General features: G+C 39.3%; 95 protein-coding genes, 1 tRNA gene and 1 pseudogene (1 of these 97 cut by a window edge). 42 read left to right on the plus strand and 55 right to left on the minus strand.

Going from position 1 to position 115,343, the window contains the following annotated elements; all coding sequences use genetic code 11:
* The 3 genes and pseudogenes from DUT70_RS09050 to DUT70_RS21410 form a co-directional block, all read left to right on the plus strand.
* Positions 1-96, plus strand: partial view of a VOC family protein gene (locus DUT70_RS09050; RefSeq protein ID WP_113647219.1) — the final stretch only. It extends 318 nt beyond the left edge of the window; the window shows 96 of its 414 coding nt (coding positions 319-414); its start codon lies beyond the left edge, outside the window; the stop codon is at positions 94-96.
* Positions 97-108: 12 nt separating this feature from the next.
* On the plus strand, positions 109-549 hold the full coding sequence (locus tag DUT70_RS09055) for an SRPBCC domain-containing protein (protein ID WP_113646998.1): 441 nt from the start codon (positions 109-111) through the stop codon (positions 547-549).
* A gap of 400 nt (positions 550-949) precedes the next feature.
* A pseudogene (locus DUT70_RS21410) lies at positions 950-1,150 on the plus strand (GIY-YIG nuclease family protein); the annotation flags it as partial.
* 482 nt (positions 1,151-1,632) lie between these two features.
* Here DUT70_RS21410 and DUT70_RS09065 read toward each other — a convergent pair.
* Positions 1,633-3,852, minus strand: a complete 2,220-nt coding sequence (locus DUT70_RS09065) for an NADP-dependent isocitrate dehydrogenase (RefSeq protein WP_113646999.1) — start codon at positions 3,850-3,852, stop codon at positions 1,633-1,635.
* 202 nt (positions 3,853-4,054) lie between these two features.
* Between DUT70_RS09065 and DUT70_RS21470 the strand changes: the two genes are divergently transcribed.
* From DUT70_RS21470 to DUT70_RS09105, 9 genes are all read left to right on the plus strand, one after another.
* Positions 4,055-4,189, plus strand: coding sequence for a hypothetical protein (locus tag DUT70_RS21470; RefSeq protein WP_255541848.1), 135 nt, complete (start codon positions 4,055-4,057; stop codon positions 4,187-4,189).
* Between the two features lie 90 nt (positions 4,190-4,279).
* Complete coding sequence (locus tag DUT70_RS09070; protein WP_113647000.1) at positions 4,280-4,636, plus strand: YciI family protein; 357 nt, start codon at positions 4,280-4,282, stop codon at positions 4,634-4,636.
* Complete coding sequence (locus DUT70_RS09075) at positions 4,617-5,885, plus strand: RNA polymerase sigma factor (RefSeq protein ID WP_113647001.1); 1,269 nt, start codon at positions 4,617-4,619, stop codon at positions 5,883-5,885. Before DUT70_RS09070 ends, DUT70_RS09075 begins: the two co-directional genes overlap by 20 nt.
* 54 nt (positions 5,886-5,939) lie before the next feature.
* Positions 5,940-6,704 (plus strand): type I methionyl aminopeptidase, encoded by a 765-nt coding sequence (gene map, locus DUT70_RS09080; RefSeq protein ID WP_113647002.1) that lies wholly within the window; start codon positions 5,940-5,942, stop codon positions 6,702-6,704.
* Between the two features lie 452 nt (positions 6,705-7,156).
* Positions 7,157-7,777: a TetR/AcrR family transcriptional regulator gene (locus DUT70_RS09085; protein WP_113647003.1), complete on the plus strand. Its 621-nt coding sequence runs from the start codon at positions 7,157-7,159 to the stop codon at positions 7,775-7,777.
* The gene (locus DUT70_RS09090) at positions 7,774-9,096 is read left to right on the plus strand and encodes a TolC family protein (RefSeq protein ID WP_113647004.1); all 1,323 of its coding nucleotides are present in this window, start codon (positions 7,774-7,776) and stop codon (positions 9,094-9,096) included. The genes DUT70_RS09085 and DUT70_RS09090 overlap by 4 nt, the downstream gene beginning before the upstream one ends.
* Before the next feature lie 8 nt (positions 9,097-9,104).
* Positions 9,105-10,142 carry an HlyD family secretion protein gene (locus tag DUT70_RS09095; RefSeq protein ID WP_113647005.1) on the plus strand — a complete coding sequence of 346 codons (1,038 nt, stop codon included), beginning with the start codon at positions 9,105-9,107 and terminating at the stop codon, positions 10,140-10,142.
* A 112-nt stretch (positions 10,143-10,254) separates the two neighbouring features.
* Positions 10,255-11,802, plus strand: a complete 1,548-nt coding sequence (locus tag DUT70_RS09100; RefSeq protein WP_113647006.1) for a DHA2 family efflux MFS transporter permease subunit — start codon at positions 10,255-10,257, stop codon at positions 11,800-11,802.
* Positions 11,803-12,172: 370 nt separating this feature from the next.
* Positions 12,173-13,147 carry a metallophosphoesterase family protein gene (locus DUT70_RS09105; protein ID WP_113647007.1) on the plus strand — a complete coding sequence of 325 codons (975 nt, stop codon included), beginning with the start codon at positions 12,173-12,175 and terminating at the stop codon, positions 13,145-13,147.
* Positions 13,148-13,929: 782 nt separating this feature from the next.
* Here the strand turns inward: DUT70_RS09105 and DUT70_RS09110 are convergent.
* The 6 genes from DUT70_RS09110 to DUT70_RS09135 all read right to left on the minus strand — a co-directional run bounded on the left by DUT70_RS09110 (position 13,930) and on the right by DUT70_RS09135 (position 18,401).
* Positions 13,930-14,433: a shikimate kinase gene (locus DUT70_RS09110; RefSeq protein ID WP_113647008.1), complete on the minus strand. Its 504-nt coding sequence runs from the start codon at positions 14,431-14,433 to the stop codon at positions 13,930-13,932.
* A gap of 133 nt (positions 14,434-14,566) precedes the next feature.
* The gene (locus DUT70_RS09115; RefSeq protein WP_113647009.1) at positions 14,567-14,932 is read right to left on the minus strand and encodes a four helix bundle protein; all 366 of its coding nucleotides are present in this window, start codon (positions 14,930-14,932) and stop codon (positions 14,567-14,569) included.
* A 157-nt stretch (positions 14,933-15,089) separates the two neighbouring features.
* On the minus strand, positions 15,090-15,536 hold the full coding sequence (locus DUT70_RS09120) for a DinB family protein (RefSeq protein ID WP_113647010.1): 447 nt from the start codon (positions 15,534-15,536) through the stop codon (positions 15,090-15,092).
* Between the two features lie 3 nt (positions 15,537-15,539).
* Positions 15,540-16,595, minus strand: a complete 1,056-nt coding sequence (locus tag DUT70_RS09125) for an ABC transporter permease (RefSeq protein WP_113647011.1) — start codon at positions 16,593-16,595, stop codon at positions 15,540-15,542.
* Positions 16,595-17,746: a BT_3928 family protein gene (locus DUT70_RS09130; protein ID WP_113647012.1), complete on the minus strand. Its 1,152-nt coding sequence runs from the start codon at positions 17,744-17,746 to the stop codon at positions 16,595-16,597. Before DUT70_RS09130 ends, DUT70_RS09125 begins: the two co-directional genes overlap by 1 nt.
* Before the next feature lie 112 nt (positions 17,747-17,858).
* Positions 17,859-18,401, minus strand: coding sequence for a DUF1599 domain-containing protein (locus DUT70_RS09135; protein ID WP_113647220.1), 543 nt, complete (start codon positions 18,399-18,401; stop codon positions 17,859-17,861).
* A 142-nt stretch (positions 18,402-18,543) separates the two neighbouring features.
* Between DUT70_RS09135 and folP the strand changes: the two genes are divergently transcribed.
* Complete coding sequence (folP, locus tag DUT70_RS09140; protein WP_317047815.1) at positions 18,544-19,326, plus strand: dihydropteroate synthase; 783 nt, start codon at positions 18,544-18,546, stop codon at positions 19,324-19,326.
* A gap of 258 nt (positions 19,327-19,584) precedes the next feature.
* The gene (gene cdaA / locus DUT70_RS09145; RefSeq protein ID WP_113647014.1) at positions 19,585-20,376 is read left to right on the plus strand and encodes a diadenylate cyclase CdaA; all 792 of its coding nucleotides are present in this window, start codon (positions 19,585-19,587) and stop codon (positions 20,374-20,376) included.
* Positions 20,377-20,504: 128 nt separating this feature from the next.
* Here cdaA and DUT70_RS09150 read toward each other — a convergent pair whose 3' ends face one another.
* The 3 genes from DUT70_RS09150 to DUT70_RS09160 form a co-directional block, all read right to left on the minus strand.
* Positions 20,505-20,915 (minus strand): BrxA/BrxB family bacilliredoxin, encoded by a 411-nt coding sequence (locus DUT70_RS09150; protein WP_113647015.1) that lies wholly within the window; start codon positions 20,913-20,915, stop codon positions 20,505-20,507.
* 139 nt (positions 20,916-21,054) lie between these two features.
* Positions 21,055-21,561, minus strand: coding sequence for a CCC motif membrane protein (locus DUT70_RS09155; protein WP_205529768.1), 507 nt, complete (start codon positions 21,559-21,561; stop codon positions 21,055-21,057).
* Positions 21,562-21,565: 4 nt separating this feature from the next.
* Positions 21,566-21,919 carry a DUF2752 domain-containing protein gene (locus tag DUT70_RS09160; RefSeq protein WP_113647016.1) on the minus strand — a complete coding sequence of 118 codons (354 nt, stop codon included), beginning with the start codon at positions 21,917-21,919 and terminating at the stop codon, positions 21,566-21,568.
* An 89-nt stretch (positions 21,920-22,008) separates the two neighbouring features.
* Between DUT70_RS09160 and DUT70_RS09165 the strand changes: the two genes are divergently transcribed.
* Both DUT70_RS09165 and ahcY read left to right on the plus strand, forming a co-directional pair.
* Positions 22,009-22,767 (plus strand): 3-keto-disaccharide hydrolase, encoded by a 759-nt coding sequence (locus tag DUT70_RS09165; protein WP_113647017.1) that lies wholly within the window; start codon positions 22,009-22,011, stop codon positions 22,765-22,767.
* Between the two features lie 212 nt (positions 22,768-22,979).
* Entirely contained in the window at positions 22,980-24,296 is a 1,317-nt protein-coding gene (gene ahcY, locus DUT70_RS09170) for an adenosylhomocysteinase (RefSeq protein ID WP_113647018.1), read from the plus strand.
* 75 nt (positions 24,297-24,371) lie between these two features.
* Here ahcY and DUT70_RS09175 read toward each other — a convergent pair whose 3' ends face one another.
* The 13 genes from DUT70_RS09175 to DUT70_RS09235 form a co-directional block, all read right to left on the minus strand.
* Positions 24,372-24,830, minus strand: a complete 459-nt coding sequence (locus DUT70_RS09175; RefSeq protein WP_113647019.1) for a GyrI-like domain-containing protein — start codon at positions 24,828-24,830, stop codon at positions 24,372-24,374.
* A 198-nt stretch (positions 24,831-25,028) separates the two neighbouring features.
* On the minus strand, positions 25,029-27,248 hold the full coding sequence (locus DUT70_RS09180) for a glycoside hydrolase family 3 N-terminal domain-containing protein (protein ID WP_113647020.1): 2,220 nt from the start codon (positions 27,246-27,248) through the stop codon (positions 25,029-25,031).
* A gap of 15 nt (positions 27,249-27,263) precedes the next feature.
* Positions 27,264-28,505: an endo-1,4-beta-xylanase gene (locus tag DUT70_RS09185; protein ID WP_113647021.1), complete on the minus strand. Its 1,242-nt coding sequence runs from the start codon at positions 28,503-28,505 to the stop codon at positions 27,264-27,266.
* Positions 28,506-28,645: 140 nt separating this feature from the next.
* Complete coding sequence (locus DUT70_RS09190; protein WP_113647022.1) at positions 28,646-30,247, minus strand: hypothetical protein; 1,602 nt, start codon at positions 30,245-30,247, stop codon at positions 28,646-28,648.
* A gap of 170 nt (positions 30,248-30,417) precedes the next feature.
* Complete coding sequence (locus tag DUT70_RS09195; RefSeq protein WP_113647023.1) at positions 30,418-31,311, minus strand: PorP/SprF family type IX secretion system membrane protein; 894 nt, start codon at positions 31,309-31,311, stop codon at positions 30,418-30,420.
* Positions 31,312-31,400: 89 nt separating this feature from the next.
* Positions 31,401-33,881 (minus strand): T9SS type B sorting domain-containing protein, encoded by a 2,481-nt coding sequence (locus DUT70_RS09200; protein WP_113647024.1) that lies wholly within the window; start codon positions 33,879-33,881, stop codon positions 31,401-31,403.
* A 7-nt stretch (positions 33,882-33,888) separates the two neighbouring features.
* Positions 33,889-34,965, minus strand: coding sequence for an endo-1,4-beta-xylanase (locus tag DUT70_RS09205; protein ID WP_113647025.1), 1,077 nt, complete (start codon positions 34,963-34,965; stop codon positions 33,889-33,891).
* 66 nt (positions 34,966-35,031) lie between these two features.
* On the minus strand, positions 35,032-36,852 hold the full coding sequence (locus tag DUT70_RS09210) for a glycoside hydrolase family 2 protein (protein ID WP_113647026.1): 1,821 nt from the start codon (positions 36,850-36,852) through the stop codon (positions 35,032-35,034).
* A 9-nt stretch (positions 36,853-36,861) separates the two neighbouring features.
* Positions 36,862-38,616, minus strand: coding sequence for a RagB/SusD family nutrient uptake outer membrane protein (locus DUT70_RS09215; protein ID WP_113647027.1), 1,755 nt, complete (start codon positions 38,614-38,616; stop codon positions 36,862-36,864).
* Positions 38,617-38,626: 10 nt separating this feature from the next.
* Complete coding sequence (locus tag DUT70_RS09220) at positions 38,627-41,707, minus strand: SusC/RagA family TonB-linked outer membrane protein (protein WP_162926598.1); 3,081 nt, start codon at positions 41,705-41,707, stop codon at positions 38,627-38,629.
* Positions 41,707-43,437, minus strand: coding sequence for a RagB/SusD family nutrient uptake outer membrane protein (locus DUT70_RS09225; RefSeq protein WP_113647222.1), 1,731 nt, complete (start codon positions 43,435-43,437; stop codon positions 41,707-41,709). The genes DUT70_RS09220 and DUT70_RS09225 overlap by 1 nt, the downstream gene beginning before the upstream one ends.
* A gap of 7 nt (positions 43,438-43,444) precedes the next feature.
* Positions 43,445-46,627: a SusC/RagA family TonB-linked outer membrane protein gene (locus DUT70_RS09230; RefSeq protein ID WP_113647029.1), complete on the minus strand. Its 3,183-nt coding sequence runs from the start codon at positions 46,625-46,627 to the stop codon at positions 43,445-43,447.
* 511 nt (positions 46,628-47,138) lie between these two features.
* Positions 47,139-51,278: a hybrid sensor histidine kinase/response regulator transcription factor gene (locus tag DUT70_RS09235; protein WP_113647030.1), complete on the minus strand. Its 4,140-nt coding sequence runs from the start codon at positions 51,276-51,278 to the stop codon at positions 47,139-47,141.
* Positions 51,279-51,678: 400 nt separating this feature from the next.
* On the opposite strand from DUT70_RS09235, the gene DUT70_RS09240 reads away from it, so the two are divergent.
* Positions 51,679-52,740, plus strand: coding sequence for a fatty acid desaturase (locus tag DUT70_RS09240; protein ID WP_113647031.1), 1,062 nt, complete (start codon positions 51,679-51,681; stop codon positions 52,738-52,740).
* Positions 52,741-53,261: 521 nt separating this feature from the next.
* Here the strand turns inward: DUT70_RS09240 and DUT70_RS09245 are convergent.
* Positions 53,262-53,792 carry an NAD(P)H-dependent oxidoreductase gene (locus tag DUT70_RS09245; protein WP_113647032.1) on the minus strand — a complete coding sequence of 177 codons (531 nt, stop codon included), beginning with the start codon at positions 53,790-53,792 and terminating at the stop codon, positions 53,262-53,264.
* A gap of 98 nt (positions 53,793-53,890) precedes the next feature.
* On the opposite strand from DUT70_RS09245, the gene DUT70_RS09250 reads away from it, so the two are divergent.
* Positions 53,891-54,244, plus strand: coding sequence for a winged helix-turn-helix transcriptional regulator (locus DUT70_RS09250; RefSeq protein ID WP_113647033.1), 354 nt, complete (start codon positions 53,891-53,893; stop codon positions 54,242-54,244).
* 522 nt (positions 54,245-54,766) lie between these two features.
* A complete protein-coding gene (locus tag DUT70_RS09255; RefSeq protein ID WP_113647034.1) occupies positions 54,767-55,486 on the plus strand; it encodes a LytR/AlgR family response regulator transcription factor in 720 nt (239 codons plus the stop codon).
* 6 nt (positions 55,487-55,492) lie between these two features.
* Here DUT70_RS09255 and DUT70_RS21475 read toward each other — a convergent pair whose 3' ends face one another.
* Positions 55,493-55,618 carry a hypothetical protein gene (locus tag DUT70_RS21475; RefSeq protein WP_262512178.1) on the minus strand — a complete coding sequence of 42 codons (126 nt, stop codon included), beginning with the start codon at positions 55,616-55,618 and terminating at the stop codon, positions 55,493-55,495.
* Positions 55,619-55,719: 101 nt separating this feature from the next.
* On the opposite strand from DUT70_RS21475, the gene DUT70_RS09260 reads away from it, so the two are divergent.
* Positions 55,720-56,775, plus strand: coding sequence for a sensor histidine kinase (locus tag DUT70_RS09260; protein WP_113647035.1), 1,056 nt, complete (start codon positions 55,720-55,722; stop codon positions 56,773-56,775).
* 129 nt (positions 56,776-56,904) lie between these two features.
* Positions 56,905-59,640: a lantibiotic dehydratase gene (locus DUT70_RS09265; protein ID WP_113647036.1), complete on the plus strand. Its 2,736-nt coding sequence runs from the start codon at positions 56,905-56,907 to the stop codon at positions 59,638-59,640.
* Positions 59,641-60,146: 506 nt separating this feature from the next.
* On the opposite strand, the gene DUT70_RS09270 is transcribed toward DUT70_RS09265, so the two are convergent.
* Entirely contained in the window at positions 60,147-60,803 is a 657-nt protein-coding gene (locus DUT70_RS09270) for a CPBP family intramembrane glutamic endopeptidase (RefSeq protein ID WP_113647037.1), read from the minus strand.
* Positions 60,804-61,565: 762 nt separating this feature from the next.
* Here DUT70_RS09270 and DUT70_RS09275 point away from each other — a divergent pair.
* Positions 61,566-63,290 carry a serine hydrolase domain-containing protein gene (locus DUT70_RS09275; protein ID WP_113647038.1) on the plus strand — a complete coding sequence of 575 codons (1,725 nt, stop codon included), beginning with the start codon at positions 61,566-61,568 and terminating at the stop codon, positions 63,288-63,290.
* A 279-nt stretch (positions 63,291-63,569) separates the two neighbouring features.
* Here DUT70_RS09275 and DUT70_RS09280 read toward each other — a convergent pair.
* The 5 genes from DUT70_RS09280 to surE form a co-directional block, all read right to left on the minus strand.
* A tRNA-Ala gene (locus tag DUT70_RS09280) sits at positions 63,570-63,643 on the minus strand.
* A gap of 212 nt (positions 63,644-63,855) precedes the next feature.
* Complete coding sequence (locus DUT70_RS09285) at positions 63,856-66,153, minus strand: GH92 family glycosyl hydrolase (protein WP_113647039.1); 2,298 nt, start codon at positions 66,151-66,153, stop codon at positions 63,856-63,858.
* Between the two features lie 12 nt (positions 66,154-66,165).
* Positions 66,166-67,278 carry a lipid-A-disaccharide synthase gene (lpxB, locus tag DUT70_RS09290; RefSeq protein ID WP_113647040.1) on the minus strand — a complete coding sequence of 371 codons (1,113 nt, stop codon included), beginning with the start codon at positions 67,276-67,278 and terminating at the stop codon, positions 66,166-66,168.
* 70 nt (positions 67,279-67,348) lie between these two features.
* Positions 67,349-67,630: a stationary phase survival protein SurE gene (locus DUT70_RS09295; protein ID WP_113647041.1), complete on the minus strand. Its 282-nt coding sequence runs from the start codon at positions 67,628-67,630 to the stop codon at positions 67,349-67,351.
* Position 67,631: 1 nt separating this feature from the next.
* Positions 67,632-68,453 carry a 5'/3'-nucleotidase SurE gene (gene surE / locus DUT70_RS09300; RefSeq protein WP_113647042.1) on the minus strand — a complete coding sequence of 274 codons (822 nt, stop codon included), beginning with the start codon at positions 68,451-68,453 and terminating at the stop codon, positions 67,632-67,634.
* A 169-nt stretch (positions 68,454-68,622) separates the two neighbouring features.
* Between surE and DUT70_RS09305 the strand changes: the two genes are divergently transcribed.
* Positions 68,623-71,556 carry a M16 family metallopeptidase gene (locus DUT70_RS09305; protein ID WP_113647043.1) on the plus strand — a complete coding sequence of 978 codons (2,934 nt, stop codon included), beginning with the start codon at positions 68,623-68,625 and terminating at the stop codon, positions 71,554-71,556.
* A gap of 64 nt (positions 71,557-71,620) precedes the next feature.
* On the opposite strand, the gene DUT70_RS09310 is transcribed toward DUT70_RS09305, so the two are convergent.
* Positions 71,621-71,806, minus strand: a complete 186-nt coding sequence (locus DUT70_RS09310; RefSeq protein WP_113647044.1) for a CsbD family protein — start codon at positions 71,804-71,806, stop codon at positions 71,621-71,623.
* Between the two features lie 138 nt (positions 71,807-71,944).
* Between DUT70_RS09310 and DUT70_RS09315 the strand changes: the two genes are divergently transcribed.
* Complete coding sequence (locus tag DUT70_RS09315) at positions 71,945-74,350, plus strand: hypothetical protein (protein ID WP_113647045.1); 2,406 nt, start codon at positions 71,945-71,947, stop codon at positions 74,348-74,350.
* Between the two features lie 24 nt (positions 74,351-74,374).
* Here DUT70_RS09315 and acs read toward each other — a convergent pair whose 3' ends face one another.
* Positions 74,375-76,273 carry an acetate--CoA ligase gene (gene acs / locus DUT70_RS09320; RefSeq protein ID WP_113647046.1) on the minus strand — a complete coding sequence of 633 codons (1,899 nt, stop codon included), beginning with the start codon at positions 76,271-76,273 and terminating at the stop codon, positions 74,375-74,377.
* A 480-nt stretch (positions 76,274-76,753) separates the two neighbouring features.
* On the opposite strand from acs, the gene rpmB reads away from it, so the two are divergent.
* The 10 genes from rpmB to DUT70_RS09365 all read left to right on the plus strand — a co-directional run bounded on the left by rpmB (position 76,754) and on the right by DUT70_RS09365 (position 84,082).
* Positions 76,754-76,987, plus strand: coding sequence for a 50S ribosomal protein L28 (rpmB, locus tag DUT70_RS09325; protein ID WP_097132999.1), 234 nt, complete (start codon positions 76,754-76,756; stop codon positions 76,985-76,987).
* 38 nt (positions 76,988-77,025) lie between these two features.
* Entirely contained in the window at positions 77,026-77,208 is a 183-nt protein-coding gene (gene rpmG / locus DUT70_RS09330; protein WP_107216618.1) for a 50S ribosomal protein L33, read from the plus strand.
* Positions 77,209-77,293: 85 nt separating this feature from the next.
* A complete protein-coding gene (locus tag DUT70_RS09335) occupies positions 77,294-77,455 on the plus strand; it encodes a DUF4295 domain-containing protein (protein WP_113647047.1) in 162 nt (53 codons plus the stop codon).
* Between the two features lie 132 nt (positions 77,456-77,587).
* Positions 77,588-78,550: a signal recognition particle-docking protein FtsY gene (gene ftsY / locus DUT70_RS09340; protein ID WP_113647048.1), complete on the plus strand. Its 963-nt coding sequence runs from the start codon at positions 77,588-77,590 to the stop codon at positions 78,548-78,550.
* A gap of 57 nt (positions 78,551-78,607) precedes the next feature.
* Positions 78,608-78,991, plus strand: a complete 384-nt coding sequence (locus tag DUT70_RS09345; protein ID WP_113647049.1) for a GxxExxY protein — start codon at positions 78,608-78,610, stop codon at positions 78,989-78,991.
* Between the two features lie 80 nt (positions 78,992-79,071).
* Positions 79,072-80,403 carry a 30S ribosomal protein S12 methylthiotransferase RimO gene (rimO, locus tag DUT70_RS09350; protein WP_113647050.1) on the plus strand — a complete coding sequence of 444 codons (1,332 nt, stop codon included), beginning with the start codon at positions 79,072-79,074 and terminating at the stop codon, positions 80,401-80,403.
* Between the two features lie 15 nt (positions 80,404-80,418).
* A complete protein-coding gene (locus DUT70_RS09355; RefSeq protein ID WP_113647051.1) occupies positions 80,419-80,994 on the plus strand; it encodes a zeta toxin family protein in 576 nt (191 codons plus the stop codon).
* Positions 80,991-81,140 carry a hypothetical protein gene (locus tag DUT70_RS21160; RefSeq protein ID WP_162926599.1) on the plus strand — a complete coding sequence of 50 codons (150 nt, stop codon included), beginning with the start codon at positions 80,991-80,993 and terminating at the stop codon, positions 81,138-81,140. Before DUT70_RS09355 ends, DUT70_RS21160 begins: the two co-directional genes overlap by 4 nt.
* 190 nt (positions 81,141-81,330) lie before the next feature.
* The gene (bshC, locus tag DUT70_RS09360) at positions 81,331-82,917 is read left to right on the plus strand and encodes a bacillithiol biosynthesis cysteine-adding enzyme BshC (RefSeq protein WP_113647052.1); all 1,587 of its coding nucleotides are present in this window, start codon (positions 81,331-81,333) and stop codon (positions 82,915-82,917) included.
* 85 nt (positions 82,918-83,002) lie between these two features.
* A complete protein-coding gene (locus DUT70_RS09365) occupies positions 83,003-84,082 on the plus strand; it encodes an Ldh family oxidoreductase (RefSeq protein WP_113647053.1) in 1,080 nt (359 codons plus the stop codon).
* A 3-nt stretch (positions 84,083-84,085) separates the two neighbouring features.
* Here the strand turns inward: DUT70_RS09365 and DUT70_RS09370 are convergent, their stop codons facing one another.
* The 11 genes from DUT70_RS09370 to hemA form a co-directional block, all read right to left on the minus strand.
* A complete protein-coding gene (locus DUT70_RS09370; RefSeq protein ID WP_113647054.1) occupies positions 84,086-85,219 on the minus strand; it encodes a hypothetical protein in 1,134 nt (377 codons plus the stop codon).
* Between the two features lie 83 nt (positions 85,220-85,302).
* The gene (locus tag DUT70_RS09375; RefSeq protein ID WP_113647055.1) at positions 85,303-85,851 is read right to left on the minus strand and encodes a CopD family protein; all 549 of its coding nucleotides are present in this window, start codon (positions 85,849-85,851) and stop codon (positions 85,303-85,305) included.
* Between the two features lie 29 nt (positions 85,852-85,880).
* Entirely contained in the window at positions 85,881-86,906 is a 1,026-nt protein-coding gene (gene hemE / locus DUT70_RS09380; RefSeq protein WP_113647056.1) for a uroporphyrinogen decarboxylase, read from the minus strand.
* A gap of 5 nt (positions 86,907-86,911) precedes the next feature.
* Positions 86,912-87,433, minus strand: a complete 522-nt coding sequence (locus DUT70_RS09385) for a tetratricopeptide repeat protein (RefSeq protein WP_113647057.1) — start codon at positions 87,431-87,433, stop codon at positions 86,912-86,914.
* On the minus strand, positions 87,433-88,137 hold the full coding sequence (locus tag DUT70_RS09390; protein ID WP_113647058.1) for a response regulator transcription factor: 705 nt from the start codon (positions 88,135-88,137) through the stop codon (positions 87,433-87,435). The genes DUT70_RS09385 and DUT70_RS09390 overlap by 1 nt, the downstream gene beginning before the upstream one ends.
* Position 88,138: 1 nt before the next feature.
* Positions 88,139-89,005: a sensor histidine kinase gene (locus DUT70_RS09395; protein WP_113647059.1), complete on the minus strand. Its 867-nt coding sequence runs from the start codon at positions 89,003-89,005 to the stop codon at positions 88,139-88,141.
* A gap of 402 nt (positions 89,006-89,407) precedes the next feature.
* Positions 89,408-90,709 carry a glutamate-1-semialdehyde 2,1-aminomutase gene (gene hemL, locus DUT70_RS09400; RefSeq protein WP_113647060.1) on the minus strand — a complete coding sequence of 434 codons (1,302 nt, stop codon included), beginning with the start codon at positions 90,707-90,709 and terminating at the stop codon, positions 89,408-89,410.
* A 76-nt stretch (positions 90,710-90,785) separates the two neighbouring features.
* Complete coding sequence (gene hemB / locus DUT70_RS09405; protein ID WP_113647061.1) at positions 90,786-91,751, minus strand: porphobilinogen synthase; 966 nt, start codon at positions 91,749-91,751, stop codon at positions 90,786-90,788.
* 146 nt (positions 91,752-91,897) lie between these two features.
* On the minus strand, positions 91,898-92,395 hold the full coding sequence (locus tag DUT70_RS09410; protein ID WP_113647062.1) for a hypothetical protein: 498 nt from the start codon (positions 92,393-92,395) through the stop codon (positions 91,898-91,900).
* 9 nt (positions 92,396-92,404) lie between these two features.
* Positions 92,405-93,985, minus strand: coding sequence for a hydroxymethylbilane synthase (gene hemC, locus DUT70_RS09415; RefSeq protein WP_113647063.1), 1,581 nt, complete (start codon positions 93,983-93,985; stop codon positions 92,405-92,407).
* A 160-nt stretch (positions 93,986-94,145) separates the two neighbouring features.
* On the minus strand, positions 94,146-95,372 hold the full coding sequence (hemA, locus tag DUT70_RS09420; RefSeq protein ID WP_113647064.1) for a glutamyl-tRNA reductase: 1,227 nt from the start codon (positions 95,370-95,372) through the stop codon (positions 94,146-94,148).
* 227 nt (positions 95,373-95,599) lie between these two features.
* Here hemA and DUT70_RS09425 point away from each other — a divergent pair, with 227 nt between their 5' ends.
* The 3 genes from DUT70_RS09425 to DUT70_RS09435 are packed head-to-tail and all read left to right on the plus strand — an operon-like array spanning position 95,600 to position 97,430.
* Positions 95,600-96,424 carry an alpha/beta hydrolase family protein gene (locus DUT70_RS09425; RefSeq protein ID WP_113647065.1) on the plus strand — a complete coding sequence of 275 codons (825 nt, stop codon included), beginning with the start codon at positions 95,600-95,602 and terminating at the stop codon, positions 96,422-96,424.
* Positions 96,425-96,434: 10 nt separating this feature from the next.
* Positions 96,435-96,998 (plus strand): hypothetical protein, encoded by a 564-nt coding sequence (locus DUT70_RS09430; protein WP_113647066.1) that lies wholly within the window; start codon positions 96,435-96,437, stop codon positions 96,996-96,998.
* A gap of 9 nt (positions 96,999-97,007) precedes the next feature.
* Positions 97,008-97,430 carry a secondary thiamine-phosphate synthase enzyme YjbQ gene (locus DUT70_RS09435; RefSeq protein ID WP_113647067.1) on the plus strand — a complete coding sequence of 141 codons (423 nt, stop codon included), beginning with the start codon at positions 97,008-97,010 and terminating at the stop codon, positions 97,428-97,430.
* Here DUT70_RS09435 and DUT70_RS09440 read toward each other — a convergent pair.
* Together DUT70_RS09440 and DUT70_RS09445 are read right to left on the minus strand one after the other, a co-directional pair.
* A complete protein-coding gene (locus tag DUT70_RS09440) occupies positions 97,427-98,146 on the minus strand; it encodes a LytR/AlgR family response regulator transcription factor (protein ID WP_113647068.1) in 720 nt (239 codons plus the stop codon). The two genes, DUT70_RS09435 and DUT70_RS09440, sit on opposite strands and share 4 nt — an antisense overlap.
* Before the next feature lie 15 nt (positions 98,147-98,161).
* Positions 98,162-99,172, minus strand: a complete 1,011-nt coding sequence (locus DUT70_RS09445; protein ID WP_240432064.1) for a sensor histidine kinase — start codon at positions 99,170-99,172, stop codon at positions 98,162-98,164.
* A 345-nt stretch (positions 99,173-99,517) separates the two neighbouring features.
* Here DUT70_RS09445 and DUT70_RS09450 point away from each other — a divergent pair, with 345 nt between their 5' ends.
* On the plus strand, positions 99,518-99,826 hold the full coding sequence (locus DUT70_RS09450; protein WP_113647070.1) for a hypothetical protein: 309 nt from the start codon (positions 99,518-99,520) through the stop codon (positions 99,824-99,826).
* 121 nt (positions 99,827-99,947) lie between these two features.
* On the opposite strand, the gene ispG is transcribed toward DUT70_RS09450, so the two are convergent.
* The 5 genes from ispG to DUT70_RS09475 form a co-directional block, all read right to left on the minus strand.
* A complete protein-coding gene (ispG, locus tag DUT70_RS09455; RefSeq protein WP_113647071.1) occupies positions 99,948-101,954 on the minus strand; it encodes a (E)-4-hydroxy-3-methylbut-2-enyl-diphosphate synthase in 2,007 nt (668 codons plus the stop codon).
* 194 nt (positions 101,955-102,148) lie between these two features.
* Positions 102,149-102,769, minus strand: a complete 621-nt coding sequence (locus DUT70_RS09460; RefSeq protein ID WP_113647072.1) for an RDD family protein — start codon at positions 102,767-102,769, stop codon at positions 102,149-102,151.
* A gap of 146 nt (positions 102,770-102,915) precedes the next feature.
* Complete coding sequence (locus DUT70_RS09465; RefSeq protein WP_113647073.1) at positions 102,916-103,896, minus strand: LiaF transmembrane domain-containing protein; 981 nt, start codon at positions 103,894-103,896, stop codon at positions 102,916-102,918.
* Between the two features lie 31 nt (positions 103,897-103,927).
* Entirely contained in the window at positions 103,928-104,590 is a 663-nt protein-coding gene (locus DUT70_RS09470) for a PspC domain-containing protein (RefSeq protein WP_113647074.1), read from the minus strand.
* 16 nt (positions 104,591-104,606) lie between these two features.
* Complete coding sequence (locus DUT70_RS09475; RefSeq protein WP_113647075.1) at positions 104,607-105,296, minus strand: SDR family NAD(P)-dependent oxidoreductase; 690 nt, start codon at positions 105,294-105,296, stop codon at positions 104,607-104,609.
* A gap of 137 nt (positions 105,297-105,433) precedes the next feature.
* Between DUT70_RS09475 and DUT70_RS09480 the strand changes: the two genes are divergently transcribed.
* From DUT70_RS09480 to DUT70_RS09490, 3 genes are all read left to right on the plus strand, one after another.
* Complete coding sequence (locus DUT70_RS09480; RefSeq protein ID WP_113647076.1) at positions 105,434-106,168, plus strand: MlaE family ABC transporter permease; 735 nt, start codon at positions 105,434-105,436, stop codon at positions 106,166-106,168.
* A complete protein-coding gene (locus tag DUT70_RS09485) occupies positions 106,165-106,917 on the plus strand; it encodes an ABC transporter ATP-binding protein (protein WP_113647077.1) in 753 nt (250 codons plus the stop codon). The genes DUT70_RS09480 and DUT70_RS09485 overlap by 4 nt, the downstream gene beginning before the upstream one ends.
* 139 nt (positions 106,918-107,056) lie before the next feature.
* The gene (locus tag DUT70_RS09490) at positions 107,057-107,941 is read left to right on the plus strand and encodes a class I SAM-dependent methyltransferase (protein WP_113647078.1); all 885 of its coding nucleotides are present in this window, start codon (positions 107,057-107,059) and stop codon (positions 107,939-107,941) included.
* 142 nt (positions 107,942-108,083) lie between these two features.
* On the opposite strand, the gene DUT70_RS09495 is transcribed toward DUT70_RS09490, so the two are convergent.
* Both DUT70_RS09495 and DUT70_RS09500 read right to left on the minus strand, forming a co-directional pair.
* Positions 108,084-109,157, minus strand: coding sequence for an HmuY family protein (locus DUT70_RS09495; protein WP_113647079.1), 1,074 nt, complete (start codon positions 109,155-109,157; stop codon positions 108,084-108,086).
* A gap of 38 nt (positions 109,158-109,195) precedes the next feature.
* On the minus strand, positions 109,196-111,490 hold the full coding sequence (locus DUT70_RS09500; protein WP_113647080.1) for a TonB-dependent receptor: 2,295 nt from the start codon (positions 111,488-111,490) through the stop codon (positions 109,196-109,198).
* 316 nt (positions 111,491-111,806) lie between these two features.
* Here DUT70_RS09500 and DUT70_RS09505 point away from each other — a divergent pair, with 316 nt between their 5' ends.
* Positions 111,807-112,856 (plus strand): hypothetical protein, encoded by a 1,050-nt coding sequence (locus DUT70_RS09505; RefSeq protein WP_113647081.1) that lies wholly within the window; start codon positions 111,807-111,809, stop codon positions 112,854-112,856.
* A 355-nt stretch (positions 112,857-113,211) separates the two neighbouring features.
* On the opposite strand, the gene DUT70_RS09510 is transcribed toward DUT70_RS09505, so the two are convergent.
* Both DUT70_RS09510 and pnuC read right to left on the minus strand, forming a co-directional pair.
* On the minus strand, positions 113,212-114,291 hold the full coding sequence (locus DUT70_RS09510; protein WP_113647082.1) for an acyl-CoA dehydrogenase family protein: 1,080 nt from the start codon (positions 114,289-114,291) through the stop codon (positions 113,212-113,214).
* A 44-nt stretch (positions 114,292-114,335) separates the two neighbouring features.
* Positions 114,336-114,959, minus strand: coding sequence for a nicotinamide riboside transporter PnuC (pnuC, locus tag DUT70_RS09515; protein WP_113647083.1), 624 nt, complete (start codon positions 114,957-114,959; stop codon positions 114,336-114,338).
* Positions 114,960-115,343 lie beyond the last annotated feature (384 nt).

The following is a 115,343-nucleotide window of genomic DNA, read 5'->3' on the forward strand; positions in this document are numbered from 1 at the left end:
GAAAAAGACGGCTGGATGTATGGCGGTGGTTTTATCGACCTTGATGGTCACAAATGGAATGTATTGTTCATGGATTTTAGTAAATTCCCTCAATAAAAAATCAAAACTATGGAACGAATTTATTTTAAAATTGAAATTGATGCTCCTAAAGAGAAAGTTTGGGACATCCTTTTGGGAGAAACCACTTACCCACTTTGGACACAAGTCTTTGCGGAAGGATCTAGGGTAGTGACGACTTGGGAAAAGGGCACCAAAGCCTTGTTTCTGGGTGCAAAAGATGAAGGAATGGTCTCCAAAATTGCCGACCATATTCCCAATGAGTTCATCTCTATTCAGCACTTAGGCTTTTATAAAGATGGTGTGGAAGATTACGATAGTGAAGAGGTGAAAAAATGGGGCAATGCTTTTGAAAACTATAAAATAAGCACCAAGGAAGATGGTAAATCGCTACTAAGCGTTGAAATGGATACTACCGAGGAGTATAAATCTTATTTTGAAGAAAGCTGGCCAAAGGCACTGGAAAAGGTTAGAGAATTGGCGGAGGGTTAAGCACTTCCCGTCATTTCGACGTAGGTGAGAAATCTAGCATTATGTTATAAGCATCAAAACCGAAAACCAATTGGACTAAACCCATTCATATCGTTAGATTTCTCCTCCTTCGATCGTCGAAATGACGGGGTACGACAAAACATTGCCAATACCGTCATTTCGACGATAGGAGAAATCTAGCGTTGTGCTACAACTGAGTTAAACTTAACTAATAGTATTATTTATCAAATTGCTAGATCTCTCCTCCTGCGATCGTCGAGATGACGGGGCACGAAAGGACATTGCTAATCTATTAAAAACTATGGAAAGAGGTGGAGCTGTTTATATTCTTACAAATGTTAACCGTACAGTTCTCTATATTGGCGTTACTTCCGATTTAATTTTCTGATTAAAAGAACATGAGGAAAAAGTCTACCCAAAATCTTTTACCGCGAAATATAATGCGATCATTTGTGTGTATTATGAAGTATTCTCGCACATAGAAGAAGCCATTGCCAGAGAAAAGGAAATTAAAAAATGGCGCAGGGAGAAAAAGGACCTATTAATTAATTCAATTAACCCTTCTTGGAAAAGCTTTAATGATGAAATTGCTAAATGGTAGTTAGGATGATATAGGTACTTTCATATCTCGTCATTTCGAACGCAGGTGAGAAATCTAGCATTATGTTATCGCGAAGTTAAATCTATACAACATTATTTACTAGCCGCTAGATCTCTCCTCCATCGGTCGTCGAGATGACGACAAGCAGAGACACTGCCAATACCGTCATTTCGATGAGGAGGCACGACGAAGAGAAATCTAGTACCATAAATGGAAACCGACCAGTCAATCCCATATCGCAACTAGCTAGATCTCTCCTCCTGCGGTCGTCGAAATGACGGGTGAGGAAGAAACATTGCCAATACCGTCATTGCGATAGCCTGCTCCGATTTATCGGAAAAGAGGTACGAAGAAGAGAAATCTAACAACATATCTAAAGGCAGTTTCATTTTTTGAGTAGAAAATGTCGAAAAACTTCAAGACAATAAAAATCCCCGCTCAAACGAGCAGGGATTTCTAAATACTAATATCTAAATACTATTTTATAAACTAGCCAAAGCATTGTTTAAAGTAGCGCTTGGGCGCATTGCTTTATCTGCCAACTCATCGTTAGGGTTGTAGTAACCACCTATGTTTTGTGCTTTTCCTTGAGCAGCAATTAGCTCCTCAGTAATTTTAGCTTCGTTTTCTGACAACGCTTTTGCCAATGGCTCAAACTTAACTTTCAATTCAGCATCTTTAGTTTGTGCAGCCAAAGCCTCAGCCCAATATAACGCTAAATAGAAATGAGAACCACGATTATCAATAGTACCTAATTTTCTACCTGGAGATTTATCGGTTGCCAAGAATTTAGCGTTAGCCTCATCTAAAGCATCAGCTAATACTTGTGCCTTAGCATTGTTTTGCGTTTGAGCTAAATGCTCTAACGAAGCTTGTAAAGCCAAGAACTCACCTAATGAATCCCAACGCAAATAACCTTCTGTTACAAATTGCTCAACGTGTTTAGGAGCAGAACCACCAGCACCAGTTTCAAATAAACCACCACCGTTCATTAATGGTACAATCGACAACATTTTTGCAGAAGTACCTAGCTCTAAAATCGGGAATAAATCCGTTAAATAATCACGTAGTACGTTACCCGTTACCGAAATGGTGTCTTCGCCTTTACGGATACGCTCTAAAGTGAATTTAGTCGCTTCAATTGGAGAAAGGATACGAAGGTCTAATCCATTGGTATCGAAGTTTGGCAAGTACTTATTTACTTTTTTGATGATTTCTCTGTCGTGTGCTCTGTTTTCATCTAACCAGAAAACCGCTGGTGTATTTGATAAGCGAGCTCTGTTCACTGCTAATTTAACCCAATCTTGGATAGGTGCGTCTTTAGTCTGACACATGCGGAAAATATCTCCTTTTTCAACGGGTTGTTCAAAGAATACGCTTCCAGAAGCATCCGTTACGCGAATGGTACCGTTTGCTGCAGCTTGGAAAGTTTTATCGTGTGAACCATACTCCTCTGCTTTTTGTGCCATTAAACCTACGTTTGGTACCGAACCCATTGTTGTAGGGTCAAAAGCACCATGTTTCTTACAGTCATCAATGGTAGCCGTATAAACACCTGCGTAGTTTCTATCTGGAATTAAAGCCAAAGTATCTTGAGGTTTGCCATCTTTGTTCCACATTTGACCCGAAGTACGAATCATTGCAGGCATTGAAGCATCTACAATCACATCAGAAGGAACGTGTAGGTTGGTAATTCCCTTATCAGAATTCACCATCGCTAAAGCTGGTCCGTTAGCAATTGCCGCATCAATCGCAGCTTTCACTTCAGCTTCTTGCGCATGACCAGCAATTTTTGCATAAACATCACCTAAGCCATTACGAGTATCAACACCTAAAGTTTTAAATAACTCCGCGTATTTCTCAAAAACATCTGCAAAATAAACTTCTACAATGGCACCAAAAATGATAGGGTCTGAAACCTTCATCATGGTTGCTTTTAAGTGTGCCGAAAGTAAAACGCCACTTGCCTTCGCTTCTTTAATCGCTTCGGCAACAAATGCTTTTAATTTAGCAAGGCTCAATACCGAGCTATCAATTACCTCACCTGCTTTTAAATTAGCTAAACCTTTAAGTTCAGTAACGGCACCGTCGGCACCTACAAATTCAATTTTAAACTGTGAGTCATTTTCTACCGTTGTTGATTTCTCTGACCCGTAAAAATCGCCTTCGCTCATGCTGGCTACGCTGGTTTTAGAATCTGATGACCAAGCGCCCATTGAATGAGGATTTGCTTTTGCATAGTTCTTCACGGCTTTAGGTGCCCTACGGTCTGAGTTTCCTTCACGTAAAACTGGATTTACTGCAGAGCCAAGCACTTTCGCATATTTAGCTTTGATGGCTTTTTCTTCTTCAGTTTGTGCATCTTCTGGATAGTTAGGCAACGCAAAACCTTGAGATTGCAATTCAGCAATAGCTGCTTTTAATTGAGGAATAGAAGCAGAAATATTAGGTAGCTTGATGATATTGGCCTCTGGCGTGTTTGCTAATTGGCCTAGTTCTGTCAATGCATCTCCAATTTTTTGGTCATCCTTTAAAAACTCTGGAAAGTTTGCTAAAATCCTTCCCGCCAAAGAGATGTCCCTTGTTTCTACTTCGATACCCGCCGAAGCCGTAAAAGCTTGTACAATGGGCAATAAAGAGTAAGTAGCTAACAATGGAGCCTCGTCTGTTTTGGTATAGATAATTTTTGATGAGTTTGACATGTGTTTTTATTTTTTAAGAAAGTTTGAAATAAAAATGTCCAAAAAAGGACTGGTTTGATAAAATCGCCTAAAGATAAAATAAACCAGCGAATTATATAACAGCTTAGTGTTATTTATACATTAAAATCACTCCTAACTGGCAAGCGCAGTGTAACAATTCAAAGAAGAAATCGTTCTAACTAGAAACCAAAAAAACTAGGCCATGAACAAGGAAGAATTATTAAAATCTAAGTGGTTCAAAATTGCTTTTCCCATCATTATCTTGATTATTGTGATCGCTATTTATCAAAACGGATATGCTTTTGGTGAGTGGTTATATGCTCGACTACATCCTTAAACTGAAAATTTCTTTTCAAGATTTGTCCCCTTTTATCAACGTGGGTTGTCTTTGTAAAAAGTATTTTAATAACTTAACAAAAATAACATCATGAAAGAATTTCTATTATTAATCAGGGAAGATGTCAACTATGGACAATTCTCGGTGGAAGAAATGCAGGCCGATATTGAAAAACACATGGCATGGGTAGAAACGCTCATTGCTAAAGGTCATTTTAAGGACGGAAACCCACTTGAAGCCAATGGCGTACAGATTAGGGGCAAAGAAAAAATAGTTACCGACGGCCCATATATCGAAAGCAAAGAATGTATCAGCGGCTACTATTTTCTGTTGGCCAATTCATTGGAAGAGGCAACCTCTATTGCAAAAGCTTGTCCCTCACTTGAGCTTGGTGCCACGATAGAGTTACGTGAAGTAATGGCTACCGATGAACAAGCAGGAGCATAACGAAATTTTCAAAACTACGGCACATCTTTTCCGAGAATATTCGGGAAAGATGGTTGCTATTTTAACCAAATATTACGGCATCAAGCAGCTGGAAAATATTATGGATGCTGTTCAGGAAAGTTTTGAAGCAGCCTTAAAGCATTGGCGCTACAAAGGCATGCCCAATCAACCCGAGGCTTGGCTATTGACCACGGCAAAGAACAAATTGCTAAATGCTATTAAGAAGGAAAGCACTCTAGCTAGCCTTCAAGCCTCCCTTCCTAACGACTTTGAATTACTGCCCAGCCCCTTGCAAATGATGGATAGCCAATTACAGTTGCTATTAAAAATTTGCGAATTGAAACTGCCGTTAAAAAGCCAAATCATTTTCACGCTTTATACTTCCTCTGGATTTGGTGTACCCGAAATTGCCAACGCATTGCTGATGACTAATGAAGCAGTGAAGAAGCATATTTTTAGGACCAAGCAATTGCTACAAAACGCCAGCTTTAAGTTTGATGAGCTGGCAGAAAAACATATTGCTCCCAATTTAAACCAATTGCAACTTGTTTTGTACCTAATGTTTAATGAGGGCTACAAAACCACCAGAGCTAAGGAAGGTTTGAACATAGATTTGTGCTACGAAGCCATGCGACTGGCTAAACTGATTTTACAACTACAGCCAAATGATGCCACTACTAATGCCTTATTAGCTCTGATGTTTTTCAATATCGCCAGGTTCCCAGCCCGTATCTCCAACCAAAACTTTTGGATTCCGTTGGAACAACAAGACCGATCGTTATGGGACCCTGCTTTTATCAGGGAAGGGTTGTATTATCTTCATCAATCTAAAAACACCCAACAATTAAGCAAGCACCATCTGGAAGCCATCATTGCGTCCATACATTGCTGTGCCACGGATTTTAAAACCACCAACTGGTCTAAAATCATCTATTTATACGAACAAATGGAAGTGTTGGAAGGTCCTTCGACAGCATTAACGCTGAACAAGATGATTGCGATGAGTTATGTAGCTCCTTCTGTGGAATTATTGGCTCAACTTACAGCCTTAGCAAAAGAGTTAAAACCTGAACACCAGCTTTTCTTTCACCTTGCCAAAGCCCATTTAAATACCTTACTACATCAACATGCTAATGCCGAAAATTGCTATCGCGAGGCATTAAACCATGCACAATCAGAGATAGACAAGCAATTCATCTTAAACAAAATCAGTGACATTGCTTTGTCAAGTAATGGGGCCCGCTCTTAAAAACACTTTCATTTTGTGTACCTTTACGGCCAGAAATTTAATCCCTAAAAGCCGATGTCGATTACCAACGAAGCCGAATTACAAGGAATGCAAAAAGCTAGCGAAGCGGTAGCTCATACGTTAAAAGCGATGATAGATTATGCCAAAATAGGCATGAGCACAAAGGAACTGGATAACTTTGGCGCTCAACTTTTATCTGAACTTGGTGCCAAATCTGCTCCTTACCTTACTTACGGTTTCCCAGGTTTTACCTGCATTAGTGTTAACAATGAGTTTTGCCACGGCATCCCATCAGAGCAAAGAATATTACAAGAAGGGGATCTAATCAACATTGATGTGTCTGCTGAACTAGATGGCTTTTGGTCAGATAACGGTTGTTCTTTTGTATTGGGCAACGATATCCATGGGCACTACAAATTGGTAAATGCTTCAAAGGAAATTCTTCAAAAGGCCATTGCCAATATCAAAGGTGGCGTTAAAATTTCCGACATCGGGCATCTGATTGAAACAGAAGCTAAAAAGCGTGGTTACAAAGTAATTAAAAACCTAACGGGTCATGGTGTTGGTCGTAGCTTGCACGAAGAACCACATGAAGTGGCCAATTACAGAGATCGATTTAACCAAACCAGGTTTAAAAAGAATTCCGTGGTAGCTATCGAAACTTTTATTTCTACCGACTCCACTTATGCCGAAACTTTGGGCGATGGCTGGACCATGGTTGGCAACAGAGGTGGTTACATGGCGCAACACGAGCACACCATTATGGTTACTGATGGGCAACCTGTTATTCTTACTGAAAAAAACGGCGTTTGGGAATAAACCACCCTACCCTCTTTATTTGTGGCAAGCTTGCTAAATGAACCACATAAACACATAGTAAATCCATATAGTACTAAATAGATGTCGTGGCTCAAACTTTCCTCTTAATAGAACAAAAGCAATTCGCATTATCGAAATCGATAAAAACAATACCCCTATGTGCCTATGTGGTCCATTAAAAAAATTTAAACACATAGCCACATAGTAATCCCACATAGTACTAAATAAATGCCTTGCTTTATACTTTACTCTCAAAAGACCAAAAGCAATTCGCATTACCGAAATCTACAAAAACAATACCCCTATGTGTCTATATGGTCCTTTAAAAAATTTAAACACATCGGCACAATAGGAAAAGTATAATCCGTTTATCATCTTTTTGTCAAACAAATTAGTTGTGCTATTGATTTAATCAATCGTTTGATTAATTTTGTTCCGTCAAAAAAATCAAGATGGAAAAGACCGATAAAAAGACTGATATTCTTGTAGCTGCCGAGAAGCTTTTTTGCGAGTATGGTTTCGAAGGAACTTCAACCCGCCAAATTGCCGCTGAATCAGGTGCTAACATGGCCATGATTAACTATTATTTTGGAAGCAAAATGGGCGTTTTTCAAGAAATCATGGAAGAAAGAGTCATGAGTTTTAAATCTCAACTCAATCAAATTAAAGAAGAAAATATTCCCGCCAAAGAGAAATTGTTAAAGGTAATTGACAAGTACGCTAGTCGTATTTTGAACAATGCCAACTTCCATAAAATGATGCATCGTGAGCTTTCACTTTCATTACGTCCAGAAGTATTCGACCAAATCAAAGCGGCCATGGGACAAAACCTTTTGGTAATTGAAGACATTATCAAGGAAGGTATCGATGCTGGAGATTTCAGACCCGTAGATATCAGAATGACCATTGTAAGTGTCATGGGAACCATATCGATGGTTACCACTTCCCCAAACAAAATTGCGCCCGACACTACCTACGACCTAGAAAACGAAAAAGATAGGGAAATCATCAAAACCCGATTGATTGATCACCTACAAGAAATGATCCTTACGCACTTAACACCCAAAAAATGATATCAACAAAAGTCAAATTGCTTTTGATAGGTTTATCGATGCCCTTCATCCTTCAGGCCCAAACCACCAAGCAATTAAGTTTACAAGAAGCGGTGGATTTAGGTATTGCCAACAGTAAAAACCTAAAACTATCGCAACAAAAAATAGACGAAGCAGTAGCAAAATTAGCAACAGTAAAAGATAATGCTTTACCAACTGCAACTGCTAGTTTCATGTACAACCACGCCGAAATCCCTACCAATACCTTAAAAATTGGCGAGGGCAATCCCATCCATTTACCAAACAGAGCCGATGCCTTTGTAGGTACTGCAGCAGTACAAGAATTAGTGTATGGTGGTGGCAAATTGAAATATGCACAAGAATCGACCAAACTTTTAAAAGAAGTAGCGGTGCTTGATGCTGACAAAAACAAAGAAGAAGTAAGTTATGCCGTTGTGAACGGGTACTTTTCGCTTTACAAATTGCTCCAAAGCAAAAAAGTAGTGGCGCAAAACCTTACTGCCATTGCCAAACAACTGAAACAAGCGCAACGCTTTTACGACCAGGGCTTGGTCACCAAAAATGATGTATTGAGGTTCCAGTTACAACAAGCTAATGTTTCGCTAACCGAAATGGAAATTGAGAACAACAGAAAAATTGTGAACTACAATCTTGATATTTTGTTGGGCTTACCCGAAAACACCGACATCGAAATTAAAGGTGGTGATGAAACTTTGCCCCAATTAAGTTCACTATCTAATTACCTAAGCACCGCTATGTCTAACAGACAGGAGTTGCAACAATTGGGTTTACAGCACAAAGTGGCCGATTACAATATCAAATCTATTAAAGCAAATATGTTGCCTACCGTAGGTTTGGGCGCTAACCTTTACTATGTAAACCCAAGTGGCAAATTCATTCCTAGCAGCCAACAGTATATCATGCCAATTACTTTAGGCGCTAATATCAGCTGGAACATTGCTTCATTATGGACCAACAAAAACAAAGTAGCCGAGGCCAAAATACAGCAATTGGAAATAGATACCCAAAAAGATATTTTAACCGATAATGTTAAAACAGAGCTGAATAGAAATTATCAAAACTATCAATTAGCAGTTCAAAAAATTGCTGTTTTGGAAACTTCTATCGCCCAAGCAAACGAAAACGACAGGTTATTAGAATCTAAATACCAAAATAACATTGCTTCTGCCATTGATAGAATTGACGCAGAAACATTGCTTTACCAAGCTAAAATTAACTTGGAATTGGCAAAAGCCGATGCCAAATTAGCTTACTACACTTTATTAAAATCCACAGGAAAAATATCACAATATAACTAAGCATAACCATGACAAAGCCAGCAAAAAAGAAAAATAAAGTAATCCCTATTATACTTGGCGTATTGATCATCATTGGCGCCGTATTTGGCTTTACCGAATATAGCTACTACAGCAAACACGTTGATACTGATGACGCTCAAATTGACGGAGATATTAGCCCCGTAATTGCAAGAGTAAGCGGTTACGTAAAAGACATCAACTTTGAAGAAAACACGCAAGTAAAACAAGGCCAAGTATTGGTAACCCTTGATGACAGCGACTATAAAATCAAGCTAGAGCAAGCACAAGCTGGGCAATTAGGTGCTAACGCCAATGTAGGTGTTTCGCAAGCACAAATTGTAGCTACCGCTGCTAACACCAGTACTGCAAAAGCCAATATCGAAGCGGCCAGAGTAAAGCTAGACCTTGCCAAAAAAGATTACGACAGATACGAAAACCTAGTGAAAGACGGTTCGATCACTAAACAAGCATTTGATCAAGCCAAAGCACAAAAAGAAACTGCACAAGCTACTTACGATGCTGCTGTTGACCAATATAATGCTGCCGTTAAACAGGTAGGCACTACTCAATCGCAATTAAGCGTAAGCAACTCAGGAGTTAGCCAACGCCAAGCCGATGTTGATTTTGCAAAACTTCAACTTTCGTACACTCAAATTAAAGCACCTGCAACAGGTATCGTTTCTAAGAAAAATGTACAAAAAGGTCAATTGGTACAAGCAGGACAATCCCTATTCTCTATTGTTAACGAAAACAGTATTTATGTAACTGCTAACTTTAAAGAAACCCAATTGGAGAAAATCCGCTCTGGACAAAAAGTGAAAATTGACGTGGATGCTTATCCTGATCAAGAAATTGAAGGTGAAGTTTACAACTTCTCTCCTATCACTGGTGCCAAAGGTTCGTTGTTACCTCCAGATAATGCTACAGGTAACTTCGTAAAAGTAGTACAACGTGTCCCTGTAAAAATAAAAATCGCTAACAAAGACAAAGCAGTTTTGGACAAATTACGTCCAGGCATGAGCGTAAAAGTATCTGTTGCTATTTAGGTTGCGAGTTGCCCGTTACGAGTTGTAAGCAGAACTTACAAATAATTGATTAATCACATATCGCCGAACCTCGTAACCTACAACCTGTAACTCATAACCAAAATTTAAAATAATGGCCGAAGTAGGTTTAAAAAAATGGATCATCACGTTTACGGTAATCACAGCTGCCTTATTGGAGCTGATAGATACGACCATTGTAAACGTTGCATTGCCCCAAATACAAGGTAACCTTGGCGCCACGCTCGAAGACGTGGCCTGGTTATCCACTGGCTACGCTGTAGCCAACGTAATTGTTTTGCCCATGTCTGGCTGGTTAGGCAGTAGATTTGGACGAAAAAATTACTTTCTTTTTTCCATCATCCTTTTTACCATTGCCTCATTTTTATGTGGTAATGCCGATAATTTATGGGAGCTGGTAGGCTTCCGTATTTTACAGGGACTAGCAGGCGGGGGCTTAATTTCAACAGCCCAAGCCATCCTTATTGAAACTTGGCCACGTGAAGACGTGGGCATTGCTACCGCCCTATTTGGTTTAGGAGCAGTAGTAGGGCCAACCGTTGGTCCAACCATTGGGGGCTACATTTTAGAAATCACCACATGGCCTTGGATATTTTATGTAAACATTCCCGTCGGTATTCTCGCGGCCTATTGTGCCTACATGTTTGTCCGAGAAACGCCCAAGGACGGTAAGGGTGCACCTATCGACTGGTGGGGAATTGTTTTGTTGGCCGTGGCCATTGGCAGTTTACAAACCTTGTTAGAAAAAGGTGAAAGTGAAGACTGGTTTGCCACGCCATACATTACAGCACTTGCCGTTGCTTCAGTTTTTGGCATCCTGCTTTTCATTTGGCGTGAGCTAAGTACCGATCACCCTATCGTAAATTTCAAAATCATGAGACACCGAAGCTTCTCTATCGGGATGATCACTTCCTTTGTACTCGGTTTTGGATTATATGGTTCCGTATTCGTGTTCCCTATTTTCTGTCAAAACCTATTGGGCTTCTCGCCCTTACAAACAGGTGAGCTATTTATCGCGGGCGGTCTTTGTACCATTACCATGATGCCTTTTATTGGTATTATGCTTAAAAAAGGCGTACCAGCACAGTTTATGGCTACTGGCGGAATGATCTTATTTTTCATCTTCTGTCACATGCTCAGCAAATCAACCCTTTCCTCAGGAACAGAGCAGTTTTTCTGGCCATTGGTAATCAGGGGATTTGGAATGGCTTTACTGTTCGTACCGCTAACCACCTTGGCTATCCAAGACCTTAAAGGTGCCGAAATTGGCCAGGGTTCTGGTTTAAACAACATGATGCGCCAATTGGGAGGTTCATTTGGTATTGCAGCCTTAACCACCTTAATTCACGTAAGACAAGGTTTCCACCGAAACAATCTTTTAGTAAATATTAACGAAAACAATCCAGCATTTACCGAACGTTTAAACGGCCTGATGCACAATTTCATGGCAAAAGGCGCAGCATTTTTAGATGCTAAGCTAATGGCCATGAAAGCGATAGAAGGCGCCGTTACTAAACAAGCCCTACTGCTTACCTATAGCGATGCATATTGGGTAGCTGGAGGCGTAATGTTATGTTCAATACCACTTTTATTCTTGCAAAAATTCAAGAAAAATGTGAACATGCCTGTAGATGCGCATTAATACTCCACACACAATAACCTAAAAAGGCTGGCTTTTATGCTGGCCTTTTTTGTGCAACCCTCTCTGCCTTGTCGGCATCTCTCCCTTTGAGGGAGAGAAAAGCATTTGGGGTCGAAATCATCTTATCCCTAAATGATCTGAAAAGCTAATCTCTACCCAATCGCTTGCTTCAGTCCCACTTTCCACTACAATCTTTTTGTTTTTCATGTCATCCTGAACGCAGTGAAGGATCCGTAAGTACTGCCATTCAGAAGGAGATCCCTCGTAGCCTCGGGATGACAGTAGTAGGGATAAACAAAAAGTATTTCCGTTACAATTGGGTTTATTGTTTTAAGCCACCGCAATAAACTCCTTTTCCTATCTTAGCCTAATGAAGCAACTCCTCATCGCTACCCTACTGCTAGTCACTTTTGTCTGTTCATCCTGGCAAGAAACACCCAAAGCCAAAACCATTAAAATAGCGGTCATCAGCGATTTAAACTCTGGCTATGGCTCTACGGTATATCATCCAGATGTCGCGGCTACTTTAAAGGCGCTCGACAGCATTAAACCAGACCTCATTTTATGTGGCGGCGATATGGTGGCTGGACAAAAAGCTTCGCTCAGCAAAACACAGCTCCAAGCCATGTGGAGCAGTTTCGACAGCAATGTCCTAAAGCCAATCCAACAATTAAAAGTACCTTTTGGGTTTACCGTGGGCAACCATGATGCAGCTCCCAATTACCTACAAGACCGACAAACAGCACAAGAATTTTGGAACGCTAAACGTAAACACTTAGGGCTAAAATATGTGGACGACAGCAACTTTCCTTTCTATTTCAGTTATCAGCAAAATGGCATTTTCTTTATCAGTTGGGATGCTGCAGGTGCTAAAGTAAACCAAGAAGTATTCGATTGGATGGAAAAGCAGCTACAATCAAAAGTGGCCAAGAAAGCAAAATTGCGGGTGCTACTGGGTCATTTACCTTTATATGCTATTGTAGCCAGTAAAAACAAGACGGGCGAAGTGTTAGCAGATAACCAAAATACGAGCAGTTTCTTAAAGAAAAATGGCATTGACTTGTATATCAGTGGTCACCAACATGCCTACTATCCAGCTAGCCAACAACAATTGCGCTTACTTAATGCGGGTTGCATTGGCGAAGGACCTAGACCTTTATTGGGGCATGACAGTCCAGCAACTAGGGCTTATACCATTATTGAAGTTCCAACGAATGATCCAAAAATGTTTAATTACAAAACCTTTATTCCCAACACAGGAAAACAAATTGAGCTTTCAGTTCTTCCTGACTCGGTGATTGGTTTTAATGGAATTTCTAAAAAGGATATGAAAGCTGGTCAATAACAACTAGCTCCAAGTGATAAAAACAGCATTATAACCTTAATGACAATGACTATTATTATAAAATGAACTATGGGGCTTAAATTAATTTAGCAGACCCTGAAATAAATTCAGGGTGACGCTTATGGGCGCTCCGTCATGCTGACCTGTAGCGAAGCGGAAAGCTACGAAGTAAATTTAGTTCAGCATCAGTTTTATAGCGTAATTACTAATAAATTGTAATCGGACTCAGGCTAATGGTCAGAAATCTTTCATTGATTGCCGAGGGGTCGATGCGAAAAATCTTCCTGCAAGAAACATATCAAATCGCTAGATCTCTCCAAAGTCGAGATGACGGGCAACAGTCCTGCATACCGTCAATACGCCCAGCACTTGCTTTCATATATCGTCATCTCGATTTCGAAGAGATCTAAATCGCTGAATAACAATAAGCCCGATAAAACACTGTTTTAACAATAATGACTGCTATTTTAAGTCTCGGTTGGCATCGCACATCACTCGGTTGGCATCTTGTATCGCGTCGTTGCCATACAAAATGTCATCGTTGGCATTTCATATGCCAAATTTGGCATCCGCGATGACTCCGTTGGCATCCGCGATGGCTCGGTTGGCATTTCATATGGCAAACGACCGTTAAATGAGCGGTCCCGACCCTTATCATATGCCAAAGCATCATTAAATTGATCAAATGGAGGGATAAAACAGAGGTCGAGCGGCTTAAAGGTATTCCACGAACCTTTAAAACACTTAATCACATCGCAACTTAAGGGGTATCTCAGTTAAAATTAACCGATGGCCTCGATCTCTTCCAATAATTCCTTTGGATCTAAATCAAAAGCATTGATAATAAGCTTAGCTTGATGGTAAAACACGTTTCTCTCTTCCAATTTACCGATAATGAAAGTTAACAACTGCTCATCATCCATACCCTTTAACAAAGGACGTTTTTCTCTATTGTGCAAACGCGACACCAATTGCGGCGGCGTCATCTCCAAATAAACCGTAATACCATTTTGGTTCATCCATTCCATGTTATCAAAATAGCAAGGCAAACCTCCACCCGTAGCAACTACACAAGTATCAGGATAATCGAAAGATTTAAGCATTTCATTCTCCAACTGACGAAAAGCAGCTTCACCATTGGCCGCAAAATAATCAGCAATACTCATTTGCTGTTGCTCCACAATTACGGCATCAATATCAATGACAGGACAGGCCAACAAATTAGCTAACTGTTTTGCTTTGGTGCTTTTACCGCAGCCCATAAATCCCACTAAAAATATTTTCATTTTAAGCTTAAATAGGTTATTTGTTTAATTGGTGATTCGGTTAACTGTTAACATCGCCAACGACTAAAATAACCGTAACGTTACACCTGTGCAAGTTAAACATTCAACAGTTAACCAAATACTCTCAAATTACCTATTTATTTTTGAGTATTGAATTTCTTAAAGCATTTAACTTATTGGCTATTTCATCCAGTTTTAATCGGAAATATCCGTACTCTTCTTCAGTGATGAGTTCTAAATCGAATGCGCCTATGAGATGATTGACCGTTTCAATTGCACTTGCATAAGACATTGTCACAAAATGCGCTTTGTCTTTAGAAGTAATTCTTGCTGAACCTTCAGCCAAGCAATCACCTATGCTGCTCGCCGAACGTTTTATCTGACTAATTAAGCCAAATAGTTCTTCTTTAGGAAATTTCTTAGTTAAAAGATAGATTTCCTTCCTAAAAACTCTGGCTTTCTGCCAAGTTTCTAATTTTTCAAAAGAGTAGATATGCATATAATTTGGTTAACTGTTTAATCGGTTAGTAGTTTATAAGAAGTTCAAACTAAACCTATGCAATTTAAAAAATCAGCAGTTAAACAAATCTACAATTAACCAATTTCTTTTAAAACCCAACAGTTAACCGAATCACCAATTAAACAATTAACCATTTTTAAACCAATCCCTGTCTTTTCAACATAATATAATCCGTAAGTGGTACAGCATAACCCGCTTGCTTTAGCATTTTAGCCAGTTGCCCACGGTGATAAGTACCATGATTACAAACATGCATTAAAATTTCGCCAACCGTACTGCTAAACACCTCACCAGCCGAGTTAGCATAATTAATCACTTCATCAGGGGATTTTGTGGCTGCAATATCTTCTAACAAAGCTAAATTAGCTGCATAAATAGCCTCAAAATTTTCAGGAAGCAATACTTCCCAAACCGCATATTGCGGTTGTTCATTCAGCATTCTTTTTGCCCAAATGTGCTGAGCGCTCAATACATGACTCCATAAAGTATTGGCTTCAGGAATAGAGAAACCTGTATGGGCAAAGGCTGCCATCATGATTTCATCAGCCTTTTTGGTGTATTTAATAAACTCCTTAATATCCATTCACTAAGCTAATTTCACCCTCGGATCAATCCAAGCATACAACAAATCGACTAAAATATTTACCACTACAAAAACAAAAGCAATAAATAAGATAGATCCCATGACCACAGGAAAATCGGACATTTCCAAGGCGTAAACCGTGGTACGCCCCAAACCATTATAACCAAAAATATACTCTACAAAAAATGATCCCGCCAGCAATGAAGCAAACCAGCCCGAAATAGCAGTAATTACTGGATTTAAAGCATTCTTTAGCGCATGTTTATAGATAATCGTTTTACGAGAAAGCCCCTTTGCCCTAGCGGTACGGATATAATCTTGTGAAAGCACATCTAACATCGCACTACGGGTAAGCTGCACAATAATGGCCAAAGGCCTAAGCCCTAAGGTAATCATGGGCAGCCATAAATTTCTCAGAGTGATGACCTCGCCCTTAAAAGGATCATAGCTGTATAAACTACCGCTCATGTTGAGTCCTGTATAGTCTGACAACACAAAACCAAACAACCAAGCAATGATAATTCCTGCAAAGAAGGCTGGCGCAGAGATTCCCAAAATAGCGAACATATTCGCCGCTTTATCTATCCAAGTACCTTTATAAACTGCTGATAATACGCCTAAAAACACGCCGATAACGGTTGCAAATATCATAGCCGTTAAGGCCAGCACAAAGGTATTAGGTACTGTTTCAGATAAAATAGTAGTCACATCCCTTTTAGTTTGATACGACCGACGTAAATACGGCTTTTTAAGCACTAAAGCATTATCCCCTATTTTAAATAATTTGAGGTAATGATATTTCTCTTGACTCTCTGCATTGTAAGGATGAATACCAATGGGCGACAAATCATTAACGTAAAGAAAAAACTGCTCAGGTTTCGACTTATCCAGGCCAAATTCCTTGCGTACTGCTTCTAATGATTGCACATCCGAACGCTGCCCCATCGTCATACGAGCAGGATCGCCAGGCAGGATATTGAATAGCACAAATACTACGGCCACCACACCAGCCATTACTGCCAATCCGTACAATAGCTTTCTAAGTGCGTAAATGCCCATTATTTGCTGAAATATTTTTCGGTGAACTGATCAAACGAAGGTAATGAATGATAGTGCCATTTGTTTACAATGGTGCCATTTTTAAGCAACAACACTCCAGGATTAGCCCTTACCATGCTTTTCAACGGTACACCATCCGCATAAAAAACCTCCATAAATAATTTCATGCGCTTGCTGAATTTTTCAGCATCACGTGCCGAGCTTGAGGTAAGCAATACCGTTCTGATATTAAATTGCTCGGCAGCGTTTAAAGCCAAAGCGTTAATGTTCGCGATGGCATTTTCACTAGTTTCGTTCAAATTATAAGCCACTACCACCAAACTGTAGTAAGGGTTTTCTACAATTTCTTTGGTATAATCGGTTCCCGAAGCATCGGTAATCAACAAGTCTTTGATCTTTACGTCGTAGCCCTTTTTAATCAGCTTACGCGATGGCGAGCCCGTTACTTCCCAATTGTCATCTTTCCAAACTTCCTTGCCCATGTATTCCTTGTCACTCATGGTTTTGGTTTCGCCCGTTTTTTTGTTTTTCAGATCGTACATAATTAAGTACTCATCTACAGGAGCCCCTTCAGGGATTTTCATATTCTCAGGAATATTAGAACCTACTTTATAAGGAAGAAAATCGATGATGGGCAGGTAATTATAAGTGAAAGTTCCGAACATTAATGAAGCCGTAAAAACTGCAGCAAACAGCGCACTTTGCACACCTGGCTTTTCGGTAACGGGCTTAATCCAATCTTTTTTGAGGTACAAGTAAACAATCAACAGCAATAGGACCAAATCTTTGCTGAACGATTGCCAAGGCGTTAACGGAATCGCATCGCCAAAACAGCCACAGGAAGTAACCACTTTAAAGGCAGCTGAAACAAAAGTGAGGAAGGTGAAAAAGATAATGGTTGCCAACAAACCCTTCACCACAAAATTTCTGAAAATTCCTAACAACAACAGTGCACCAAACACAATTTCTAGCACACACAACAAAATGGCGATGCCTGTTGCCCAACCATCGAGAAAACTCATATGGAAAACAGCAAAATACTCTTGGAGCTTGTAACCAAAACCAATAGGATCATTCGCTTTTATTAATCCCGAAAAGATAAACAGGATTCCTACAAACCATTTCGAAAAATTGAAAAGTGCTTTCTTCATATATTTTGTTTTATCGTCATTTCGAACGCATGTGAGAAATCTAAGAACTTTGGTTTGACCGTTGGAGATTTCTCACATGCGTTCGAAATGACAGGTGATGATCGGTTGTGCTTTAAGCTACCCCCAATTTAATCAATGCAAACACCGCATAATTCAACATGTCCTGATAATTCGCTTTGATTCCTTCAGAAGCCAATGTTTGCCCATCGTTATCTTCAATTTGCTTCACCCTTAAAATCTTCATCAAAATCAAATCCGTTAACGAACTGATACGCATATCACGCCAAGCTTCGCCGTAATCGTGGTTTTTATCGAACATCAAATCCTTCGTTTCCTTTACACGTTCGTCGTAATAAGCTTCTGCAACCTCTACACTTAACTCATTTGGCTCGTTTTCCCCAAGTTCCAATTGCAAGATGGCCATCACACAATAATTAATGATCCCGATATACTCTGAAGAGATATCCTCGCCTACTTTAGAAACTTTTTTCTCTTCTAGCGTTCTAATCCGCTGTGCCTTGATAAAGATCTGGTCGGTAATAGAAGAAGGACGTAGAATACGCCAAGCGGTGCCATAATCTTTGGTTTTTTTAATAAACAGCGATCTGCAAACCGCAATCACCTGATCGAATTCTAAAGAAGTATTTGAAGCCAAAACAATTAAAATATTTAAGGTTATAGCCAATAAAACGGCTATTTTTGTTTTTTGTTAACTGATGGCTAAAGATACATTTTTAAACCGAAAACAAACGCTAAACTGTAAGGGCAAAGTTGTTGACATCAGCAAGCCTTCGGTCATGGCAATCTTAAATCTCACTCCCGATTCGTTTTACCAAAACAGCCGTGCAAAGAGTATTGACGATGCATTGAGCAAGGTGGAGCATTTTGTAAATGCTGGTGCAAAGTTTATAGATTTAGGCGCTTATTCGTCACGGCCAGGTGCAGCAGAAGTGAGCGAAGAAGAAGAATTAGAACGCATGGTACCAGCCATCAAAGCCATCAACCAATCGTTTCCAGAAGTGCTCTTATCGGTAGATACTTTCAGGGCAAAAGTAGCGGAAGAAAGTATTCATGCTGGCGCCCATTTGATCAATGATATTGCCGCTGGCAACCTCGATGAGCGGATGTTCGAAACGGTAACCAAACTACAAGTGCCTTACATCATGATGCACATGAAAGGCACGCCACAAAACATGCAAGATAGCCCGACTTACGAAAATGTAACCAAAGAGGTTTTTTCCTATTTCAGTGAGAAAATCAAAACCTTGCAAAACCTCGGAGTAAAGGACATCATTCTTGATCCAGGGTTTGGATTTGCCAAAACGTTAGACCACAACTATCAACTATTGAAAGAAATGGAACTGCTCAATTTCTTTGAGCTGCCATTATTAGTGGGCTTTTCCAGAAAATCGATGATTACGAAGGCCCTTGGCATAAAAACGGAAGATGCTTTAAATGGCACTACCGTACTTAACACTACCGCCCTACTTAAAGGCGCCAATATTTTAAGGGTTCATGATGTAAAGGAAGCGGTAGAGTGTGTGGAGTTGGTTAATAGAATTAGTTCATTAGTTCATTAGTTCATTGGGCATTAACCTTTTGCTTAACTAATATTGTTAATTAAATCGTAGTCACCGACACCTAAAAATAAAACATTAAGAAATGAAGATCATTAAGAACTATCGCATAAAAACTTAATGCCTCTTAATCCCTTAATGGTTAAGAGTAAATGGAATGCGTGGAATTGGTTAATTGATTGCAAATCACGAACCCCTACTGACACAATTAACCAAATCATCAATTTGAACAGTTAACCTAAATAGCTATCTTGTACAACAATGAAAAACCTTGATTTCGATTTTCTTAAAATTACGTGGATTGATGCCATAGATGTGATACTGGTTGCCATTATCATCTATTACATCTACAGCCTTATACGCAACACTTTAGCCGTAAACCTCATATTAGGCATGGTGATTATTGTGCTAGTGTACTATATTGTGAAGGGCCTGCACATGGAATTGCTGGAAGCCATCATCAATAAGTTCATGAGTGTGGGGATTTTGGCATTGGTCATTATTTTCCAACCAGAGATCAGGCGGTTTCTATTACACATTGGAAAAACTACCTTTCTGCAAAAGAACAAAGCTTGGTGGGGCTATTTATTTGGCAGTAAAAACATTGAGCAGGACAATTTATTAAGAATAAAACCCATTATTGATGCCTGCAAAAGCATGAAAAAATCCCGCACGGGAGCCTTAATTGTATTTGTGAAATACTATGATGATGAGTTTTTCACCAATAGTTGCGAAATCATCGATAGCAAAATATCTAAACGTTTGTTGGAAAGTATCTTTCAAAAACATAGCCCTTTGCACGATGGTGCCGTGGTCATTTCAGAAAACAAAATTAAAAGCGCCAGTTGCATTTTACCACTTACGGATAACAATAAACTTCCCGCTCAATTTGGATTGAGACACCGAGCTGGAATTGGCGTTTCCGAATCCACCGATGCCGTTGCAGTTATCATTTCAGAGGAAACTGGCGAAATTGCCTATGCGAAACAAGGTCGTGTAAGGATGAACGTTTCTTTTGGCGAATTGGAGAAACTACTTAATAAAGACTTTTAAACAGAACAAGGAGTAAGGAGCAAAGAATAAAGATTCAGCGCAGAAAAGAGAAAACTCTTTGAAATAAAAAGGAGCAAAAATTAGAGATCACTCTTTAATCTTTGCTCCTTTATTTTTTTATCTATGAACTAGCAGTATTGCTCAAATGCACCAATTAGGTTTTCGGCAATCATTTGCGCAGGTCTGCCTTCAATTTGATGACGCTCAATGATGTGTACCAATTTACCATCTTTAAACAATGCCATTGAAGGTGAAGATGGAGGGAAAGGTGCCATGTATGATCTTGCTTTATCTACCGCATCTTTTTCCATGCCCGCAAAAACAGTTACCAATTTATCTGGGTGTTTTGCATTGGCCGCAGCTAACTTAGCCGCAGGACGAGCATTGGCAGCAGCACAACCACAAACAGAGTTTACCACTACAAACACAGTTCCTTCGCTCTTAATTGCAGCATCAACCTCTTCAGGAGTTTTCAACTCATCAAAACCAACGTTCGTTAATTCGGCACGCATTGGCTCTACTAAATATTCTGGATACATAACTATTTTTTAAAATATGGCTACAAAAGTAGTGATTTTGTCAATCATTCTATCACTTTGGCTACTTGGCCATTAAGTTTAACATTCAAATGATGTTTCCTGAATACAAATTAACAACCTATTTAAAATGATCATGATCCTACTGCATTTCTCTCAAAATCTCTTTTAATGCCTCTTGATCATTAAGCGCACTAAAACCAAAGAAGATCGCAAATAGAATACAAAACAGCAAAGCGATAGCACTTAAAATTAAACCGATAATGGCACAAACACGCCCAGCATTCAAGTTTTTATAAGAACTTACCGTATAGTAGCTCATGTTGGCCAAATAGTTTTGTTTATCCTTTCTGCTCAAAATCAAGGCAACAATTCCCAATACTAATCCAATCAAGCCATAAAAACAGCAACAAGTCACAATAGATAAAATCCCTAGTACCAAAACGATGGTTGCATTGGGCAAAGCCATTTGCATGCCACCAAAACCACCACCATACGGAGGATAAGGATTGTTTGGGTTGGGTTGATTAAAATTCTGATACCCTTGCGGGTTTTGTTGCCACTGCTGGTTTTGTGGGTTTTGCGGTTGTTGCGAATTTTCTTGATTCGGCTGATGGTTTGGCACTTGACCTTCTTGTTCCTCTGACATCTTTTTAGAATAATTGGTGGTGATAAATCTTATAAATATAACTCGTTACAATAATAGCGGTAGCAAAAATATACATCAACTTGATGAGGAATGCACCGTTTTTAAAATCAAATTTTAAATGAAGAATGGTAAAAATGAATAGGGCCAAAATGGGCAAAGTAGCAGGATAAAACTTAAAAGACATCCACACATCACCTTTTAGTAAGGCCACAAATGACCGCTGTAAGCCGCAGCCAGGGCAATCAATACCCGTCAATTTTTTAAAAGGGCAAGACAGCAAATGATTTTCAAGCCAATGGATCACACCGCTACCTTCGCCAATGAGCAATAAAAAAAATACAACGGGTATACCTTTCATTTAGCTGCTAAAATATTAAATTGCCTGTGAATTACACCTATACTGTTTATTAATTATTGGATTGTTTTTCTACTAAATATTTTGAAATGATGAAACGTTTGATCTTACTTGCACTGCCCCTGTTAGCGCTAACTGCCAAAGCACAAAAACCTGAAGATACCGAAGTGTACAAACCTGTTCCTCCTAAAGTAAATGCAGGCGCTCATTTTGCTGATGCTCCTTCTGATGCCCTCATTCTTTTTGATGGCAAGAACCTAGACCAATGGGTTTCGGTAAAAGACAATAGCAAGCCTGCACAATGGACCATTGCTGATGGTGCGTTTACCGTAAAGAAAGGAACTGGTAATATCCAAACCAAGAAATCATTTTTAAACTATCAATTGCACTTAGAATGGAAAATCCCTGCCAACATTACAGGAAAGGGCCAAGGACGAGGCAACAGTGGACTATTTCTAGCTTCTACGGGTGGCGGTGATGATGGTTACGAGTTACAAATATTAGACAACTACAACAACGATACTTATGTGAACGGACAAGCAGGTAGCATTTACAAACAGTTTGTGCCCTTGGCCAATGCCAATAAAAAACCAGGCGAATGGCAAACTTATGATGTGATTTGGACCGCCCCTACTTTTAAAACCGATGGTTCTTTAAATACCCCAGCAAGGGTGACCGTATTTTTTAATGGCGTGTTAGTGCAAAATAACACTACGCTTACTGGTCCTACGCAATATATTGGTACTCCTTCCTATAAAAAAGCACATGGTGCCTGCCCTATCAAATTACAGGATCACGGAGACCCAAGCGAACCTATTAGTTTTAGAAATATTTGGATCAGGGAGCTGTAGTAGCTCACTTTAAAATATAAAAAAAGCGTAGCCGATTATTCAGCTACGCTTTTTTTGCTTCTACATCTTTCAAACAACTAAAAATCCACTGCAAAACAAGCACTTAAAGCAGATGCCTTTATGTTTTACCATTGACAAACAGAAATGTTTTACATTTTGCTTTCACAACCATATGCCGTAACTTTGCTGCTCAAATTTTAAACAAAAACAATATGTCATCAGTAGAGACAACTTACGTACCTTACAAAGTTAAGGACATTTCACTGGCGGAATGGGGCCGCAAAGAGATCGAATTAGCAGAGGCAGAAATGCCAGGCTTAATGTCATTAAGAAAAGAATTCGGTCCAACAAAACCCCTAAAAGGTGCTAGAATTGCAGGCTGTTTGCACATGACGATCCAAACTGCAGTTTTAATTGAAACTTTAGTAGAACTTGGTGCTGAGGTAACTTGGTCTTCATGTAATATCTTCTCAACACAAGATCACGCTGCTGCTGCTATTGCTGCTGCAGGTATTCAGGTATATGCTTGGAAAGGCTTAAACGAAGAAGAATTTGACTGGTGTATTGAGCAAACTCTACACTTTGGTCCAGAGCGTCAGCCGTTGAACATGATTTTAGATGACGGTGGTGATTTAACCAACATGGTGTTCGATAAATATCCTGAGTTAATTGCTGGCATTAAAGGTTTATCAGAAGAAACTACTACTGGCGTTCATCGCTTATACGAGCGTATGAAAAACGGCACTTTGCACTTACCTGCAATTAACGTGAACGATTCAGTAACTAAATCTAAATTCGATAACAAATACGGATGTCGTGAATCATTAGTAGACGCAATTCGTCGTGCTACCGATGTAATGATGGCTGGTAAAGTAGCCGTTGTTTGCGGTTATGGCGACGTAGGTAAAGGTTCTGCGGCTTCATTGAGCTCACAAGGTGTACGTGTAATTGTTACTGAAATTGACCCAATTTGTGCTTTACAAGCAGCAATGGAAGGTTACGAAGTAAAGAAATTCGCTACCGCTGTTAAAGAGGCTGATATCGTGGTAACTACCACTGGTAACCGCGACATCGTTCGTGGTGAGCATTTCAAAACCATGAAAGATAAAGCGATTGTTTGTAACATCGGTCACTTTGATAACGAAATTGACATGGCTTGGTTAAACCAAAACTATGGTCACACTAAAATTGAAATCAAACCTCAGGTAGATAAATATACCATTGATGGTAAAGATGTCATCATTTTAGCTGAAGGTCGTTTGGTAAACTTGGGTTGTGCTACTGGCCACCCTAGCTTTGTAATGAGTAACTCATTCACCAACCAAACTTTGGCTCAATTGGAACTTTGGACAAACAGAGATGCTTACGAAAACAAAGTTTATGTTTTACCTAAGCATTTAGATGAAAAAGTAGCTCGTTTACACTTAGAAAAAATCGGTGTAGAATTAGATGTACTTGATCCTCACCAAGCAGAATACATTGGCGTTTCAGTAGAAGGTCCTTACAAGCCTGAAGCTTACAGATACTAGTTCTGTAAAACGTTAACATAAAAGGGATGGAGTTTATTAAACTTCATCCCTTTTTATTTTGCCTGAAAATATTTATTAAGCTCCTATAAAAATGTCTACTTCGGCATTGCTCCAGTCAAAGCTTTTAGCACTGTAGATTTCAAAATCATATTGGTAATTTCTTGGATAATCGGTTTGCCAAATCTCACGCCAAACATTAGCCACACAATCAGGCATTTTACCTTTGGCTACATAATGTACATACGCTTGTTCGGGGATTTGTAAAGCTTCCAAACCTTCTGGAACTATGGCATCGGCACTCACTTTACAACCAATAAAATAAGCAAAAGGTTGGGTATGGTCGCCATCATAATCATAATAAACCGCATAACAATCGTCTGCTATTTTACCATTAATTTGGTTGAAGATTTTCTTTTGCTCGAAGGTTTGCCACAACTGACCACAATCTACACCTGATTGTCCATTGGCGTTATATGTTTTGCGACCTAAACTGATGCCAATCAGCCTAAATTCGGGAATGTTTGTTTTGTTCATGACTATGATTTATCGACTGCCAAATTACGAAAAACATTTAGGTGGAACGTTAATCATCGGTCGTCGATTTTATGCTATTAGTCGTTAGATCTCTCCTAGCTACGCTGTTGTCAAGATGACGCTAAAAAGAACGGACTGTACAAGGTTGATAAGACTTACGAGGTTTTCGAAACTTCGTAAGTCTAAAGCGAAAAAATCTTATTTCAATTCAAAAGACGATTTCAGCTTGATGTCATTTGATGCTGTGCCTACCATCACCTTAAATTCTCCAGCTTCGGTAATCCATCCTTTTTCTTCATGATAAAAAGCTAATTTCTCTGGGCTCAGTTCAAAACTGATTTCCTTGCTTTCTCCTGGCTTTAACTTCACTTTTGTAAAATCCTTTAGCTCTTTTACTGGTCTTACTACCGAAGCGAAAGTATCTTGAATATAAAGCTGCGCTACTTCCTCTCCTTCTACTTTACCTGTATTGGTTAATGTGAAGCTAACTTTTACATTTTCTTTTTGGTTAATGGCATTGCTAGATAATTTCAAATTGCTATAGCTAAAAGTAGTGTAGCTTAAGCCATGGCCAAAGGCATATTGTGGATCGTTTGACACATCAATATACGCAGATTTGTAGCGAATATCGCCTGCTTTGGTTACGGGACGGCCAGTGTTATAGTGACTATAGAAAATAGGGATTTGCCCTACATTTTTTGGGAAGCTAATCGGTAATTTCCCTGAAGGATTGTAATCTCCAAAAAGCACATCCGCAATGGCATTACCTCCTTGATCTCCTAAAAACCAAGCATAAATAACGGCATCAGCTTGTGCGGCAATAGCATTAAATACCAACGGGCGACCTGCCATTAACACTACGATTACGGGTTTTCCAGTAGCTTTAACGGCTTTGAATAGCTCTTCTTGTTTACCTGGTAAAGAGATATCACTACGAGATTTAGCTTCTCCGCTAAAATCCCAAGTTTCTCCCAATACCATGACTACCGCATCTGCATTTCTCGCCGCATTTACGGCTTCTGCAAATCCGTTGGTTAGGGTATCTTTAACGGTTGTTCCTTGGGCGTAGGTAAGCTTTGCACCCTTTATTTTTTGTTTAACGCCTTCATGAACACTTACCATATTTGCCGTATCGATATATACCGTCCAATTTCCTGCCTGATCTCTTTTCGCATTTACCAAAGGACCAATGAGTGCCAAGTTTTTGATAGATTTGTTAAGTGGCAAGGTATTGTTATTGTTCTTCAACAGCACGATTGATTTTTGTGCGGCGGCTAGCGCAACGGCTTTGTACTTAGGATCACTCATCACCTTTTGCTCTCTTTTCTCATCAGAAAAACGATAGGGATTATCGAATAAACCTAATTCAAACTTTTTGTATAAAATTCTTTTTACGGCTTCATCAATGTATTTCTCTTCTACTTTCCCGCTTTTCACCAACTTCTCTAATTCCTTTTTGTAGGCTTCACTTTCCATATCCATATCACTGCCCGCAACAATAGCTTTTTCTGAAGCTTCGCTTAGATTTTTCGCAAACCCCCAAGGAATCATCTCTCCTATAGAACCCCAATCGCTCACCACAAATCCTTTGTAATTCCATTTTCCTTTAAGGATATCGCGTTGCAAATAAGCATTTCCCGTAGCTGGAATACCATTTAGGGTATTGAAAGAATTCATAAAAGTGGCTACACCTGCATCGGCTGCTGCCTTAAAAGGCGGCAAATAAATTTCGTGCAATTGTTGCTTGCTCAAATCCACAGGATTGTAATCTCTTCCTGCCATAGAAGCTCCATAAGCGGCAAAGTGCTTGGCACAGGCCATGATCCTGTCTAAAGCTCCCAGTTTTTCGCCCTGAAAACCAAGTACCCTTGCTTTTGCAATTTGCGAACCTAAGTAGGTATCTTCTCCTGCACCTTCCATCACTCTGCCCCAACGTGGATCACGAGCGATATCTACCATTGGCGCAAAGGTCCAGTGAATACCAGAGGCCGCCGACTCTTCTGCCGCTACCTCTGCCGAACGCCTGATAATTGACAAATCCCAAGAAGCCGACTCTGCTAAAGGAATTGGGAATACGGTTTTGTATCCATGTATGACATCTAAACTAAACAACAACGGAATTTTTAAACGAGATTGTAAAGCGATGGCTTGTATCTCTCTCGTATCCTTTACGCCTTTTACGTTTAGCATGGAACCCACCATACCATTCTTGATATCGTTCAGCAAGTAGTTCTTTCGGTCGCTGGCTGGGCCAGTTACTTCCCTTCCCGAGTATTGGTTTAATTGACCAATCTTCTCGGTCAAGGTCATTAATTTCATTACCGAGTCGACCCTTTGCTCGATGGTTTTCCGCTGTGCAAATGTTTGAGTGGCTAGTGCTGCACTCCATAAAAGTGTAAGGCTTAAAAATTTGTTCATTTGTTGTTTTAAGTTTTAAGGTGTTAACTGCAAATTAAGTCCGTCTCTAAAGTTCCAAAAATTTTGCTTCTTTTGATAAGTGGTGTCAAATAAAGTTGCTTCAGCATTTAAGCCCCAAGCAGAATCGGCATCGCCAATATTCCATAAGGTAATGCCCCATCTTTGGTTGATAGGCACTATCTCCTGATAGGCTTTGGCCACATTGTAATACAATGATTTCTGTAGGTTTCTACGATTAGTAAGATCTGTCGCTGGCACTGAAGTTTCGTTAGGTCCCAACAAGGAAATATCAAGCTCAGCGATGTGTACCAACAAACCTGTTTCTTTCATTTTCTGTATGGCAGCTCTTATACTGGTTAAAGGGGTATTATATCTGATGTGCATCTGCAAACCTACGCCATTAATAATGGGATCACCACCTTCTGTCATCGGTTTTAACTGCATCACTTTATTGTAGATAGCATTTAGTTTGGTCGTAGAATATTCATGGCCATAATCGTTATAGAACAATTTCAGTTTCCAGTTTTGGTTGGCTCGTGCTGCTAATCTGGCATATCTAAATGCTTTTTCGATATAAATTTCACCCATGTATCTTTTCCAAATACTGCCAATGTCATTGCCTTGGCCATCTAAATTTAAATTCCCTCTCAGGGTTCCATCATCATAATAGGCTTCGTTCACTACATCCCATGATTTTAATAGGGGGAGCAAAGGATTTCCGCCTTTGTAATATTGGCTGTAAAAGCCTACGGTTTTATCTATATGTCTCTTCATAACAGCTTCGAGGGTATCGGCCCTTGCCGCTACGGGTGTATTGCTCTCTATATTGGTCACCCATTGTGGCAACGCCCTATGCCAAACCAAAGCATGACCATGCATCCTCTTTTCGCCATGGTCTTTTGCCAAGTTGGGTATCTTTTCGTTCTTTTCTTCTATACCATTTCCTTGTATGCCAAAATCCCATACAAATTTTGAAGGGTTTAGGCTATTCATCTTCATATCATTCTCCGCCGTAATGCTATTGTACTGCTCTTCCGCCAAATCTTTATAGGCTGTAACACTAAATTTATTAGAGTTTACTGCCGCCCCAATGATGATGTCGGGATTTACCTCTTGCAATATGGTACTTACTGCAACTGTACTCATTGCCATTGTTTTTTCGGGAGATAGATTGGCTGCTTCCGATGTTTTCTCTTGTTTTTTACAGGCACCAAGCATACTGCCAAGCACCAGTACGGTGATAGTTACTTTGTTCATGATATATATTTGGTTAAGGTTGACGAAGTAAAATAAAGGCTATCCAAAAAATAATATTCCAACTTATTGGATAGCCTTCCGAAAACGTATGAGAGCGTAAGAGAGCGTTACGGGCGTGTTAAATACGGTCGAAAAGAAGATTACAAAACAGTCTTCTTGGCCAACTTACCTTCGCTAGTACTTAAGCTAATGATGGCTAAACCTTTCGCTAATTTACCTGCGGGCACTACCACTTTGTTGTATCCTTTTTCTAGCTGCGCTGATTGGCTATAAGCAATTTTACCGTTCACATCGGCTAATGCTATTTTCCCGTTTTGTGCTTTAACTGAATAGATATGCAGTTCGATACTCTCTCCGTATTTTGCGATATCAAAGTCTGTTTTAGGAACGGGAATATTTGCAGTTACTGGTCCAAAATATGCTTTATCACCATTAAAATCCACTTGTTCTAATTGATAATAGTTCGCACCTGGCAAAGGCTTCTCGTCAACAAAACTGTAGTTTGATGCTCCTTTGGCACTCACTTGGTCTATTTTTTGAAAATTATTAGCGGTTGATGATCGTAAGATATTGTAATGGGAAGCATTAATTTCGCTAGCGGTAGTCCAATTTAAGCGAATAGCCCCATTTTTCTCATTAGCATTAAATGTGGTTAATGTTACGGGCAATACATTGGTTCCTGGAGCCATGGTTACACCGCGGAACGTAGTGTTTGCTGGTGCCGTAGCCAATTCTGTTAAACTCCCCGATAATGCTGCTACACTACCTTCAGTTGCTGCCGTGAAATTATCGTTATAAGTGTATAACTTCGAATTATTTCCACCAACAGTGCCATAACTAGTTAGGTATAATTTTACTCCCGTTGTGCTATTATAAACCGCAGTAATGCTCCTGGTGTTAGCAGGAACAGCGATACTTCCAAAAGATACCCAATCAGTGCCTGCGGCATTTGATCGATATTTCTTTAAGGTGGGTGCACCATCTGCATCATCAATCACATAAGCAAGGGTTCTGTTGTTAACTGTTTTAATGGCGGCTACTTGATGCGCTTTTGTCAATGCTGCTGCTCCAGGAACATTAGGTGTGGTAGCGAAAGTTACCGAAGTGGTTGGCAGCGGAGAATTGGGAATACTTGTTAATGCATTTGGGGCGAATAGTTTAAGACCATTATTGGAGGCAGAAAAATAGGTGTCGGCAATGGTTAATACGCGTGGGGCATCCAAACCTGTTGAAACCCTAGTAGAAGCCACAGCAGTTCCCATTGTTTTATACCTCACACCATTTTGAAAGCCATTGAAGTAAACGGAGGTTCCTTCTACAACGGCCGAGCGTGGCGTACCAATGGCATCAATCACTAAAGTGTTTGCAGTCCAAACACCCGCAGCGTTTAAGGTCCCGATCACAAACTCTCCTGTTTGCGCTGGGTTGTAACCGATGATAGACATCGTGGTGCCATCTTTAGAAAGTACGGGATAGCCTTCGTTTTCAAATGCATTGGATGCAGTTAATCCCAATCCTTCAAAGCCGTAGTTACCTCCAGCGGCAGTTCTGGGGATGTTATAGGTTCTTACGAAGACGCCTGAAGAGGTGTATTCATCTACAAAAACTGCCACACGATTGCCGCTAGTCATAGCATTTCCATCACCATAACGATATATGGCTAAATTGCCTGGTGCAAATTGGGCCCAAGCACTTAAAGTACTAAAGGCTGTAAAAATAATGGTAAGTAGTTTTCTTTTCATACGCTATATTGGTTGTTAATTAATTAGGGATTAGGTACTAGTGGTTAGGGATCAGTTGATTGAATTTGATAATTTTTTAATTCGATGATTTGATCATAGTTGCGTATTTGCATTGACAACTACTATTATCTTATTTGTTAATTATCTCATCATCTCATTGGTACATGATCTCATTTAGTTTTCGTTTTTAAAGTCCAGCCTAGACCTATTTCAAAGTCGCCACCTGTGAAAGAACGGATAGCTGATGGTCCGATGCTGTAAATACCGCTGATGTTAAACTGATCGTATTTGAAACCCAGTCCCACAGTAGCATTATTGGTGCTATGATACAAGCCAAAGAGATTGAATTTTTGTTGATAGGTTAAGCCAAGTCCACCTTCTACAATATTGTCCATGCCTTTAATCCCGCGGTAAACCACTTTAGGTTCTACGGTCAAATCTTTACCCGCGGGTATTTTGTAAGAGGCAGTAGTAAGAAAGGTAGCGTAATTAATACCTGCCACAAAGTTTGGATCGGTATTTAATTGGTTATGCAGATTAAGCCACGTGGCTTGTACATTTAGTTTTTCATCAGTAAAAGCAACTCCAAAATCACCATCCAATCTGTAGCCCCTGTCATTAAAACGGTTCACTACTGGATCATAGTTTTCTGCTGTAATGTCAGCGCTGTTGATCGATTCTTTGGCTACACCAACCGATACCCCAAAATGCAATTTCCCTGTATTGCTGACAGGTAGATGATAGGCATAAGATCCCATGATCCGGGTGTAGTTGATCAAGCCACTTTTGGAAAGATCGACATTTAAACCTACCGCAGCTCGGTCTGTGTAAGCAAATTCGCCAGTGAACATCTGATAAATTGGGGCATTGGGCACTTCGTTAAATTGCTTACGGAACAACAGGTTAAGGTTAACTTTTTCTGTAGCTCCAGCCATGGCTGGATTACCTAAATACTGATTATAGAAGTACATATTCCCCATGGGGCTTAATTGAGCTAAAGCAGTATTGATATTGATAAGCCCGAAGAGTACAAACAGGTATTTGATATTCATTTTTACTTTCATTCGAGTAATTTTAATTTTTGCTAAATCCTCCTTTTCTTATTATTGGAGCTAGCTTTTTCTTTTTTACTTTTACCTTTTACTTATTGGGATTAGTTGTTCATCATGGTTAGTGCCCCTTTCTTTTTAGGCAAGCCAGCACCAAAGTCAATGATGTAGTAATAGGTATCTTCTTTCAAAGACGAACCTGCTATCCTACCGTCCCAATCATTTTGGTAACCTTTTTTATTAAAGATTACTCGGCCTGTTTTATCAAATACTTTCACTACGCTTTCTGGATACATATCGATATTTTTGATGACCCAAAAATCATTTACGCCATCGCCATTTGGCGAAACCAGATTGGCAGCGGTAACGATATTGTAATTGTCGTTCACATTTAAAGTAAATTCAGCTACGCTAGCACAAGTACCTTCATTTTGCACGGTCACTTTGTAAGTAGTATTTACTTGAGGTCTCACTGTAATGGTTGCGGTGTTGGTGACACCAATGATGCTACCATTACTTTCCCACTGATAAGTGCTGCCGCCTGTTGCCGTAAGTCTTACGGTAGTACCTTTATCAACGTTGGCTCCTTTATCCGAGCTGATAGCCGCCGTTGGATATTCGTAAATTTTCAATTTGAAAGTTTCCATATAAGAATCAACCCCGCCATTAGCTGTACCGCCATTGTCTTTAAGCGTTACGGTAATTTGAGGTTCTCCCATAGCATTGGCATTTAGGCGATAGCGTATTTCTCCGTTTCCGCCAGCCAATAAGTTTATTTGCAGGCTTTGAAAAAGCGCCGCTTGGCTAGCACTAATTGTTGCAGTTAAAGTTTGTGCCGTTTCAGGGCCTGGGGTAATTCCAGTTAGCGCAATAACATGTTCATCAGTGCCAACACATACAAATTTATCGCCAATAGCACTTATGGTTGGTGCTTCGTTTACGTCGTTAATGGTGATGGTAAAAGCTTCTTCATAAATAAAATTTGAAGGCGAGGTTGCTCTTACTCTTACTTGATAGGTAGACTGGGCTTCGTAATCTAGCTTAACATTGTTTTGCAGCTTGTCACCTACAATTCTGAATTTTGCATTGTCGGTATCACCGTTTCCAGCTACGAGTGTGTAAACCACATTTACAGTATTTGCAGGTAATACCGAAAGTGTTCCAACCAATGTTCCAGGGTCTTGATTTTCATATACCGTAGCACTGCTAAAATTGAGGTCGGTAATCATTCCCGCACCTAATTCAGCTTTTGCAGGATTGGTATAAATGGTACGTGTACTTCCTTCTATACCGCGTACTCGATAGTAATATGTGGAGCCTGCCGTAATGGTGTTATCTATATATTGAATAGCATTTGCGGCTGTAGTGGTTAACACATTAAAATTAATCCCATCAGTTGATCGTTCAATTTCATAACCACTTTCGGTGGTCGAATTATCGGTCCATTTTAACCTCACTTCTGTTAAGGAAATCACATTTGCCTCCAATGCCGACGGTGCTTTACGATAACCTGGCACTAAGGTTACTCCTCTGAAAGAAGTATTGGCTGGAGCTGTAGCAATAAGCGTCGGGGTTCCCGTAAGTTGCTTGGTATCGTCATTATTATCGTTAAAATCATCATTAAGCAAATACAATTGTGAATTTTGAGTGCCAGGTGTTCCCAGGGTGGTGAAATAAAGCTTCACCCCGTTAGCATCAAATTTCGCTGCAAGGTTCTTGGTGCTTGCAGGTACAATTACGCTTCCTAATGATAACCAGTCGGTACCACCTGCGTTGGTACGGTATTTCCTGATGACTGGTGCTGTACTTGTGGCATTCCCATCATCAATAAGGTACACGATGGTACGCCCGTATGCTTTTATGGCAATGGCCTGATGTACGTTGAATGGTCTAGCCGTTGAAGGAAAATTTGGTGTGGTAGCAAAGTTGACAGAAGTAGTTGGCAGCGGTGAAGCATTAGCCAATACAGGTTGTGAACTTCCCCCAATGGGTGCAAATATGCGCAGACCATCGCTGGTGCCAAAAATGGTTTCAGCAATAGACAACACACGAGGTGCTGCCTGTCCAGCTGAAACCCTCACACCTGCATTAGTGGTACCCAAAGTTTTATACCACACCCCATTTTGATAACCATTATAATAAACGGCAGTTCCTTCCGCTACTGCCGAACGTGGGGCTCCGATATCATCTACAATAAGGGTATTGGCGTTAATGGTGCCTGTGCCGTTAATGGTAGCAATTACAAAATTATTGGCGATGCTAGGATGGCGTCCAATGATGGACAAGATTTCGCCATCTCGGGATAAAGCTGGAAAACCTTCGGTTTCATAAGCTCCACCAGCGGTTAAGCCCAAACCTTCCAAGCCATAATTGCTTCCACTAGCTGTTCTTGAAACGACAATGGTGCGCACTTTTTCTCCTGTTGAGGGGTTATATTCATCAATAAATACAGGAACCCTACCACCGTTCACCAAAGGGCTACCATCGCCAAAACGATAAACCACAATGTTATCGGAAGTAAATTGCGCAAAGGCCGTGCTAATGGTTGCCAAAGCGCCTATGATTAAGAGTATGGTTTTCTTCATATTGATATTACTTTACACCATCCAAAATGCCTTGGTAGGCGGCTTTTCTTTTGTAGTTATCATCAAAAGGCAATGGCCAATCGGGTCTGCTGTATTCGCCCCTGATCCAAGTATCTGCATCACCAACGTTCCAAGTGGTAATCCCAAACTGTTGGTTTTTAGGGATGGCATTATAGGTACGTACAATGTATTCGTATTTTGCTTTTTGTTGCTCAGCCAAGCCTGCACTATAGGTTAAATCTTGAATGTTGTCTGGATTCATGGCAATATCCAATTCGGCAATATGAACTTTCAATCCTGTAGCTGCTGCAGTATTAATAGCCGCTGCAATATTGGCATTTGATTGGGTGTAACGGGTGTGCATTTGCATTCCGATACCATGAATGGGGATCCCTTTTTGCTGCATGCCCGCAATTAAGTTAAGGATGGCCGTACGTTTGGTTGGTCCAAATTCATGGCCATAATCGTTGTAAAACAACAAGGCATCTGGATCTGCTTGGTGCGCATAAATAAAGCTTTTATCGATATACTCAGGTCCAAGTTTCTGCAACCAGATACAATCCCTCAAGGTTCCATTTTCCGCTACGGCTTCGTTCACCACATCCCATGACGTTACTTTACCTTTGTAGCGTGTAACTACGGTTTGGATGTGATCTTTCAATAATTTATCCCAAGCGGCTGCATCTCCTTGGTAGTTCAGCACCCAGTTTGGTGGGTTTTTATACCAGATCAAAGTGTGACCGTGAACTCGCTTACCATTTTGTTGTGCGAAATCAACCAAGTAATCTGCCTCTGTCCAGGTGTAGGTATTTTCTGAAGGGTGCAACTGAGAAAATTTCATGGCATTTTCTGCCGTAAGGCTGTTAAATTCCTTAATCACCACGTCACGATAAGCCGCTTTTGATCTTAGTAAGCCGTTGTTTACCGCCGCACCAAACTTAAAAGGCAAAGCTTTTTGTAAGGTTACGCTCTCATCAATAGGAATGGTTAGTTCTGGAGATGGAAATACAGGATCTTCCTGTCCTTTTAAGCAACCTCCGAAAATCAGTCCGAGTGCCAATAATAATAAGCTATGCATTTTCATTTTATTTAGTATTGAGATTTGAATATTGAGTATGGAGAACTAGACTAACCTGGTTCCTCAACTCCTCTATTTAAATTTTGCTTGTGTTTGATCATAAAAATCTTTAAGCACCCAAAATGCTTTCTTTTTCTTGCCAGTTTCAGAGATCAAACCTTTCCTGTTCCAAAAATCCTGGAAGAAAGGATGCTGTCTGCGAGGTGAGCGGAAGTCCGTTAAAATCCACGGCGTCATGCCACGCAAACCGCTCATGGTATTCATGAAAGGAATTTGGTACTTGTATAATGATTCTTGGAATTCTTCTGTCCAACGGGTGTCTTCATCACCGTGATATCCAGCCAAGGCATCTCCGCCCACTTCGGTAATAATCACGGGTTTGTTGTACTTAATTTTGAACTTGTATTTAGGTAATTCCTTTGGCAATTCCCAATACCAACCACCATACTGGTTGAAACTTACTAAGTCTAGTTTTTCTCCTAGTGGATCATCCACAATTACATCGTAACCTTTACGGTGTACCTCTAACGCAGCACCTACCAAACGAGTGTTGTCCAGCTCACGTACTTTGTCGGCCAGTTTGCTCATGAACTTAAAGCGTGGTTCGCTCAATGGTGTTTCGTTACCTATCGACCAAATGATTACCGCAGCTCTGTTTTTGTCACGTTCAATTAAATCGGTTAGTTGTTGTTGTGCATTGTTATAAGTACCCTGATTTTCCCAAGAAATAGTCCAATACACGGGTACTTCAGCCCAAACCAATAATCCCATTTCGTCAGCCAAACGGTTCATTTCTTCATTATGTGGGTAGTGGGCCAACCTTACATAATTACAGTTCAACTCTTTTGCCCACTGTAACATCATACGCATATCGCCTTGCCCACGCAATCTACCTTGCACCAATGGGTTCTCGTCGTGTAAAGAAATACCTCTTAAAAAGATTGATTTTCCATTTAGCAAGATATCTTGTCCACGAGTTTCGATGGTTCTGAAACCAATTTTTTCTTCTACTTTATCTTCTGTTGAGCTGATCAGTACTTGATAAAGCTTTGGATTTTCAGGGCTCCACAAGTTTAATTTCTTTACGGGTATGCTCACTTTGGCTACACCATCGGCATCCGTTTTTACGGTCGTTTTTAATCCAGCTTCTGGAATATTCACTTCTACCGATTGTCCTGCAGAGTTTTCACTCAACTTCACATAACCTTCAATTTGCTTTGCATTTGACCGACCTAATTGGATTTTATAATCTTGGATGTAATTGCCAGACAGCTCTGCCAAAAGCACATCACGGGTAATGCCTCCATAGTTCCACCAGTCTGTGTTTACGGTAGGAATTTCGTCTTGCTTACGGGTGTTATCTACTTTTACCACCACAAAGTTTTCGCCCTGTTTCAGTTGATTAGTTACCTCAAATTGAAATGGCGTAAAACCGCCTTTGTGTATGCCTAGCTTTTTGCCGTTTAGATACACATGTGCTTCGTAATTTACTGCTCCAAAGTATAGGATGTATTTTTTTCCTGCTACGGGATTAGCTTGAAACTTGTTTCTTAGCCAAATCGTTCCTTCGTAAAGCTCCAGTTTCTCTACTTGCGAGTTCCAATCACCAGGTATTTTTAGGGTTGGAGACAAGTCAAAATTGTACTCGATCAATTCCGATTTGTTAACTTGTTTTCGATCATCATAAAAACCGCCCTTTCCTGACTTTGATTGGTCAAATGGCTCGTGTCTGTAATCATAATAACCCATTTCGTAAGGGTCGATGATGTAGTTCCATCTGCCATTTAAGCTCAAATGTTTACGGCCAAAAATATTTTGTACCAACTGGGCATCGGCCGATAAAAATGTAACGGAAAGTAATAGGAGTAATAAGTATTGTGTACGCTTAATCATAATTAAATTTTAATAGCCAGTGTTTTGGATCAGTGCTGGTTGACGGTTAATGGTATTTTGTGAAAACGGATATAAGTAATTTTTTTCTTGGAAATAACGCTTCTCTACTTCAAAGCGAGTGTAGGTGGTTACGCCAGCACCGTCAATAGTGATACGCATGCCAGTAACGGGTTTATTTAAGAAGGTTTCGCCAAGTTTCCATCTTCTTACATCGTAAAAACGGTGTCCTTCAAAGCAAAGTTCAACACGTCTTTCATTTTGGATACGCTCTCGAATGGCTTCTTTGGTTGGTGCTACATAGCCATTACCTGTTGGATTAGTGGTTTGCAAGGCTGGCATGGCTACCCCTGTACGAGCTCGTACTAAGTTTACATGCTTCAATACTTCGGTCATGGCTGCTATCCCTTGTGCTTCGTTAAGCGCTTCAGCATAATTTAACAAGATCTCGGCGTAACGCATCACTACCCAAGGTCTACGGGCCAAGGTGTTCGACTGTTGGTTCCAGGTAGCAGATTCACTTAGGAACTTGCGCATGTAGTAGCCTGTTTTGGTGGCATTAATGTTTCGGTTCAAACCATCGGCACCGCCTACATAAGTTTGTACCGCTTTACTTTTAAATACCCTGCCATTATAATTAACGGTTAAAGCCAAACGTGGGTCTCTGTTCACGTAGGGATTATTTGCATTATACAAAGTATTGGTAGGATCGCTCACCAATTTACCGTTGGTGGTTTCAAAAGCATCAATCATTTCTTGTGTTGGATTGGTGCGTCCTGTAGCGCCATCGTAACTAATGGGAGCCTGCTGCTGCTCAATATCGTTACGGTTTTGTGCTCGGGTAGCAAACAGTACTTCGTTGTTATACGGATCAGCACCAAAATTGAATACGTTGGTGTAATTGGTACGTAAGCTGTGCAGATTCAGGTCGATGATGACCTTTGCCGCATCAGCCGCTTGCTGCCAAGTCACGCCACTTTGTGTAGCAAACAATGGGCTCGCTGCATACAGCAACAACCTTGATTTTAAACCCATGGCTGCTGTTTTGGTGGCGCGACCATAATCGCCCGTACGCCAAGGGTATGGGTTAGCGGTAGTTGCAGTTTCTCTGGTAAACAAGGGTAATTTGGTGGCGATGGCCTTATCACAATCGGCAATGATCTGATCTAAACATTCTTTATAAGTGTTTTTTGGCAAGTTCAAATTTTCCTCTCTGCTAAAAACTCTTGTAGCCAAAGTAATGGCACCATAACGCTTCATCAACTCAAAATGAAATAGCGCCCTTAAGAAATACGCCTGTCCCTCCAACCTACTTTTGTCGTCTTGTACACTTAAACCATCTGTTGGAATAATTTCGCTTTTAGGCAAGTTTTCTAAAAACAGATTTACCTTTCTTAAGCCCTCATAAAGGTTGCTATATTCATCATCAACGGTGCGTAATGGTCCCCAGGTGCCATTGTTAAAAATACTTAAGTTGGCATTTACGCCAGAGTTTACCGCTTCATCGGTACCTGAGGCCAACATTCCGCCTCCTCCATCAATACTAAATCCTTCTGGAATATTGAAATAAGCACTGTTTAGCACGCCTCTGGCATAGGCATCGTTGCCCCAAACTTGGTCGCCAGTAATAGATCCATCGGTAATGCTTCCGTCCTGTAGGTAATCTTTTTTACAGGCAAAGAAACTCATGGCCAGCACAGCGATCATCAAAGCTTTTGAAAATAAGCTTCTGTATTTTTTAAATGATATGAAAGGTGTATAGTTCATGAGCATGTGGTTAAAATTTTAGGTTTAGGCCTAAGGCGAAAGTCGCCAAGGCTGGGTAAGATGAATTGTAACCTGCATCAGGCATTTCGGGATCTATCGGGAATCCATTGAGGTTATCGAACGTAAGCAAATTAAACCCTGTCACGTAAAACCTGCATTGCGAAATCTTCAGTTTTTTAAGTGCATTGGCGGATAGCGAATAGCCTAGTTCCACATGCTTTAATCGGATAAAATCGCCACTGCGTAACCAAAAATCAGAGTTTTGGGTATTGTTTATACGATCATTGATGGTTAAACGTGGATAAAGTGCTTCTTGGGCAGTAGCTTGCGTCCATCGGTAAGCACTAAATTGATTGATGTAGCCTGTGTTTGAAGTGCCTGCGTTCACCAAAGTGTTGATTTGGATGGTTCTACCTGCTACACCGTGAAACAAGAAGTTCATATCAAAGTTTTTGTACTTCACTGAGCCTCCGAAACCAAAATATGAGGTTGGAATATCGGAGTAATTGGTGCTCACAAAATCTAAATTATCGATCACTCCATCACCATTGATGTCCTTGTAACGAATATCCCCAGGCTTTACATTTCCTGAAAAACGTTGTACAGGTGCTGCTACAATCTCTTCTTCCGATTGGAATAAACCTTGCGAAATCAAAAATCTTCTGACGGTACCAGTACCATTTACCACGCCACCAATTGGATAACCTACTTGTCGTTGGTAGGCAGGAATGCCGGCTTCTTCATTTAGTTTTAAAATCTTGCTTTTGGCATAAGTATAGTTCCCGTGTACACCAAAAGTAAATTGGTTAATGGTTTTGTTGTAATTCAAATTGGCTTCTACTCCTTTGTATTGCGCTTCGCCTGCATTAATGTTTACCAATGGTTGCCCAATAATAGATGGCGCTAAATCTGCTGTCAGCAAGTTTTTGCGGTGTTCCTTAAATACATCCACGCTTAAGCTTAACGATTGTTTGAGGAACTGTGCGTCAAAACCTACACTTGATTTAATGGCTTTTTCCCAAGTAAGGTTAGGGTTAGCTAAATCTAACTGATCGGTGTTGGCCACGGCACTGTAGCCTGTTCCAAAAAAGTACTGGGAACCACCTCTGGTAAAGTAGTCGTTAAAAGCAAAACGACGAGAAGCACCAATGGCCTCATTGCCTACAATACCGTATGAACCACGTAGTTTAAAATAGTCGATGATTTTATTGCCTTTCAGGAAATTTTCTTCTGATACAATCCAGCCTGCAGCAATGGCGGGGAACCAACCAAAGCGTTTGCCAGGCATAAAGTTCTGCGAACCTGAATAGGTGGCAATGGCATCTGCAAAATAACGTTGTTTGTAACCGTAAGATAAACGGTTAGAGATTCCTTCCTTTTTATCATCTAAACGGGTAGCCGAAGCCGAAACGGCTCTTTGAAAACGAGTAGAGAACTTAAAGCTGTGGTTACCAAAATTATTATCATAATCAAAACCACCCCAAAATTCGTTGTTCCGTAAATTGGCGCTAAAGGTACTCGAAGCATAATTTAGCGGGGTTTCGGTACCATATCCTTGATAACTATTGCCACCTTGCCACTCATAAACAATGTGGCTTTGGGTGAAGCCGTAGGTATATAAGCCTGTCATGTCGTACGTGTAAGCCACATTAAAGGATAGACCAGGTAATATGGCATCTAGTTTTTGGCGTGCGGTCATGGTGGCCAACAAGGTGCGGTAAACATCGGTGATGTTACCTCTGGCCTGTAACATGCCTAATGGGTTGGTGCGAAATAAGGAACTTCCACCATAAGAACCATTTGGATTAAGCAATGGAAAGGCATTGGCTGGTGTATTAAAAATAGCCGTTAAAAATGCCGAATTACCATCACGTGGGTAACGTAAATTAGAGACACGTCCGCCAACATCTAAAGTCACATCCAAATTTTTATTGAGGTGTAAATCTAAATTGGTACGGAAATTATATCTCCTGAAATTGGTGTTTGAATTAAAATTAGGGGTTTCTCCACCTTTGTATAAACCATCCTGATCGTAAAAGCTCACGGTGGTGAAGTATCTTGCAAAGGCATTCCCTCCACTTACTGTAGCCACATAGCGTTGTACCGGCGAAGCTTTTTTAAGAAACTCTGACGGATAATCAACATCTGGATACAAATATTGGTCAGACTTGGTGTAATAACCAATTAAGCTTTGTTGGTTGTATTGTGGTGCTTGTCCATCGTTCTGACGGGCTTCATTGTACAAATAGGCATAAGCATAGGCATTTAATGGGTTGATGAGATAAGTAGGTACCTGTACACCTCCTTGGGCATCAAAAGTTACTTTGGTTGCACTGGCACTGCCTCTTTTAGTAGTTACGTAAATAACTCCATTGGCGCCGTACATCCCATACCAAGAAAGGGAAGCTGCATCTTTCAATACACTGATGCTTTCGATCTCATTCAAGTCCATATCTACAAAATCACGTGCCACCCCATCTACCAATACCAATGGCGATTGTCCACTGTTATAAGACGACCTACCTCTGATGAGAAAACTAGCATCGTCGGTACCTGGGCGGTTGCCTGTCTGCTGAATGTGCAAGCCCGATAAGCGGCCTGTTAATACGTTATTTAAAGTAGAAAGTGGTATTTGTGGCAACTCCTGATTGTTCACCGTAGTAATGGTTGCCGTTACTTCGCGTTTTTTTCTTATTCCAAAAGGGATGTATACGTTATCGTCATCGCCTGCTTCTATTTGAGATTTTTGGAGTTTAATAGGTTTGGTTTCTGATACTTCATAAGCAGGTATGAAAGCCGTGTTGTAACCGTTCATTTTAAAAACGATACGGTCATTAGAGCTGGCTTCTATCGAAAATTTACCTTCGGCATCACTGGTTACCCCGCTTGTTTTTTCTTGCACTATAACGGCCACCCCTGCGATAGGCGCACCAGCTTGGTCTACTACTTTACCTTTTACAGCAATCTGTTCAGTTTGCCCCCAAGCGTAAGGCATAGCGGCAATGCTCAACAGGGAAAGTAAAAGATATTTGGTTAAAAACTTCATCATATTTTCTGTCGTAAACGGATTATATTTTTCAATTCTCTGCATTACCATCCCAGATTTTGCTTTAAAATTCCATTGCTTTTAAACACTTCTCTTCTTGGAATTGGATATAAATACATGTGGTCATCAAATTTCTTTTGGTAAATGTTGGGTAGCGTAATCACGTTGTAAGTAAAACTACCATTGGCGTTACGTACGATATCCATTCCCTTTTGTGGTTGGTTCAACACTTCCTTTGCCTTTTTCCAGCGAATCAAATCGTACCATCTGAAATCTTCAAAGGCCAACTCCACAGCCCTTTCCCTCACAATGGCATCTCTTAACTGTGCTTGGGTTAAAGTAAGGGCCAAGTTTGGCATGCCTACCCTACTACGCACTTCGTTTACGTATTTACGAGCTTCTTCTTTGTTGGTGGCATTGTCACCACTTTCGTTAATGGCTTCGGCGTAGTTAAGCAGTACCTCTGCATATCTGAAGAATACGAAGTTGAACAATGCTCTTTGAGTGGCGTTTCTTACGTACACTTCGGGCCACATTTTACGGCAGTAATAACGGGTAGCCGAGTAAATAATATTGTTAGGACGAAAATCGGCGCCATAGGTGTAGGTGTTGCTAGCAGCATTGTACTGCGACCACATGCCCATGTTTCGGCCTTGCCATGATACATTGTTGTACAAAATATTGGCATAAAAACGTGGGTCGCGGTTTTCGAAAGGCTTTTGCGCATCATATCCTGAACCAGCAGTAGTAATAGGTGCACTACTCACAATGGCGCCAGTGCCATCCGTTTTAACGGCTTCGTACATATCCACGTGATTTTGAGTAGGATTCATAGAACCTTGGGCGCCACCTGATCCTGGCGACATCACAAAATCTAATAAGAAACCATCAATCACACGTGGTGGACGTATTTTGATCATGATGTATTCTGGCGAGGTAGACATATTCATGATGTCGTTGTAGGTAGCTTGCAGCGAGTATTTGTTCATGTCAATTACTGCTTTGGCTGCCGCAGCGGCATTGGCCCATTTGGTTAAATCGTTAGTAGGGTTGTTTAATGGGCTGGCGGCGTACAACAATACCCTTGCTCTTAACGCCATTGCAGCACCTCTGGTAGCTCTGCCATAATTAGAAGCGTTGTAATCATCTGGCAAAGCATCTACCTGTACCGCTTTATCAAGATCGGTCATGATCAGGTCTACACATTCTTGATAGCTATTACGAGGGATATCGATGTTATCAAAAATGCTGGCTGGCTTATCATAAATAGGCACGCCACCAAAGCGTTTAATGAGTTCGAAATACAGAAATGCTCTGATGAAATACATTTCTCCAGTAATTCTTTGTGGCGTTTTGGCTTGTATTTGGGAATCGGTCCAAGGAATGCTATTCATTTTGGAAAGCATTACGTTGGCTATTCTAATGCCTGCGTACGATCGGTCCCAAATATCACCAATGTCATTTAACTGTGCCCCGCCACGTTCATAGTGATCGTGGAACAAACCTTGGTTTAAGGTACGTACCGAAACATCGGTGTTGCCCGAAACTGCTTCATCTGAAGCTTGAGCGGTAGTACCACGATGTGCATTAAACCTTGCATAGTCATCTATTAAATGGTTATAGGCGTTATCTGCATAGGCAATGGCCAAGGCTGGGTCTTTGAATACTTTTTCTTCATCTAAATCTGCCGAAGGTGTGCGATCTAGAAAATCCTTTTTACATGAGCTAAATACAAGAGCAACAAAAAGGAAAATAAAGGTATATATGTTTCTCATGTTCATGTTATAATTGAATGTTTACACCTAGGTTGTATATCCTTGAAGTGGGATAGATAGATTGTTTTGAAAAATCAGCGTTACTGGTATTGATGTTCTCAGGATCTAGGTACATCTTGAAACGAGTCCAAGTCGCCAAGTTTTGTCCTGTTAAAAAGATCCTCAACGATTGTATTTTGAGCGGTTGCAACCATTTAGCTGGCAAGGTGTACGAAATTTCGGCATTACGTAATTTGATGTAGGAAGCATCCTGCAAAATGAAATCGTTCAGCTGATAACTGATAAAAGTATTTCCTCGAGAGTGCAAGGCTGGCCAAGTAGCGGTTGCGGCCGTTTGTGGTGTCCAGCGATTCAACATAAACTCATACATCTGTTGTCCGTTATTCTGCTCTGTTAAAATTACATCGGAGCTTACATTGGTAACGCCTTGAAACATCAAGGAAATTGAAAATCCTTTATAAGAAACACGTGGGGAAATACTGAAAATATATTCGGGCACTCTCGAATAACCAATGGCCGTACGGTCGTCACTATTGATTCGTCCATCGCCATTAATATCTACATATTTTAAATCGCCAGGAATTGGTTTGCCCAGTTCATTGGGTACATAACTATCAATATCTTGTTGCGAAGTATAAAAACCGTTGGTGACATAGCCAAAGAACTGCCCCACTCTTTTGCCTTCTTGTTTTTGATAAGATGGTGCACCAATAGGTTCATCCCTGCTATTGATCTTATTGCGAGCGAAAGAAACCTGTGCATTTATGCCATAAATCAAATCGCCTTTTTGCTTGTTAAAATCTAGCTCTACTTCATAACCTTTATTATACACCTCACCTACGTTAAGTGCTGGATAACCTTGTCCCAAACTGGTCAAGCCTGAGTTTCTAGAAGTAAGAATATCCTTACGGGTTTCGTCAAACAAATCGATATTTATAGATAAGGAGTTTTTGAAGAACTTGCTTTCTACCCCAATATTTCTTTTCAAACCTGTTTCCCAAGTAATTTCTGGGTTACCAATGCTGCTGTTGGGCAAATAAACTACTGGATAAGTTACCACACTGGTTGGATCGCCAAAGTGTACTGGCATTCCTGGACGGCTGTAAGCAGGGGTTGACGCCGTAAAGCCTGCTGCATTGCGCAAGTAACTGGTAATATAAAGGAAACGTTGTCCAATTTCGTCGCTACCTACCAAACCGTAGCTTCCACGGATTTTTAAATAGTTGATCCACTTTGCGCCTTTCATGAATTCCTCGTTGCTAAGGGTCCAGCCTGCCGAAACTGCGGGGAAGAAACCATACTTTAAGCCTACTGGAAAGTTTTCCGAACCGTTGTAAGCCGCATTAAACTCTGCGAAGTATTTATCTGAATAGTTGTAGGTAACACGGGTAACCACACCTTGCGAAGCCCTAGGCGGGGCGGTGGTCGCTGTAGATCCTTGTACATTGATCAACTGGCGGGTTCCCAAAATTAGGCCTGTAATATTGTGTTTGGCAAAACTTCTATTATAGTTAAAACCTGCCTGTAAATTAGTGTGTATGGTACCACCGTTTTCACTCACTAAACCACTTAACGGTTCATCACGAGGTCTGTCACCTGCAATGGTTACTTCTTTCGTATCTCTGTCAATTACATAGGCTGCCCAACTGGCATTACGACGGGTAGTGTTTTCGAAATAAGAATCGTAACCTAAATTGGCTTTAAAGGATAGTCCTTTTACCAATTTGCCTAAGTTATAGTTGACATTGAAGGTACTTTGCACGTTGTTGAAATCATCATAACGAGTTCCCCAGCGGGTTAACACACCAAGTGGATTCCAGATGTTGGTACCCACACTTGGGTTTTGGGCCAAGCGTCCGTCAGGCAAAGTAACTGGATAAGCAAAAGCAGGTACCTGTAAAATACGGGAAATCATTGCCTCTACATTATCGTAAGAAAAAGAACCAGTACCAGAGCGTAAACCGCTGGGCTGGTAACGCTTTTGTAGACGACCACCCAACTTAATGCCTACTTCTAAATCTTCGGTAAGCTTGATGTCTAAGTTGGACCTAAAGTTATAACGATTGTAGTTAGGCACCGAATTGATTTGGTACGGAGAGTCGAATTCCTTGAAAATACCATCTTCGAAAAGATAACCCACGGAAGCAAAATACTTGATGATTTTGGTCCCGCCACTCACGTTGACATTGTGTTGGGTTTGCGGATAAGATTTTCGGGTAACGTAATCAAACCAATTAATATTTGGATAGCCAATAGGATCTGATCCATCTTTGAATTTTTGTAATGCGGCATCGCTCCAGGTCACGCTTTCAAAACCATCGTTTCTGTTGGCTTCATTAATTAAGTAGGCGTTGGTATACGCATCTAATGCTTTCGGAATACCTGTATAACTTTGGATACTGGCGTTACCACTGTAACTGATTTTTGGTTTACCTTCTTTACCTGATTTAGTGGTCACAATAATGACCCCGTTAGCTCCCCTAATTCCAAAGGTTGCGGTTGAAGAAGCATCTTTAAGAACATTAATTGTTTCTATTTCATTGGGATCAATATCACCAAAGTCTGGGCGCTCTATTCCATCAACCACTACTATAGCGCCCGAACCGTTATAGGTAGCCAAACCTCTGATATTGATAACCGAACTGTTAGAGCCTGGCTGCCCGCTACGTTGCACCGCACCTAAACCTGGGGTTCTACCTATTAAGCTATTGGTAACATTGGAGGTTGGCGATTGCAAGATTTCTTTACTACTAATGGTACTGATGGCTCCTGTTAAGGTCGATTTCTTTTGTGTACCATACCCCACTACCACCACTTCATTTAAATTGGTATTGTCTTCTTTTAAGGATACATTCTGCACATTATTGCCTGGTGCTACACTAATTTCCTGTGCTACAAAGCCAATAAAACTATAGACTAATATTACAGGTGTTGACGGTACAGAGATGGCATATTTACCATCACTATCACTCACAGCAGTGGTGCCACCTATCTTAAGTTTAATGGAAGCGCCAGGTATTGGTAAGCCCTGATTGTCTTTAACCACTCCTGTAACGGTTCGGTTTTGGGCATAAAGCATGCTACTAAATGTTGACAATAGCAGCAGCAACAATGTCTTTTTTAAGTGGCTGGCTATTGGGCGCATGGTACGCTTCGAATAAAAACTAAAACTTTTGTAAAGTAGTATCATTCAATTAGGTTAAATATTGGTTGATTTATAATATAGTAACCGCCGCAAATAGTTTGCAGTAGTGGCTATTCATTGGATTATAAGAAAGCTGTAATGGATTATCCTTTGTTGAATAAAGGAAAGGATCAGGTAGTTTACCCCGCATTTGGTTCAGTAGTGGTATCATCATACAATATTTGGTTATAGCAAAGATGTTTGAACGAAAGGAAATTGTAAGGGTAAAATCTTCCTTATTTAGGGGTAAATTTGGTTTTAATAATGGTTAATGATGATTTTTTAAGGATTAATTAACGAATGTGATGACGTGCTAATTTAATGATTTATAGAAGTACGGATAAGCTTGGGGATCCTTCGCTGCGCTCCGGATGACAAAGCAAGCAACCAGCGGGTAAGAACCATGATAAATGACCAATTATTACAATGGACTGATGAGCCGACAACTAATACTAATTCCTAGCTACTAATTCCTAACTACTAACTCCTAACCACTAGCTAAACTAACCACTAGTAACTAACTCCTAATCCCTAATTTCGCAGCTATATACTCCGACGGGGACATATCGTATTGCTTTTTAAATTCCTTACTAAAATATTTGCGATCATTAAAGCCTACGGCGAAGGCAATATCTGAAATGCTCATCTGATTTTTCTCCAATAAATAAGCGGCTTGTTTCAAGCGAACGGTCTTGATCAAATCAGCTACAGATAGGTTAGTGATGGCTTGTACCTTTTTATAGAGCACCGTTTTGCTCATGCCAATTGCCTGTGTTAAGGCGGTTACATCAAAGTCGGTATTGTCAAGGTTTTCTTCAATGATCTTCATCAACTTCACCAAAAATTTATCATCAGCAGTTTCAATTTGAACAGGTGCAGGGTTTAATAAAATATCCCTTACAAATTTTTGCCGAGTAGCTTCTTTTGTAGCTAGGATGTTCTTGATGTTCAGCGCCAAAATTTGGATACTGAAAGGCTTGGTAATGTAGGCGTCGGCACCTTTTTCGTAGCCGTTGATCTGATGAATATAGGCCGCACGAGCGGTGAGTAAAATAACTGGGATGTGATTTACCCGTTCATCTGTTTTGAGATGTCTACAAAATTCCAATCCATCCATTTCAGGCATCATTACATCGCTAATCACCAAATCGGGAAGTTGCGCTATGGCTTTTTCCAATCCTTCTACTCCATTAGCTGCTTCTAAAATGTGATATTGTTGTTGGAACGATTCTTTAATAAAGTTACGCAGCTCTAGGTTATCTTCAATTACCAACAAGGTATAAGCTTGCCCCCCTACCTCCAATGCTGGTGTAGCAATCACTTCGTTGGCTGCAGATTGCAAATAGTAGTGAACAGGATTGTCACTGTTCATATACTCTGGAATAATAGCTTGTTGATCTAAATGGGCATTACCTAATGGTAAAGTCACCGTAAATGTCGTTTTTCGGTTAGCCTCATCAGCGATATCGCTACTTACTTCGATAGTACCTTGGTGCAGTTCTACAATATTTTTAGAGAGAGCCAGTCCAATACCGTAACCACTATTAGAAACTTCTTCATTATATACTTGAAAGAATTTGGTAAATAACTGGCAGATATTCTTTTCAGAGATCCCCTTTCCGTTATCTATAACCTTTAACACTGCCTTTTCTCCACGTTGTTCTATAGCGACTATAATTTTCCCCTTTTCTGGGGTGAACTTAAAGGCATTAGAAAGCAAGTTAAATACCACCTTTTCCAAATGATCCTTATCAAAAAACACCTCTAACTTTTCTACGTTGCTTTCAAATTGATAAATGATTTGTTTATCCTGTGCCAAGCTTTGGAAAGAAAGGTAAATCTCCTCTACAAATTGCACCATATTACAAGCAGAAAAAGACAACTTCATGTGGCCACTTTCTGCCTTTCTAAAGTCCATCAGTTCAGTCACCAATCGCATTAGCCTGCTGGCGTTATGCTGCACCTGTGCCAACTGCTTGTGTAAGGTGACATTGAGTGTTGAACTGTTCAGCATTTTCTCCAACGGACCTAATATCAAGGTTAAAGGTGTTCTGATCTCGTGCGAAATATTAGTAAAGAAATCAATCTTCATCTGGTGCAGTTCCTCTTGTCGTTCTTTTTCCAAATGTTCGAGGTATAATTCCCTTTTAAGCTTTGCACGATTCTTTTGAAACTGATAAATAGTGGCTGCTATGTAATAAAGAATGGCACCATAAATTAAAAATGCCCACCAGGTTTGCCACCATGGCGGTAACACGGTAATGGCCAAGGTAATGGGTTCTGTATTCCACAAACCGTCGTTATTGGCTGCCATTACCTTAAAAGTATAATTTCCTGGACTTAAGTTGGTGTAATTGGCCTCACGTTGCGTGCCCGAGTAGTGCCAATCATCACCTCTAATGCCTTCCATTTTATAGGCATATTGGTTCTTTTCTGGATTGATAAAGTTTAATGCTGCAAATTTGATAGTGATATAACCTTCATCGTATTTAAGTTCAATATGATCAGAGAAAGTCACCGATTTTTTCAACGGCGAACCCGTCGAATCAACAAGCACAGGTTTATTCCTCACTAAAAAATCAGTAAAGGCTACTTGAGGTTTGATCTTATTTTTAATGAGTTGATTGGGGAAAAAAGATGTTAGGCCATTAATGCCGCCAAAAAGCAACTCACCGCTCTTTAACTTTAAACCTGCATTGGTTTGAAATTGGTTACTTGCCAGCCCATCGTCGGCATTGTAGTGCGTTACCTCTACGTTTTTAGCATTAAATGGAAGTTGAAAATTCTTAAAACGGAGTTGGTATAAACCATTATCTGTACTTAACCATATATTTCCCTGCTGATCTTCCACAATGGCATGCACCACTTCATCCGTAAGGTTTTCCTGCTCATTCAGTGCATAAAACTTTTGGGTATCGGGATTGTAATAGTTCAAACCGCCACCATCAGTACCTATCCATACCCTATTCTTCGAATCTTTAAAGAGCGTAATGATACTATTGTTGCTCAGTGTATTGGGTTGGTTTCGCTTTACAAACCGCTTAAAGCTATCCGTTTTTCTATCGTAGTAGTTAAGACCGTTTTGCGTTCCAATGTAAAGGTTGTTTTGGTTATCCTTAATTAAGGCGACCACAAAATTATCGCTAATACTTGCCTTGTCTTTTGGCGAGTGCACAAAGGTGCGATAGGAGCCATCAGATCGCAAGTAGCGCAGGCCACCACCGTTAGTACCTACCCAAACCCCTTCCTTCTCTGGAATGATGGAATTGATGAGGTTTTCGCTGAACTTCCCTTGGGTAACGGCAAATTTAAAAAAGCGGATCTTCTTAGTTTCCTTGTTAAAATGGCACAAACCGTCTAAAGTACCTACCCACAAATTACCGTATGCATCTTCGGCCAACGATTTTACTCCATTACGGGTTTGTTTCTGGTCATTTCTAATATCATAGTAGCGATAAGCGCCTGTATTTCTATTGAGGTAATTAATTCCTCCACCGTAAGTGCCAATCCAAAGGCCACCGTTTTTATCTTCGGAAATAGCGTTGACTACCAAATGAGATAAGCCCATCCTATCGCCAATACGCTCGCCAATATTTCCAAAGTTGGAATTGGAAGGATAATATACGTTTAAGCCCCCTGCAAAGGTGCCGATCCAAATGCCCGAAGCATTGTCGTGCATAAAACTCCAAATGGTGTTATCACTTAAGCTATTTGGATTCAGTGCACTATGCGTATGATTGCTAAAATGTTGTGTATTGGTATTGAATATGCTTAAACCATTGCGGGTGCCTATCCAAATCTGGCGTTGATCATATACATAAATATCCCTGATCCAGTTGGAAAGAATGCTTTTACCGTCACTTTCCTCGTGCTTAAAGCTACGCAGTTGGTCTGTTTTGGGCTCATATCTAAATAAACCCGAGGTTTCGGAACCAAACCATAAATTACCTGACTGATCTTGCTTAATGACAATGATCTTGGCAGCCATCAACTCTTTGGAACTGGCAATGCCTTTAGGCAGCGGAATTAATCTTTTTCTTTGAGGATCAAATACCTTAACCCCATTTTTTGAACCCACCCATATCCTTTTAGCATTATCCTGAAACATGATAAAGGTAACGGCACTGTATAAGCTGTTAATGGTGGTGTCCTTAAGACCTACTACTTCTTTCAACACCCATTTTTGTGTATCTACCAGCTTAATACCATCAAAAGTTGCTGCCCAAGCGTTACGATAACTATCTATTAAAATAGAAGAAATATAGTTCCTTCCGCCCTTTACATCCCTAATGTCTACCCTTTTAAACACTTCCGTTGCGGGATTGTAAATGTTCAATCCGTTAGAGGTCGCTATCCAAAGTTGCCCATCTTTATTTTCGACAATGGCATTAACTCTATTGTTGCTAATGCTTTTTGGTTGATGATTGTCGTGCTTAAATGTACGGAAAGTATAACCATCGTAACGGGTGAGGCCTTTCCAACTGCCTAGCCAAATAAAGCCCTTACTATCCTTTACAATCGTAGCAATAGGGCTCTGTGCCAATCCTTCTTTAAACGACAGGTGGTTAAATTTGATGGATTCTTGCTGCGCTTTTACGCTAGTAAGGGCACAAAACAACCATCCAAAAAGGGCAAATATGGTAACTCTAGATATCAACAGGAAAGTGGTTAGCTGTTGTAAAGATATTTATTCCTTTGATAATCACCCAATGTTTGGTTAATTCGACAACGCACTGGTTAGTTCATTTGATAATGTCGCCAAGAAGACCTACAGACTTACGACGTTTAACTGCATTTATATTTTATTTTTAAGGTGAAGCTAAAGGCTTCGCTGTTTAAAAACTTTGCAAGTCTTAAAACCACCCTAACACAAAAACCACGTAGGTTTTGAAAATCTACGAGGTTTGCTCCCGCATCATTCCTCTACTACCAAAACCCGCTTAGCAAACATTAATTTTAAAACACTGGAAATAAATTCATTATTCCTTAAAAAATTATGATACCTTACGTACAAATTCTTTGAAGGAATTTGTAAACCTAAAACAACTATTCAGCTAATGCATTTCTTTGAAAGAATTCTACAGCCGCCAACGTACGGTTGGAAGGATCATAATGGTCATTTGATTACACCTAGCCCTAAACAAATTTTCAAGGAGTTTTTTAGCAGACTAAACATTTTTAAGGATAAGAAAAATTGGTTGCCCCTTTTAAGCTGGATTAAAATTTTATGTTTAATTCCGTTCTTCTTTATCTTTATCATTTACTTTTTAGAATGGTGGACCATTTTAGCGGCCTTCATTTACAGCATGATCATCATGGGTACGCATGGCACCATTTGGCACCATCGTTATTGTACCCACGGTGCTTATACTTTCCGTAACAAATACTGGCGGTTCTTTACTCAAAACTTAACCATCAACGTTATTCCAGAGGAGATTTATGTGATTTCCCATCATGTTCATCATTCCCTTTCAGATAAGCCTGGAGATCCTTACAATGCGCAAGCAGGCTTTTTATATTGTTTCTTAGCCGATGTTAATCACCAACCAATTGCCAAAGACCTTAATGAAGCAGAATTTACCCGTGTTCAGCAATTGATGGAGCATACAGGAGTTACTTCAAATACTTATGCTCAATACCTTAAATGGGGGTCATATGTCAACCCTAAATCGGCCATTCTTTCGTGGATCTTAAACTGGGCTTTTTGGTACGCCGCATTTTATCTTATAGGCGGACATGCATTGGCTTGTACCCTATTTGGCGCTGCAGGTTTTTGGGGCATTGGTGTACGTACTTTCAATTATGAAGGACATGGTAAAGGCGACGACAAAAAGAAGGTTGGAACAGATTATAACCTGAAAGACAATTCTATTAACCAGCTATGGCCTGGTATTGTAGCGGGCGAGTGGCACAACAATCATCACTTATATCCTAAAAGTGCCAGGAGTGGCTTTAAACCCCATCAAATTGACTTGGCTTGGTATTACATCAAAGTAATGCATACTTTGGGTGCAGTGAAACAGTATAAGGATTTCAAGAAACAGTTCTATATCCAGCATTACTTACCAAGTAAAACTAAACCTGAACTGCTTCAACCTATTGAACAAACAGTCCAGTAACTGCTGAGCTATTTGCGAAAGGTTTTAACTAGCAGCAATAACTCTACTTTGTATTAGCAATTTGGTTGGCTATTTGTTGATTTACCCATATTTCAATAGGCACTAAAGCACATGCTTTGGGCAAAGGGACTCAAAAATTAAGTGGAAACCTTTCCGTTCTAGCGCTTTGCCTCGTCAACCATAGGTTGACGGCGTGCTGCCGTCAGCAGCAAGGTATCAACCTATGGTAAATGGGCTCCCGCCATAAGCAGCAAGGCGTCAACTTATGGTTGACAGGTCCAAGCTATCGGCAGGAAGCTTTCAACCTAGAAACCAAGAATGACGGATAGCCATAGAAGTGCGGAATTTAATATTAGCCTATTTGTAAACTTCCGAAACCTAGTAAAGCCACAAGAAAAGTTTATAGGCATCACGCACTTTTAAACAAAAATCGGCACAATTACAAAAATCGGCCCGCTATGGGTGTCAATAATTGACGAAACGATAAAAAAGATCAGTCCTACATCACGATAGTTTCCAGCTTATAATGCCTTTAGAAACTCCATGTACAATGGGACACTTTTCTCTACCCATGCTGCGGAAGTGTCAAACTCCATTCCGTAGTAGGCAAAAAAGGATCTGTAATCTGCCTTTACATATTCGAAGCTCAATTCAAAAGGTCTTAGCAGTTCTTCCATGGTATATTTATAGCGTTGTCCATGCTGGTAGTCTTGTTCATCTACCCCAACGGAAAGGGCTAGCGCAATTTTCTTGTTGGCCATTTTGTAACCGCTTTTGCTTCCGTACGCCCAACCATGAAGCACCACTACGTCCAACCATTTCTTCAATAATCCAGGGCAGCTGAACCAGTAAAACGGAAACTGAAACACCACTCTATCATGTTGTTCTATCAGCCTTTGCTCTGCCTGTACATCTATCTGCTCATCTGGATAAGCTTTGTGTAATTGATGTACCGTATATAAATCGGGGTATTTGTTCAATTCTTCTATCCATCTCTTGTTCACTACCGAAGTCTCAATATCAGGATGGGTAACAATCACTAATGTTTTCATCTTTTCTTTACCATTGTTTTACAAGGCAAAACTAAGGAGCTTAAGGTTATTTTGGTAGCTTAGCAACCCAATGTAGGGTACTATAAAAAATGTAAGTAATGTCGAAAATCAAAGAAAGTTCAACCAATTTCGCCAATAAACAGGCACTAATGGAAGAATGTTCGGAGGTATATGCCGCTAACATTATCGGTGGACAATGGGCATTGGTCATCTGCTCTTGGTTATTAAACGGCAAACTTAGATTTGGAGAGCTTAAGAAGCTTCTGCCGACCATTACCGAACGCATGCTTACTTTACAATTGCGTAAATTGGAGGAAAATAAGATCGTTAAACGTACGGTATATGCAGAAGTACCACCTCGTGTAGATTACGAACTCACCGAAATTGGCTATGACCTAGGTCCCGTAATTAAATTGCTTGAAAAATGGGGTGAGAAGCATAAGAGTTTGTAAAACCTGATTGTATTCAACTTAAAAATCTTAAATCTTAAATAAGGCATTCAAATATAAGTTAAACCTCACCAGGTTATTATTATGGCGAATCTTAGAAGGTAAAGGATTGACAAATTTTGTAGAAAACAGGAAGAGGGAAATAGAGCATTTCCCCGACCTGACCTAGCAAACAAACTATTAACCGGAATTTCTTAAACGCAACATGTACATATAAGAAAAAAAAGGCGCTACCCTATTGGCAGCGCAACGTCCATCGTATCCGATCTTTACAAATGTCCGTAATGAGAGCGTTAACTGAGAGCGTGTATGATTTTGAGCTTTTCCATATAAATATGCGATCATTGATGCTTTTATCCTAATAGATTATACTAAACCCCCAAAATATTATTCTAAACCTCCATTAGCCATGATCAACAAGCATGGGTCATTTTTCCAAACCATTACTCATTTATCAGGTTAGTTGATATAATCATGTTGGTATTTTTTATAGATTAGCGATGACCTAACACAAGTGCTGAGATTATGGAGATATGGAGTATAATTATTGATGACGAACCGCATGCAATTGCAGAACTGTCGGATATCGTAGCGCGAGTGCCTGGTATTTCGGTAAGTGGTGAATTTGATAATGTTTCGGAAGCTTTGGCCTTTGTGAAGGAAATAGGACACATAGATGTGATTTTTTGCGACATACAGATGCCTAAGTTAAATGGGTTAGCAGCAGCGGAGCTTTTAAAGGCCTATTGTGACCATCTGATTTATGTGACAGCCTATCGGGATTACGCCTTTGAAGCCTTTAATGTTCATGCCTCGGGCTACCTGCTTAAACCAGTAAGTACAGAGGCCGTGGTGAATACGATGTTGAAGGTGGTTCAGAAACGTAGCCGACATAGTGAACAACAGTCGGAAGAACTAGTATTCATTAAGGGTGGACACAAGAACAGTTTTAGTAAACTGGTACTGAGAGAGGTGTATGCAATAGAAGCAATGGCAAATTATGTAACCATTAGAAGTACCGATGGGGAGCATGTGACCTACATGAGCTTAAAATCGGTAGCTGAGCAATTAAGGAAATACGAAAACTTTTATCGGATATCCAAATCGGTAATGGTGAACATGGACCATGTGAAAACGGTTGACGGGCATATGATAAGATTGACGAACGATCAAGTTTATACTGTAGGAGAAACCCATAGGAGTGCGTTCCACGAATTTGTCCGGAAACGCACCCTTAGACCCTAGCTATGGCTATTTTCTACCACCTAAAAGTGTCGTAATAATATACGTGGTGGTGACAGTTGTAGAGGTGGCTGTTGTTGGATCAGTACTAAAGCTGTCGTTGGAAGTTTTTTTAAATGCGAACCTTGTTCTCATTTTGATTTTTCTGTTAGTTGAATTCATGGCTTTTTTTTGCCAAGAATATTTTGAAGCTAGCGCTTAAACATTTTTATTATAGCAAGTACTGCAAACATTATATGAACCCTCAATATCGTTTAAACGGAATCTTCAAAGTGCACCTCATCTGTTGGCTGGTATTCATAGCCTACGAGGTTTTGGTAGCTGGCATGATCAGTGGACAGTATGCCAATGTGGTGTATTACATCTCATTTTACGGGCTTAACATTTCACTTTTCTACCTGCATGCACATATCGTATTGCCAAAGTCCTTTGCCCAAGGCAAAAAGACGATTTGGCGTTTGCCTTTTCTTTTCGCCATAGAGATTACGGCCTATGTGGGCGTCACCGTTTTGTTAAGCTATGGTTTAGAAGTACTGCACTTACGCAAATCGCCGCTTCAGCTTGACAGCCGCTTTTTCATTACCACCATTTGGCGAAGCGGCCTATTCCTGATGTTCTCTTCTGGCTATTATTTTTTACGCACCTACCTTCAACGAGCAAAAGATGAAATGGCAAGAGCGTTGGCTATGGAGCAATTAAATGCCAAACTGATAAGAACAGAACGGGATTTTTTGAGAGCTCAGATCAATCCTCACTTACTATTTAACATGCTCAACTTTGTACGTTATGCCAGCAAGCGCAAGCCCGAACAAGTTGATGATGCCATTGTAGGACTATCAGAGCTAATGCATTTTGCAATGGAGAAAACGGCAAATGGTCTCATTCCCATTAAACAGGAATTGGCACAAATCGAGAATATCATCAAATTAAATCAGATGAGATTTGGAGGCAAGCTGTCTATCAGCTTCGAGGCCAAACTAGAAGATGAGGAAGCACAATTAATTCCCATCATTTTATTGACTTTGGTTGAAAATGTCTTCAAGCATGGTGATTTGATGGATGCCGCTGATCCCGCCAAAATTACTTTCCATGGTAACAACGATGGGTTTATCTTCACTACAAGTAATCTTAAAGGGGGCGGTAACGAATATCAACGAAGTACAGGAAATGGCTTGATCAATATACAATCTAGATTATATGACACTTATGGTGAAAACGCTCAATTAAAATATGGTACGCAGGGTAAATATTATTTGACTGAGCTAAATATCCGATTTATACCAAAAAGCTAATTCGACATGCTACGGTAAGGCTTAAAATAACTAAAGAACATCTTAAAGTTAGTTAGGGCTTCAATTCTTTAATGCCATTACGCAATTGAAACCAAATGGATATGTTTGTAAACTATCTACCTTAAAACCATGAAAGTTGAAGAGCAAAACCTGCAGGTATTGGGCCATGCAATCTGTCGCAGTCCTTTATTTCCTATAGAATCCGAGCTAGCTGATGTGTGGCCTGTACTTAAAAGGCTCATTAAAGATAGTGCGCCAGAATTTTACGCAGTCATTGCTAATTTAGATGCCGCTGACCTTCAAAACCAGTCAGAAAAAATTCGTTTTACTATTTGGAAGTACTTTAACCGCAGCCGCTACCGAGCTACTCCATTTGGTGAATTCGCAGCAATTTCAACCATACCTATACAAAAGCATATCGACGCTATCGTACTTCAACAGGGTATGGATATTTTATCTCTGCCAGATTGGAAAGCAATACAAAATATCAGCTATGATCACCGTTCTCTTGAAAAGGCCAACTATCGGACAAATCCGCTTTGTTACCGCTATGACAAGGAGCTTCACTACTTGTTCCGAAGCGAAAAACAGTTTGAACTAAATGCCATTGAGCGAAGAGAAGATATTGACCTGCTATACGGTTTTTGTAAGGAACTTCGCTCTTTTGAAGTAATTGCCGCAATGATGCAGGAACAACTGGGAATGAAGAAGAGAAATGTAATGGCACTAATAAAACAACTATTGGACCTTCAAGTGTTAGCATGTGACTTGCAAGCAAACATTACGGGACAAGATTACTTTGAACGAAGAAAAATCACACAAAATACAGAACAGCATTATACTATAGCTAGTCGAATTTGCCCGAAAGGTGGATTAAACCAAGAGCTCACTCAAGAATTAAAGGATTATGCAACTTTTTTAAGCCAGTGCCTACCAGTTCAAAGGAGCACTCAACAGGAACAGTTCAAAAACAGTTTTCTTCAACTATGGGAACAACGCAGCGTGCCTTTAAGCTTAGCACTCGATCCTATTCTTGGCATTGGCTACGGGCATGAAAACGAACTTTTGCAGACTACGCTCGTTGGAGAACTACAACAGCGTCCACCACTGAATCAAAATCAACAGCTCTTCTACGGAAAATTTGAACAGTTTGTATTGTCTCAAATGATTAAAGGAAAGCCCATACAGTTGGCTGATTTCAAACCTGCAGTTCAACACCTACCATTACCTAATACTAGCAGTATATTATTTCATATTTATGAAGGGCATCCAGTCATCCATCAGGCAGGTGGCGCCACAGCAACCGCTTTATTGGGGCGTTTCACTGTCATAAATGAACTCAGAGATTTTTCCCTACAATTAACAGCTATTGAACAAAACGCTAATGCTGGAGTTACATTTTTTGACATTGCCTATCAATTTGAAGGAAGAACCGACAATGTGAACCGTAGACAGCAACTTTATAACACTGAACTGGCCATAGGCAGTTGGTCTACCTTTGAAAAGCCCCTGCGCTTAGAAGATATTTGGGTAAGTGTGAGAAATAGTCAAATCTTACTTCATCATGCTGAAAGTGGCGCCAGATTGATGCCAAGATTAGCTTCAGCTTATAACCACAGACGATCTGATTTAGATCTTTTCCGCTTCCTTTGCGATCTGCAATATCAAGACATTCAATCCCGATTAAGTATTGACCTCCAGTCGATGTTTCCAAACTTGGAACACTATCCACGGGTATATTACAAAAATACAATCGCCTGTGCCGCAAAATGGAAATTACCGAAATTTCTAAATGTCAAGGATTTGCGGACATGGTTGAAAGTGCAACAAATAACGCAACCATTTACCGTAGGACAAAATGATCAAACTTTGATGATTGACCCTAAAATAACAGAGGATCTAAATTTCCTGCTATTGTACCAAGCACAACAAACTGAAGCTATTTATTTGACCGAAGCGTTGATCAGCACAAAGCAAATGGTAAAAAATGAAGATGGTAAGTATTTCCATGCAGAGTTTATCTTACCAATAGTACACCATCATCAAATTTACCTTCCTTATGCTACTAAGGAAACCCCGATCTTACGCAGAGACTTACGAATGCCAGGCGGAGAATGGTTTTATGTCGAGCTATACCTTCGCCCAGAGATCACGGATGAATTTTTAACAAATGAAATCCGAAATTTGATTAAACAGCACAAAACACTGATAAGCAGATGGTTTTTTATTCGGTATAACCAACCAGAACCACATATCCGACTACGACTAAAACTTAAAGATCCCCAACAGCTGCCATCTATCCTACTTTCGATACAAGAGTCAATCAACATCACTGTAAATTATGGGCATTTAAAAAGATTAGAAATTAAGGCATACGATAGGGAGATCATCAGGTATGGCGAAAAACAAATAGATTTGGTAGAACATTTCTTTTATTTGGACAGTACATGGGCATTGAAGCAGTTAAGTCTTCCCAACGACGATCTTTATGCTCAGATTTTAGCCTTTGTGCAAAAACTTTCAGAGGTAATATTTAATGACCTTACTGAACAGATTGCTTTCTACCGTAATTTATCGGAGCGTTTTGCTACTGAAATGAATTTTAGCAAACAGGATTTCAAAAAGATCAATCTAAGCTATCAAAATCAACAAATGAGCAAAAACACCAATGAAAAGTTGATCAGATATTTCGGAAAATTAATCGAGCACTATGAAATAGAAAGGAGAACAATATTGCTTGCCGATCTGATTCATATGCATATCAACCGAAGGTTCAGCGGTGCCCCACGAATGCATGAAGCTGTTATCTATCAATTTTTGTATAAGCTAAGTTTAGCCAAGCAATACCAAACAAAAAGCCCTTAAGTATGCCTGTGTATATGTCGCTTTATTTTTAGACAGCTTCTAATTGGATAAATGCCTGATTTAAACGTGCCACTTTCCCAACCTTCGAGACGCTTTTACCAGATTTGTTTTTAAATGAAAAAAAGCACCTGAAACAGATGCTTTTTCTAATGTGGAGGTCACAGGACTATTTCACGAAAGATTTCTGGGAGATTTAGAAAGGCTAGCGGCGTTAATAGATTATTAGTCAATCAAATTAATATCTCTCAGTGTTTATATAAAACGGTTCGACCTCTGTGAGGTTAAGCTGTATTAGCTTTGAGCTTCATTAAATAGGGGTGTAAGCAAGTAATTCATTGTCCCTTCTACCGTTCTATGTTACATTTGTTCTTACTCCAAAGGGTGCAGATACTTTTGCAATGATTGATGCTAATTTCTCATATACTGGATAATTTTTTATTTCATCCAGCAAAAATGAAACTGATTTATAAGAAATTAGAACTATTAAGTGTTGTGGTTTTGCTTTATCAGTATAGATTTCCAAACTTATCTATATAAATAAGAACCAGTGTGATGGTATCGAAAATTGCGTGTGATAGAATAGGTATCCAAAGGTTATTGCCAAATTTCTTATAAATAATACCCCAAAACAAACCTCCCAATACAGCTGCGATTACGCCGAAAATATCTTGCTGCCTGTGATACAGACCGAATAATACACTTGTAACAATTATGCCCAAAAGCGTAAATGAACTCTTGGAGAACCTTTTGTCCAAAAGAGATTGAATATAGCCCCTGAAAACAATCTCTTCATAGAAGCCTCCTATAAGCCAGGCAGCAGCAATAATCATTATCAGTTTTGAAATGCTGCCCCTGATGAAATTATATTCTGTATAATCGGGTACGACAAAAAAATACTTTATCGTGGGGATATAAATGAACTGCATAAAGCTTACCCATATTAAAGCAGAAAAAATCCCTATCAAAACCGCTGTAATGGTTAGGCCGCTTTTTACAAGCCCTACATCACGGAACGTTTTGCCTTCTCTACGCAGAACGAACCAAATCAGCAATAGGCAGACAATAGCATACGAATAAAAAGGCAATGGAACAAAATGGGGAAATAGTATAAGAAAAGCTATTATCCCAATATCCCTAAATATAGATAGCACCTTATGTTCCATTTTATCAGTTCGATACCTTGATAATTTGTTCTTGCTTCATTTCAATTTGAAAATAAAAAGATAGTAAAATAATCTTTTAAAATCGATGAACTTTCATTATTCCATTCCAGGGCCGCTCGCTTGCAGTTTGGTAGCAGGTAACGGTTTCTAACACTAATTTGTTGTTCTGGTTCTTCTTTTTAGACAGAACTTATCACTTTCTGTTACGCCGAATTGCTTTATTCTTTTGCGGTCGTTTTTTTACACATCCCTGATGTCCAGTAATTAACTATGAACGCCAGTGCTTTTCCTGCTTTCACCTGGTTAATATCTTCCCAAAATAAGGCGGTATTATTCCAGTTCAGATACCCGAACAGTTGGCATCAGGTCAATTTTCGAAGCTAATCTGTCACTGAATATGGCCCCTTTAAAGCATGAAGAAAGCTCTTTGGGGCAAGATATTTTGAAATGCGTCGTCGTCAGGTGAGGCAACAAATAATAAGGAAAGCTGGTTAGCCCCTCCACTCTTATTTATGCCGACACGTCGTAGGCCTCTTTTTCTTTGAATCAGCTCTCCGCTATACTTGTCAAGCGGAATACGGGTTTGCACATCGACTTCCTATATAGCTTCAACGATTTTCAACGCCCTTACTTTGTATCCAGCTCTGGCAGTTTTTGCCAATGAACTCCAATTTCAGTTTATAATCGTAGCTTAAAATAGTTTATCATTCAATTCGCGACTTGTATTCGTTTTATAGCTAAGAAAATATTACCTTTTGCGATATGAAGATGCTGTTATTATTCTTTGCATTAATTACCACTGGCGCTGTTGCGCAGCAACCAATCGATCAAGCAAATTTTGTCAAAACTTCTGAACAATATTTTAACGCAAAAATGGCATCTGACCATATTGTCGGACTGAGTGCTGCGATCATACTCGACGGCAAAGTCGTGTGGAAACAGGGGTTCGGTTATGCCGACAGAGAAAGAAAAATTGCGATGACGCCGCAGACGGTGGTGAATATCGGTTCCATCACCAAAACCTTTACTGCACTTGCCATGATGCAGTTGCATGAGCAGGGGAAGCTGGATATCAATAAACCGTTAAAAACCTACCTGCCGCAGTTTAGTCCGATGGCAGGGCCAGGCATCAGCCCCGACAAGATCACGGTGAAATCGGTAATCACCCATACCTCAGGCATCCAATCCGACATCTGGAAAAATTCGGACCTGAAAAGCGGAAAATATACTGATATTCCAGACTTTGTTAACCAGACCTATTTATTATACCCAGCTGGCATGGTTGGACTTTATTCAAATGCAGGCTATAACCTCCTGGGTAATGTGATTAAGGCCGTCAGCAAAGAGGACTATGCTGATTATATCCACCGCCATATCCTTGATCCGTTAGCGATGTCGCACAGCGGATTCGCCATGGATAGCCTGCAGAACCGCAGTAAAATATATGCGTACGGGCAAAACTTCAGGGAATTTGAACTTCGGGATATCGCTTCTGGCGGTATCTACGCGGACATGAATGACTTCACTAAATACGCGACTGGCTTGCTGAAAGCTTATCGTGGAGAAAACAATCCTATTATTAAAGCGAGCACCCTTCATGAGATGTTCAGCCTCCAGAATGCGTCGGTACCGATAGAAACCAATAAAAAAGGACTGGGTTGGTTTATGTTCAAAAACGACTCCACCTTTGCTGTTTACCACGCGGGCAGCGCTGGCTTTGCCCAGGCCAAATTGCTACTCTTTCCCGAAAAGAATGCTGCTGTTATCGTGATGACCAATACAGCTGAGGGTGGACAAGCAGCGGAAGATTTCTGTTTTAGCCTGCTGCCTAAGTTCGGCTTGCGTATTTCCGATCTATTTCCCAATCCCATAACAGGGTTGGTTCATAACACTTCTCATATTGTTCAACTGTCGGCAGCGGAGCTAGAGAAACACGCGGGCAGCTATGCTAAAGCGACGTCTTATGTAACTGTTTCCGTAACTGATCAATACCTTAGGATGCGTGAGAACAATAAAGTAACTATCTTAAAGCCGCTCAGCGCAAATGAATATGCACCTTATGAGATCAGCGGCAATGATACGCTGATGAAAAAAAGTGGCCAGCGTTTTTTCTTTACCAACATCCAGGGGTATCATTATCTGATCCAGCGGAGTGGCGAAAGGGAGTATAACTGGGGTTATCAGTTGAAACCGATTGACGTCAGTCTTTGGCAGAAGCGGATAGGATTATACCATCAATACGGTTACCAGATGCTGATCGGCGATAGTAAGTTTAAAAGCATTGAGCTATATATTACCCCTGATCGTGTGCTGATGTGCCGACTTAAGACGATGGGCAGTACCAATGAAATTCCTTTAGAGGTTATCGATAATAACCATGCGCTTTCTTCGGGTGTAAATGCGGGATTTGGTGGCTTTACGGTTACCTTTAAGGCAAACAAAGAGGAGCAGTTCGTAGATTTTGCCGGTATTAAGTTCCGAAAATAACCAGCATTATCTAAAATCCATCCAATGCCTATTAGACTTTCTTTATCACATAGCGAAAACTTACAAGAAACTAGAAAATACAGAGATCCCTGAATAGATTTCGAACCGCAAAAAAAGCACATTAAATATCACTTCAATCAAGATTGACTGCTTTTAAACAAAAAATGGATAGGAAATCTATGGTAGTTTCGAACCCAAAAGCTAGCAAATCAACATATTCACTATCAGGATATTAAACCCACAAAAAACGAAACACCAACATTATGGTGTTTCGTTAAGTGGAGAATGCCGGATTCGAACCGGCCACCTCTTGCCTGCCAGGCAAGCGCTCTAGCCAAATGAGCTAATCCCCCAGATACGGTGGCAAAAGTAAATATTTAAAATTATTATGCAAGTATAAAATGAAAAAAGGGAAGACTATCCAGCCCTCCCCAACACAATAACATCGTTAAGTGGAGATTAGACAAACAAAATCCTATTACTTAACCTAAATTTTTTCAAATGTATTATTAGCACCAAAGTATCGCAATACCTAGAAATAGGTATTTCTATCTTATTATGCTACCTATTTACCAGCAGTAGAGAATGAATAAGGTAATGAAGAAGCAGAAACTCCCCTCTTCAAATTAGGTTGATCAGTCATTTTGAAATCAATCACCATGCCTTTTTTTAGTTCTGGGTGGCTTAACCAATTCTTATCATAAATTTTCGAGTTGATTTTCAATGTTTCAACATAACGATTGGCATTACTGTTTTCTGGTGCATTAATGATTACTTTCCTACCTCCTTCTATCGTAAGTGTTGCTTTTTTAAATAGCGGTGCACCCAACACATATTGATCCACCGCTGGAGTTACTGGATAAAATCCAAGTGCAGAAAAAACATACCAAGCAGAAGTCTGGCCATTGTCCTCATCACCACAATAACCATCTGGAGTTGCCTTGTACATACGGTTCATTGTTTCACGTACCCAATATTGAGTTTTCCAAGGCATACCACCATAATTATATAAATAAATCATGTGCTGTATAGGCTGATTACCATGAGCATATTGTCCCATGTTGGCAATTTGCATTTCCCTAATTTCATGGATTACACCACCATAATAACTATCATCAAAAACTGGTGGCAAAATGAATACGGAGTCTAGCTTTTTTACAAACTTATCTTTGCCGCCCATTAATTTTACCAAACCTGCAACATCCTGAAAAACGGACCAGGTATAATGCCAACTATTACCTTCAGTAAATGCATCTCCCCATTTAAATGCACTAAAAGGCGATTGGAACTTACCATCTTTATTTTTCCCTCTCATTAAACCACTAGAAGGATCGAATAGATGTTTATAATTCATTGCACGTTTTGCGTAAATATCTATTTCACTAGCTGGTTTACCCAAAGCTCTACCCAACTGATATATTGCAAAATCATCATAAGCATATTCTAAAGTACGGGCAGCATTTTCATTGATTTTCACATCATATGGTACGTAGCCCAAATCATTATAGTACGCAACGCCTTTACGTCCAACGGCATCCATAGGCCCCTCGTTATTAGCGCCATGTTTTAATGCTTGCCATAATGTCTCTATATCATAACCGCGTAATCCTTTGATATAAGCATCAGCTACTACCGAAGCAGAGTTATTACCAATCATGATATTGGCGTAACCTGGACTACTCCATTCTGGCAACCAACCACCTTCTTTGAAATCGTTTACCAAACCTGCTTGCATTTCTCTATTGATTTCGGGATACATCAAGTTTAGAAAAGGATATAAAGCACGGAATGTATCCCAAAAACCTGTACCTGCAAACATATGACCTGGCAAAACCTGCCCATTGTAGGGGCTCCAATGTACAATTGAATCTTTTTTGTCAATTTCATACATTTTATGGGGGAACAAAAGTGTTCTATAAAGAGAGGAATAAAATGTATATGATTGTTCAACTGTTCCTCCCTCTACTTCAATTTTGCCCAACTGCTTACGCCATTCCATTTTTGCTTTTTGCTTCGTAAGTTCAAAGCTATCATTGGCCAACTCTCGCTTTAAATTAAGCTCAGCCTGCTCAAAACTAATAAAAGAGGAGGCCACCTTAGCAACCACTTTCTCATTAGCAACAGTTTTAAATCCGATAATAGCTCCTGTATGATCTGCTTGTATTTCCAAGCTGTCGGCAACCAATTTATTTCCTTTCCAAGTCTTCGCAATAGAAAATGGCTTATTAAAATAGATAACGAAATAATTTTTAAAGTTTTTAGGCAAAGGTCCGCGGGCATATTTACTTGTATAGCCAATTATTTTTTGCGCTGAAGGAATAACCTTTATATAGGAGCCTTTGTTGAGCGCATCAATCACTACAAAAGCACTGTCTGTTTTTGGATAGGTAAATCTAAACTGTGCTGCCCTTTCAGTCGGTGTGATTTCTGTAGTTACATTAGCATCGGCTAGATAAACACTATAGTAAAATGGCTTTACTGTTTCTGATTTATGAGAAAACCAGCTCGCACGGTCATCTTCGGTAAATTTTGTTTTTCCTGTTACGGGCATAATCACAAATTGTCCGTAGTCATTCATCCAAGGAGAAGGCTGGTGTGTTTGTTTAAAGCCTCTTATTTTATCTGCATCATATTGGTATACCCAACCATTACCCATTTTTCCAGTTTGTGGTGTCCAAAAATTCATTCCCCAGGGTACTGCTATAGTTGGATAAGTATTTCCGTTTGAAAGCTCGGGCTTTGATTGAGTACCCATCAAAGGATTTACCCATTCTTCAGGATCATTGATTTTTTTGGAAACCACTGTTTGGGAAAACAATGGAATTGGGAATAATAATAAGGCTAAAGTAATTATTTTATTCATTTAAATACTGTTTTAAGAATACGCTTTAATATAGGACATAATCAATCTTGCAGTCCTTTCAGATGCGCCCGCGGCTCCCATAAATTGGTGTAAATGAGCATACCCTTCCAGCATCTCGGCCCTGCCTTTTCCGTCAATAATTTGCGTGAGTTCCTCGGTCACTTTTTGGGGGTTACAGTCTTCTTGAATGAGCTCGGTTACGATCTTTCTATCCACAATTAAATTCACTAAGGAAATGAAACGGATGTTAACCAATAACCTTGCAATAGCAATGGAAATAGTTCCACCTTTATACACCACTACTTGCGGGACATTAAACAAAGCAGTTTCCAAGGTTGCCGTACCCGATGCCACCACAGCGGCGTGGGCGTAATGTAACAATTGATAAGTTTGATTAAATACTAAAGCTACTTTCTTATTACCCATAAACTGCTGATAATAGTCTGCCCCAAACGTCGGTGCCGCAGCAATTACAAATTGGTAATTCTTAAACTGATCTACCACGCTAAGCATTACTGGCAATAATCTTTCTATTTCCTGCTTTCGGCTGCCTGGTAAAAGGGCAATAATAGGCTGGTCATTTAATTGATGTTCCGTTTTAAAATGAACATTTGGCACAAATTGTGAAATCTCATCCAACAAAGGATTGCCTACATAATCCACCTTCATACCCCACTCTTTGTAGAAAGCTACTTCGAATGGTAAAATGCAAAACATGTGATCAACAATGCGCTTGATTTTGAGCACGCGTTTTTGATTCCAAGCCCAAACCTTTGGCGAAATATAATAGCAAACTTTAATACCATGTTGCTTGGCAAACTCGGCAATTTTAAGGTTAAAGCCAGGAAAATCAATCAGTACCAATACATCCGGCTGGTAGGCCAACACATCAGCCTTGCAAGCTTTCATGTTTTTCAAAATGGTACGCAGGTTCAACAGCACTTCAGTAAAGCCCATAAATGCCATATCCGCATAGTGCTTTACCAGCTTACCTCCCTCGGCCTGCATTTTATCGCCACCAAAATACCTAAACTCCGCTTGAGCATCTTCAACCTTTAAAGCCTTCATTAAATTCGCTCCATGCAAATCGCCCGAAGCTTCACCTGCTATTAAGTAGTATTTCATTTATTTTTAGTGGTTAGGGATTAGTAACCAAGTATTATTGGACAATTAACCGATTAAACAGTTAACCCAACTACACTTCTTGCATTATTTTGTAAAAGAAAAACACAAAGGCACATATAAAAGTGGCACTTACCACTCCTCTACCTGCATTTTCCTTGTTAACTTTAAAGAAATAGTTCATCCACAGCAAGTTTACCGCTACGCAACCAATGAGCAATAAGTCTGCTTTTTTTAACGCAGTGGTATGGTGCATCAAATACCAAGCAATGCAGGCCAAAATCCCAGGACTAATCAAACCGATGCCCAATCCAACCAACACATGATTTTTAATGGAATAAAAGATTTTTGCCATCTTAACCCAAGTTTACACCATCAGCACTGCGTGAAGTTTTAGCTTTAGCTTCACCCCCGTTAAAATCCCAGGTATTTAAAAATTGGATGGCGTGGTGAGCAGTTAAGTCAAATTGAACAGGCACTACCGAAGCATAACCATGATCCAAAGCCCAAACATCGGTATCTTCGCCCTTATCGTAATTTTCAAACACCCCAGTCAACCAGTAATATGGCCTGCGGTAAGGATCTTCACGTTCTTCAAAATCCTCTGCCCATTTGGCGTTGGCTTGTCTACAAATTTTAATACCCTTAATCGCATCCCCTTTAGGGAAATTAACATTTAACAACGTGCCTTCTGGCAGTCCATTGGTCAATACCTGTTCGGTAATTTGCTTAATGTATTTTTTGCAATGAGAAAAATCGGCATCCTGAGCAAAGTCATCTAACGAAAAACCAATGGAAGGTATTTTCTCAATAGCGCCTTCTACTGCAGCCGACATGGTGCCCGAGTAAATCACATTGATGGAATTGTTTAATCCATGGTTAATTCCCGAAACACATAAATCAGGCTTTTTGCCTTTAAAAACTTTATTTACGGCCAGTTTCACACAATCGACTGGAGTACCTGAGCATTTATACATCTCAATAGGAGGATATAAATCTACCTTATCAAAACGCAGGGGTTTGCCAATGGTGATGGCATGGCCCATTCCAGATTGAGGTCCATCAGGTGCTACTACGGTAACATTTCCAATTTCACTCATTACCTCAATCAGAGCCTTAATTCCTGTAGCGGTAATACCATCGTCGTTAACGACTAATATAGAAGGTTTTGCTTTCATGTGTTATTATTTTGGGCTTGTGATGCTCAAAAATACGGAAAATATCACAATCGCTTTGGCTTAATCCTTCACAATGAAATACAATGATTTAGAGTACTTCTATTTTTTGTGGTGCAACATCTCATTAATATAATTGTCTTTGTATATTTGAATGATAACTTATTTCAATATGAAAAAAATACTACTAGCTGTTTGTCTACTTTTTGTAGGTTCAAACTTAGTGGCCCAAAACGCTACCTATCAGTGGAAAACGGCCACAGCAGGAGGTTACACCTACAAATATGTAACCAACGATCCCTCTAAAACTCGCTTTTACACCCTAAAAAATGGCTTAACGGTTATTCTTTCTCCAAACTATAAGGAGCCTAAAATTGAGTACCGTATGAGCGTTAGAGCAGGTAGTAACACCGACCCAAAAAACGCAACGGGTTTGGCGCACTACTTGGAACACCTTTTGTTTAAAGGAACCGACAAATTTGGAACCGCTAACTGGGCTAAAGAAAAACCATTGTTAGACAAAATTGACGCCCTTTACGAAAAGTACAACAAAACAACCGATCCTGCACAACGTAAAGAAATTTACAAAGAAATCGACAAAGTATCTGGCGAAGCTTCTAACTTCTCTATTGCTAACGAGTACGATAAAATGATGCAGGGAATTGGTGGTAACTCCACCAATGCGCACACTTGGTATGAAGAAACTGTTTACAACGAAGATTTCCCTTCCAACGCAGTAGACAAGTTCTTAGCGATCCAAGCTGAACGTTTCCGCAAACCTATTTTCCGTATTTTCCATACAGAGCTAGAGGCGGTTTACGAAGAAAAAAACAGAGGTTTAGATAACGATGGTTGGAAATTGGATGAGGCCATGATGGACAAATTGTTCCCTGTGCACAATTACGGCCAACAAACCACCATTGGTACGATTGAGCACCTTAAAAATCCTTCGTTAATCGAAATCAGAAACTACTACAACAAATACTATGTGCCTAACAATATGGCGCTCATTTTAGCGGGAGATTTAAATCCTGATGAGATGATCAAAAAAGTAGATAAAGCGTTTAGCTATATGGTGCCTAAACCGTTATCGCTTTACAATCCTGCACCAGAAAAACCATTGACCAAAATCCAAAAGGTTGACGTTTATGGCCCAAGTGCTGAAGTATTGGAAGTTTACTACCGTGGTTTTGCAGAGAACAGCAAAGAGAGCTTAATGCTTTCTTTAATCCGTAGCATTTTAACTAATGGAAAAGCTGGTTTGTTTGATATTAACTTGAACAAACAACAAAAAGTATTGAGAGCCAACGCTACCTATCAGCAAATGAAAGACTACGGTGTGTTCAACTTATCGGCGCAGCCTAAACAAGGTCAAAGCTTAGATGACGTGGCTAAATTATTATTGGAGCAAATCCAATTATTGAAAGAAGGAAAATTTGATGAAGAATTGTTAAAAGCAATTGTTGCTAACAGAAAACTAAGCTTTTTGCAAGCTTTTGATAGCAATGGCAACAGAGCAGAAAGTCTTTCGACCGTGTTTATCATGAACAGAGGTACAGGTTGGGATAGAGACCTAAACGAAACCAATGAAATTGCTAAAATTACCAAAGCACAGGTAGTAGCTTTTGCCAACAGTTTCTTTAAAGATAATTATGTAATTGGTTACAAGCACAAAGGTGAAGACAAGAACACCATCAAAGTTGACAAGCCTGCCATTACACCAATTAATGCCAATGCTGGCTTAACTTCTCCATTTGTGAAAGATTTATTGGCTAGCCCAGTTAAACCTATTGCGCCTAAATTTTTGGATTATCAAAAAGACATCACCTTTGGTAAATCTGGCTTAGCAGAAGTATTGACCATCAAAAACACCGAGAATTCTATCTTCAGAATGACTTATCGTTTCAACATGGGTAGCAATAACTACAAGCTGTTACAATATGCCGCTACTTACTTGCCTTACTTGGGTACAGACAAATACACTGCCGAAGAACTAAGCAAAGAGTTTTACAACATTGCATGTTCTTATAGCTTAAACGTAGGCTCTGAAACCACAACCATCAGTGTTAGCGGATTACAAGAGAACTTTGATAAAGCAGTAGCTTTAGTTGAGCATATTTTTGCCAATGTAAAAGCAAACGAAAAGGCTTTAGGCGAATTGAAAAATAGCATCCTTAAATCAAGAGAAAACTCGAAATTGAACAAAGGCGCCATCATGAATGGTCTTACTTCATACGCACAATATGGCAAGTTAAATCCATTCAACAACGTGCTAACCAATGATGAGGTGAAAAATATTAAAGCCGATGACTTGATTTATTTGTTGAAGAATTTGAACAACTACGAGCATGTAGTAACTTACTATGGCCCTAAAGATTTAGCAGCGTTTACTGCTGACATTCAAAAAGCACATGCTTTGCCAAAAGAGTTCACGCCAGCCGCTCCAGCTAAAGTTTATACTTATACCGTTCAAGATTCAAACAAAGTTTATTTTGCTAACTATGACATGGTTCAGTCAGAAATCCGTTGGTTAAGAAATACTGGTTTATACAACAAAAATGACGGTGCAACCATCGAAGTATTTAACAACTATTTTGGTGGCGGTATGGGTTCAGTAGTTTTCCAAACCATCAGAGAATCTAAAGCTTTGGCTTATTCAACTTATGCAAGCTATATCTCTCCAGATAAAGCAGATAAAGAATACAGCATGATTGCGTACGTAGGTAGCCAGGCGGATAAAATGAATGAAGCGGTAGCAGGCATGAACGAACTATTGAATGTATTGCCAAAAAGCGAAAAAACATTTGACGGTGCCAAAGCTAATTTATTAAGCAGCTACGAGTCGGACAGAATCTTGAAAGACGCAATTTTCGGTCGTTATTTTGCTGATAAAAAATTAGGTTACACTTACGATTCAAGAATTGACAGGTACAAAGAGATCAAACCAATCACTTTTGAAACCATCAATACTTTCCACCAACAAAAAATTGCTAACAAGCCTTATACTTATCTAATTGTTGCTTCTGATAAGAGAGTTAAACAAGAAGATATGGCCAAATTTGGCAACGTTAAAACGTTAACATTGGAAGAAATTTTCGGTTACTAATCGGAATACCAATTATAAAAAAAGCCCCGCATGTGCGGGGCTTTTTTTATAAACCTATATCTGGTTATAATGATTTAATCCACTTCACTAACTCGTCTCTTCCTTTTCCTGTTTTCTGTTGTAATTTACCCAACATTTCCTCATCTTTTCCCTCCTCGTATTTCAAATCGTCATCGGTTAAATCTGCATAGGCTTGCTTAATTTTCCCTTTAAGTTCGTTCCATTTTCCTTTTATTTCCAGCTTATCCATAATTAAAGTTTTAAGTTAAATTTGATATAGGGACAACACTTAAACCTCTAGGATGTTTGAAAAAAGAAGCAGAACACTGGTAAACAATTATTTACAGAGAAGCCATGACAATTTCAATTGCATTCCCTAAATTTATAAATGCGCATTTTTCTCCTTCTAAATTTATTGCTGTTTTTTACGTTCAAAAGCTACGGGCAGAAAGATATTTCTCAGAAAATCGCCTTCAATAACCTGGCAAATCCAACCACCAATTTGTTTATTCATTTTGACAAGAATATTTATGCTAATAATGAAACTGCTTATTTCACTGCCTATTTATTAAAAACTGGAAAATTTAAACATAAAGCTCATAAAGTTTTAGCTGTTGCGCTAATCAGGGACATGGATAGTTCCTTAGTAAAATTGGATAAATTTTTAGTCCACGACGGACTTGCTTTTGGCAGCATGGTCTTCCCCGATTCTATACTAACAGGTGATTACCATTTTTTGGCCTTTACCGATAAATTGATCGATGGCAAACCAGAGCTCACCTTTAAGCAGCGGATCACTCTAAAAACCAATATCGATTTGCCTTTCAAGGGAAACATTGCATTTCTGGAAAAACCAAACGACAAGGCTAAAGAACATAAGCTATTGATTTCGGTCACATCGAACGATAATAAGTTCTTACCTAAGCCAACCATCGTAAATTATAGGTACGGCAAGGAACAAAGAACTGCAAAAACCGATGCTTCTGGCCAATTATTGCTTTCCCTTCCTAAACAGGAAAACATCATCGATCCTAATATTTATGTGAGGTTAAAATACTTAAAAGACAGCGCCTTCTTGAACTTAAACCTGCCGTCCAGCAAAATCAAAGCAATAGTTAAATTCTTTCCAGTAGGTGGTAACTTAGTCAACAATGTTACTTCAACCATCGCTTGGGAAGTCACTGATCCGCAGAAAAAGCCCATGGCCATCAAAGCTTTCTTATATCAAGACAACACCATTGTCGACACCATAGAAACCAGCAGTTACGGTATTGGAAAGTTTAAACTATCTCCTAAAGAAAATGCCGTTTACAGCGTAAAACTAGTTCACGAAACCATGGCTGACAGCACTTACTTTTTACCCAAAGCACTCCCAACTGGCTTGGTCATGAACATTGCCAATGTGCTTCCTCAAGACACTTTACAATTGTTATTGAGAAGTACTGGTGAGCAGAAGGTATTCATACGAGTGCACAATTTCAAGAAATGCTTTATCGATTATCCCCTTGGCACGGAAGGTCACCGCACAAGGAGAATCAAAGTTCCTTTAACCGAAATTCCCAAAGGGATACACACTGTCACCATTACTGACAGTTTGGATAGACCATTAGCTGAGCAGATTTTCTTTGCCCACTACGACAACAAAGCGTCCCTTAAAATCCAACTGGATAACCCAGTTTACCTTCAAAGAGAAAAAGTGACCGTAAAACTTAGTCCTAATGAACTAAAGTCTGATGCCATTGTATCAATAGCCGTAGTACAAGAGAATAGGATTTCACTAAAAAACAGCAATGATATTGAAACCTACTCCTACATTAAAAACGAACTCGAAAATGCTCCAGCTAGCATTAATGGAAAGGGTTATAGAGACAAAAGTTACCTCGAACAGATTTTAATGGCGAAAGGGTGGCGAAGATATACTTGGCAACAAATGTTGAATGCAAAGTTAAACGACACTGCGAAAAGTGTAGATAGCTTATCGATAGTGGGAAGCCTAAAAAAAGGCACTAAACAAATTACCAAACCAATGAGCCTCGCCATTTTTGGAGATAACCAAATTAGAACACTTGAAACCTCTCCGCAAGGAAACTTTAACCTAAATCAATCAGCGTTTATATCTGGGTATGGTAAAAAAATGTATGTATTTATTAATGCCGCAGATAAAGAAAGTTTTGATATTTATATCGATGATTTGTTTGAAAAAACCAGTAAGAAATTGGCCCGAACCGAAACGCCTTTTGAAGATATGCTGCCATTATCTTTAAACAACAATGTGGATTTAGCCCTCAAAAGCAACGAAAAAGCCATTAGGCTAAAAGAAGTAACCATTACCAACAAAAAAGACAACAGTTTTAACTATCAGGGTGCTCCTGGAGCTAACGCTTGCGGAGATTATGTTTGCAGATACAACATTTTAAATTGTCAAAATCACGTTGCCGATGTGGGCAATACCCAGCCCATACGAGGCAGAACTTACGGCGGCACGATGAAAACACCCTACATTGGCTGTACTACTTTCGACAAAAAAGACAAGTCTTACGTGCAGTTTTCAGGAATCTTCTACCATAAAGAATTCTATTTAGATGATTACAAAGATCCGGCGGAACCTGCGCTTTTTTCGACAATTTACTGGAATTATGGCATGGTTTTAAATCGCGAAAAGGAAACTGAATTCAGTTTTTATACTGGCGACATCACTGGAGTTTTCAAAATCATTGTACAGGGAATAACCGATAATGATGTAGTTTACTCAGAAAACAAATTTGAAGTAAAAAATAAAGGACAGGCTAATTAACCTGTCCTCAATTAAGATATTTTATTATTGCTTATTCTTAGCAGCTTCAATAATTTCGTCAACCACTGCTGGATCTAGTAAGGTCGATGTATCTCCAAGATTCGAAGTTTCACCTTCAGCAATTTTTCTTAAAATTCTACGCATAATTTTACCCGATCTGGTTTTAGGCAAGCCCGATACAAACAGAATTTTATCTGGTTTAGCAATCGCACCAATCACCCTTGTAACGGTTTGCAGAATATCCTTTTTGGTTAAGTCCGCATCTTGGTGGTGATTTGGATAGATGATAAATGCATAAATTCCTTGTCCTTTCACATCGTGAGGATAACCTACTACTGCACTTTCAACCACACCAGCATGCATGTTAATGGCATTTTCTACTTCAGCTGTGCCAATTCTATGACCTGATACGTTCAATACGTCATCAACCCTACCTGTAATTCTGTAGTAGCCATCCTCATCTCTCAAACATCCATCGCCTGTAAAATACATTCCTGGATAAGTAGAAAAATAAGTTTGACGGCAACGTTCATGATCACCATAAGTGGTACGCAACATCCCTGGCCAAGGGAATTTAATGCACAAGTTACCGCTTACATCATTACCTTCTATTTCAACACCATTTTCATCAACCAATACAGGCTGTATACCTGGCAAAGGCAAAGTAGCATAGCTAGGTTTGGTTTTGGTTACGTTAGCAATTGGCGAAATCATAATTCCACCAGTTTCCGTCTGCCACCAAGTATCTACAATTGGCGCTTTACCATGACCAATCTTTTCGTCAAACCAATGCCAAGCCTCTTCGTTGATCGGCTCTCCTACTGAACCTAAAACCCTCAATGAGCTTAAATCTTTTCCTTCTAAAGGCTCGTCTCCAAAACTCATCAATGACCTAATGGCCGTTGGTGCCGTGTAAAGAATATTTACTTTGTGCTTCTCTACAATATCCCAAAAACGAGAAGGAGTTGGATAAGTAGGCACACCTTCAAAAATTAAAGTGGTAGCCCCTTGTGACAATGGACCGTAAACAATATAAGAGTGTCCAGTAATCCAACCGATATCTGCCGTACAGAAATAGACTTCATCAGGCTGGTAATTAAAAACATTACTGAAGGTATAACCTGCATAAACCATATAGCCACCGCAGGTATGCACTACACCTTTTGGTTTTCCTGTAGAACCAGAAGTATATAAAATGAACAACAGATCTTCTGCATCCATTTCCTCGGCTTCGCAAACTGCATTTACGTGTTTCACTTCATCTTCCCACCATACATCTCTACCTTTCAGCATACTTACAGGTGTTCTTACGTGGGTAAGTACAATTACTTTTTCTACCGTAGGACAACCAATCAAAGCATCATCAATCACATCTTTCAATGGAATAGGCTTCGCTCCGCGATAAACGCCATCCGCAGTAATCACCAATTTACATTTGGCATCGTTAATTCTATCTGCAATTGATTTGGCTGAAAATCCACCAAATACCACCGAGTGTACCGCACCAATGCGAGCGCAAGCTAACACGGCAATGGCCAATTCAGGTACCATTGGCATATATATACAAATACGATCGCCTTTTTGCGCACCGTTTCTTTTTAAAACATTGGCAAAACGACAAACGGCTTCGTGCAACATCTTATAAGTTAAGGTTACACTATCTTGCTCTGGATCGTTAGGTTCCCATATAATGGCAGGCTTGTCTGCACTGTGCTCCAAATGCCTGTCTAAACAATTTTCAGTGATATTAAGCTTGGCACCTTCGAACCATTTGATATTTGGCTCTTCGAAATTCCAAGAAAGAACTTTGTACCAAGGTTTTCTCCAGCGGAAATTTTGGGCTACTTCACCCCAAAACTGCTCTGGGTTTTCAATACTTTTTTTGTAGCTTTCTTCATACTGCTCCAAAGATTTGATCTGCATAGTAATTTATAATAGGTTGTGGATTGTTCGGATGCTAAAATAAGTAATTATATACTATAAAAACATCAAATTCGTCTCAATTTTACAAACAACATATCAACAAACCGCCACATTTATTCAAATTTTCCCAATTGCAGATAAGTTTAAAATTAAAACCTTTGCTGCTAAAAACAAAGGTTAATTTAGAGCTAATAACTTAGTTTTATTTCTTTAATAGAAATGTTAAATACAAATCTATTCTAGCCGTTCGAAACATGAAATATCCAGACTTGAGTGTTTTTAAAAGCAAAAGGACATCTAAAGCCCTTTTCAATTCGTTCATGATGCACATTAATTGTTAGTGAGTTAGCATTTACTAGACACACAAAAAATATCTTTAAAATATTTTCACAGCACACTTGATGTTTAGAAAAATTATTCTGATATTTGCAGGCTCTTAAAAAGAATTAAGCGACGAATAACAAATAACAAAATAAAGTCATGTCAAGAGTTTGTGATTTAACAGGAAAAACCGCGATGAAAGGACATAACGTTTCTCACTCGAACGTTAAAACTAAGCGCAAGTTTTATCCTAACCTACAACTTCAGAAATTTTACATCCCTGAAGAAGATCGTTGGATAACACTAAAAGTATCTACTTCAGCTATTAAAACCATCAATAAAATTGGTGTTTCTGAAGCGATTAATCGTTTCATGAAAAAAGGATATTTGTAAAAACATTTGCCGTACCTACGGCATAAATAAATAAAGAAATGGCAAAAAAAGGTAACAGAGTTCAAGTTATTTTAGAATGCACAGAGCATAAAACAAGTGGTATGCCTGGTATGTCTAGATATATTTCTACTAAAAACCGTAAAAACACTACTGAGCGTTTAGAGTTGAAAAAATACAACCCGGTTTTAAAGAAAGTAACCGTACACAAGGAGATTAAATAATTTTGAAGGGGTAAAATGATTGAATTATAGAATTGAAATTCAGTCATTCATAATTCACTCACTCAATCATTAAATTTAAAAAAACATGGCAAAGAAAGTAGTTGCAACCCTTAAAACAGGTACAGGTAAAGAATATTCAAAAGTGATCACAATGGTTAAGTCTCCAAAAACTGGTGCTTACTCATTCAAAGAAGCAATTGTTCACAATGATCACGTTAAAGATGCTATTGCTGGTAGCAGCAAATAACAATATTTAAGAATAGCTTAAGAGCCGTTCCGTATTAACGGAAGGGCTTTTTTTATTTTATAAAACTAATCCCATATTTATTTTGGGGAAGCTATCATCAACCTTGACAAACAATTAATAAATTGATGAAATATGGGTTTATTTGATTTTTTCAAAAAAAAAGAAACTGCACCTGAAGCTCAGGAAGCATTAGATAAAGGACTTGAAAAAACCAAGGAAGGTTTTTTTAGTAAACTTACTAAAGCCGTTGCTGGAAAGTCTACCGTTGACGATGATGTACTGGACAACTTGGAGGAAGTTCTGGTAACTTCTGACGTAGGTGTTAGCACTACGCTTAAAATCATCGATAGAATTCAGGCCCGTGTAGCAAAAGACAAGTACCTATCTACCACCGAACTTAATGGCTTATTAAGAGACGAAATTCAATTATTACTAGCCGAAAATAACAGTAACGACTTCAGGAATTTTGAATACGGCGACCATAAACCTTATGTAATTATGGTAGTTGGCGTAAATGGCGTGGGCAAAACCACTACGATTGGCAAGCTTGCCCATAAGCTGAAAAAAGAAAACCTAAATGTAGTATTGGGTGCTGCTGATACTTTCCGTGCTGCCGCTGTTGATCAGATCAAGCTTTGGGGCGAACGTGTGGGTGTACGTGTAGTGGCACAAGCCATGGGCTCTGACCCTGCTTCTGTTGCTTTCGATACTTTACAGTCAGCCGTAGCCAATAAGGAAGATGTGGTTATTATCGATACTGCAGGTCGTTTACACAACAAAGTTGGTTTAATGAATGAACTAGGTAAAATCAAAAATGTGATGCAAAAGGTTGTTCCAAATGCACCTCATGAGATTTTATTGGTACTGGATGGATCCACTGGACAAAATGCTTTTGAGCAGTGCAAACAATTTACTGAAGCCACTGATGTAAATGCGTTGGCCATTACTAAATTAGATGGAACCGCGAAAGGTGGTGTGGTTATTGGTATTTCAGATCAATTTAAAATTCCAGTAAAATACATTGGTGTTGGTGAAAAAATGGACGATTTACAACTGTTCGATAAGAAAGAATTTGTCAATAGTTTATTTAAATAAATATAGGTGCACTAAAGTGGTTGATTACACAGATTTTAGGATTACAACGATGTAATAATGGAAACTGAAGATTTAGCAACTTATGACGAGCTTACTCGAAAAATAATAGGTTGTTGTTTTGAAGTTCATAATATCCTAGGTCCTGGATTTCTCGAAAAAATCTACGTTAATGCACTAAAAATAAAGCTACAACAAAAAGGAATATTCTTTGAAACAGAAAAAGAGTTTATCGTCAAATTTGAAAACACCATTATTGGTAAGTTCAGGTGCGATTTATTAGTAGAAAACAAAGTAATAGTCGAACTCAAATCTGTAACAGGGTATCAACCTAAGTTATTTCAAAACCAACTCATCTCCTACCTGAGAGCCAGCAAAATTAAAACTGGATTATTGATTAACTTTGGAAATACCAGCTGTGAGATTAAGCGTCTATCAGTATAATTAAAAATCAATCGGTGTAATCTCACAATCTGTGTCATCAAACCGAAGGAAAAATCGGCATAATCATCCCAAAAAGAAAAATGATTACAAAAAATAAAACAACTACAAAAACCGCTCAACCAAAAATCAATGTGATTACTTTGGGTTGCTCTAAAAATACTTACGACAGCGAAGTGTTAATGGGACAACTGAAAGGCAACAATTTGAATGTTGAGCACGAAGCGAGCAAATTAGGGAAAGATGATATTGTAGTTATTAACACCTGCGGTTTCATTGATAATGCGAAGCAAGAATCTATCGATACCATTTTACAATACAGCCAGCTTAAAGATGAAGGCAAAGTAGGAAAGGTTATTGTTACTGGTTGTCTTTCTGAACGCTACAAACCAGATTTAGAAGCTGAAATCACTAACGTTGATGCATATTTCGGCACCAATGACCTTCAAAATATTTTACACACTTTAGGTGCCAACTACAAGCACGAATTGATTGGTGAACGTTTGCTCACCACGCCATCGCATTTTGCTTATTTCAAAATTGCGGAGGGTTGTAATCGACCTTGTTCTTTTTGCGCCATTCCTTTAATGCGTGGCAAACATGTTTCCAGGGATATGAGTGAACTGGTGAATGAAGCTAAAATATTGGCTGCAAACGGCACTAAAGAGCTAATTCTTATTGCACAAGATTTAACTTATTACGGTTTAGATTTATACGGCAAGAGGAATTTAGATGAACTTTTACGTCGCTTATCAGATGTAAACGGCATAGAGTGGATCAGATTGCAATACGCCTACCCTTCTGGTTTCCCTATGGAAATTTTGGAGGCGATGAATGAGCGTGAGAATATTTGCAAATATCTGGATATGCCACTACAGCATATCACCGATAACATGTTAAAGTCAATGCGTCGTGGAATCACCAAGCAAAAAACAATTGATATTGTTAATGAAATCAGAGCTAAGGTTCCAAATATCGCCATGCGTACTACTTTAATTTGTGGCTACCCAGGTGAAACCGAACGTGATTTTGAAGAGATGTACCAATGGGTTGAGCAAACTCGCTTCGACCGTTTGGGTTGCTTCACTTATTCACATGAGGAAAAAACACACGCTTACGACTTAGTAGATGATGTTCCAGAAGAAATCAAACAAGAACGTGTAGACGCCATTATGGAATTGCAACAGGGCATTTCTTTCGAAATCAACCAAGAAAAAGTAGGCAACACCTACAAAGTATTGGTAGATAGAAAAGAAGGTGATTTCTTTATTGGCCGTACAGAGTTTGACTCGCCAGAAGTGGATAATGAAGTATTAATTGACGCCAATTCTGGATATGCCGCTATTGGAAGCTTTGTAAACGTAAAAGTAAATAGAGCTGAAGATTTCGATTTATATGGGCAGATTGTAAAATAGGTTATATTTGTCTATATGCCAGATAAAAATCTTTACATTATTGCAGGTTGTAACGGAGCCGGTAAAACTACCGCCTCATTTACTATTCTACCTGAAATTATTCTGTGTAAGGAATTTGTAAATGCTGATGAAATAGCAAAAGGGCTTTCGCCTTTTCAACCAGAAAAAGTAGGCTTTGAAGCTGGGAGAATTATGCTAAACCGTATTAACGACCTATTAAAAAACAATGAAAGCTTTGCTTTTGAAACTACATTATCTACTAAGAGTTACAAAAACAAAGTACTAGAGGCCAAACAAAATGGTTATACCGTAACCCTAGTTTTCTTTTGGTTGCAAAGTGTAGAACTTGCAAAAGAAAGGGTCAAAACGAGGGTTGCGGAAGGCGGGCATAATATTCCTGCTGATATAATTGAAAGAAGATATATAAAAGGTATAAAAAATTTATTCGATATTTACTTGCCTATTGTTAACGGAGCCTTTATTTTTGATAATTCTAAGGGCAAGCACGAACTTTTAGCTCAAAAAACTGTTGACGAAAGGTTAACGATTATAAATAACATGAAGTTTAATCAACTAAAAGAATTACTATGACAACTGTAGAAAAACAAATAGAACTACGAGATAAACTTGTCGTAGGACTTGAAAAGGTTTATGAAAAACTGATTGAATTTAAAAAACAAAAGAAATCAGAGTTAGTGATAATAAAGGATGGCAAGGTTGTAAAAATTAAGCCCTAGTAAATCCAAAGCATATTATTAAAAAGGTCGGGATGTTACATCTCGACCTTTTCATGTTTGGTAGCTATATAAAGCTCCTTAGCAGACCTCGTAGGTTTTTAAAACCTACGAGGTCTTTTATATTTATTAATCTCATGTAAAATAATTCCATCAGCTACACTTGTTTCAAAATTTAATTTAATTTCGAAATGTGAAGGCTAAATACATTTCTTATCAGGACACCCACTCCTTTTCGAACTTAGTTTTAGACTATGTGAATGATGTGGAGTTTCTAAAATCTTTCTACAGTTACAGGCCAGACATGGATGGACTGAAAAAAGCAGTCGAAAATCATCAGTTTATTGGAGATAGAAAGATTTTAGTCCAGGTGCTACAACAACAGTATCAGCAAATTAAGGTAAACAAAGCGGTTAGCCATAACATCGAATTACTGCTCAATCAAAATACTTATACCGTTACTACTGGCCACCAGTTGAATCTTTTTACAGGCCCACTTTATTTCATCTATAAAATTGTAACCACTATTAATCTGGCGTTAGAACTTAAAATTGCCAACCCAGAGAAAAATTTTGTACCTATTTATTGGATGGCTACGGAAGATCATGATTTTGAAGAAATCAATCATGTAAATGTAGATGAAAAAAACATTAGCTGGATACAACAAACCAATGGTGCTACAGGAAGATTAAACACCAAAACCGTGGCTGCTGCTGTACAAGCTTACAAAGGTTATTTGGGCATCAGTAAAAACGGGAAGAAGTTAGCCAAACTGGTAGAGCAGGCTTATCTGGAAAATGACAACTTAGCAGATGCGACTAGAGTTTTAGTCAACAGCCTTTTTGAACAATATGGATTGGTGATCATGAATGCAGATGATGCGCAACTAAAAGCACAATTTGCAAGCATCATCCAACAAGATATTACGCAGCAAAACAGTGCCAAACTAACAGAAGAAACAAGTCAACTGTTAGAAAAACAAGGCTATAAAACGCAAGTTAACGGCAGAGATATCAACTTCTTTTACCTAAAAGATGATTTAAGAGAACGCATCATCAAAGAAGGGGAAACGTATGTCGTGAACCATACTGACATTAAATTTACTGAAGAAGAGATCATTGCCGAGATTAACCTACATCCAGAAAGGTTTAGTCCCAACGTAATCATGAGGCCACTTTATCAGGAAGTGATCTTGCCCAACATTGCTTATATCGGCGGTGGCGCAGAAGTTTCCTATTGGATGCAATTGAAAGCCAATTTCGATTTTTACAAGGTGAATTTTCCAGTGCTTTTATTGAGAAATTCGGCTTTGGTAGTAGATCAGAGAAGTTTCGACAACCTCAACAAACTAGGCTTTAACTTCGAAGATCTTTTCTTGTCTATACAAGCCCTGCAAGAAAAATGGATCAAGGCCAACAGTAATGCCAACATGAGCCTAAACGATGAAAAGGCTAATGTGATAGCAGTGTTCGATAAAATTAAGCTAAATGCCTTTAAAATTGACAAGACTTTAGAAGTATCTGCGGATGCTGTACTTGCCAAAACAGAGAAGCTATTGGATAAGCTAGAAAAGAAATTTTTTAAGGCTGAAAAAAGAAATCACGAGGTATCTATTACGCAAATAGAAAACCTCAAAAAACGACTGTTTCCTAACGGCACCTTGCAAGAAAGAGTACTCAACCTAGCTCCTATGTATGTCAATTACGGAGACGATTTTATTGCCACCTTAATTGAAAATTTTGATCCTTTGGGTGGAGATTTCACGTTGATCCTTCCATAGAAAGGATTGAATTTTGAATGACCGAATGAGTGAATCAGTAAAACGTTTCAACTTTACAACAATTTAACCTTACAACAATTTAGCAATGTTTATCACCTTCACCGAAGAAAAATTACGAACCTTCACCTTTACTGTCTTTAAAAAAATGGGTTGTTCTGACGAGCACGCCAATTTAGCGACAGATGTTTTGGTACGTTCTGATTTAAGAGGAATAGATTCACACGGTGTAGCTAGATTAAGCGGTTATTATCGCCTTTGGGAGAAGAATAGGATTAATGCTACGCCAAACATCAAGATTGTGCATGAAACACCAACCACCGCTACCGTAGATGGTGATGCAGGTTTAGGACTGGTGGTTGCACCATTTGCGATGAAGGTAGCGATAGAAAAGGCTGAAAAATATGGTAGTGGATGGGTTTCGGTCAAAAACTCTAATCATTTCGGCATTGCTGGATATCATGCGTTAATGGCCGTAGAAAAAGATATGATTGGTATTAGCATGACCAATGCCAGTCCATTGGTAGCACCTACTTATGCCAACGAACGTTTGCTGGGCACTAACCCAATGTGCTATGCTTTTCCAGCAGGTAAATATCCAGCAGTAGTAGTAGATATGGCAACTGCCGCCGCCGCCAACGGAAAATTAGAAATTGCCCAACGTGCCAATGCAGATATTCCAGATGGATGGGTGCAGGATAAAGATGGGCATCAATCCATCAACGCAAATGAATTAAAAGCAGGTGGCTCTTTACTTCCACTAGGTAGCGATAAAGATCACGGTAGCCATAAAGGCTATGGGTTGGGCGCAACGGTCGATATTCTTTCCGCAGTATTATCAGGAGCCAATTACGGACCTTGGGTTCCGCCGTTTGTGGCTTTTTTAGAACCTGATCCGAACCCAGTAGGAGAAGGAATTGGCCATTTTCTAGGTGCGATGCGTGTAGATGGTTTTCGTCCCGCACAAGACTTCAAAGATCATTTAGACAATTGGATTAAGCGCTTTAAAAGCGCTAAAACCGTTGATGAAAACAAAAAGGTGATCATACCTGGTGAACCAGAATATCAGTTCGAGAACGAGCGCAAAATTACAGGCATTCCTTTAATTGACGTAGTTGTGAACGACTTGAATGGTTTAGCAGAAAAAATTGGCGTAGACAAGCTTTAAAAGCTATTTCTTCACTTTAAACAACTTGAAGCTTTCCTTGTAAGTAAGGAAAAAAGAATGGTTAAATTGCAGCTGTTTTTCTGATCGATCTAAGTCGAAATGTGGCTCGAAACGTACATCAAGATATAGGTTTGGAAGCAATTCTTTTTGATAGATATACCTCAACATCAAAATATTTCGATGGTTTTGCGTATAACCCGCATCATTCATAGTTTCAGATACCGATTGATACAAAGGCATTCCCTTAATGCTGATGAACTTATTTCCTTTCCAGTAAGACGCTACTAAATTACCCCAACGCGTATCAATGCCCGCATTTAGCCACAAACCAAAACCACCTTGATAAGCCCTCACTTTGGTAGGCGAAAAATCTTTATAAGCCGCTACAAAGTTTTGGGTATACACCTGCTTCACGTGGTAACCAATATTTTTACTCAACGTAAATCCTGTAGCACCGTTAAACAAAGTAGTGATGGGAATTTCCTTTAAAACATCTATTTGTCCACCAGCATGATAAAATAGTGATTGAGCAGGAATGGTCAGCTTCCAATCCTCGTTTTTGACCAAGACAATTTCGGTGGAAAAACCTCCCACAATTTCTTCTTTGGCGGCATCACCTCTATAAATCATCTTCTGCCAAGCAATCCAAGCATCTAAGCTAAACTTTTCCTTGTCTATCAATAGTTGTGTCCCATATTCAATAGGTGTAGTAATTTTGCGCTCAAAGTTATATAACGGCTCAATGTAATTATGTTGAATATTTCCTTCCAAACTACCAAAAACCAAGGTTAAATTCTTTTTGCTATATTTTACATTGAATAAAGGTTTTGCATCAAACAAACCTCTTTCGTTTCCAAAATCTTTCCTTAGATAAGCCCCTGCAGTAATTGCCAAATTAGGATGCGCATAGTACACCAATTGCGGCTCTAGCTGAGTACCATACAGCGTATAACCGTCATGAAATTTATTCGAGTATTCGTAATTTCTAACGTAGTTAAAGTTATAAAAATTAAGATGTAACTCATTCGTCAAACTATCTGCTGGACGGATACGATTGTAAAGGTAGTTGTTGTTCAGTTGGGCATTAACTGAATGCACTAAAGCCAATAAAAAAATAAATAGTAAATGTTTTTTCATTTTTTAAGTTTTTTGCTGCTGCCATTCAGAGCGAAGCGAAGGATCTCCTCTTTAGACTTCTCGTTCCTCGAAATGACAAAAGGCTACTCTCCCTTTTTCTCTCGAGATTTTTTGTAAAGTTTCACGGCAATCATGATCAAGAGTGCGATGCCCATTATTCCAATTAAACCATAAACCCAATCTAATGCACTTTTAAGGATTACCACAAATACAATCGCAATCATAAAAATAGTCGCCAACTCACGCCATAAACGCAATTGAAAACTACTCCAACGATAACGATCATTTCTCAATCCAACGATGATCCTACCACAAATAAAATGATAAATGAGAAGGCCAATTACAAAAGCTAGCTTTACCCACATCCAGTCCATTTGCAATAAACCACTGTTGATATGGAGCATGCACAGCCCTGCTACTAAAGATATCAGCATGGCGGGTTGGCAAATGATCTTCCACAGTGTAGCCTCCATTTTGGTAAATTGCTTCTTCAGCACACTTTTCTCTGGTTCTAACTTATCGTTCGCTTCGGTATGGTAAATAAACAAACTTAGTAGATAGAACAGTCCCGCCATCCAACTAATGACAAATACGATGTGAACTGCCTTGAAATATTGATAATATTCTTCCATAAAAAATCCCCATTCGGGGATTAAAGTTATTAATACTTAAACGCTTTCACTACTTCGATCGCATATTTTACATTATCGAAAGGGATATCTGGCATAATGCCATGGCCTAGGTTAAAAATGAAACCATTTTCACCACGCATACGCTCAAACAATTTATGTATTTGTGCCTTGATTACAGGCTGATCCGCATACAAAATATGAGGGTCTAAATTCCCCTGCACGGCAATACCAGCAGGTAATGCTTTTTTAATGTTCAACAAATCAGCGTTCCAATCAATCGAAACTACATCTGGTTTGGCTTCTGCCATAATTGGCGCAAAAACCGAACTCCCTTTACAGAAAGAAATTACTGGAATATTTGTTCTATTTAAGCCTGCTATAATTTGTGTATTATATTGGTGCGAAAACTCTTGGTAGTCATTCCACGACAAGGCCAATGCCCAGCTATCAAACAATTGGAGGGCATTTACACCCGCCTCAATCTGTAAGTTCAAATAATCGATCGTTACCTTCGCAATTTTGGCCAAAAGCTTATGCGCCAAATCTGGACGATTATGAATTAACAGCTTGGTCAATTTAAAATCTTTAGAAGAACCACCTTCCACCAAATAGCTCATTACCGTAAAAGGAGCACCTGCAAAACCAATTAACGGAATACTACCATTTAAACGTTGCTGGATAACTTTAATCGCATCAGCAACATATTGCAATTTATCCAAACAATCTGTCGCCAAAGCATCAATATCTGCTTCTGTACGTACTGGATTGGCAAACTTAGGACCAACACCTTGGGTAAAGCTTAAATCGCCGCCCATGGCTTCTCCAGTTACTAAAATATCCGAGAACAAAATTGCTGCATCAATTCCTAACAAATCTACTGGCAACATGGTTACATCGGCAGCAATTTCTGGGGTCTTACACATCTCTAAGAAAGAGTATTTATTTTTGATTTCCCAGTATTGCGGCATAAAACGGCCTGCCTGCCTCATCATCCACACTGGTGGTCGTTCAGTTTGTTTTGAAAATGCTGCGTCTAAAAATAAATTGTTCTCCATGTTTTTTAATTTGCCAGTTTCTTGGCCTCGTTCTCAATATTTGTAATAATTTCTAAAGCTCTCGATGAAGTAGCCAGCTCTTTTGCCTTTTCAACATAAGCTAAGGCCCTTTCTCCTTCTTTTTTTCGGAGCGCTAAGTTAGCTAAATGAATTAAAACATAAGCCTTATCATTTTTTCCACCCAAAGGAAAGCGGCTGGCCACTTGAAAATGAAATTCTGCTTTTTCAAAATCTTCACGTTTCAAGGCGATGTTAGCACGCATAAACTCGTAAAAACCTCTCCTGCTTTTGGCTAATCGATCAGGATTATCCACTTCGTTCAATACTTTTTCGGCTCTGTCATAATCCGAATTTTTGAAGTGTTTAGAAGCCAATAGCACTGAGCTGTGCTTAAAATGACTCCACAGTATAAAACAGAAAAGCAGGCCCGATATTGCGGCCAGCTGATACTGTTGATAATTGATACTTACCAATGCCGAGAGCACAAAAATGCCCATCAGCACAAACCTACCCAGTTTATTATACATTAGTGGATATCCGTAAATTTATATCCCACCCCTCTGATCGAATGGAAGTACATTGGATTTTTTTGATCTGGTTCAAAATACTTACGGAAAGTAAGAATAAAGTTATCGATCGTTCTTGTTGAAGGATAAACGTCGTAGTTCCAAACTGTTTCCAAAATCTGTTCACGGGAAACCGCTTCGTTTTTACGCTCAATCAAAAGTTTCAATAACATGGTTTCCTTTTTGGTTAAAGGAACTACCGTACCGTCATCTTGCTTTAATTCAAAAGAGTTAAAATAAATGGTTTTATCACCAATTTTGTAAGAGTTAAGCTCTTTTAAATCGTCTGATTTTAAGCTGCGTTTTACTAAGATACCTACGCGTAAAATCAGCTCTTCCAAGTTAAAAGGTTTTACCAAATAATCATCAGCTCCCTTTTTAAGGCCCATTACCCTGTCTTCACTGGTATTTTTAGCCGTTAAAAAAAGAATTGGCACTTCCGTATTTTCCAAACGTATAGTTTCGCAAACCTGAAAGCCATCCATTTCTGGCAGCATCACGTCTAAAACAACCAAGTTAAAGCGTTCTTCTTTAAATACTTTTAAGGCAGTTTTGCCGTCTTTAACAGCATGAACTTTATAACCCTCAAGTTCGAGGTTTAATTTGATGGCATCCAACAAGTGATCTTCGTCTTCAACCAGTAGTACTCTTAATTTTTGTGACATATTAGTTAAATGTTACTTCAAAAATTGCACCGTGAGGTACGTTATCTTTAACGCTGATGTCAGCGTCGTGGTTTTGTAATACTTCCTTAACAATAAATAAGCCAAGTCCTGTCCCCTTACTTTTGCGCACATTTTCGTCGCCCACACGGTAAAATTTATCAAAAATATGCATCTTTTCGCTATCTGGAATGCCCAATCCCTTGTCTGAAACCACTAATTTCGGCTTTCCGTCATTTTGGCACAATTTAACTGTAATTTCGGCACAAGGCCCCGAATATTTCACTGCATTTTCTACCAGGTTATTTACCACCGACGATAAGGCAAATTGATCGCCTTCTATCACCACGTTATCTTCAATATCGGTACTGATAATTTGCTCGCAGCCGCATGAATGCACTTGCAATCTATCCGTAATTCTGGTGACCAAATCAGAAAAATCAAATTTCTCTTTAGGGAAAGAATAAGTTTTGCTCTCAATTTTAGTGGCCAATAACATGTTCTCCACCAAATCATCCAAACGCTCCACATCCTTTAGCGAGTTTTTGATCAAAACGGTACGTTGTTCTTTATCCAGCTCCCTACGTACAATCGTTTGTAACGAAAGTTTAATGGCTGCCAACGGCGACTTCAATTCGTGAGTCACTGAAAGCAGGAAATTCTGCTGGTTTTCATGCAATTTATGCTCCTTTTTGATAGAAGCATGGATAAAATAAGCACCAATTCCTAGCAGGAATAAAAACACAGCGCCCTCTCCCATAATCATAGGCATACGGCTAGGATCAATTTTAACCACCAACATGCCCCAACTGATCAGCTGTCCCAAGGCATAGAACAACAAAATGTAAAATATGATAATGGATTTTTTCATACCAATAATCCCGTAACTTAGGACTTAAATTTAATTATTATTATTTGAAAAGCAGTTTCCTGTAATGCTTAGGTTACTTCAGTCCCGCTTTTCGTTACAATCTTTTTGCGATCGCTAATGGGCAAACCTACGAGGTTTTTCAGCCATTGCCACAAAAGTATTTACACTTCAATCGGGTTTAATTCACACCCTTCTCTGTCCTTCGGACATCTCTCCCCTAAAAGGGAAAGAATAGCTCCTATGAAAGTCATTACTAGTTTTTCCTGAGCAATCCCAAAACATATCAAAAGAACCATCCTTTAAGATTGCTTCTCCGAATGGTCGGAACAGACTGTCATTACTCCTCACAATGACGACCGAGGGGAAGTCCAATCCTTGTTCCTTTATCCTTACTCCTTATCCCTATTTTGCAAAAACAATATCCAAAGCCTCAAAAATTGCTTGTTTCGCCTTATCCAGCTCCACGCTAGTGTGTGCAGCACTTACAAAACCAACTTCATAACCTGACGGCCCAAAGTAAATACCACGGTTCAATAGCTCACGATGCATGATTTTAAATTTCTCCATGCTCGCTGGGTCAATATCCTCTGCTGTTTTAATGTCCTTATTCGTAAAAGCGAACCAAAAGATTGAACCTACGGTAAATATTTTAAGCTCGTAGCCTTTATCGGCAATGTATGCCTTCAAATCATTTACGAAAGCCTGTGCTTTAGCATTCAGTTCTTCATAAAAATTAGGTTGGCTCAATATACTTAACGCCGCAATACCTGCCGCCATAGCCACAGGATTACCTGAAAGCGTGCCCGCTTGGTAAACGCCACCATCTGGAGAAATGTGTGCCATAATTTGGTTAGAAGCACCGTACATGCCTACTGGCAAACCACCACCGATGATTTTCCCATAAGTCACAATATCAGGAGTGATGCCGTAATAGGCCGCAGCGCCTTCAAAACCTACTCTAAAGCCAGTAATTACCTCATCAAAAATTAACAAAGCACCATTTGCAGTACAAGTTTCACTTAAAAATTCAACGTACTCTTTATCTTGAAGCAATAAGCCATTATTTGCAGGAATACCTTCAATAATTACGGCAGCGACATCGTCTTTAAATTGAGCAAAAGCTTCGGTTACTGCCTGCTTGTCATTCAAACCAATCACAATGGTTTCATCAGCAAAAGCCTTTGGCACACCCGCCGAAGAAGTTTCTCCGAAAGTCACCAAGCCAGAACCTGCTTTCACTAAAAGAGAATCGCTGTGACCATGGTAACAACCTTCAAATTTGATGATTTTGTTTCTGCCAGTATAACCTCTAGCCAAACGAATAGCCGACATTACCGCCTCTGTTCCAGAACTTGTAAAACGAATTTTCTCAACAAAGCGGTTGTTTTTAATAATCAGTTCAGCTAACTCATTTTCCAAAGCTGTTGGTGCACCGAAGCTCATGCCATTTTGCATTACTTCAGTTACTTTCTCTCTAATTTTAGCATTGTTATGCCCTAAAATCAAAGGTCCCCAACTGGCACAAAAATCAATAAATTGGTTACCATCCGCATCCCAAATGTAAGGACCATCGCCTTTTTGGATAAATAAAGGGGTACCATAAACTGATTTAAAAGCTCTTACTGGTGAGTTTACGCCCCCAGGAAAATAGGTTTTTGATTTCTCGTATAGTTCTGCCGATTTGGCTCTTGATATGTCTTGCATTTGTTTTAGGGGTTAGGGATTAGGGATTAGGAGTTAGGGATTTTAACTGATACCTAGTCCCTAGCTCCTAATTCCTTTAAATCCATTTATTCTCTACAATATCTCTAATGTGGTAGGTGGTGATAATGCTTGCTCCAGCACGGGCAAAGGCGAACATCGTTTCCATCACTACTTTCTGTTCATCTATCCAGCCTTTTTCCGCAGCAGCTTTAATCATCGAGTATTCACCCGAAACGTTATAAACTGCAATAGGCAATTTGGTATTTTGTTTGAGCTTAGCAATCACATCCAAATAAGCTAAACCTGGTTTCACCATTAGCACATCGGCACCTTCAGCCTCATCTAGCAAAGCCTCTCTTAGCGCTTCCGCTGGGTTACGGAAATCCATCTGATAGGCTTTTCTATCTCCTTTATTTGGAGCACAATCTGCCGCCTCCCTAAATGGACCGTAATAAGCCGAAGCAAACTTGGTGGCGTGGCTCATTACCGCTACGTTTTCAAAACCAGCACCATCTAACTTCTCACGAATGGCTGCCACTCTACCGTCCATCATGTCCGAAGGAGCAAGCATATCTGCTCCAGCCTCCGAATGATTTAAGGCCATTTTCGCAATTAATTCTACGGTAGCATCATTGTGAACATAATCGTTGTGCATAATCCCACAGTGACCGTGATTGGTGTAAGAGCATACACAAACATCGGTAACAATATACAAATCATCACCAAACTGCTTTTTAAGTTCTCTTACGGTTACTGGTACTAAAGAATTGGTGTCGTAAGCAGATTTTGCGTCTTCACTTTTTTCATCGCCTACCCCAAACAACATGATTTTGTTAACGCCTAGGTTTAGGCCTTTTTCTACATCTTTCAATAAAGTATCGGTAGAAAAATGGCTAATGCCTGGCATGGCATCAATGGCATGGGTTACGTTATTTCCTGGAACTACGAAATAAGGATAAACAAACATGTCTTTCGACAGCTTGGTTTCGGCCACCATTTCTCTTACAATGGGATTTTTCCTTAGCCTACGTGGTCTGTGCATATTAGAGATATTAGTATTTTTTCGCAGACCTGGCAGGTTTTTAAAACCTACGAGGTCTTGAGATTATTCAGCTACAAAAATGCAAAGACAGAAACATTATATTCTTATGTTTCTGTCATTTGTAAAGTCTTTACGTTAGTTTAACATTACGGCTTAAAAACTGTTTCTTTCGGGTTGGAAGATAATTTATAATAAATGTTGTTTTGTAACTTCATACAAGAAAAACCCTCCTTGCTTTGACAAATTTCTATATCTATTTCAATAGGCACCTTTGAAGTCTGAGGAACCTTAATCAGCTTACCTCCCTCTAAAACAATTTCTTCCGATTGAAATCCCATACCGCCCTGTACAAGTTCTCCTCCCACTATTTCTTTCCTATACTTGATATACAATCTTAGTGTTTTTCCTTCTAAGGTATATTTACCACTCGCACCTCTTATCCTACTCCTATTATCATACTCATCAAAGCTATAAACAAATTCACCATTTGCGAAAAATTGATAACAGGCTTGCAATGCACTTCCAGTACGGACAGTATTAACTTGCCAAAATCCAACTAGGTTAGATTTTTTGACCTGTGCCCTAACATCTGAAATGAAAGTTAGAAAGGAAAAAGAAAGAAAGCAAAGTAACAATCGCTTCATGATTGCTATTTATTTCACCTCAATACCAAAAACAGCTTCGGCTAAGCCAATTTCATCTGGCGAATAAGGCAATGCATATTTCACCCCCATTTCATCGAATTTTTTACCTGTAGAATTACCAATGGCAACTACTTTTTGCTCTGGCTCCAATAGGTTTTCCACGAAATAGGCATCCACATTGCTTGGACTAGTGAAAATCAATACCTCTGCCGATGAACCATCCACGTTTTCTTCCATTACCGTTTCGTAAATAGGTAGGTCTATCACTTTGGTTGCTGGTGTTAAAAACTTTTGCATGGTTAGTAACGAATCCTGCGCACGAGGGAAAACTACGGTCTGTCCATCTGCCGTTGTAGCAAAATCTTGCGCAACCTCTTCAATTTCTCCACCTTCACCAACAAAATCAGCGAGGTGACCAAATTTGCGCAATGAGTCTTCCGAACCACGGCCTACTACTCCAAATTTTACCTTTTTAGGCAATACAGGATTCAATTTAAAGAAATATTCAACACCATTTCTACTGCTAAAAAACACCCAATCAGCATTTTTAAGAAAGAAATCGTCTAATACATTTACAATCGGGAAAGTACGGATCAATGAACGCCCATCTATTTCGATATTTTGCTTTTCTAATGCTTTACGGAAATAGCTGTTCTCACCCACTTCTCTTGAAATGAAAACCTTTGCTGGCATCTTTCTATCCTTCGCGTATTTTGCAACAATTTGTTCCGCTAATCCTTCTGTTGAAGCAGCTCTCAAAAACAATCTATCTGGAAAATCTTCGTCAGTTTCCGCTTTAGAGGTCCACACTTCAAATTCACCATCTTCTTTTCTACAGAAACAGCCCAAAGGCATGTGGCAACCACCTTCAAAAAGGTTTAGCACTTTACGTTCTACAGCAATCTCTTCTACCGTTGCGGCATCATTTATTTTTTGAAGCTCATTGAAAAGCTCCGCATCATTTTCTCTGATTTGAATAGCCAAAGCACCTTGAGCAGGCGCTGGAACAATCTCCGTAGGATCGATTACCTCTACATGAAATTCGCTCAAATCTAACCCCAAACGGTTCACACCAGCTCTTGCCAAAACAATTGCATCGTAATCTTCATCACGTAGCTTTTGGATACGAGTTGGAACGTTGCCTCGCAAATCCTCAATATTCAAATCGGGCCTTAGTGCTAAAAGTTGTGCCTTACGACGATTGGAAGAGGTACCCACCATTGCTCCTTTTTTCAAAGAAAGTTTATGGCTCACATCTACACAATCTTTCAAGATCAGGAGTAACTCTGCCGGATCTTCTCTTTCGGGTACCGCAGCAATAATTAACCCAGGAGGATTAGTCGTTGGCAAATCCTTGTGCGAGTGAACGGCAATATCAATAGTGCCATTCATCAACTCTTCTTCTAATTCCTTTGTGAAAAAACCTTTACCTTCTAGCTTATCTAGCCTTAGATTGAGGATTTTATCGCCCTGCGTTTTAATGATTTTCAGTTCTGCCTCAATGCCAATACTGGCTAATCTGTCCTTAGTGTAATTGGCTTGCCAAAGAGCCAAATCACTACCGCGTGTTCCGATAATTACTTTCTTCACTTTGTATTAAGATTTTGCGCTAAAATAAGAAAATTTGACGATGTGAGGGTTTGAGAATATGATAATTCGATGATTTGAATAATGAAATGTACAATTGGCCTCGACAGACTCAATCCGACAATAACATTGGACTATAAGACTTTTCCGACTTGCAGACTATTTAACTGTTTTTAACCAGAATTTCCTTAGCCATTACCATAGGTACGCTAATGTATTTTTTTTCCATGTAGCTAATCACCTGTTCTAAAATGGCTTTTGCTTCATCATCAAGAGAGTTGATTTCCTCCGCAAATACGGTATTCACTGCTTTTTCTTTAATCTCTTTGATTTTTTTGGGAACTTCGCTCATAGCCAATTCAACACGACGTTGACGCAACACGGCTTCAAATTCTCTGATATTTTCTTCAATGATGTGCTCTGCATTCACCAACTCGTCGTAACGCTCTTGGATATTTTTACGGGCCACTTCTTTTAGGGATTCTACTTCGATGTAGTGGATAGGAAAGTTTTCACGAACTTCTAAAGCAGTATCATTTGGCACGGCTAAGTCTACAATTACTTTCTTTCCTGTTTCGCCATTAAGCAAACTGTTATAAATCTCAGTCGTTAAAATAGGCTCTGTTGCTCCTGTACAGGTAATAATCACATCAAAACCTTCTTTATAATTTGCCAGTTCAGTAAGTGGATAGGCTTTACCATTCAACTCATTAGCCAAAGATTCTGCTTTTTCTAACGTTCTGTTGAATACTGAAAAATTAGAGTATTTATGTTTTTTAAGATATTGGGCAATGTTATTATTGGTTTCGCCTGCACCAATGATTAGCAAGCGAGAATTGCCGCACATATTCAGTTCACGAAGTTTTCTGTAGGCTAGAGAAACTACTGAAACTGGATTTCTTGAAATGTTGGTGTGTGTATAAACCTCTTTGGCTGTTTTCACCACTCGGTTCATGATCATGCGCATGTAATCGCCAGTGAATCCCGCTTTTTGGCAAGCATCGTAAGCTTTGCGCACTTGTGCTAAAATTTCCTTTTCACCAACTACTAAACTTTCTAACGAACAAGAAGTACGCAGTAAGTGGTTAAATGCTTCTTCTTTTTCGTAAGTAGAAACATTTTTGATGAAATTTTCCATGTATTCTTCTGGAAGCCCCATATCCAATACATGCAAAAATCTAGAGATAAAAGATTTGTCTAACTCGGCTGCAGCGGTAAAAACAAATTCTACACGATTACAAGTACCAACGTAGAATATCTCTTTGATATTCAGCTCAGACTGGATATTCCTCAACCTATCATCCAACGTTTGCTCACAGATAACCAATTTCCCTAATGACTTTAGGTCAATTTGCTTATGTGTAAATGCAATAATCTTTAAATATTCCAAAATGGTTAGCCCCTAGTTATTTTAGCGCAACAAAAGTAATAACGCAATTGAGCTTATCTGTCATTATGCTGTAATTTAGGCTAATTTAGAACGGTTTTAAATTAATGAAAGCTAAAAAGTTGCACGTAAAAAACGCGAAAACATGTGGTTAAAGCAATCTAAAACGTCATTTATTTTGTTATTACGTAGAGAAACTCAATATTTGAAATGCATTAAAACCTTTAGCTATGCGCAACGAACTTTTTTCACTGATAGGAGCCGCGGGCAAACCTATATTTGGAGATTTAACTTACGACGAGAACAACACCAATACGCCCATCATCATTTTCATTCATGGCTTTAAAGGATTTAAGGATTGGGGTGCGCATCATTTGGCGGCTCGTTACTTTGTACAAAACGGCTATCGCTACCTTAAATTTAACCTCTCACACAGTGGTGTCACTGCAGAAAAACCAACTGATGTGACCGATATGGATGCCTTTGCTTCCAACACTTTCAGCAAGGAACTGTTAGATGTGGATATTGTGATTAGCCATGCGGTAAAATATCTTGGTGTGAGCGAGGTGTATTTGATTGGTCATAGCCGTGGTGGAGGTTTAAGCATATTACAAGCCGCTACCAATCCTCATGTTAAAGGATTAATTACTTGGAGTGCCATTGCCGATTTTAGTAGCTTGTGGAAAAAGGAACAGGAAAAAGAGTGGAAAGAAAAAGGTAAGATCGAGGTTGTAAATGCACGTACTAAAGAGAAAATGCCTTTGAACATTAGTCTATTGGAAGATTTTGAAGATAATAAAGACAAATTGGATATTTTAGCTGCAGCCAAACGGATCAATATTCCTTGGCTCATTGTACAAGGTGATGATGATGTAAACGTTCCTTTTGCTACGGCAGAGAAATTGGCCAATACTAACCCAGCGAGCAGACTGGCAAAAATTGAGGGAGCCAATCATGTATATGGTGCTTTACACCCTTATCCTGGTGAAACCTTGCCACCGCAGCTATTTGAAGTTTGCGAAAAGAGTTTGAAGTTTTTAAATAGCATCTCTTGATGATCTTCAAATGAAAAAACACTATTTCATCTTCCTCTTATTAGCCACTTTTTGCTTCTCTTGCGGTCATCCCAGTGGTCAACCTGCCATAAAAGATACCACTGCTGTTGTTAGCTTGGCTACTGACACTTCCGTTCAAAAATCCCTTACCGACACTTCCTTAAATTTTAATGAAGAGGAGGCATATGCCAATTATGAAGTAATTGTTATCGATACCGATAACAGCTACCAATTGTTAAACCAAAAAATGTTTTCCCTGAAAGACAAACTAGGGATGACCATAGACTCCATGGGAAGGTACTATAATAAACAGAAGGACCTGATTGTGCTTCCCGACAATGATGAGGACGAAATGTATGCGGGCGAATATTTTCCAAGAAGGGAATTATCAAAAACCTTGAGCTTAGAATATATGAACCAATACTCACCTTCTTCAAAACCTAAAACCATTGGCATTATTGCAGGTATTTATGCCAATGCTTTGGAAGCGGATAGCGCCTTTGTGGCAGTTAAGCAGGTGGTACCAAAAGCCTTCAAACTTCAGTCTAAAATATACATTGGCTGTATGCACTAAATTTAACTTATGCATTTTTTACAGAAATTAATACGCTTAAGGGCCCGCAGCAGGGGCTTTCATTTGGTAACAGATGAAATTTTGCAAGCCCTTCCCGAATTAAGAAACATTAAAGCTGGAATGTTACAGGTGTTTATACAGCACACTTCGGCTTCGCTAACCATTAACGAAAATGCCGACCCAACGGTAAGGGCTGATTTTGAAACTTGGATGAACAAAGCGGTTCCTGAAGGCGACCCTGACTATTTGCATGACTACGAAGGTGACGATGACATGCCCGCTCATATCAAATCATCGTTAATGGGCGCTTCGGTTTTAATCCCTATAACCAACGGACATTTAAACCTTGGAACTTGGCAGGGCATTTACCTTTGCGAACACCGAAACCATGGCGGCAGTAGGAACGTGGTGATTAGTGCTTGGGGCAATTAAGCAGTCTGCAAACACTTTAAGGCTTGTTGTTTGTAGTTTCTGCCTATGGGCAATTCCTTACCTAAAATCTCCACAGCATAGGTGTAGTAGCTTTCTACTTTTTGGACGCTAATGATAAAAGATTTATGGATCCTGCAAAATTGGTCTTCGGGCAGCAGTTCTTCTAAAATTGATATCTTCTGTTTGCTCACCAACACTTTATCTCCTAAAATTACTTTTACATAATCTTTAATGCTTTCAATCCAATAAATATCCTTCACATTTACTTTAACTGTTTTCCTGTCTACTTTTAAGTATAAGAACTTATTGACATCATTGGTTGCATTAATTTCGGGCACTAGTAAACTTTGTTTTCTTGCTCCTAGGGTTGCTAGGGTTTTATCCATTGCTTTAAGAAAACGGTTAAACGGGATAGGTTTAAGTAAATAATCTGCTGCATCTAGCTCAAAACCGTCTACCGCATATTCACTGAAAGCAGTTGTAAAAATCACCTTTGGAGGATTTTTAAGACTTTTCAAAAGTTCAATGCCATTAATCCCAGGCATTTTCACATCTAAAAACATCAAGTCAATGTGCTTTTGCTGTAGGGTATGAAATGCCTGAATCCCGTCATTGCAAGTGGCCACCACTTCAACTTCTGGAAAGCTATCCAAATATTTAGCAATCACTTCTATGGCGTGTGGTTCGTCATCAACAATTACAGCTTTAATCTTCATCTTCGTATTACGGGTTTACTCTTGTGATAAATCTATTTTCAGGATTACAGCAAACATATCTTCCTCTTCAAAAATCTTTAACTGATGTTCATCTGGATAAATCAATTCCAAACGTCTTTTTACATTTTCCAAGCCTATATTCCCATTCTTCTCCATGAGTGGCCTTGTTTTCTCTGGTTTACTGTTATTGATTTTGAAAGTTAGTGCTTCATTCTTTATTTCTAATTCGATATTAATCCAAGCTTGTCCTAATTTTTCTCCCGCTCCATGTTTAAAAGCATTTTCTACCAAGGGAAGTAGCAATAAAGGTGCGATCTTATACTTTTCTAAATCACCCTCTTTAGTAAAATTGAAATCCAAGCGTTCTTCATATCTCATCTTTTCTAGCAGAATGAAGTTTTCAAGCATCTCTATATCCTTCTTCAGGGAGACACTTTCCACATTACATTCATAAAGCATGTATCGTAAAATCTCGGAAAGTCCCATTACAATTTCTGGCGATTTTGGAGAGTTATTGAGTGTTAAAGCATACAGATTATTGAGTGTATTGAATAAAAAATGAGGATGGATCTGCGCTTTCAGCAGGTTTAACTCTGCCTGCAAAGCGGCGTGGTGCCGTTGATACCAAGATTTAAAAAATTTAATGGCTATTGCAAACCACACCACTAAGTTAGCACCCTTAAAAGCATTGAGATAGTATATTACATTAGAAAACCTTTCCCATTTACTTCCCTTTACCTTATCCCATTCATAAAATCCTTTGCTTTTTAAAAAAGCATCCAATTGAGGCTCAACCAAAAAAATATCGAAAAGTCTGGTTACACCAGGCATGATAAACACAAAAAGTAACAATACAATAAAAAACTTAAGATACTTTCGCTTTAGCAGATAACGTGGGATAATAAAATAAGCTACAGTATAAAAATACAACATGTGCACTGGCAACAGCATGATATTATTCTGTAAAGCCATGGCCAGACTTTGTTTCTCATATCCATACACAAACGCAGTAACCAACCAAGCCATTATCCAAAATGCTACATGGAGCAAAACTCGATGTTTTCGTGTAAATTGTTGCTGAATAACGTTCATCATCTGCATTCTCAAAAATACATCTCTTAAGCATTTTTCTATTAAATTTTAGACAAACAACAACGTTGCACCTACAAACGACATGCAAGAGCAATCCAATTATAAGATACTGAGGATAAGTAGCATTTGGATAAGCGTAACGGTTGTTGATAATGCCATATGCTGCTTATGGCCAATCTTATTTCTTTAATTGTTAAGCGCTACTAATTTGGTAATCGTAAACCAGCGTGAGTTAACACATATTATTAATCAACAATTTACATTAAACTATAAACACACATGAAAATTTTAGCACTTAATGCATTGCTTTGGTTGTTTGCCACAGCAGCATCAGCACAAGAATTAGCACCCACACCAAAGGCTGATTTTGCCAACTGGGTTATTGAAAGCAATGTAAAAACCCCTAAGATATCTACGGTTAAATTTTACAATGCCAAACAAGAATTGATTTACCAGGAAGTAGTGGAAGGCAAGAGATTGAACGTACGCAAGGAAAAAGTGAAAAAGAAACTGAATGAAATACTAGTTCAATTGGCAGAAAAAAACACCAAAATTAACCAGTATAATTTGGTAGCGTTGAGCCTTTAAGCAACGTAATGAGTTAAGGAGGATGCGTTAAACCAAACAACCTAAACTGTTCTACTAGGAATGATATTGTTTAGCTAAGCGTTAAAGATACCAAATCAACACTTATGGTGGCATCCTCTTTTTATTCTTTCTCTATCCAATTGCCGTCCTCACGGATAATACCAATCAGCTCATCGATGGCATCAGCAGTTTTCACGTTTTTCTTTACCACTTCCTGTCCGCGATAAAGCGTAATCCTATCTGCGCCAGCACCAACATAACCATAATCGGCATCAGCCATCTCCCCCGGGCCGTTTACAATACAGCCCATAATGCCAATTTTCACTCCTTTAAGGTGCGAAGTTCTGGATCTAATGGCTTGCGTAGTTTCTTGCAAATCAAATAAAGTTCTGCCGCAGCTTGGGCACGAGATATATTCTGTTTTAGAGATACGTGTACGGGTAGCTTGTAAAATCCCGAAAGAAGTTGAGTTGATGACAGGCAATGGAATATCTTTGGCGTTGATCCATACCCCGTCGCCAAATCCATCGATCAATAAACCGCCGAAATCTGTAGCGCTGTACAATTGAAATTCTTCGAGGGTTAAGCCATCAAAATTACGTTCAATAATTACTGGAAGTTTTAAACTGGCTTCTAATAGTTGTACAAAAGCTTTGCGAATGGTTTGCATTGCATTCTTGGTTTTAGTGGTTAAAACCAATACAACCTGCTCCAAACCTTTCAATTGCGCTATCGTTAATTCTTCCGCCAAAACTTCAACGAAATTTAATTTAGCATCTTTTTCTTCAGCATTAAGATATTCGGTTAAACTAAACAAAGGATGACAGTTTTGTTTATCAACCAATTTTAACCAAGTAGCATAATTATAAAGCTGTTTCAATCCGCCGGGGAAAGAAAATGATGGCAATTGGTTACCAAGATAAACCATATCGCAAGCTTGGTCGCTCAGGTTATATTTATCCAGCAAAGCCGAATAGTTAAATCCTACTGCATTAAGGATCGCAGGGTCTTTAAGATTTTCGTTTTCCAGATTGATAATCACCCTAGGGACTTGATGTCCGCCGAGGTTTTCTATTTCATCGGTCAATCTGCGTTTGTGTTGGAAAGGGTTGTAAGTTGCGAGTTGCGAGTTAAGAGTTATGGGGTTAAAAGAGCTCTCTGCTTCGGTCGAAATGATAGTAGGTGCATTATCTCGAACTTCTAGCTTCGGATTTTCTGACTTACTTAATTCAAAACGTTTTGCTAGTGCTTTGGCCACTGGCGCTTCAAATTCTGGGTCTTCAGTCAAAGATACCCTAATGGTATCACCCAAACCATCGGCCAATAAAGTACCAATACCTACTGCCGATTTGATACGACCATCTTCCCCGTCACCTGCTTCGGTAACACCTAAGTGAAGTGGATAATTCATTCCTTCGGCTACCATGGTTTGTACTAACAAACGATAAGCTTGCACCATTACCTGCGTGTTGCTCGATTTCATGGAAATAACCAGGTTGTAAAAGTTCATGTCTTCGCAAATGCGGATAAACTCCATTGCCGACTCAACCATTCCATGTGGTGTATCACCATAACGGCTCATAATCCTATCGGAAAGTGAGCCATGATTGGTACCAATGCGCATGGCTGTTCCGTATTCTTTACAAATTTTCACTAGTGGCGAAAACTTATCATAAATACGGCTCAACTCCCCTTGATAGGCGGCATCGGTGTATGCTATATTCTCGAATTTCTTTTTATCGGCATAATTGCCTGGGTTTACTCGCACCTTTTCTACAATACGTGCGGCAAGCTCGGCTGCGTTAGGCGTAAAGTGTATATCGGCCACCAAAGGAACATTGCAACCACGCAGACGTAGTTCCTTTTTGATATTGGCCAAGTTTTCGGCTTCCTTAATACTAGGAGCAGTGATACGTACATACTCACAGCCGCTTTGTACCATTCTGATGGTTTGCTCCACAGTACCTAAAGTATCCATCGTGTCGGTGGTTGTCATCGACTGAATGCGGATAGGATGATGAGCGCCCATCGGCGTATCGCCTATTTGTACTTCGCGAGTAACAAACCTCGAATATTGGGTTAAACTATTACAGTAACCACCTTCTAACATCATCGATTCTTTTTGCATGGTCTACAAAGATAGGTGAAATGTTGGATTGCTATATTGTTGGATTGTTAAAAGTTATAGGTTGTAAGTTAAAAGTTATAAGTCGAGGTAGGAAGTCTAAAAAATCCATCAAAAGACTAAAGCATTCAAAGGTTGGAAGGATATCAATTAGGTCATACGCCATTCACTCATTCAAAATTCAATCATTCAAAATTTTATAACAACCTGTCTTTGATGACGAGCGTTTCGGCAATGATGTCATGAAAACAACGTCTTTTTTTATCAATAAAGCTATAGATATAACCAAAACATAAACTAAGGCTTGATAAAATTTTGGACGCATTGCGAAGCAATGAAACTCCAAAGCTAATTCTAGCAGCATGTTCATCCGTTACCTTAATTTCCATTAACTTTTTACCTATAGTGCCTTGTGTTTTAGAAGCATCAGCAAATACGCTATACACAAATTTGGTAAGTGGAATGAGGACTCCACCAATGATCAAAATCATAATACGTTCCTTTTGGTCCTCTAAAAGAAGAAAACCAGCAAAAACCAAAACGGCATAAATTAGGGTAATCAGAAAATAATCGATCGCCCATGCCATCAAGCGTTGATCGAAAGAAGCAAAATACTGCGGCGTAAATTTTGGCGCTGCAAAGCCGAACAACTCTCGAAGTTCTAACAGCTCTTGGGCCTCTTTATAGTCGTCCATTCCTGGTTTCCTAATAAAAGTACCTGGCGAAAGCTTTAGCTGCTTTAATTCTTCCAAGGTATATGGACCTTGTGGTTTACCGTTTACAACAATGGTGTACAATGCGAATAAGTTAGAAGTCAAAATTAAAAATTAAAAACAGCAAAGTGCGATATATCCATCTTAAAAATCAATTTCAGACAATCAATAAATCAAAAGGCCTGCGACGATGATCATCATTGCGGGCCTTTTAGCTTTTCACTTTCAACTTTAAACTATCAACTCTTAACTTAATAAGTGTCCACTTCAAAGTTGCTCAAACCGCCATCAAGAAAGATGAACACTTTATTTTTAGAAGTTTGATAATTAGGTGTCTCGTAGGATCCGTCGTCTTTTTTAATAAAACCTTTAAAGTCTTTTGAAGCCAAACCAGTATGCGCTTTTATTCTGCAGCCTGAGCCATGCGGCACTTTAATTTCAACATTGGCTACACCAGTTTTCACACGTACATCAGCAATAGGAACTAAATCACCTACTTTGATTTTTACATCGGCTGCACCGCCATCAAAACTAACGCTTCTTACTTTGTATTTGGTTAAATCAAAATCTATTTCGCCTGCTCCCATGGATAGATTCATGGTCCAAATTGGTTGCGTATTTAAGCGAACATTTACCTCATTGCCTCCAGTATTAAACGACCAGTTGTCTTTGTCTCTGCCTCTACGCTTATCGCTCATTTTAAACGTCAAGGTATTGGTGCTATCGGTAGTGGTTTTTGTTAAAGAGAAATTACCTCTTCTTTTGTTTACACTGGCTTCGAACAAGCTATCGGTAGTTTCATCCAATTTAAAAGAAGTACCACCTCCAGATAGGTTCAGTACCGTTTTCTTGGTAGAGTCTGCAGCATTATAAACTTCTGCAAACTTCATCCCTTCGTAACTGGTGCTACTTGTATCGTTATCATCCCAGTCTATGTTGGCTTCAATATCTTTATCTTTCCAAAAGTTCAACCAATTACGGCTCTGAGGTCTTTCTTGTCCTCTAACAAACAAGAAAACTAAAGTAATGATCAGTATGCCTAACGAAACAACACTGCCTGTTTGCGAGCCATTTCTGTTCAAAAGCATATTAACGCCACCAATAATTAGGAATATTGGCCAAAAGCCCCAAACGTTTCTCCAGTAAAACTCGATCACATTTAAATTATCTAGCAAGAGCACACCGCCTACAAAAAGCAGCACCACTCCCCATATTATTCTTTCGTATTTCATTTCAGTTGGTTTTAAGATAATGCCCAAATAATTATGCTTGGGTGTTGTTTGAATTATTTTCTTCGGTTGTACCAGTTGATGCTGGTGCATCTGTTGGCTGTTCTGTTTTACGTTGGGCTTCCTCGGTAGTTTTCTTAAAGTTTTCCCATTCGTTTTTACGCTGGTTTCTAAAAATAAGACTGATCCCAAGTGCTACGATTGCCAAAGGCCAAAGTTTATATATATGGAAGATATTGAACCAGTGTGGAACCAAACCTAATTGTCTCATTAAAAAGTAAACGCCCAACACTAATAGGATTAAGCCTACTACAGTTTTACCAGTATCATTTCCTTTCATTTTTTGCGGGGTTTCAAATTTGGTGAAGGCATCTGCATTTTGGGTATTCCATTTGGTTTGTGCCGTTTCTTGTTGGGTATCCGCAAAAGCCTCTGGCGAATTAAATACCGAACCGCCTTGAGGATTGTACTTATAAAAATCGTTAAACTGTTTAAATTTAACTGCTGGATCATTATTTACGGGTGCTACAATCCATAAAATAATATAAGCCAATACACCACTGCCTGCCAAAAATATGGTGGTAAGCACAAACAGCAGCCTTACAATGGTCACATCTATCTGCATGTAATCTGCCAATCCAGATGCCACCCCTGCCACTGTTTTATCGTGTTCGTTTCTATATAGTTTCTTTTCCATTTTTTTATTCTCCTTTCTAAAAATTTAAAGGCTTTAGCACCAGTTCATCCACGTTTGCACCATCACTAAGTTTTAAAATGGTGCCAATGGCTTTGGCTATGTCTTCTGATTGCACAAACTTATTTTGATCGAGTGTTGTTCCTTCCCACGATGCCGTATAAGTTGAGCCTGGAATAATTGCCGTAACCTTTACGTGATACGATGCTAATTCGCTTCGCAATACATGATTAAGACTTAGCATCGCTGCTTTTGTTACACTATAGCTTCCTGCATTTTCAACAGGCATTTTACTTGCTACCGAGCAGATATTAAAAATATGGCCGAATCCTTGGCTACGCATCTGTACACCAATATGTTTACCTAAATAGTAGGCTGCATTTACATTCACATTTTGTTGCAGCTCAAAAGCTTCATCGGTCTCGTCCAACAAACTTCCTGGTTTAAATATGCCAACGTTATTTACCAAAACATGTACCTGCGGCGCAAAAGCCAAAGCCTTTTGAATAAAATGAAGTACTTCTTCCTTTTTGCCCATATCGGCCTTGATGGCCAATACGTCTACACCAAAACTGTTCAATTCATTCGCCAATTCCTGTAATTCTTCGCCATTGCGCGCACAGGCAATAATATCATAGCCACTTTGTGCCAGTTCAATAGCCACCGCCTTGCCTATTCCTTTGGTTGCACCAGTTATAATTGCTTTCATCTAATTCTATTTTAATCCCTGCAAAAAAGGCAATAATATTTCAATCGAGAATATTTTTTCAATAAATAAGTCCTGCCAGAACATTTTTGTTGTTTCTTTGTATAATATTGAGTTAACTTAAACAAATTGTTTATTAGATGAATTTTACCAATTTTGGCCGATATATTTTACTGCTAAAAGCCGCTTTTAAAAGGCCTGAAAAATGGAAGATATATATGAAAGCTATCTTTCAACAGATGGACTTCATTGGCGTAGGTTCTCTTGGACTAATCAGTATCATTTCTACTTTTATTGGAGCGGTAATGACTTTACAGATTGCTTTCCAGTTGGTGAGCGATTTTATTCCCAAAACTATCATTGGTTCTGTAAACCGCGACTCTACCATCTTAGAACTTAGCCCAACCATTAGTGCTATTGTCTTGGCTGGTAAAATTGGCTCCGCCATTTCTTCTGAAATCGGAACCATGAGGGTAACTGAACAAATTGATGCCCTTGAAATTATGGGGATCAATGCGCCTGGATATTTAATCCTTCCTAAAATATTGGCGGGTATTACTATGGTGCCTATGTTGGTGATCATTTCTATGGTATTGAGTATCACTGGTGGATATTTGGGCGGTACTTTATCTGGTGCGGTTTCTCCTACAGAATATATCCAAGGGATTACTACCGATTTTAATCCATTTACCATTGCGGTAGCCTTAGTTAAAGCTTTTGTTTTTGGTTTTATCATTACTTCTGTACCTGCCTACGAAGGTTTTTACGTAAAAGGCGGCGCATTAGAAGTAGCACAAGCGAGTACAAGAGCTGTTGTGGTAAGCTGTATCAGTATTTTAGCGTGTGACTACCTTGTAACTGGTTTAATGTTATGATTGAGATTAAGGACATCCATAAATCGTTTGGCGACAACGAAGTTTTAAGAGGAATTTCGGGCAAGTTTCAACCAGGCATCACCAACTTGATTATCGGTGGATCTGGTTCTGGAAAAACTACCCTACTTAAATGTATGATTGGCTTACACCATCCTGAACAAGGCAGTGTTACTTATGATGGCAGAGATTTTACGCAGCTAAATACGGAAGAGCGTATTGAAATCAGAAAAGAAATTGGAATGTTGTTTCAAGGTTCTGCCCTTTTTGATTCGATGACGGTAGAAGAAAACATCATGTTCCCGTTGAATATGTTCACTGATCAATCTAGAAGCGAGAAACTTGACCGTGTCAACTTTTGTTTAGACAGGGTAAATCTGGAAGGTAAGAACAAACTTTTCCCTGCAGAACTTTCAGGAGGAATGAAAAAGCGTGTAGGGATTGCCAGAGCAATTGCCATGAACCCTAAGTATCTTTTCTGCGATGAACCAAACTCTGGTCTAGATCCTAAGACTTCCATCGTAATTGATGAACTGATTAAGGAAATTACTGAAGAGTATAACACCACTACCGTAGTAGTTACCCACGATATGAACTCGGTAATGGGCATTGGCGACTATATCATGTTCCTGCATCAGGGCAAAAAGTTTTGGGAAGGTTCAAACAAGGAAATTGCCAAAACCGATATCGCAGAACTGAACGATTTTGTTTTTGCAAGCCGCTTCATGAAGGCCGCTAAAGACAAATTTTAAAATTCTTATCTTTGCCTGCTGCCGTTATTTCTAACGCAAGTAAGAAATGAAGGAAAAGCTTAGCTAATTCCTTAAATTGCGAACTAGCTAGCAGCATAGTATGGGGTATGTAATACCTCTTTAAAAACCATTCCATTACATGATACAACTGCTTAACCCTACCCACTGGAAAGATTACGAACTGATTGACTGCGGCGATTTTGAAAAATTAGAACGCTTTGGCAATCTTGTACTCTCAAGGCCCGAACCTCAAGCAGTTTGGAAAAAAGTTTTATCGCCAGAAGAATGGAAAAAAAGAGCGCACATTACCTTTAGAGGCCGCTCTGCCACGAGTGGCGATTGGGTGAAGCATCAAAAAAATGCGCCTGACCGTTGGAATGTGAATTATCAAAATGACGAAATTAGTATTAACCTGCGTTTGGGATTAACTTCTTTTAAACATGTGGGTGTTTTCCCTGAGCAAGCGGTAAACTGGGATTATATCTCTTCGTCTATCAAAAAATTTAAAACACCTAGTCCCAAAGTACTTAATCTGTTTGCATATACTGGAGCTGCATCGTTAGCGGCCAAAGCGGCAGGTGCCGATACTACCCACGTGGACTCGATTAGACAAGTAGTGACTTGGGCCGCAGAAAACCAAGAGCTTTCTAATCTTAAAGATGTCCGTTGGGTAGTAGAAGATGCTTTGAAGTTTGTAAAACGCGAGCTTAAACGTGGCAAAAAATACAATGGTATTATTTTAGATCCCCCAGCTTATGGACACGGTCCAAATGGCGAGAAGTGGAAACTGGAAGATCACATCCAAGAAATGATGCAGGATGTGGTGCAACTTTTAGATCCAGAGGAGCATTTTCTGATCTTGAATACCTATTCATTAGGTTTTTCTTCGGTGATTGTAGAGAACCTGATTAAAACTTCATTTCCACAGGTAAAAAACTTGGAATGTGGTGAGCTGTTCTTACAGGCAACTTCAGGCATCAAATTACCGTTGGGCGTATTTGGAAAATTTAGAACTAATTCATAACAAATTTGTCATTCCGACAATAGGAGGAATCTCCAAAAGATCAGTTGTTATTCTATAAACAACATATCACTAAAAAAGAGAAGCCTCCACATCCATGGAGGCCTTCCCTAAACAAAACAAACTATTAATAATTGATACTAACCTAAGCTTTTTTAACCAGCTTGTACTCGATCACTGGTTTGCCACGAGTACCGCCATCTGATCCAACTCCCATACTTACAAACTTCAATTTGTAAACATTTCCTGCGGCATCTTTAATTAAATAAAAACGATCCATTTTAATACCTGTACCAGTAGTTACTCTCCAGTTTTCACCAATCAAATTGCTTTTCGAAGAGAAAGTAATATTAGTCAAATCAGATGCAGAGAAATCAGCGTAAGATTTTGTAGCAACCAATACTTCTGCTGATGTAGCTCCACCTAAAGTATTCGTGAAAACTAAATCAGAAAAACCGTACAGATATTGACTTGGAGCAGTGCCTCCATAGTATAATGACCAAGTCCAAACGATATCCCAATTTGCTTTTTCAGGTTCAACACTTACTACTTTGTTATCTGCCAGAGACACAAAAGAGTAATTGAATTTAGTGTCTTTAGTAATATCTAATGAGGTAAAGGTAGTGGCACTTAGCTTAGCATATTGAAGGGTATAACCTGTTCCTTTTCTAATAATCCTCACTTTAAAAACATTATCAGGACTGAATACTGCAGTATGACTCCCGCCTGCTGGGTTAATCAAATACACTTTATTCTCACTATCAGTAGCTGATATTGTGTTTATCACTGTTTTAACTGTTGCATTATTTTGCCTTGGATCATCAACTTTTAAAAATTCTGCTTCTGCAGCAGTTCCTAAGCCCACTACTAAGTTAGCCTGAACTAAATCAGCTGAAGTAACAGCGTTTAAGTCGGTTTTATTCACTACAGCAGCTGAAGCACCATTATGTGCATTTAGCACCACTTTGAAATCTGAACCTGTATAAAATCCCAAAGTCCACGAGCTTCTAAGCGCCGTACTTTGCTTATCTGCACTTAAGTCTATATAAACACTGTTAGCAGCGGAAGAACCTGCTTCACTAGCGGCAATCCCATTTAAAGTCATCGTACTTCCATCAGAAACAGGAACAATAATTTCTGGTTCTTTGTCATCTTTTTTACAAGCTGTAAAGGTAAATGCTAAAAGAGCCACGGCCATCATTGAATTAATCTTATTCATTACTTTGATAATTTATTTAGTTATTAGTTATTTACACGTTAATATTTGTCCCAGTTAAAAGCTAAGCCCAACACATAAGAGCGACCATAACTGTAAGGTACCACCCCACCACCTGAACTGTGAGCTCCGCCACTCGCTGTGGCAGTATTGGTGAGCGTAGTAATGTCAAACAGGTTTTTAACCCCGGCATTCAGCATCAAATACTTGTTAATGGTTTTATTGATCATCAAATCTGTCCAAGTAAAACTGCCCACTTTCGCCAACCTCACTTCATTAGGGTTAGCACTGTTGATTTGATAGCTTGGACGACTACCAGTATGTTTAAAGGCTAAACTAACGGAGCCCTTAATTTTAGGTAGCGTGTAGATGACGTTACTGAAAAACTCAGGTGTCCATGAAAATTGAGGAACTTCATCTCCAAAGCTTCCTTGGGTCAGCTCATTATACCTTCCGATATAAGAGAAACCTAAGTTCAATTGCAGATCTCTATAATTGAAGGTATTGTCTAGAGAAAAACCTGTGGTTTTATATTTACTGATGTTAATTAGGGTAGTTACGGTAGGGTCATTTTCGTATTGCCCATACTCTATTCTGTCATAAAAGTGGTTGTAAAAACCTGCTAAGGTTGTAGTGAATTGCAAATTGCTTTTGCGAATTGCACTCCAAGTCAAGGAAGCATCAAAGCTGTTAGATTTCTCAGCCTTTAAGTTTTCATTCCCCATAATGGAGTGACTGGCATCAAAGAAGTCGAAATAAAGCTCTCTTAAAGCAGGCGCCCTGAAGCCACGACCATATCCAACCCGTAAATCAAGTTGTTGGGTTAAGTTTAACATAGCATTTAAAGAGGGTACTGCTGCTGGTGCATCATACACAGAGTTTTTAATTAACCTTACCGCAGGGCGAAGTTTCAACACCGTTAAAGGTTTAATTTCTGCCGAAGCAAAAAAGGCGTAGTCATTAATTACAGGATCACCTTTAATACGTTGGCCAGAAGCACCTTCTCTATTGATCTCAACTCCTGGTTGCACGGCAATTAGATCTGAAATTCTGTACTGCAAAGTGGCTCTAAACAAGGTAGCATTAAATTTTGCTACGTCTTGTTCGCCAGCACCAGTAGTCAAGCTTTCGGCACCAGTTGCAAAATTGTATTGAGTAGTTTTGGTCTTACGTTGTAAGTTAGTATAGCCTCCAACCATGGTTAGGCTCAATTTTTTATTAAAATTCCAATTGGCGTGTAACTGGTTGTTAAGTCTATCTGTAGTATAAGTTTGGGTCACTACAGTGTAGTTAGGATTAATCCCTCCTCTCGAAGTAATGTCTTCATTTACAAAATCGGCACGGTACCAGATATTAAATTTGGCATTGGTATAACCTACACGTGCATTTGCTAAATACTGATCTTTAGGTTTCCAAAATTGTATAGCATTCACCTCATCTCGGGTAGCTGTTTTGGAGGGTACGTTCCATCCGCCAAAGGTGTTATTAGAAAAACCTGCCATTGCACTCCAGCCATTGTTTTGCCAGTTTACGCTTACATTTTTATTGTGGTTACCTTTTCCGTTGAATGCCTCATATTCATTACCAGCAGTTTCTTCTTGTATACGAGCAGAAACGCCAAACCTAGCACCGCTTTTCCCTTTAGTAATGATATTGATCACTCCTGCCAATGCGTCGGTACCATATACCACAGACATCGGACCTTCTACTATTTCAATCCGTTCAACCGTATTGATATCAATTTGGTTAAGCGCCTCCTTTAAATCTGAACGATCAACCAAAGGCACCCCATCCAATAATATTTTCACATTACGGCCCGACATGCCCATCATTTCCACATTGGAAACGCCCAAAGTAAGGTCATTACTGAAACGGAAACCAAATTCTGTATTTAAAATTTGTTGGATATTGGTTGCTGCACGAAGTTTGATTTTCTCCGCATTGATCGTCCTTACTTTGTAGACTGCATTTTTCATAGACTGCGGTTCATACTGACCAGTAACCACAACCTCATTAAGCTCGTAAGATTTTTCTTTGATGGTGATGGTCGCTAAAACTTTATCAACAGCCGCTTCAACCGCAACCTCTTGCTCTTGGTGAGAAACACTAGATTTGATTACAAGTACCGAATTGCCCGCAGGAGCCGAAATGGCAAAGACACCTTCTCTATCTGTATAAGCTACGTTTTTTGTGTTTTTGATCGACAAAGACAATCCCCAAGCAGGGAGCCCATCAGCTGTTAAAATTTTGCCATGCAATTTTACTGTTTGCTCTTGCGCTAAAGCGAAGTTCAAACCTAAAATGAAAGTAAGGGCTAGGAGTAAAGTATTTTTCACCGACTATTTAGAATAATTATAAATAATTGCGCAATATTAATTATTTATTTAGACTAATTACAAATAAATATAAAAGTTTTTTGAACCCCTTATTTTAATTCACTGAAAAACATCTATTTTAGGGAGATGATTTAATCAGTACGCATGTTGATAAGTTAGATCAACTACTTGTAATAAATGATGTACTTTTGGCATATTGGAAAAATCTAACAGAATTGTATGACCATTATGTTGGCAACATTGTTAAGAGGATAAACCTTGCTCAAGAGCAATAAAACAACATAATAGCTTTACCAAATTGAAAAAATTATTAAGGATGAGAATCACGAAGATCGCAAGTATGATCTTGGTAGCAGGAGCTACCATCTGTACATTTGCCTACTGTACTTCTGACGCGAAGGATAAAAACGGGAAACAAACTGCTAAAACCGACTCTACTGGTGTAGCCACCGAAGAAGAGGAAGCAAATTTGCGTACGCCTGTAGATACCGCTAAATATAACGAATTGGTAAAAACAAATGCCAATGGTGATACTACTGGTAAATGGCCTGTAAAAAATCAACCTATTCCTTTGGATGGCGCTATTTTACCTTTCAAACGCATTGTTGCTTATTATGGCAACCTTTACTCTAAAAAAATGGGTGCTTTAGGTGAATACGAACCAAAAACCATGTTGAGTATGTTGGATAAAGAGGTGGCTAAATGGGAAAAAGCTGACCCTAGCACTCCTGTACAACCTGCCTTACATTACATTGCCGTAGTAGCGGCTGGTGATCCAGGTAAAGATGGTAAATACAGAAACCGCATGCCATTTAAACACATCGATTCGGTATTGGCTATTGCTAAGATGCGTAAAAACATGATTGTGTTTTTAGATATCCAAGTAGCGCTAAGCACTATTCAAACTGAACTGCCGCTATTGGAAAAATACTTGTTAATGCCTAATGTACACTTGGGAATCGACCCAGAGTTTTCTATGAAAGGTGGTGTTTTACCAGGCAGAAAAATTGGCACTTATGATGCTAGTGACATCAATTATGTTTCTGGTTACCTAGCTGATTTGGTAAAGAAAAACAATTTACCGCCGAAGGTTTTTGTAGTACACCGTTTTACAAAAAAAATGGTGACCAACTCACAAAACATCAAATTACGCCCAGAAGTTCAAGTGGTAATGCACATGGATGGCTGGGGCGAACCTGATTTGAAATTAGGCACTTATCGCCACTTTATTTACAGTGAGCCAGTACAGTTCACTGGTTTCAAACTATTCTATAAAAACGATTTGAAAAAAGCTCCTAACAGGTTAATGACTCCAGAAGAACTTGTTAAATTAAAACCGCGACCAATCTACATACAATATCAATAAGTCGGATGACTTGTTGGATCAGGGTGTCGAAAAGAAGTTTGTCGCTATTTGGTTAATAGTGTAATGAAACTCCTTTTTGGACACCCTTTTCTTTTACCTTATACTATGTTGTCATTTCGAATGAAGTAAAACGAAATCAGAAATCTCTTTAAACCTAAATTTGCTTCATTTAATTAAAAATTTAACCACATAGGGGTGTTTTCGCCAATTATAGCTGATATTAAATACCTATCCTCCTTTACCGCCTGTGCGGAAATGACATTAGGAGTCTTACACAAAAGTAGAGATCTCTCACTACGTTCGAGATGACAAAAAATGGAATGATGCTACGATGAAAGGAACGTTCTCCCCAAGACTAAAAAGTCAATAAAGCATGTTGACTTGCGGTATGCAAATCTCTCCAAACCCTATTTAATTCTGTTTCTTTTTTAGCTGCTTCTAAACCCGCATAAGGATAAAGCGTATCTACAATACTTCTGGATTGATGTGATAACTCCCTACTCAATCGGCTCACTTCTTTTAACACCGCTTCCTCTATCTTTCCGTTATTGATCAACTGATGCCAAGAAAGATCAAACGCTTCATAAAAATGATCGCGAATGGTAGATAAGGTATGTTTACCCTTGGCAAGTTCCTGCTCAAAATAAGTGACCTGTTCTGGACTATAACGTTTAAAACCTGAGCGGTTGAAGAAACTCTCCCCCACTAAATCCACAAACCTACGAGCCATCCCCAAATTGTTTACCGTTAAAGTAGTTTCGGCCAATTGCAGAAAAGGGTAATTGAACCCTTCATCAGCCACTTTGATTTCTGTATTGATTTTAAATGAGCGATTGGCGGGAACTTCAACATCATGCACATCAAAGGCATGACTTCCAGTAGCCACTAATCCAAAATAAGACCAGCCCGATAAAATCTCTACTTCATCTCTTTTTAAAATAAATGACTCGATGATAGGGTTCTCCTCCTCGTCAAACAAATTGTTTCCCTGTTCATCCTGCAACAAACAATTAGCAGTAAAAATAGTGGCGTGTAACGCTCCACTCGCATATTTCCAATGCCCGTTAATACGATAACCTTCTTTTGTTTTTTGTGCGGTACCACCAACTGCTCCACTACCCGCAAAACAAACTTTTCTATCCGCAAAAATCTCTTCGGCCAGTGTTGGATCCAAGAAACCAGCAAACCAAGCGGCACCACTACACAAAGTTACGGTCCATGCGGTACTCCCATCCACATAGGCTAAATCTTCCTCTATCCTTAAAATTTCAGGAAGTTTTTTTCCTGGTCCACCATAGGCTTTAGGAACATAGAGTTTAAACCACTCCTGTTCGTAAGCTATTTCCAAAATATCGGGATGTAGCTCGCCCATTGCTTCTGATTGTGGGGCCAATGCCAAAATAGCTTCTTGCCAAGTTTGTGTGAATTGTTCCATATTCTTAAGTTGAATATTGTAAAGTTGAAATGTTATGAGCGGGGTTAATTGGAAACTGTTAACTGCCTTTTGTATATCTTCTTCCAGTCGAAATAGCCGAATATGGCAACGATGAACAGGAATAAAGTAAGCAGCGCAAACATCACAAAGTTTTTATGCCACATTAACGGAATGGCAACAATGTTCGACACGTTGAGAAAAATCCAGTTTTCTATTTTACGACGTGCCAATAGCCACATGCCCGCCCAAGCAGTTGAAGAAACAAAGGCATCTAAAATAGGCACATCAGAATTGGTGAAATGAACCAAGGCAAAATACAGCACAAAATATCCACCAATGGCAATTGCAAAAGCAATCTGTAGTTCCTTTCTTGTAGTCCAGCTTACCGTTACCGCTTCATTTTTAGCCAAGCGTTTTGACCAAATGATCCAACCGTAAACACTCATCACCAAATAATACATGCTCAATAAACTTTCGGCATATAACCTGGCGTTAAGCTTCAAATAAAGCGACAATAGAATACCGATAATCCCAGCTGGATATAGCCAAATGTTATTGCGTTTTGCCAATAGCACTTCCGTTACGCCAAAACCTACAGCAAACCACTCTAGATATGAAGTTGCCTTTACTTGCTCCACAAACAAACGGAGCATTTCCTGAATTTCCATTCTCAATACATTTTTACCACAGGGCAATTAAAAAATCATTGAAAACTGTTTTCAGGGCGAAACAGTAAACGGCTTAAACCTCTTTTATTTTATCCCTACGTCGGTATTATCCGCATCAGGTGCGTTTTAAAGCTAAAAGTTGAAAGTAATAAGTTAAAATTGCGAAAATGCTGTTTTTAACGTTCAACTTTAAACTCAAAAACTGGGTATAATCTCAGCCTGTTAGTTATTGGGTAATTAACAAGCACCCCTTTGAGTAAGGCAAAGATATAAAAATATGGCATTGGAGCCTTATGAAGTTTGAAAGATATCTGCTAAAGCTTACTGAGTCGTTGAAATAGTATTCGACAAACTCAGACTGACAAACAAAAGTGAATTGGAGAC

The organism is Pedobacter chitinilyticus (assembly GCF_003313385.1).
Taxonomy (GTDB): Bacteria; Bacteroidota; Bacteroidia; order Sphingobacteriales; family Sphingobacteriaceae; genus Pedobacter; species Pedobacter chitinilyticus.

Bases quoted from the DNA above. Each gene is read 5' to 3' on its own strand.
- DUT70_RS09055 (WP_113646998.1), top strand. From the start codon at position 109: ATGGAACGAATTTATTTTAAAATTGAAATTGATGCTCCTAAAGAGAAA.
- DUT70_RS09065 (WP_113646999.1), bottom strand. From the start codon at position 3,852: ATGTCAAACTCATCAAAAATTATCTATACCAAAACAGACGAGGCTCCA.
- DUT70_RS21470 (WP_255541848.1), top strand. From the start codon at position 4,055: ATGAACAAGGAAGAATTATTAAAATCTAAGTGGTTCAAAATTGCTTTT.
- DUT70_RS09070 (WP_113647000.1), top strand. From the start codon at position 4,280: ATGAAAGAATTTCTATTATTAATCAGGGAAGATGTCAACTATGGACAA.
- DUT70_RS09075 (WP_113647001.1), top strand. From the start codon at position 4,617: ATGAACAAGCAGGAGCATAACGAAATTTTCAAAACTACGGCACATCTT.
- map (WP_113647002.1), top strand. From the start codon at position 5,940: ATGTCGATTACCAACGAAGCCGAATTACAAGGAATGCAAAAAGCTAGC.
- DUT70_RS09085 (WP_113647003.1), top strand. From the start codon at position 7,157: ATGGAAAAGACCGATAAAAAGACTGATATTCTTGTAGCTGCCGAGAAG.
- DUT70_RS09090 (WP_113647004.1), top strand. From the start codon at position 7,774: ATGATATCAACAAAAGTCAAATTGCTTTTGATAGGTTTATCGATGCCC.
- DUT70_RS09095 (WP_113647005.1), top strand. From the start codon at position 9,105: ATGACAAAGCCAGCAAAAAAGAAAAATAAAGTAATCCCTATTATACTT.
- DUT70_RS09100 (WP_113647006.1), top strand. From the start codon at position 10,255: ATGGCCGAAGTAGGTTTAAAAAAATGGATCATCACGTTTACGGTAATC.
- DUT70_RS09105 (WP_113647007.1), top strand. From the start codon at position 12,173: ATGAAGCAACTCCTCATCGCTACCCTACTGCTAGTCACTTTTGTCTGT.
- DUT70_RS09110 (WP_113647008.1), bottom strand. From the start codon at position 14,433: ATGAAAATATTTTTAGTGGGATTTATGGGCTGCGGTAAAAGCACCAAA.
- DUT70_RS09115 (WP_113647009.1), bottom strand. From the start codon at position 14,932: ATGCATATCTACTCTTTTGAAAAATTAGAAACTTGGCAGAAAGCCAGA.
- DUT70_RS09120 (WP_113647010.1), bottom strand. From the start codon at position 15,536: ATGGATATTAAGGAGTTTATTAAATACACCAAAAAGGCTGATGAAATC.
- DUT70_RS09125 (WP_113647011.1), bottom strand. From the start codon at position 16,595: ATGGGCATTTACGCACTTAGAAAGCTATTGTACGGATTGGCAGTAATG.
- DUT70_RS09130 (WP_113647012.1), bottom strand. From the start codon at position 17,746: ATGAAGAAAGCACTTTTCAATTTTTCGAAATGGTTTGTAGGAATCCTG.
- folP (WP_317047815.1), top strand. From the start codon at position 18,544: ATGGCAATCTTAAATCTCACTCCCGATTCGTTTTACCAAAACAGCCGT.
- cdaA (WP_113647014.1), top strand. From the start codon at position 19,585: ATGAAAAACCTTGATTTCGATTTTCTTAAAATTACGTGGATTGATGCC.
- DUT70_RS09150 (WP_113647015.1), bottom strand. From the start codon at position 20,915: ATGTATCCAGAATATTTAGTAGAGCCAATGCGTGCCGAATTAACGAAC.
- DUT70_RS09155 (WP_205529768.1), bottom strand. From the start codon at position 21,561: ATGTCAGAGGAACAAGAAGGTCAAGTGCCAAACCATCAGCCGAATCAA.
- DUT70_RS09160 (WP_113647016.1), bottom strand. From the start codon at position 21,919: ATGAAAGGTATACCCGTTGTATTTTTTTTATTGCTCATTGGCGAAGGT.
- DUT70_RS09165 (WP_113647017.1), top strand. From the start codon at position 22,009: ATGAAACGTTTGATCTTACTTGCACTGCCCCTGTTAGCGCTAACTGCC.
- ahcY (WP_113647018.1), top strand. From the start codon at position 22,980: ATGTCATCAGTAGAGACAACTTACGTACCTTACAAAGTTAAGGACATT.
- DUT70_RS09175 (WP_113647019.1), bottom strand. From the start codon at position 24,830: ATGAACAAAACAAACATTCCCGAATTTAGGCTGATTGGCATCAGTTTA.
- DUT70_RS09180 (WP_113647020.1), bottom strand. From the start codon at position 27,248: ATGAACAAATTTTTAAGCCTTACACTTTTATGGAGTGCAGCACTAGCC.
- DUT70_RS09185 (WP_113647021.1), bottom strand. From the start codon at position 28,505: ATGAACAAAGTAACTATCACCGTACTGGTGCTTGGCAGTATGCTTGGT.
- DUT70_RS09190 (WP_113647022.1), bottom strand. From the start codon at position 30,247: ATGAAAAGAAAACTACTTACCATTATTTTTACAGCCTTTAGTACTTTA.
- DUT70_RS09195 (WP_113647023.1), bottom strand. From the start codon at position 31,311: ATGAAAGTAAAAATGAATATCAAATACCTGTTTGTACTCTTCGGGCTT.
- DUT70_RS09200 (WP_113647024.1), bottom strand. From the start codon at position 33,881: ATGAAGAAAACCATACTCTTAATCATAGGCGCTTTGGCAACCATTAGC.
- DUT70_RS09205 (WP_113647025.1), bottom strand. From the start codon at position 34,965: ATGAAAATGCATAGCTTATTATTATTGGCACTCGGACTGATTTTCGGA.
- DUT70_RS09210 (WP_113647026.1), bottom strand. From the start codon at position 36,852: ATGATTAAGCGTACACAATACTTATTACTCCTATTACTTTCCGTTACA.
- DUT70_RS09215 (WP_113647027.1), bottom strand. From the start codon at position 38,616: ATGAACTATACACCTTTCATATCATTTAAAAAATACAGAAGCTTATTT.
- DUT70_RS09220 (WP_162926598.1), bottom strand. From the start codon at position 41,707: ATGCAGAGAATTGAAAAATATAATCCGTTTACGACAGAAAATATGATG.
- DUT70_RS09225 (WP_113647222.1), bottom strand. From the start codon at position 43,437: ATGAGAAACATATATACCTTTATTTTCCTTTTTGTTGCTCTTGTATTT.
- DUT70_RS09230 (WP_113647029.1), bottom strand. From the start codon at position 46,627: ATGATACTACTTTACAAAAGTTTTAGTTTTTATTCGAAGCGTACCATG.
- DUT70_RS09240 (WP_113647031.1), top strand. From the start codon at position 51,679: ATGCATTTCTTTGAAAGAATTCTACAGCCGCCAACGTACGGTTGGAAG.
- DUT70_RS09245 (WP_113647032.1), bottom strand. From the start codon at position 53,792: ATGAAAACATTAGTGATTGTTACCCATCCTGATATTGAGACTTCGGTA.
- DUT70_RS09250 (WP_113647033.1), top strand. From the start codon at position 53,891: ATGTCGAAAATCAAAGAAAGTTCAACCAATTTCGCCAATAAACAGGCA.
- DUT70_RS09255 (WP_113647034.1), top strand. From the start codon at position 54,767: ATGGAGATATGGAGTATAATTATTGATGACGAACCGCATGCAATTGCA.
- DUT70_RS21475 (WP_262512178.1), bottom strand. From the start codon at position 55,618: ATGAGAACAAGGTTCGCATTTAAAAAAACTTCCAACGACAGCTTTAGT.
- DUT70_RS09260 (WP_113647035.1), top strand. From the start codon at position 55,720: ATGAACCCTCAATATCGTTTAAACGGAATCTTCAAAGTGCACCTCATC.
- DUT70_RS09265 (WP_113647036.1), top strand. From the start codon at position 56,905: ATGAAAGTTGAAGAGCAAAACCTGCAGGTATTGGGCCATGCAATCTGT.
- DUT70_RS09270 (WP_113647037.1), bottom strand. From the start codon at position 60,803: ATGGAACATAAGGTGCTATCTATATTTAGGGATATTGGGATAATAGCT.
- DUT70_RS09275 (WP_113647038.1), top strand. From the start codon at position 61,566: ATGAAGATGCTGTTATTATTCTTTGCATTAATTACCACTGGCGCTGTT.
- DUT70_RS09285 (WP_113647039.1), bottom strand. From the start codon at position 66,153: ATGAATAAAATAATTACTTTAGCCTTATTATTATTCCCAATTCCATTG.
- lpxB (WP_113647040.1), bottom strand. From the start codon at position 67,278: ATGAAATACTACTTAATAGCAGGTGAAGCTTCGGGCGATTTGCATGGA.
- DUT70_RS09295 (WP_113647041.1), bottom strand. From the start codon at position 67,630: ATGGCAAAAATCTTTTATTCCATTAAAAATCATGTGTTGGTTGGATTG.
- surE (WP_113647042.1), bottom strand. From the start codon at position 68,453: ATGAAAGCAAAACCTTCTATATTAGTCGTTAACGACGATGGTATTACC.
- DUT70_RS09305 (WP_113647043.1), top strand. From the start codon at position 68,623: ATGAAAAAAATACTACTAGCTGTTTGTCTACTTTTTGTAGGTTCAAAC.
- DUT70_RS09310 (WP_113647044.1), bottom strand. From the start codon at position 71,806: ATGGATAAGCTGGAAATAAAAGGAAAATGGAACGAACTTAAAGGGAAA.
- DUT70_RS09315 (WP_113647045.1), top strand. From the start codon at position 71,945: ATGCGCATTTTTCTCCTTCTAAATTTATTGCTGTTTTTTACGTTCAAA.
- acs (WP_113647046.1), bottom strand. From the start codon at position 76,273: ATGCAGATCAAATCTTTGGAGCAGTATGAAGAAAGCTACAAAAAAAGT.
- rpmB (WP_097132999.1), top strand. From the start codon at position 76,754: ATGTCAAGAGTTTGTGATTTAACAGGAAAAACCGCGATGAAAGGACAT.
- rpmG (WP_107216618.1), top strand. From the start codon at position 77,026: ATGGCAAAAAAAGGTAACAGAGTTCAAGTTATTTTAGAATGCACAGAG.
- DUT70_RS09335 (WP_113647047.1), top strand. From the start codon at position 77,294: ATGGCAAAGAAAGTAGTTGCAACCCTTAAAACAGGTACAGGTAAAGAA.
- ftsY (WP_113647048.1), top strand. From the start codon at position 77,588: ATGGGTTTATTTGATTTTTTCAAAAAAAAAGAAACTGCACCTGAAGCT.
- DUT70_RS09345 (WP_113647049.1), top strand. From the start codon at position 78,608: ATGGAAACTGAAGATTTAGCAACTTATGACGAGCTTACTCGAAAAATA.
- rimO (WP_113647050.1), top strand. From the start codon at position 79,072: ATGATTACAAAAAATAAAACAACTACAAAAACCGCTCAACCAAAAATC.
- DUT70_RS09355 (WP_113647051.1), top strand. From the start codon at position 80,419: ATGCCAGATAAAAATCTTTACATTATTGCAGGTTGTAACGGAGCCGGT.
- DUT70_RS21160 (WP_162926599.1), top strand. From the start codon at position 80,991: ATGACAACTGTAGAAAAACAAATAGAACTACGAGATAAACTTGTCGTA.
- DUT70_RS09365 (WP_113647053.1), top strand. From the start codon at position 83,003: ATGTTTATCACCTTCACCGAAGAAAAATTACGAACCTTCACCTTTACT.
- DUT70_RS09370 (WP_113647054.1), bottom strand. From the start codon at position 85,219: ATGAAAAAACATTTACTATTTATTTTTTTATTGGCTTTAGTGCATTCA.
- DUT70_RS09375 (WP_113647055.1), bottom strand. From the start codon at position 85,851: ATGGAAGAATATTATCAATATTTCAAGGCAGTTCACATCGTATTTGTC.
- hemE (WP_113647056.1), bottom strand. From the start codon at position 86,906: ATGGAGAACAATTTATTTTTAGACGCAGCATTTTCAAAACAAACTGAA.
- DUT70_RS09385 (WP_113647057.1), bottom strand. From the start codon at position 87,433: ATGTATAATAAACTGGGTAGGTTTGTGCTGATGGGCATTTTTGTGCTC.
- DUT70_RS09390 (WP_113647058.1), bottom strand. From the start codon at position 88,137: ATGTCACAAAAATTAAGAGTACTACTGGTTGAAGACGAAGATCACTTG.
- DUT70_RS09395 (WP_113647059.1), bottom strand. From the start codon at position 89,005: ATGAAAAAATCCATTATCATATTTTACATTTTGTTGTTCTATGCCTTG.
- hemL (WP_113647060.1), bottom strand. From the start codon at position 90,709: ATGCAAGACATATCAAGAGCCAAATCGGCAGAACTATACGAGAAATCA.
- hemB (WP_113647061.1), bottom strand. From the start codon at position 91,751: ATGCACAGACCACGTAGGCTAAGGAAAAATCCCATTGTAAGAGAAATG.
- DUT70_RS09410 (WP_113647062.1), bottom strand. From the start codon at position 92,395: ATGAAGCGATTGTTACTTTGCTTTCTTTCTTTTTCCTTTCTAACTTTC.
- DUT70_RS09425 (WP_113647065.1), top strand. From the start codon at position 95,600: ATGCGCAACGAACTTTTTTCACTGATAGGAGCCGCGGGCAAACCTATA.
- DUT70_RS09430 (WP_113647066.1), top strand. From the start codon at position 96,435: ATGAAAAAACACTATTTCATCTTCCTCTTATTAGCCACTTTTTGCTTC.
- DUT70_RS09435 (WP_113647067.1), top strand. From the start codon at position 97,008: ATGCATTTTTTACAGAAATTAATACGCTTAAGGGCCCGCAGCAGGGGC.
- DUT70_RS09440 (WP_113647068.1), bottom strand. From the start codon at position 98,146: ATGAAGATTAAAGCTGTAATTGTTGATGACGAACCACACGCCATAGAA.
- DUT70_RS09445 (WP_240432064.1), bottom strand. From the start codon at position 99,172: ATGGCTTGGTTGGTTACTGCGTTTGTGTATGGATATGAGAAACAAAGT.
- DUT70_RS09450 (WP_113647070.1), top strand. From the start codon at position 99,518: ATGAAAATTTTAGCACTTAATGCATTGCTTTGGTTGTTTGCCACAGCA.
- ispG (WP_113647071.1), bottom strand. From the start codon at position 101,954: ATGCAAAAAGAATCGATGATGTTAGAAGGTGGTTACTGTAATAGTTTA.
- DUT70_RS09465 (WP_113647073.1), bottom strand. From the start codon at position 103,896: ATGAAATACGAAAGAATAATATGGGGAGTGGTGCTGCTTTTTGTAGGC.
- DUT70_RS09470 (WP_113647074.1), bottom strand. From the start codon at position 104,590: ATGGAAAAGAAACTATATAGAAACGAACACGATAAAACAGTGGCAGGG.
- DUT70_RS09475 (WP_113647075.1), bottom strand. From the start codon at position 105,296: ATGAAAGCAATTATAACTGGTGCAACCAAAGGAATAGGCAAGGCGGTG.
- DUT70_RS09480 (WP_113647076.1), top strand. From the start codon at position 105,434: ATGAATTTTACCAATTTTGGCCGATATATTTTACTGCTAAAAGCCGCT.
- DUT70_RS09485 (WP_113647077.1), top strand. From the start codon at position 106,165: ATGATTGAGATTAAGGACATCCATAAATCGTTTGGCGACAACGAAGTT.
- DUT70_RS09490 (WP_113647078.1), top strand. From the start codon at position 107,057: ATGATACAACTGCTTAACCCTACCCACTGGAAAGATTACGAACTGATT.
- DUT70_RS09495 (WP_113647079.1), bottom strand. From the start codon at position 109,157: ATGAATAAGATTAATTCAATGATGGCCGTGGCTCTTTTAGCATTTACC.
- DUT70_RS09505 (WP_113647081.1), top strand. From the start codon at position 111,807: ATGAGAATCACGAAGATCGCAAGTATGATCTTGGTAGCAGGAGCTACC.
- DUT70_RS09510 (WP_113647082.1), bottom strand. From the start codon at position 114,291: ATGGAACAATTCACACAAACTTGGCAAGAAGCTATTTTGGCATTGGCC.
- pnuC (WP_113647083.1), bottom strand. From the start codon at position 114,959: ATGGAAATTCAGGAAATGCTCCGTTTGTTTGTGGAGCAAGTAAAGGCA.